Genomic DNA, 115,343 nt, shown 5'->3' with positions numbered 1-115,343 from the left:
CAGCCGGGTGGAGGTCGAGCAGCGCTGCGTCCGGGCCGGCGAGGACGCCCTGCTGGACGCCCGGATCGGCGGGATGCACCCCGAACTGGTCCGCACTCTGGGCTCCTTGCGCTACCGCGCCTCGTACGGGCAGAACGTGCTCGGGCACCTGCTGGAGTCCGCGCACCTGGCCGGGATGATGGCCGCCGAGCTCGGGGTGGACCCGGAGCCGGTGCGCCGGGCGGCGCTGCTGCACGACATCGGCAAGGCGCTCACCCACGAGGCGGAGGGCAGCCACGCGGCGGTCGGCGCGGAGTTCGCCCGGCGGCACGGGGAGTCGCCCGAGGTGGTGCACGCGATCGCCGCCCACCACGGCGAGGTGGAGCCCCGTACCGTGACGGCCGTGCTGACCCAGGCCGCGGACGCCTGCTCGGGCGGGAGGCCGGGCGCGCGCAAGGAGTCGCTGGAGCTGTACGTGCGGCGGCTGGCGCGGCTGGAGGAGATCGCCCGTTCACACAGCGGGGTCGCCGAGGTGTACGCGATGCAGGCCGGGCGCGAGGTGCGGGTGATGGTGCGGCCGGACGCCGTGGACGACCTCGGGGCGGAGCTGATCGCCCGTGAGGTGGCCCGGCAGGTCTCGGCGGAGCTGACCTACCCGGGCCAGATCCGGGTGACGGTGGTCCGGGAGAGCCGGGCCACGGCGGTGGCGAGTTAGGGTCCGTCGCCGGACGGTCCCTAGGCCTGGCTCGCCGAGTCGACCTGCTGGGGTTCGGGTTCCGGGGCCGCCTCGGGCCCGGGTTCGGCCGGGCCGGTGAGCGGGGCCGGGCCGCCGCGGGCGCGGTCGGCGAGGACCAGGAGGTCCTCGGCGGCGGCGCCCTGGGTGACGCCGACCAGGTGCCCGTCCGGCCGGATCAGCAGCACGGTGTGCGGCCCTGCGCCCGGGTACTCCTCGGTGACCAGCACCTCGGCCGGTACCGGCAGCGCGGCCGCCACCTCGCCGAGCCGGGGCATCAGTCCGGCGCCCAGCCAGTGCTCGGCGGACCACACGGCGGTGCCGGGGGCGACCAGCAGCAGCAGGAAGGTGGCGCCGAGCCGGGCGTGCAGGTGGTCCGGGGTGCCGTCGGAGGTGAGCACCGGCAGGTCCGGGACGAGCACCCCGGGGGCGGTCGCGGGCAGCAGTTCGCTGAGCGAGGTGGCGCCGCGCGCGCCGCGCTGGACCGGCACCCGGCCGGGGACGCCGGAGGGCGCCGCCGGGTAGGCGGGCGCCCCGCCGAAGCGGCCGGTACCGAGCTGCCCGTCGGCGAGCAGCGGGGCGTGCTTGCGGAAGCCGCCGACCAGCAGTGAGCGACGGGTCTGCTGCCAGCCGCGCAGCGGGCGCAGCAGCGGCATGGACTGGTCGACGGCGCGCAGCCGGGCGCCGACCGCGCCGCGCCGCTCGGCCTCGTAGCCGTCCAGCAGCGAGCCGCCGGGCTGGGGGCCGCCGGAGTGGAGGTGCCAGGCGAGGGAGAGCCGCCAGGCGAGGTTGTCGGCGTCGCGCAGCCCGTCGGCGAGGTTCTGCATGCCGAGGGCGCCGTGCAGGTGGGCGGCGTCGCCGGCCAGGAAGCAGCGGCCGCTGCGGAAGCGGGCGGCGAGGCGCTGCTGGGCGGTGTGGTCGGCGGCGGCGAGCAGTTCGTAGCGGGGGAGTTCGCCGCACCAGCCGGTGAGGGTGGCGGTGACCCGGGTGAGCAGGGTGTCGCCGGTGACGATGCCGGGCCAGGTGGCGTGCGGGTCGACCTGTTCGGCGGGGTCGGGCCGGCCGGGGGGCAGCCGCCAGTCGAGCCGCCAGACGCCGTCCGGGAGCGGACGGGCGGAGGCCTCGCGGTCGCCGCGCCAGGGGGGCTCGCGGTGCAGCCGGGCGCCGTCGAAGGGGAGGTCGACCCGGACGGTGGCGATGGCGTTGCGGTCGACGGCGGGGCGGCCGGGGAAGCGGATCTTCAGCAGCTTGCGGACCGTGGACCGGGCGCCGTCGCAGCCGACCAGGTGGCTGCCGCGCCACCAGGTGGTGGAGCCGTCCTGGGTGCCGTGGGTGCGGACGCTGACCCCGTCGCGGTCCTGTTCGAGCTCGACGACCCGGTGCAGCGGGACCAGCCGGACCAGCGGGGTGCCGGTCAGGGCGTCCCGCAGGCCGCGCTGGAGGCGGTGCTGGGGGAGGTGGAAGGTCGGGGAGTCGGTGAGGTCGATCCGCAGCACCTCCTGGCGGCGCCGCCAGACGGCGAAGGAGTCCCACAGCGCCGAGTCGGAGACGGCCCGGGAGTAGCCGATCCGGGTCAGGAAGGCGGTGGAGTCGGCGCCGAGGACGACGCTGCGGGGCCCCTCCGGGCAGAGCCCGGAGCCCTCGTCCAGGACGACGGTCGGCACCTCGTGCCGGGCCAGCGCGAGGGCCAGGGCCAGACCGACCGGTCCGGCCCCGACCACGATCACCGGATCCATGCGCGGACCTCCGGGCACGAACCGGCCCATGGGCCGGCGTCAGGTACCGCTGGCGCATATGCCGCGTGGATGCTCCCGGGAGGTGTCACGAAGAGCAATGCAACAGTTCGCCTGGGTGTCCGTCAAGCAGCAGGTGAAGTGCGCCGGTTCGCGCCGCGACGACCGCGTGCTTCGATCCACCGCGCGAGCGCGGTCAGCAGGAGGCACAGGGCGATGTAGATGGGCGCGATCACCAGGACCACGGGGATGTAGGGGAAGCCCGCGGCGTTCATCGGCTGGCTGGCGATCTTCTTGCCCATGAACAGCAGCTCGTTGTACGTGATGACGAAGCCCAGCGAGGTGTCCTTGAGGGTGACCACCAGCTGGCCGATCATCGTCGGCAGCATCGAGCGGACGGCCTGCGGCACCAGGATGCCGGACATCACCTGGGTCTTGCGCATCCCGAGGGCGTACGCCGCCTCGCCCTGGCCGCGCGGGACGGCGTTGACGCCGCTGCGGATGATCTCGGCCTGGACGGCGCCGTTGTAGAGGGTGAGGCCGAGCACCAGCGCCCACATCGGGTCCTTGGCGAAGAACGCGTAGTAGAGCGCGACGATCAGGATCAGCAGCGGCATCGCCCGGAAGAACTGGACGACCGAGGTGCAGATCCAGCGGACCGGCCGGTGGTCGGACAGCTGCCCGGCGGCCAGCAGCGCACCCAGGGTGAGCGAGAAGGCCGCGGCCAGGCCGAAGGCCTTCAGGGTGGCCAGTAGGCCGTCCACGATCATCTGCTGGACGAAGGTGTACTGGAACGGGTCCCACAGGTCGGCGTCGAACTGGCCGTTGTCGGCGAGCGCGGAGACGACGTACCAGAGCAGGCCCGCGATGCCGATCAGCGAGAGGACGCCGAAGAGGCGGTAGCGGGCGCGGGCCCGGGGGCCGGGGGTGTCGTAGAGGACACTGGCCGAGGCCTGGCGCTGGAAGAAACTCATCGGGCCACCGCCAGTCGGGATTCCAGGAAGCGGAAGAACGAGGCGACCGTCGCGCTGATCAGCAGGTAGGCGCAGGCCACCCAGAAGAAGATCGAGAAGATCGAGTAGCCGCGCTCGGAGAAGGTCTGCTGGGAGCTGTACAGCTCGCTGACGCTGAACGCGCCGGCGATCGCCGAGTTCCTCGGCAGCGCGATGAACACGCTGCTCATCGGGGCCAGCACGGTACGGGTGGCCTGCGGCAGGACGACCAGGGTGAGGGTCTGGAAGAAGTTCATGCCGAGGCTGCGGGCCGCCTCCGCCTGGCCGAGCGGCACGGTGTTGATGCCGGAGCGGATCACCTCGCAGACGAACGAGGCGGTGTACCCGCCGAGCGCCAGCACCGCGAAGGCGAGGTGGCTGAAGTGCACGCCGAGCGGCGGCAGGCCGAAGGTGACGGCGAAGAACAGCAGGGTCAGCGGGGTGTTGCGGAACAGCGTCACCCAGGTGGTGCCGAAGGCGCGCAGGACCGGCACCGGGGAGACCCGGAAGGCCGCCAGCAGGGTGCCCAGCAGCAGGGCGAGCAGGGCGCTGAGCGCGCTCAGCTCGATCGTCTGCAGGAAGCCGTCGCGGAACAACGCGAAGTTGTCCTGCTCGAACAGGAACCCCATCCGGCGGCCCTCCTCTCACAGATGGTCAGAACGGGTGGTCGGGTACGGCGGCCGGATCAGTAGCGGTCGAGGGTCGGGATCGCCGGGGCGGCCGAGCCGGACGCGCCCAGGGTCGCGTCGTAGGCCTTCTTCCAGTCGCCGTTGTCCTCGTGGGCCTTGAGGGCGTCGCTGATCGCGTCGCGCAGCGCCTTGTCGTCCTTGTTGAGGCCGACGCCGTAGTTCTCCTTGGTGAACGGCTTGCCGACCACCTTGAGCTTGGGGGAGTACTTGGAGGCGTAGCCCTTGAGGATCGCGTCGTCGGTGGTGACCGCGTCGACCTCGCCGGACATCAGCTTCTCGACGCAGGCCGAGTAGGTGTCGAACTGGGTGATCTTCGGGTTGTACTGCTGGATGTTCTTGATCGAGGTCGAGCCGGTGGCGGTGCAGATGTTCTTGCCGCTGACGCTCTCCGGGCCGGTGATCGAGGTGTTGTCGCTCTTCACCAGGAAGTCCTGGCCGGCGATGTAGTACGGGCCGGCGAAGGAGACCGTCTTCTTGCGCTCGTCGTTGATGCTGTAGGTGCCGACGTAGAAGTCGATCTGGCCCTTGGCGATGGCCGGCTCGCGCTGCGAGGAGACCAGGGTCTGCCACTTGATCTGCTGCGGGGTGAAGCCGAGGTCGGCGGCGACCATCTTGGCGATCTCGATGTCGAAGCCGCTGCGGTCGCCGCTGGCGACGTCCTCCCAGCCGAGGTTCGGCTGGTCGGCCTTGGCGCCGATGATCAGCTGGCCGCGCTTCTTGGCCTCGGCGATGACCGGGGAGTCGACCTTGACGTCGGTCTTGACCGTGTAGGTCGGCAGCGCCGGGGCGTTGCTGGCGCTCGCCGCGTTGGAGGAGGCGGGCGTGCCGTCCTTGCCGCAGGCGGCGGTGGCGGTGAGCGCGACGGCACAGAGGGCCACGGCGAGGGTGCGGGAAGTCCTCATGAGGGTTGTTCTCCTGGGGCTGGGCCGCGGCGTCAACCGGGCTCTGGCGTCTGGAAGTCGTGCACGGGCGGGGCCGGTCGGCGCCGTTGCCGGCCGCGGCCCCGCGTGGTCTCGAAGGGTCAGTGGTGGAGGATCTTCGAGAGGAAGTCCTTGGCGCGGTCGGAGCGCGGCGCCGTGAAGAAGGCGTCCGGGGTGTTCTGCTCGACGATCTTCCCGTCGGCCATGAACAGCACCCGGTTGGCGGCGGAGCGGGCGAAGCCCATCTCGTGGGTGACCACGACCATCGTCATGCCGTCGGCGGCCAGTTGGCGCATGACCTCCAGCACCTCGTTGACCATCTCGGGGTCGAGGGCCGAGGTCGGCTCGTCGAAGAGCATCACCTTCGGCTTCATCGCCAGCGCCCGGGCGATCGCCACGCGCTGCTGCTGGCCGCCGGAGAGCTGGGCCGGGTACTTGTCCGCCTGCGCCCCGACGCCGACCCGCTCCAGCAGTTCGCGGGCGGTCTTCACGGCGTGCGAGCGGATCACCTTGCGCACCTTGACCTGGGCGAGAACGACGTTCTCCAGCACGGTCTTGTGCGCGAACAGGTTGAAGCTCTGGAACACCATGCCGACCTCGGCGCGCAGCTTGGCCAGCTCCCGGCCCTCGGCGGGCAGCGGGCGGCCGGACAGCGTGATCGTGCCGGAGTCGATGGACTCCAGCCGGTTGATCGTGCGGCAGAGCGTGGACTTGCCCGACCCGGACGGGCCGATCAGCACCACGACCTCGCCCTGGCTGATCTCCAGGTCGATGTCCTGCAGCACGTGCAGCGCGCCGTAGTGCTTGTTGACCTTGTTCAGCACGACCAGCGGGGCGGCTGCGGGGGTGGAGTCCTCGACCGGCTTCTCGGACATCGCGCCTTGCTCCCTTTTGTGTCGAACTGAGATGGTTCCTGCCTGCCGGAGGAGTCCCAACTCCCTTGGGCGGCAAAGGTGGTACGTATCCGGGAGCCGCGACCGGCGGAGCCGCAGCCCCCGGTGGGCCGACCATAGGAGCGCTGACGGTGCCCCGTCAGCCGATCTGAGCGGAACTTGAGGATCACGAAACGGCCACGCGATCCGTACGTACTGTTCGCGAGTGTGTCGACGGGGCATGTCACAGCGGGAATCCGCACCGGTGCCGGGCGTCCCCCACGAGCCCGGTGCGCGGTCGAACCTGGCGCCCGGCCGCCCGCTGGCCCATACTGCGCAGGACCGGGCCCCGCGCGAACTGGCCCGGTGATCACGTGGGGGAAGGAGGAGAACAGGATGCGACTGCTGCTCGTCGAGGACGACGAACGCGTCGCCGCGGCCCTGGTCGCGGTGCTCGGCCGGCACGGCTTCCAGGTGCGGCACGCCCGCAGCGGGCACGAGGCGCTGGACGCCCTGGTGCCGGACGGCAACGAGCCGTACCGCGTCGTGCTGCTCGACCTCGGGCTGCCCGACCGCGACGGCTTCGAGGTCTGCAGTCGGATCCGGGCCGGCAGCGGGGTGCCGGTCATCATGGTGACCGCGCGCGCCGACATCCGCTCCCGGATCCACGGCCTCAACCTGGGCGCCGACGACTACGTCACCAAGCCGTACGACATGGGCGAGCTGCTCGCCCGCATCCACGCGGTCGCCCGCCGCGGCGCCCAGCCGTCCTCGGTGGCGCTGCCCGCGCCCGACGCCGTACCGCAGCAGCGCGGCCCGCTGGAGTCCCGGGGCATCCGGATCGACCGGGAGCGCCGCCGGGTCAGCGTGGACGGCCGCGATGTGCCGCTCACCCGCAAGGAGTTCGACCTGCTGGCGCTGCTCGCCCAGAGCCCCGGCGTGGTCTACCGCCGCGAGCAGATCTTCAGCGAGGTCTGGCGCAGCGGCTGGGAGGGCAACGGCCGCACCCTGGAGGTGCACATCGGCTCGCTGCGCAACAAGCTCGCGCTGCCGGGCCTGGTCGAGGCCGTGCGCGGCGTCGGCTACCGGCTGATCCCCGACTCCCCGTCCGCCCCCGCGGCCGACCAGGCCCCGTCCGCCCCCGCGGAGCACTGACCGCACGTGCGCACCCGCCTGCTCGGCATCCTGATCGCCCTCATGCTCTGCGTCCTGGCCGCCCTGGGGCTGCCGCTCGCGGCGGCGTTCGCGGCGGCCGAGCAGAGCCGGGTGGTGGTCGACCGGCTCGACGACGCCGCCCGTTTCGCCCAGGACCTGCCCACCTCGGGCGCCGCCGCCCTGGACTCCGCCCGCAAGGCCGACCCGGAGCCCGCCCCGGGCGACCTCAGCCGGCGGCACGCGATCGACGCCGAGGTCCAGCGCTACTACGACCTGTACGGCGTGCGGCTGGGCATCTTCCAGCGCGACGGCATGCCGATCGCGGTGGCGCCGCACGACTGGCGGGTGCCCGCCGTCGGCTGGGGTGCCCAGGCCTTCCAGGAGGCGCTCGACGGGCGGCGCAGCCACAACCCGCCGCAGGTCTGGCCGTGGACCGAGGACCGGACGATCACCGTCGCCGCCCCGGTGGTGCGCGACGGCGACGTGGTCGCGGTGGTGCTCAGCGAGTCCCCGACCGGGGCGCTGCGGGCCCGGGTGCTGCACAAGTGGCTGGTGCTGGCCGGCGGCGAGGCGGCCGCGATGGCCGTCGCCGTGCTGCTGGCCGTCCGGCTCACCGAGTGGGTGCTGCGTCCGGTGCGCACCCTGGACCGGGCCACCCACGACATCGCCACCGGGCAGATGTCCGCGCGGGTCGCCCCCGGCGGCGGACCGCCCGAACTCCAGCGGCTGGCACGGTCGTTCAACGAGATGGCGGACCACGTGGTGCACGCCATGGACCAGCAGAAAGCCTTCGTCGCGGACGCCTCGCACCAGCTGCGCAACCCGCTCTCGGCGCTGCTCCTGCGGGTCGAGGTGCTCGGCCTGGAGCTGCCCGAGGGCCACGAGGAGGAGGTCAGCGGCGTCCGGGAGGAGGGCATCCGGCTGGCCCGGGTGCTGGACGACCTGCTCGGCCTGGCCACCGCCGAGCACGCCCGCCCGGAACCCGAGCAGACCGACCTCGCCCAGCTGACCCTCGCCCGGGTGGACGGCTGGCGGTCGGTGGCCGAGCAGCGCGGGATCGAACTGCGCTGGGACGGTCCGGCGCTGGCGATCGGCATGGCGGACCCGATCGGCTTCGGCTCCGCGCTGGACGCCGTCCTGGACAACGCGCTCAAGTTCGGCCCGGCCGGCAGCCAGGTGCGGCTGCGGGTAGCGGTACGCCGGGACGAGGTCGCGGTGACCGTCAGCGACGCCGGGCCGGGGCTGACCGAGGACGAGCTGTCCCGGGCCGGGGACCGGTTCTGGCGTAGCGCGCGGCACCAGAACGTGGACGGCTCCGGGCTGGGCCTGTCGATCGCCCGCACCCTGCTGACGGCCGGCGGCGGCTCGCTCGGCTTCGCCCCGGTCAAGCCGACCGGGCTGGCGGTGACCCTGGCGGTGCCGAGGCCGGAGCGGCCGTAGCAGCCGGAGCGGCCTCAGCAGCCCTGGCCGCCCTGGCAGGGCGCCTCAGGGCTTCACCGAGTCAGGGCTTCACCGAGCGGTAGTAGCGCGCCGCGCCCTCGTGCAGCGGGAGCGGGTCGGTGTAGACGGCGGTGCGCAGGTCGACCAGCTGGGCGGCGTGCACCTGGGCGCCGATCTGGTCCCGGCTGTCGATCACCGCTCGGGTCATGCCCTCGACCAGGCCCGGGTCCACGTCGTCCCGGGTGACCAGCAGGTTGGGGACGGCCATGGTGGCCACGGCGTCTTTGGGCTCGGCGTTCGGGTAGGTGCCCTTGGGCATGGTGGCCGCCCGGTAGGAGTCCACGCCGCCGCCCTCCGCCTTGTGCAGCGCCTCTGAGAGGTCGGCCAGCGGGACGATCCGGATCCGCATGTGGTCGGAGAGGTCGGTGAGCGCGCTGGTCGGCAGGCCGCCGGACCAGAAGAAGGCGTCTATCCTGCCCTCGCGCAGCTCGTCGGAGCCGTCGCTGACGCCGCCCGGCACCGGCGTTATGTCGTGGTCCGGGTCCAGGCCGGCCGCGGTCAGCAGCCGCCTGGTCACCAGGTTCACCCCGGACTGCGGCAGGCCGACGCCGACCCGGAGGCCCTTGAGGTCGGCGGTGCGGCGCACCGTGGAATCCGCCGGGACGATCAGCTGCAGGTAGTCGTCGTACAGCCGGGCGATCGCCCGCAGCCGGTCCTTGCCGGGCCCCTGGTATTCGGCGACCGCGTCGGCGGTGGCGATGGCGAAGGTGTCCTGCCCGCTGATCACCCGGGCGAGGTTGTCCACCGAGCCCTCGGAGCTGTCCAGGGCCAGCCGCACCCCCGGCATGGTCCGCGAGACGTGGCCCTGCAGCAGCTGCCCGTACCGGTCGTAGACCCCGCGCGGGACACCGGTCGCGAAGCGGGTCTCCCCGCGCGGGTACCCCGGCGAGCGGGCCGCCGACAGCCACCAGCCGCCCAGTCCGGCGACCAGCAGCACCAGCACCAGCACCGTCCGCCACAACGGGCTGCGGGCCGCGCGGCGGACGGCGGCGCCGAGACGTGACGGATCGGTGGGGGTCATATGCAGGGATACTGCCAGGCGCTCCCGCCGAACGGGAGGGGAACGGCGGGTGGAAAGCTCCGGAGCCGCCGTGACGTAGATCCGGGAAATGGCGGCTCGCGGCTGCCCGTACCCTGGTCTGGTGAGCGGTGAGAGCGGATTGAAGAGCTACAAGGTCGTCACGCACGGCTGTCAGATGAACGTCCACGACTCCGAGCGGCTGTCCGGCCTGCTGGAGGACGCGGGGTACGTCAAGGCCGGGCCCGAGGGCGACCCGGACCTGGTCGTGTTCAACACCTGTGCGGTGCGCGAGAACGCCGACAACAAGCTGTACGGCAACCTCGGGCAGCTCGCGCCGGTCAAGAGCCGCCACCAGGGCATGCAGATCGCCGTCGGCGGCTGCCTGGCCCAGAAGGACCGCGAGTCCATCGTCAAGCGCGCTCCGTGGGTCGACGTGGTGTTCGGCACCCACAACATCGGGCACCTGCCGGCGCTGCTGGAGCGGGCCGCGGTCGAGCGCAGGGCCCAGGTCGAGATCCTGGAGTCGTTGGAGACCTTCCCCTCCACGCTGCCCACCCGCCGGGAGTCCGCGTACGCGGCCTGGGTCGCCATCTCGGTCGGCTGCAACAACACCTGCACCTTCTGCATCGTCCCCGCGCTGCGCGGCAAGGAGGAGGACCGCCGCCCCGGCGACGTCCTCGCCGAGATCGAGGCGCTGGTGGACGAGGGCGTCATCGAGGTGACCCTGCTCGGCCAGAACGTCAACGCCTACGGCTCCGACCTGGGCGACCGCGAGGCCTTCTCCAAGCTGCTGCGCGCGGCCGGGCAGATCGAGGGCCTGGAGCGGATCCGCTTCACCTCGCCGCACCCGCGGGACTTCACCGACGACGTGATCGCCGCGATGGCCGAGACCCCGAGCGTGATGCACCAGCTGCACATGCCGCTGCAGTCCGGCTCGGACCGCGTCCTCAAGGCGATGCGCCGCTCCTACCGGCAGGACCGGTTCCTCGGGATCATCCGCAAGGTCCGCGAGGCGATGCCGGACGCGGCCATCTCGACCGACATCATCGTGGGCTTCCCCGGCGAGACCGAGGAGGACTTCGAGGAGACGATGCACGTCGTCCGCGAGGCCCGCTTCACCAACGCCTTCACCTTCCAGTACTCCAAGCGCCCCGGCACCCCCGCCGCGGACATGGCGGACCAGGTGCCCAAGGAGGTCGTCCAGGCCCGCTACGACCGGCTGATCGCCCTCCAGGAGGAGATCTCCTGGGACGAGAACAAGAAGCAGGTCGGCCGCACCCTGGAGATCCTGGTCGCCGAGGGCGAGGGCAAGAAGGACGACAGGACCCAGCGCCTCTCCGGCCGCGCCCCCGACAACCGGCTGGTGCACTTCACCAAGCCCGAGGAGCCGGTGCGCCCGGGCGACGTGGTGACCGTCGAGATCACCTACGCCGCCCCGCACCACCTGCTGGCCGAGGGCCCCACCCTCGCGGTGCGGCGTACCCGGGCCGGCGACGCCTGGGAGAAGCGCCAGGCCAAGCCGGCCGACAAGCCGGCGGGCGTCATGCTCGGCCTGCCCGGCATCGGCGCCCCGGCGCAGCTGCCGCTGGCCGCCCCGGCGGGCGGCGCCTGCTGCGGCGACTGACCGGCGGGCGGCGACTGACTCGCGTGCCGTGACAGCGGCCCGGCCGGAGCTCCGGCCGGGCCGTTCGGCTTCCCGGCTAGAGTGATCGGCATGCTGGTAGCCGCCGCCGTGTGCCCCTGTCCGCCGCTGCTCGTCCCCGAGGTCGCCGCCGGGGCCGCGCCCGAGCTGGACGGGCTGCGCGCCGCCTGTGACGACGCGCTGGCGGCGCTGGTCGCGGCCGGGCCGCAGTTGGTCGTGGCGGTCGGCGCCGGGCCGGAGGCCGAGGTGTGGACCGAGGGCGGGGCCGGCTCCTTCCACCGCTACGGGGTGCCGCTGGTCGCCAAGCTGCCCGGCGGGCGGGTCGAGGGCCCGGAGCTGGCGCCCTCGCTGACCGTCGGCGCCTGGCTGCTGGAGCGCGCCGGTGTGACCCTGCCGACGCACGCCTGCGCGGTGCCCGCCGACGCCCCCGCCGACCGGATGCTCGGGCTCGGCCAGGGCCTGGCCGGCCTCGCCGACCGGGTCGCCCTGCTGGTGCTCGGCGACGGCAGCGCCTGCCGTTCGCTGAAGGCGCCCGGCTACCTGGACGAGCGGGCCGAGGGCTACGACGCCGCCGTGGCCGCCGCCCTCGGCTCGGCCGACCTGCCCGCCCTGGCCGGCCTGGACCCGGCGCTGGCCGCCGAGCTGAAGGCCGAGGGCCGGGCGCCCTGGCAGGTGCTGGCCGGCGCCGCGGAGGGCGCCGGCCTCACCGGGCGGCTGGGCTACCAGGACGCGCCGTACGGGGTCGGGTACTTCGTGGCGTCCTGGAGCTGACCGCCGCTACGACTACGACTACGACTACGGCTGCGGGGGTCGGGGGGCCTGGCCCTCCCCGCCCTCCGGCTTCGGCTTGTGGGCGAAGTCGCCCACCGCGTCCTTGGCCTTGTCGGCGCCGTGCTCGATCTTGTCGCTGTACTTGCCCTTGGTGGCCTTGTCGATCGCGCCGCCGGCCTTGTCGACCATGTGCTCGATCTGGTCGCTGTGCTTGCCCGCGAGCTCGCTGGCCTTCTCCTTGAGCTCCTCGGCCTTGCCCTTGAGGTTGTCCATCAGACCCATGGTGATCTCCTTCTTTCCCTGTCTCCCGCACAACGCGTCCGACCGGCAAAGAGTTCGCAAAGCCGGGTCGGGGTGGAAACGGCCGGAGACCGTCCGGGAACCAGTCACATCCTCGCGCAGTCGGCGGCGGGCGGCAGCCCGTCCCCGACCCCGGCGGCGGTTTGGGAGACTGGAGCGGTGAGCAGCTCCCGTGTGATCAGCATCGTCGGCGCGACCGCCGCCGGAAAGTCCGACCTGGCCGTCGCCATCGCCCGCAGCCTCGGCGGCGAGGTGATCAACACCGACTCGATGCAGCTGTACCGGGGCATGGACATCGGCACCGCGAAGCTGACCATGGCCGAGCGCGGGGGAGTGCCGCACCACCTGATGGACGTCTGGGACGTCACCGAGGCCGCCAGCGTCGCCGAGTACCAGCGGCTGGCCCGGGCCGAGATCGACCGGCTGCTCGCGGCCGGGCGCACCCCCGTCCTGGTCGGCGGCTCCGGGCTGTACGTCCGGGCCGCGATCGACGAGATGGAGTTCCCCGGCACCGACCCGCGGGTGCGCGCCCGGCTGGAGGCCGAACTGGAGCAGGGCGGCCCGTACGCGCTGCACCGGCGGCTGGCCGAGCTGGACCCGGCGGCCGCCGAGGCGATCCTGGTCGGCAACGGGCGGCGGATCGTCCGGGCGCTGGAGGTCATCGAGATCACCGGGCAGCCGTTCACCGCCAACCTGCCGAGCAACACCGCGGTGTACGAGGCGGTGCAGATCGGCGTCGCCGTGCCGCGACCCGAGCTGGACGAGCGGATCGCGCTGCGGGTCGACCGGATGTGGGAGGCCGGGCTGCTGGACGAGGTGCGGGCGCTGGAGCGGGTCGGGCTGCGGGAGGGCCGGACCGCCTCCCGGGCGCTCGGCTACCAGCAGGTGCTGGACCACTTCGCCGGCGAGTGCACCGAGGACGAGGCACGGGCCGAGACCGTCCGGGCCACCAAGCGCTTCGCCCGCCGCCAGGAGTCCTGGTTCCGCCGGGACGACCGCATCCACTGGCTCTCCCGACCGGCCGGTACCGACCCCGTCGAGCTGCTGGAACACTCCCTCGAACTGATCGGCCGTCAGGGAGTTCCGGCCGCATAGGTGCTGTTCCGGCCAATTCGGCGGTGCACCTGCGCGCGCAGGCGACCGTGCAGGACGAACCGGGGGTCACGGCCCGATCACGTGATGGCCACGGATCACCCGAGGACCCCGGTCAGGCCCCGAACGCCCCCTCTGGACATGCCATCATCGATGCCATAAGGGTCGGCCCGCGCGGGTCGGCCGTGCCCGGCCGCGAGTCCGCTCGTGTCGAACTGTCAGGGGAGGCCGTGTGTCGACGGGTACCGGCCCCGAATCCGGCCAGAGCGGGAGCGTCACCGCACCGGCCGAGCAGTTCGACGAGTCGACGAGGGGGGACCTCCCCGTGCTGACCGGCCTGGAGGCACCGACCTCGTACGCGGCCGCGGTGCCCGCACTGGACACCCGCACCCCGCCGGACGCCGCGGTGCACGAGCGGGAGATCCGGCCGCTGCGCCGGCTCCGCTGGTGGCAAACCCTGCCGATCGCCCTGCTCGGCACCCTCGGCTCGCTGATGTTCGCCTTCCCGCTCGCCTTCGGCTCGGCCGGGGCGCGGGCCACCATGGTCGGGATGCTCGGGCTGCTGTTCACCGCCGCCTCGGTCGGCTGGGGCGCGATGGCCGCCCGGCACGCCGGCTACAAGTGGCCGGGGCTGCCGCGCCGGGGCTCCGGGCGGCGGGCCGGCTGGAAGGCCATCGTGGTCTACACCCTGATCGCGCTGGCCGCCTGCGCGCTCGCGGTGTGGCGGGTCGCCTACCTGCGCTGAGGACGTCGCCCGGGCCCGGCCGGCTGCGGGGCCGTCCGCCCCGAGCCGTGGGGTCGGAGTGCCCGGCGGCGAGCGGGCGGGCATCAGTACCATCGGTGGGGTGAGCGCATCCTCTCCTCAGCAGGCCGGCCTCCCCTTCTTCAAGGGGCACGGCACCCAGAACGACTTCGTGATCGTGCCCGACCCGGACGGGGTGCTGGAGATCGGCCCGGAGGCCGTCGCCGCGCTCTGCGACCGGCGGGCCGGCATCGGCGGCGACGGGCTGCTGCGCGTGGTGCGGGCGGCCGCCGACCCGGCCGCCGCGAGCCAGGCCGACCGGGCCGAGTGGTTCATGGACTACCGCAACTCCGACGGCAGCATCGCCGAGATGTGCGGCAACGGCCTGCGGGTGTTCGCCCGCTTCCTGGTCGAGGCCGGCCTGGCGAAGCCCGGTGAGCTGGCGATCGCCACCCGCTCCGGGGTGCTCACCGCGACGGTCGCGGAGGACGCCGCGGACGGCACGCCCGGCGACGTCACCATCGACATGGGCCGGGCCCGGCTGCCCGGACCGGACGGCATCGAGGTGGCCGTCGGCGAGCGGCGCTGGCCCGCCCTGAACGTCAACATGGGCAACCCGCACGCGGTGGCCTTCGTGGAGAGCCTGGACCACGCCGGGGATCTCTTCGGTGCGCCGCTCACCAGCCCCGAGGGCGCCTACCCGGAGGGTGTCAACGTCGAGTTCGTGGTGGACCGGGGCCCGCGGCACGTGGCGATGCGGGTGTACGAGCGCGGCTCCGGCGAGACCCGCTCCTGTGGCACCGGCGCCTGCGCCGTCGCGGTGGCGGCGATCCGCCGGGACGGCGTGGACCCGGCGGTCACCGGTGCGGCGGTCTCGTACACGGTGGACGTGCTGGGCGGTCGGCTGGTCATCACCGAGCACCCGGACGGCCGGGTGGAGATGACCGGGCCGGCGGTCATCGTGGCCGAGGGACGGCTGGACGCGCGCTGGTGGGAGTCGCTGAGCCGGTAGCGGCGCCCCGGTTTGCCCAATTCGTACGGTGACGAATCCCCCCGATCGGGTGATACCGGTCGCGGACGGGAATCACGGCGTCGCGGAACGTGCTCTGCTCGGTAGCATGGACCACCGGGTCACCCCACGGGGAGGGGCCGCACCCGGCGACGTTGCCGGAGGTGCCGATGACCATCGAAGCCGGGCAGCCCCCCATCACGGGGCAGCCGACGAGCGCACGGCAGGGCGGGGCCAGGAGGCCCCTCGGGGAGCTCGGCCGGGCCGCCCTCGGCCGGGCCGGGCGGGCCGCCCTGCTGGCCACCGGCCGGCCGCCGGTGCCGGACGCCCTGGAACCGCTGGTCCAGGTGCACCGACGGCACCATCCGCAGGCCGACCTCGCCCTGCTGTCCCGGGCGTACCGGCTGGCCGAGGCCAGCCACCGCGGCCAGAAGCGCAAGAGCGGTGAGCCGTACATCACCCACCCGCTGGCCGTCACCATGATCCTGGCCCAACTCGGCGCCGGGACGACCACCTTGGTCGCCTCGCTGCTCCACGACACCGTCGAGGACACCGAGTTGACGCTGGACCAGGTGAGCGCCGGGTTCGGGCCCGAAGTCGCCTACCTGGTCGACGGGGTGACCAAACTGGAGAAGGTCGACTTCGGCGCCGCCGCCGAGGCCGAGACCTTCCGCAAGATGCTGGTCGCCACAGGGGACGACGTCCGGGTGATGGTGATCAAGCTCGCCGACCGGCTGCACAACATGCGCACCATCCGGCACATGAAGCCGGCCAGCCAGGTGCGGATCGCCAAGGTCACCCGGGACGTGCTGATCCCGCTGGCCGAGCGGCTGGGCATCCAGGTGCTCAAGGCGGAGCTGGAGGACATCGTCTTCGCCACCCTGCACCCCGAGGAGCACGCCCGCACCCGCGGCCTGATGGCCGGCCACGAGGCCGAGCCGGACGCCCTGCTGGAGCCCTTCGCCCGGCAACTGGCCCGCCAGCTGGCCGAGACCGGGGTCGCCGCCGAGGTGACGGTACGGCCCCGGCACTGCGTCTCGCTGCACCGGGTGCTGCTCAAGCGGGCCGCCGCGCCGGGCCGGGACGGGCGGCCGCAGGAGCCCCAACCGGCCGACTTCGGGCGGCTGTTGGTGGTGGTCGAGGAGAACGCCGACTGCTACGCGGTGCTCGGCGAGCTGCACACCTGCTGGACGCCGCTGCCCGGCGAGTTCAAGGACTTCGTGGCCGCCCCCAAGTTCAACCTCTACCAGTCGCTGCACACCGCCGTCGCGCTGGACGGCGGCGCGGTGGTCGAGGTGCTGGTGCGGACCCGGCGGATGCACGAGGTGGCCGAGACCGGGGTGGTCGCGCTCGGCGACCCGTCCCCGGCCGGCCCGGCCCAGGACGCCGACGAGCTGGACCGCACCGACCCGGCCCGGCCCGGCTGGCTCAGCCGGCTGCTGGAGTGGCAGCAGGAGACCCCCGACCCGGACGCCTTCTGGTCCGCGCTCACCGCCGACCTGGCCGGCGACCGCGAGATCACCGTGGTGACGGAGAACGGCGAAACGCTTCAGCTGAGGGCCGGGGCCAGCTGCGTGGACGCCGCCTACCTGCTCGGCGAGGAGACCGGCCACCGATGTATCGGCGCCCGGGTCAACGGCCGGCTCACCGCGCTGTCCACCGTGCTGCGGGACGGGGACGTGCTCGCGGTGCTCACCGAGAGCCTCCCGGTCGGCGGCGGGGTGCAGCCGTCCGGCCCCTCGCCCGAGTGGCTGGCGCACGCCCGCACCCCGGCCGCCCGGCTGGCCATCGAGCGCTGGCTGGCCGACCACCCGGCCCGGCTGCCGGTGGTGCGCACCGGCCCGGCCGCCGGCCAGCCCGCCCCGCCCGCGCACCGGCCGGGCGAGCGCCGGACCGCCCCGGTGGCGGTGGCCGGCCGGCCCGGGGCGCCGGTGAGGCTCGCCCGCTGCTGCACGCCCGTCCCCCCGGACGAGGTGGCCGGCTACCCGATCCGCGGCGGCGCCGTGGCCGTGCACCGCACCGCCTGCCCGGCCGGGCAGCGGCTGCGCGCGGACGGACGGGCCGAGCTGGAGGTCCGCTGGCGGCAGGAGGACGCCCCGGCGGCCGGGCACCGGGTGACCCTGCGGGCCGAGGCGCTGAACCGGCCCCGGCTGCTCGCCGACCTCACCGCGGCGATCTCCGCCGCGGGCGTCGGCATCGTCTCCGCCGAGGTCGAGCCGCCGCAGGAGCTGCGGGTCCGGCACACCTACACCGTGGAGCTGCCCGAGCCGGGCGCGCTGCCGGCCCTGATGCGGGCGATGCTCAGGGTCTCCGGGGTGTACGACGTGAGCCGGCCGCACGCCCCGGAGGGGACCCGGACCCGCGAGGGCGCGACGCGCTCCCCGGAAGGGCGCCCGGCCCGGCACTCCGGGGGAAATGGGGATGACCGGCCCGTGTCCGGCGTGCGACCATCGTGGGGAATTCACGGCCGGTCCACGGCGTTCTCAGGGCACAGGAGCCCGGGTGAGATCCAGGGGTCCTCGCCGAAGCCACCCAGCGACCAAAGGACAGAATGACCTCCACGTTCGACACCCGCGACCACGCCGACGCCCCGCGCCGCCTCGACGGTCTGCGGGCGGAAGCCCTCATGGACGAGGACCACGCGGCCATCGACGAGGACCTCGGCCACAGCTACGACGGCGACCAGTACGACCGCAGTGAGCGCGCAGCCCTGCGCCGGGTCGCCGGTCTCTCCACCGAACTCCAGGACGTCACCGAGGTCGAGTACCGCCAGCTCCGCCTGGAGCGCGTGGTGCTCGTCGGCGTCTGGACCGACGGCACCCTGGAGGAGGCGGAGAACTCGATGGCCGAGCTCGCCGCGCTCGCCGAGACGGCCGGCTCCGAGGTCCTGGACGGCGTCATCCAGCGCCGGGACAAGCCCGACGCGGCCACCTACATCGGCTCCGGCAAGGCGCAGGAGCTGCGCGACATCGTCGCCGCCACCGGCGCCGACACCGTGGTCTGCGACGGTGAGCTCACCCCCGGCCAGCTGATCCACCTGGAGGACGTGGTCAAGGTCAAGGTCGTCGACCGGACGGCCCTGATCCTGGACATCTTCGCCCAGCACGCCAAGTCCCGGGAGGGCAAGGCGCAGGTCTCGCTCGCGCAGATGCAGTACATGCTGCCGCGCCTGCGCGGCTGGGGTCAGTCGCTGTCCCGGCAGATGGGTGGCGGTGGCTCCGGCTCCTCGGGCGGCGGCATGGCCACCCGTGGTCCCGGTGAGACCAAGATCGAGACCGACCGGCGCCGGATCCGCGAGAAGATGGCGAAGCTCCGCAAGGAGATCGCCGACATGAAGAAGGGCCGCGACACCAAGCGCCAGGAGCGCAAGCGCCACCAGGTGCCGTCCGTGGCCATCGCCGGTTACACCAACGCCGGCAAGTCCTCCCTGCTCAACCGGCTCACCGGCGCGGGCGTACTGGTGGAGAACGCGCTGTTCGCCACCCTGGACCCGACCGTGCGCCGGGCCCAGACCCCGAGCGGGCGGCTCTACACCCTGGCGGACACCGTCGGCTTCGTCCGGCACCTGCCGCACCACCTGGTCGAGGCCTTCCGCTCGACCATGGAGGAGGTCGCCGACGCGGACCTCATCCTGCACGTGGTGGACGGCTCGCACCCCGAGCCGGAGACCCAGCTGGCCGCCGTCCGCGAGGTCATCGTCTCGGTCGACGCGCAGAACGTGCCGGAGATCGTGGTGATCAACAAGGCGGACGCCGCCGACCCGCACGTGCTGCAGCGCCTGCTGCGCCGCGAGCCGCACGCCATCGTGGTGTCGGCCCGCAGCGGCGCCGGCATCGAGGAGCTGCTGAAGCTCATCGACGACGAGCTGCCGCGCCCCGCCGTCGAGGTGCGGGCCCTGGTGCCCTACACCCAGGGCGCCCTGGTCTCCCGGGTGCACAAGGAGGGCGAGCTGCTCGGCACCGAGCACACCGCCGACGGCACGTTGCTGCACGCCAAGGTGCCGGCCGAGCTGGCCGCCGAGCTGGAGCACTTCACGGTCGCCCTGCAGGGCTGACCGGTCTGCCCCGTTAGCCCCCGGACGTCCGCGTCCGGGGGCTACTTCACGTTCTTGACGAAGTAGTCGAAGGCCTGCTTCGCCTGGTCCTGGAGCGACGGTCCGGCCAGGTAGCCCGCCGGGGCGCGGTTGCCGACCGAGCTGACGCTGACCAGGTTGGGCTTGCCGTCCTTGGTGATGAACCAGCCGCCGCCACCCGCGCCGCCGGTCATGGTGCAGCCGATCACGTACATCGGCGGCCGGGCCCGGTCGAAGGAGAGCAGGCCCGGCGCGGCGGCGGACTCACAGCGCTGCAGCTCCAGGCCGTCGAAGGGCCGCTCGACCGGGTAGCCGTAGGCGGTGGCCGAGGTGACCTGCTCGCGCGGGGCGTTGAACCAGACCGGCACGGACCCGCCGACCGCCTCCTCCAGGGACGGGCCGGAGCCGGACTCGCCGCGCACCCGGACGATCCCGTAGTCGTACTGGTCGTGGGCGCCGACGCCGTCCTCCTGCAGCCAGGTCGGTGACACCAGCGCGCGCACCGCCGTCCAGCGGCCGTACGGGGCGGCCTGCTGGTCGCCGGAGGGCTTGCCGCGGGCCGCCCGGCCGTCCCGGTTGCCCGCCTGTCCGTCCCGGTTGAAGGCGGGCACGAAGACCAGGTTCTTCACCCAGCCGCCGCCCTTGCCGTCGTGCAGGCAGTGCGCGGCGGTGTAGACCAGGTTGCTCCGGCCCGGGTTGAGCGGGTCGGCGACCACCGTGCCGGAGCAGACCGCGTCGCCCTGGGGCGTGGTCATCAGCAGCTTGCCGACCACGGCGGAGTCCGGGCCGTACGGGTGCGGCTGCGCCGTGGCCGGGACGGGGGAGGGCGGGGCGTCGCGCTGGACGGCGGCCGGTGCGGGGGCGGTCAGCGAGTACTCGGGGGTCGGGCGGGCCTTGGCGGCCTCCACCCGGGCGGTCGTCCAGTAGCCCGGGGCCGTCTGGTTGGTGAAGCCGCTGTCGGCGACGTACCGGGTCCAGTCCTCCAGCTTCCAGCCGCCGAGGTCACCCACGCTGGTCGGGGCGGCCTTGGGCAGTGCCGCGGGCGGGGCGGCGGGGGCGCCGGGGCCGTCCGGGCCGCAGGCGGCCGCGGTGAGCGTCAGGGCGGCGAGCAGCGCGGCGCCGGCCGTGGCGGCCCGCCGTCCCCTGATGCCCGTGGTGCTGGTGGTGCTGATGGTGCTGATGGTGCGCAAGCTGAGGTGCCCCCGTGGTGGTGCCGGTCACTGCTTCTTGGAGATCCAGTCCAGGGCCTGCTTGGCGACCGTCTCCAGGTACGGGCCGCTCAGCGAGGTGTGCTCCTGGGTGCCGATCGAGGTGTTGCTGACCAGCGCCGTCCTCCCGTCCGGCATGGTGGCGAACCAGCCGCCGCCGCTGGCGCCCTGGGTCATGTTGCAGCCGATGGTCAGCATGGACGGGCGCTTGGCGTCGAAGGACAGTCGGGTGGGCTTGCCGCCGTCGCACTTGTAGAGCTCCTGGCCGTCGAACGGCTTGACCAGCGGGTAGCCGGCGGCCGAGACCTTGAGCTGGTCGCGGGGCGCGTCGAACCAGACCGGGACGGCCGAACCGACCGTCTCCTCCAGGGACTTGCCGGTGTCGTTCTGGTTGTGCACGCGCATCACGGCGAAGTCGTACTGGTTGGCGGCGTCACCGGTCGGGCCGCCCTCGACCATCCACTGCGGGGAGGTGACGACCTGGTCGGCCCACCAGGTGCCGAGCGGGGCCAGCTCGGACAGCGGGGCCTTCTTGCCGCCGCTGGAGGCACCGGAGTTGTTGTAGGCGGGGACGAACACCAGGTCCTTGTAGAAGTCGCCGCCCTTGCCCTCGTGCACGCAGTGCGCCGCCGTCCAGACCAGGTTGCTCTTGCCCGGGTGCTGGGGGTCGGCGATCACCGTCGCCGAGCAGTTGCCCCGGCCGCCCTGGGCGGAGAAGAACACCTTCCCGGAGGGCTGCTTGAGGTACGGGCGGGGCACCTGGACGGCCTTGACCACCGGCGGCTCGGGGTCGGTCACCCCGTCGGCGGCGGCCGGCTTGGCGGTGGGCGGGGCCGGGTCGGCGGGCTTGGCGTCGCCCATCTTGTCCGGGTTCCAGAAGTCCTTCACCACCGGGTTGTTGAAGACGTGCTTGGACGCCCACTTGTCCCAGTCGTCGAACTTCCACTTCTTCAGGTCGTCCCAGCTCTTCGGCAGGCCCTCCAGCAGGCTGGTCGGCAGACCGGACGGCAGGGTGATGCCGCCGATGACACCGCCGGGGGTGGCGCTCGCCTGCGTGCTGGGCGGCGGCGCCGCCGCGGTCCTGTCGCCGCCCGCCGGGCCGTCCGGTCCGCAGGCGCTGACGGCCAGCAGCGTTCCGGTGACCAGGGCGGCGGCGAGGGCTGACCGGTGGATCGATGGCATCGGTGCGTTTCCCCCTGTACGCGATGGGATGGTGTCGGGCCGGGCTTCGGTGCGGCGGCTCGCCGCCCTGGAGTCTTCCATCGCGGTACAGGACGGCGGCAGTCGCCCCCCGGGTTCCTGGGCTGACCGGAGGTCACCGATCCGTGATGCCGGACCGGCCCCTTCGTTGGCACAGCAGGGCCGCCCCGCCCGGTGGCGCACTATCCCCGATCTTCACCCGGACGAGTGAGCGGTCCTTGTGATCAACCGTCAGGGATAGGTAACCCTTACCTGACGCGACGGTGCGAGCGCCCGCCGACCCCCTCCACCACCAGCGCGCGTCCGCACCCCCACGCGCACCAAGGAGCAGCCTTGAGCACCGCCCTCACCGGAGCCCCGCCCGTACCGCCGCCGTCCACGGACTCCCGCCCCGAGCCGAAGGACACGTCGGCGCCGGAGGTGACGAGCGACCAGCGAGTTCAGGACCGAGGAGGGCAGGTGCCGGACCGTGAACACCCCGACGCGGGCGCGGAACACCGGCCCGGGCCCGACCCGCTGCTGCACCCCGACCCCGGCGTCGCCGCCGAACAGGCCGCCCTGGAAGCCCTGTTGCGCTGCTGGGCGCGGGAGACCGGCGCCCGCCCCGGACCGGACGGCCGACTGCGGATCGACGTCCTCGGCGGCGCCGCCCGGCTCACCGCGCCGGTCCGCTACTGGTCCCCCGGCGGCTGGCACCGCTTCGGCCCGGCCGCCCTCTCGGCCGGGGACAGCACCGCCGCGGCCCCGGTGGACGCCGTCACCGCCGCCGCCCTGCTCGCCGCCGCGGCCGCCGACCGGCCCGACCCCGGACAGGTCGCCGACCTCGCCGCCAGGGTCGCCGACTCGGTCGTGCGCACCGCCGAGATCCTCACCCACCACCGCACCGCCGCCGCACCCGGCGGACCGGAACGCTCGCACTTCCTCGCCGCCGAACAGTCCCTGCTGCTCGGCCACCCACTGCACCCCACCCCGAAGAGCCGCGACGGCCTCGGCCCGGCCCAGAGCGCCGCCTACTCGCCCGAACTCCACGGCAGCTTCCAGGTCCACTGGTTCGCCGTGGACCGCACCCTGCTCGCGGCCGGCTCGGCCGTCGCCCGGAGCGCCGACCGGATCACCGCCGACCTGCTCGGCGGCCAAGCCACCCTGCCGCCCGGCACCGCCGCCCTGCCGCTGCACCCCTGGCAGGCCCGCGAACTCGCCCACCGCCCGGCCGTCGCCGCCCTGCTCGCCGACGGGCTGCTGCACGACCTCGGACCGGCCGGCGAACCCTGGAACCCCACCTCCTCGGTGCGCACCGTCTACCGGCCCGGCACCCCGTGGATGCTCAAGCTCTCGCTCGGCCTGCGGATCACCAACTCCCGCCGGGAGAACCTGCGCAAGGAACTCCACCGCGGCCTGGAGGTGCACCGGCTGCTGGAGAACGGCCTCGCCGCCGAATGGCGGGCCGCCCACCCCGGCTTCGACATCGTCCGGGACCCGGCCTGGATCGGCGTCGACCACCCCGCACTCGGCGACCCCGGCGGACTGGACACCGTGCTGCGCGCCCAGCCCTTCGCGCCCACCCAGCGCGCGCTGTGCGTGGCCGGGCTGGTCGCCGAACAGCCGCGCGGCACCGGCGCCACCGTGCCGTCCGCGCTCGGCGACACCCTGCGCGCGCTCGCCGCCCGCACCGGGCGCCCGCTGCGCACCGTGGCCGCCGAATGGTTCCTGCGCTACCTGGAGGCCGTCGTCCTGCCCGTCCTCTGGCTGGACGGACGCGGCGGCATCGCCCTGGAGGCGCACCAGCAGAACAGCATCGTCCTGCTGGACGCCGAGGGCTGGCCCAGCGGCGGCCGGTACCGCGACAACCAGGGCTACTACTACCGGGAGAGCGCCGCCGACCGGCTCACCGCCCGGCTGCCCGGACTCGGCGCGGAGAGCGACACCTTCCTGCCGGACGCCGTCATCGACCACCACTTCGCGTACTACCTCGGCATCAACCACGTGCTCGGGCTGATCGGCGCCTTCGGCTCCCAGGGGCTCGCCGACGAGACGGTGCTGCTGGCCGGGCTGCGCCGGTTCCTGGCCGGCCCGCGGGCGGCCGCCACCGGTTCGGCGCTGCCCGCCCTGCTGCTGGACGCGCCCACCCTGCCCTGCAAGGCCAACCTGCTCACCCGGATCAACGGCCTGGACGAGCTGGTCGGCCCGGTCGCCACCCAGTCCGTGTACGTGGACATCCCCAACCCGGTGGCGGGGGCCCGATGACGGAGGACCTGGCCGGGTGGGGCGAAGTCCCCACCCCGGCGGGCCGGTTCCGGCTCGACCCGGTCCGGCTGCCGGAACACCTGGAGCTGCTCACCGGGTGGATGAACGACCCCGAGGTCGACGAGTTCTGGGCGCTGGCCGGGCCGCCCACCGTCACCGAACGGCACCTGCGGGCCCAACTGGACGGCGACGGACGCAGTGTGCCCTGCCTCGGACTGCTCGACGGCGAGCCGATGAGCTACTGGGAGGTCTACCGCGCCGACCTCGACCCGCTCGCCGCCCACTACCCGGCCCGGCCGCAGGACACCGGCCTCCACCTGCTGCTCGGCCCGGCCACCAGCCGGGGCCGCGGCCTCGGGGCCCAGCTGCTCGGCGCCCTGGCCGAGTTGATCCTCCGCCGGAGACCGGGCTGCGAGCGGGTGGTGGCCGAACCGGACGTCCGCAACCGGCGCTCGGTCCGGGCCTTCGAGCGGGCCGGGTTCCGGGCCGCCGCCGAACTCGACCTGCCCGACAAGCGCGCCGCCCTGATGGTCCGCGACCGAGACCTACTCCCCGCCTAGGACATTCTGTGGACACCTCGACACCCCCTTCGCACCCCGGGCCGCACGACCCGCCGTACGACCCGCCGCACGACCCGCCGTACGACCTGCTGGGCGTCGGCATCGGCCCGTTCAACCTCTCGCTCGCCGCCCTCGCCGAGCCCGTACCCGGCCTGAGCACGCTCTTCTGCGACCAGCGCCCCGAATTCCGCTGGCACCACGGCATGCTGGTCGACGGCGCCCGGATGCAGGTGCCCTTCCTCGCCGACCTGGTCTCGCTGGTGGACCCGACCAACCCGTGGTCCTTCCTCAACTACCTGCGCGCCCAGGACCGGCTGTTCCCGTTCTACTTCGCCGAACGCTTCCAGCTGCCCCGCCGGGAGTACGACCACTACTGCCGCTGGGCCGCCGACCGGCTGCCCAACTGCCGCTTCGGCACCGAGGTCACCGCCCTGCACCGGGACGGCCCGCTGTTCCGGGCCGAACTGACCGACACCGCGACCGGGCGGCGCAGCACCGTACGGGCCCGCAACCTCGCGCTCGGCGTCGGCACCCGGCCCGTGCTGCCCGAGGCCTTCGCCGCCCTCGCCGACCACCCGCGGGCCTTCCACTCCGCCGAGTACCTGGACCGCCGCGAGGACCTGACCGGCGCCCGGGACATCACCGTGATCGGCAGCGGACAGTCCGGCGCCGAGGTCTTCCTCGACCTGCTCCGCCGCCACGAGGGCGACGGCGTCCGGCTGCGCTGGCTCACCCGCACCAGGGCCCTCGCGCCCATGGAGTACTCCAAGCTCGGCCTGGAACACTTCACCCCCGACTACACCCGCTACTTCCACGGCCTGCCCGGGCCCGTCCGGGACGCCCTGGTCACCGCCCAGTGGCAGCTGCACAAGGCCGCCAGCGCGGAGACCCTCGCCGAGATCCACGACCACCTCTACGAGCGCACCATCGGCCGCCCGATCGACAGCGCCCCGGTCGAGATCACCCCCGGCACCGCCGTCACCGAGGCCCGCCCCGGCCCCTGCGGCGGCCTCGAACTGCGCTGCCGGCACACCGACTCCGGCGCCGAGCACGTGCTGCGCACCGACGCCGTGGTGCTCGCCACCGGCTACCGGGCCGCCCGCCCGGCCGCCCTCGAACCGCTCGCCCGGCTGATCGACTGGGACGAGTCCGGGCGCTACCGGGTCGACCTGGACCACCGGGTCGCCACCCGGCCCGAACTCACCGGCGGCCTGTACGTCCAGAACGCCGAGCTCCACACCCACGGTGTCGGCACGCCCGACCTCGGCCTCGGCGCTCACCGGGCCGCGGTGATCCTCAACGCCGTCACCGGCCGGACCGTCCACCGGCTGCCCGACCGCACCGCCTGGACCGGCTTCGCGCCGCCGGCGTCTTCCGTGTCCTCCGTGTCTTCCGTGTCCTCCAATAATCTTCCGAACATTCCGAAAACCGTGAATGTTCCGGACGGTCAGCACAGTCAGCACAGTCCGCACAGCGCCACCCCCGAGCAGACCCCCGTCGTCCCCCGCCCCCAGGAGCTGACCCGTGCCGCAACCGTCGGCCGCTGAGCCCGCCGAACCGCTCTACCTGCCCCCGCACCTCACCGCCGGGCACTGGCAGCGGGCCGGCCGCGCCCTGCTGGCCAAGATGCTCGGCGAGTTCGCCTACGAGGACCTGCTCCGGCCCGTTCCCGGCGCCCTCGACGGCGAGTACCTGCTGAAGCTGCCCGAGGCCGAGTACCGCTTCGCCGCCCGGCGCGGCGCCTACGACGGCTGGCAGGTCGACCCGGACTCGATCCGCTGCTCCCGCCCGGACGGCCTGGACCCGCTGCGCTTCCTTCCGTACGCCCGGGAGGCCCTCGGGCTGCGCGGCGAGACCACCGCCCACCTGCTCCGCGAACTCTCCGTCACCCTCACCGCCGACGCCCGCCAGCTCGCCACCGCGCTCACCGCCGCCGAACTCGCCGACCTCGACCACCCCGCGCTGGAGGGCCGGCAGAGCGGCCACCCGTGGATCGTCCCCAGCAAGGGCCGGATCGGCTTCTCCGGCACCGACGCCGCCCGCTGGACCCCGGAGGCCCGCAGCCCGCGCCCGCTGCCCTGGATCGCCGTCCACCGCAGGCTCGCCGAGTACCGTGGCGTGCCCGGCCTGGAGCGGCCCGAGCAGCTGTACGTCCGCGAGCTGGACGACGTCGACGCGCTGCGCGCCCCGCTCGGCGCGGACGCCGACGACTACCTGCTGCTGCCCGTCCACCCCTGGCAGTGGGACGAGACGGTGCTGCCGCTGTTCGCGCCCTGGATCGCCTCCGGCGAGATCGTCCCGCTGCCCTCGGACGGCGACCCACGGCTGCCCCAGCAGTCCATCCGCTCCTTCTTCAACACCGCCCACCCCGAGCGCTGCACCGTCAAACTGCCGCTGTCCATCCTCAACACCCTGGTCTGGCGCGGACTGCCGGTCGAGCGGACGCTCGCCGCGCCCGCCGTCACCGCCTGGCTGCACGGGCTGCGCGACGCCGACCCGTACCTGCGGGACGAGTGCCGGGTGATCCTGCTCGGCGAGATCGCCTCCGTCACCGTCGACCACCCGCTCTACCGGGAGCTGCCCGACTCGCCCTACCAGTACAAGGAACTGCTCGGCGCGATCTGGCGCGAACCGCTCGGCCCCTTCCTGGCCGGGGACGAACGCGCCCGCACCCTCGCCGCCCTGCTCCAGACCGGCTCCGACAGCCGGGCGCTCGCCGTCGAGCTGATCGCCCGCTCCGGCCTCACCCCCGCCGAGTGGACCGGCCGGCTGTTCGCCGCGATGCTGCCACCGCTGCTGCACTTCCTCTACCGCTACGGACTGGTCTTCTCCCCGCACGGCGAGAACGCCATCGTGGTCTTCGACGACCGCGGCACCCCGACCCGGCTCGCGGTCAAGGACTTCGTCGACGACGTCAACCTCAGCGACCAGGACCTACCCGAACTGCGCGACCTGCCCGCCGAGGTGGCCGGCGTCCTGCTGCGCGACGATCCCCAGGGGCTGTGCCAGTTCATCCACTCCGGACTGTTCATCGGCGTCTTCCGCTACCTCGCCCCACTGCTGGAGGCCCAGGCCGGGCTCGCCGAGACCGAGTTCTGGGCCCTGCTGCGCGCGGAGATCCACCGCTACCAGCACCGCTTCCCCGAGCTGCGCGAACGCTTCGAGCTGTTCGACCTGTTCCGGCCCCGGATCGACCGGCTCTGCCTCAACCGCAACCGGCTGATCATGGACGGCTACCAGGACCGCCCGCACCGCCCGCACGCCGTCCGGCACGGCACGGTGCCGAACGCCCTGGTCGGCGTGGAGGTGCGGCCGCCCGGCAGCCTCCCCGGGCAACGGGGCCGGATTGTCACCCCCGCCCCGTAGGGTGGAAGGGTCATGACGAACGACTCCGAATCCCAGCCCGCGACGGACCTCGGCGACGAGGCCGAGGAAGCCGTCGCCGTTCCGCGCTCGCGGATCCCCGAGCTGTTGCACGCCGCGGTCGAGGCCGTCGGTGGTGTCGAGCGCCCCGGCCAGGCGCGGATGGCCGAGGCCGTCGCCGACGCCGTCGACCACGCCGAGCACCTGCTCGTCCAGGCCGGTACCGGCACCGGCAAGTCCCTCGCCTACCTGGTGCCGGCCCTCGCCCACGGCGACCGCGTGGTGGTCGCCACCGCCACCCTGGCACTCCAACGCCAGCTGGTGGAAAGGGACTTGCCGCGCACCGTCGAGGCGCTGCACCCGGTGCTGCGCCGCCGGCCGCTGTACGCGATGCTCAAGGGCCGCTCCAACTACCTCTGCCTGCACCGGGCCAACGAGGGCACCCCGAGCGACGAGGGCGAGGGCCTGTTCGACCCGGTGGACGCGCTCGGCGGCCCCGCCGGCAAGCTCGGGCAGGAGGTGCTCCGGCTGCGCGACTGGGCCGACGAGACCGAGACCGGCGACCGCGACGACATGAGCCCCGGCGTCTCCGACAAGGCCTGGGCACAGCTGTCGGTCACCTCCAAGGAGTGCCTGGGCGCGACCCGCTGCGCCTACGGCCAGGAGTGCTTCGCGGAGAAGGCCCGGGAGCGCGCCAAGCTCGCCGACGTCGTCGTCACCAACCACGCGATGCTGGCGATCGACGCCATCGAGGGCGCGCCGGTGCTGCCCGAGCACGGGCTGCTGATCGTGGACGAGGCGCACGAGCTGGTCAACCGGGTCACCGGCGCGGCCACCGCCGAACTGACCGTCGGCGCCGTCAACCGGGCCGTGAAGCGGGCCGCCCGGCTGGCCAACGAGAAGGCCGTCGACCTGCTGCAGGCCGCCGCCGAGAACTACCACGGCCTGATGGAGACCGCCCAGCCCGGCCGGGTCGAGGAGCTCCCGGAGTACCTGGCCTACGCCGTCACCGCCATCCGTGACGCCGCCCGGCAGGTGATCACCTCGCTCGGCGAGACCAGGGACAAGGGCCTCAGCGACGAGGACGCCGTGCGCAAGCAGGCGATGGCCTCCGCCGAGACGGTGCACGAGACCGCCGAGCGGCTGCTGGAGGACTCCGAGTACGACGTGATCTGGATCGAGCGCAGCGACCGCTACGGGCTGGGCACCGCCTCGCTGCGGGTCGCGCCGCTGAGCGTGTCCGGGCTGCTGCGCGAGGGCCTGTACAAGGAGCGCTCGGTGGTGCTCACCTCGGCCACCCTCAAGCTCGGCGGCGACTTCAACGGGGTGGCCGGCTCACTCGGCCTGCCCAAGGAGACCAGGCTGCCGGACGAGCGCACGGCCGGCGACAACCCGGAATCCGGCTCCTGGTCCGGCTCCGGTGCGGGCGAGGGTTCCGGCTCCGGGTTCGGGGAGGACGCCGTCCCGTACTGGCGGGGGATCGACGTCGGTTCGCCGTTCAAGTACCCCAAGCAGGGCATCCTGTACGTCGCCAAGCACCTCGCCGACCCCGGGCGCGACCCCGAACGGCCGGACATGCTCGACGAGTTGGCCGAGCTGGTCGAGGCGGCCGGTGGGCGCACGCTGGGCCTGTTCTCCTCCATGCGCGGGGCTCGGACGGCCGCCGAGGCGATGCGGGAACGGCTGGACCACCGGATCCTGCTCCAGGGGGAGGACACCCTGGGCGAGTTGATCCGGGAGTTCGCCTCGGACGCGAGCACCTGCCTGTTCGGCACGCTCTCGCTCTGGCAGGGCGTGGACGTGCCCGGCTCGGCCTGCCAGCTGGTGGTGATGGACCGGATCCCCTTCCCGCGGCCGGACGACCCGCTGATGAGCGCCCGCCAGAAGGACGTCGAACAGCACGGCGGGAACGGCTTCATGGCCGTCGCGGCCACCCACGCGGCGCTGCTGATGGCGCAGGGCGCGGGCCGGCTGGTGCGCGCGGCGGACGACCGGGGCGTGGTGGCGGTACTCGACCCGCGGGTGGAGACCAAGCGGTACGGGGGCTTCTTCCGGTCCTCGATGCCGGAGTTCTGGTACACCACGGACCGCAACCAGGTGCGCCGCTCGCTGGCGGCGATCGACGCCTCGGCGGCGCCGGTGCGGCCGGTGGTGAAGCGGGGCTGAGGGTCCGGGGGCTGTGGCCCCGGGGGCCGGGGCTGCGGCCCGGTGAACGACGGAGGGGCTCCCCGCGACGCGGTGGAGCCCCTTCCCGTTGTAGTGGCGGCCGCGGGTGGGTGGCGGCCGGGCGCTGCCGTCAGAGGCGGCGCAGGACCGCGACGACCTTGCCCAGGATGGTGGCGTTGTCGCCGTTGATGGGCTCGTACGCCGGGTTGTGCGGCATCAGCCAGATCCGGCCGTCCTCGCGCTTGAGCCGCTTGACGGTGGCCTCGCCGTCGATCATCGCGGCCACGATGTCGCCGTTCTCGGCGACCGGCTGGCGGCGCACGGTGACCCAGTCGCCGTCGCAGATGGCCGCCTCGATCATCGAGTCGCCGCGCACAGTGAGGGCGAACAGTTCGCCCTCACCGACCAGCTGGCGGGGCAGCGGGAAGACGTCCTCGACGGTCTGCTCGGCGAGGATCGGGCCACCTGCGGCGATCCGGCCGACCAGCGGCACGTACGAGGTGGAGGGGCGCCCGGCCGTCTCGGCGGTGTTGGGGCGGGCCACCTCGACGCCGCGGACCTCGTAGGCGCGAGGGCGGTGCGGGTCCCGGCGGAGGAAGCCCTTGCGCTCCAGGGCCATCAGCTGATGGGCGACCGAGGAGGTGCTGGACAGGCCGACGGCCTGGCCGATCTCGCGCATGGACGGCGGGTAGCCGCGGCGCTGGACGGAGTCGCGGATGACCTCGATCACCCGGCGCTGGCGCTCGGTGAGGCCTGCCTCGTCGGTCCGGATGCCGGGGGGGCGGCCGGGCATCGAGCGGGCGGGGGAGGTGTGGGTGTCGTCCATGGTGGGGGAGTGCTCGATCGGCTGGTCGGGGACTCGGCCCGTGGTGGAAACGGCCGGCCCGGAGAGGCGGTGGTCTTCGCTGCGGTCCATGCTGATGTCCACGCTCTGCTGATTCGTGGTGCGCTGCCCCACCTTGAACTGGGAGTGTTCCTGCACCGGGATGGTGTTGGTTTCGACGGTGTTCACGGCGGCCCCTCTCGACGGCTGTCCTCTCCCCTTTTCCAGCCCAACGCACCTCCTATCGAAAGGTTGCGCCAAACACACGTTCGAGTGAATTATTCGGGAGTTGGCTGACTCGATCAAGGCTTTGCTGTACATCGAGTAAATGTTCGACCGGATGTCGACTCCGGCAGTCTAATCGGCGCCGACACGCCAGGGGTGTCGCTTCCCTCTGAGACCTAGATGTAGTGGCTAGAGTCCTCTCCGTGCCCAGTACTAGTGGTCGCGTCGCATGATCAGCTTGCCGAGGCCGGGGGCGCATCGCATAGACTCAACAGGTCCGCACGTCCTGCCAGGGAGGGATCCCCAGGTGCACTGCCCCTTCTGCCGGCACTCCGACAGCCGCGTCGTCGACAGTCGGACCACGGAGGACGGCAGCTGTATTCGCCGTCGTCGACAGTGCCCGGACTGCGGTCGCCGTTTCACCACCGTGGAGACGGCCGCGCTGATGGTCATCAAGCGCAGCGGCGTCACCGAGCCCTTCTCCCGGCAGAAGGTCATCACCGGCGTCCGGAAGGCCTGCCAGGGCCGCCCGGTCACCGAGGACGCGCTCGCCCAGCTCGGCCAGCGGGTCGAGGAGTGCGTGCGCGCCAGCGGCAACGCCGAGCTGACCACCCACGAGGTCGGGCTGGCCATACTCGGCCCGCTCAAGGAACTCGACGTGGTCGCCTACCTGCGCTTCGCCAGCGTGTACCAGGCGTACGACGGACTCGAAGACTTCGAGGCCGCCATCGCGGAACTCCGCGCCGAGCGGCCCGCCCCCGAGGCGGACGGCACCTGCGTGCCCGTTCCCGCCGCCGCGCCCTAGGAGGCGTGCCGGGCCCTCGCGGCCCCCCGAACCACAATGCAGGCCCCCCGTGGGTCGTCAGCACCACACCGGCCCCGCGTGGGCCCACGCGTGCCCGAAAACGGGGCACGGAACACTACGAACCGTGCGCAAGCGGACGGGGTCCCCGCCTGCCCGCACACCGGAAGAACGAACCAGCGGTGCCCGGACTTTTCAGGGCACTACGGGCGTTTGCCCAGGAGGAGGAGCGAGAAGTGACAGACACCACGAGCGGTTCCGCACGCGGGTCGAAGTCCGAGAAGACGGCGGCCAAGGGCGCTAAGGCCCCGAAGGGCGGTCTCCGGATGGAGCGCATCCACACCACCCCTGGCGTGCACCCGTACGACGCGGTCCGCTGGGAGCGGCGTGACGTCGTCATGACCAACTGGCGCGACGGATCGATCAACTTCGAGCAGCGCGGCGTCGAGTTCCCCGACTTCTGGTCGGTCAACGCCGTCAACATCGTCACGTCCAAGTACTTCCGCGGCGCCGTCGGCACCCCCCAGCGCGAGTGGAGCCTCAAGCAGATCATCGACCGCGTGGTGCTCACCTACCGCGCGGCCGGCGAGAAGCACGGCTACTTCGCCACCAAGGACGATGCCGAGATCTTCGAGCACGAGCTGACCCACGCCCTCCTCCACCAGGTGTTCAGCTTCAACTCGCCGGTCTGGTTCAACGTCGGCACCAAGCAGCCCCAGCAGGTCAGCGCCTGCTTCATCCTGTCCGTCGACGACTCCATGGAGTCGATCCTCGACTGGTACAAGGAAGAGGGCATGATCTTCAAGGGCGGCTCCGGCGCCGGCCTCAACCTCTCCCGCATCCGCTCCTCCAAGGAGCTGCTCTCCTCCGGCGGCAACGCCTCCGGCCCGGTCTCCTTCATGCGCGGCGCCGACGCCTCGGCCGGCACCATCAAGTCCGGCGGCGCCACCCGCCGCGCGGCCAAGATGGTCGTGCTCGACGTCGACCACCCGGACGTCGAGGCCTTCATCGAGACCAAGGTGAAGGAGGAGGAGAAGATCCGCGCCCTGCGCGACGCGGGCTTCGACATGGACCTCGGCGGCGACGACATCACGTCCGTCCAGTACCAGAACGCCAACAACTCGGTCCGCGTCAACGACGAATTCATGACCGCCGTCGAGAACGGCACCGAATTCGGCCTGCGCGCCCGGATGACCGGCGAGGTCATCGAGACCGTCGACGCCAAGAAGCTGTTCCGCAAGATGGCCGAGGCCGCCTGGGCCTGCGCCGACCCGGGAATCCAGTACGACACCACCATCAACCACTGGCACACCTGCCCCGAGTCCGGCCGCATCAACGCGTCCAACCCGTGCTCGGAGTACATGCACCTGGACAACTCCAGCTGCAACCTCGCCTCGCTGAACCTGATGAAGTTCCTGCGCGACGACGACACCTTCGACACCGCCGCCTTCGCCAAGGTCGTCGAGCTGGTCATCACCGCGATGGACATCTCCATCTGCTTCGCCGACTTCCCGACCGAGAAGATCGGCGAGACCACCCGCGCCTACCGCCAGCTCGGCATCGGCTACGCCAACCTCGGCGCCCTGCTGATGGCCACCGGCCACGCCTACGACAGCGAGGGCGGCCGCGCCCTGGCCGGTGCCATCACCTCGCTGATGACCGGCACCGCCTACCGCCGCGGCGCCGAACTCGCCGGTGTCGTCGGCCCGTACGACGGCTACGCCCGCAACTCCGCCGCCCACCGGCGGGTCATGAAGCAGCACGCCGACGCCTCCCTGGACGCCGTCTCCTTCGAGGACATGGACGCCCCGGTCTGGCTCGAGGCCAACAAGACCTGGCAGGACGTGCTGCGCCTCGGCGAGCAGAACGGCTTCCGCAACGCCCAGGCCTCCGTCCTCGCCCCGACCGGCACCATCGGCCTGATGATGGACTGCGACACCACCGGCGTCGAGCCCGACCTCGCCCTGGTCAAGTTCAAGAAGCTCGTCGGCGGCGGCTCCATGCAGATCGTCAACGGCACCGTGCCGCGCGCCCTGAAGCGCCTCGGCTACCAGGACGAGCAGACCGAGGCGATCGTCGCCCACATCGCCGAGCACGGCAACGTGGTGGACGCGCCCGGGCTGAAGACCGAGCACTACGAGGTGTTCGACTGCGCCATGGGCGAGCGCGTCATCTCGGCCATGGGCCACGTGCGGATGATGGCCGCGATCCAGCCGTGGATCTCGGGCGCCATCTCCAAGACCGTGAACATGCCGGAGAGCGCCACCGTGGAGGAGATCGAGGAGATCTACTTCGAGGCCTGGAAGCTCGGCGTGAAGGCACTGGCCATCTACCGCGACAACTGCAAGGTCGGCCAGCCGCTCTCGGCCAAGAAGAAGTCCGGCGACGAGGCCAAGGCCGAGGAGGCCCCGGCCGCCGTGGTCGAGAAGGTCGTCGAGTACCGCCCCGTCCGCAAGCGCCTGCCCAAGGGCCGCCCGGGCATCACCACCTCCTTCACGGTCGGTGGCGCCGAGGGCTACATGACCGCCAACTCCTACCCGGACGACGGCCTCGGCGAGGTCTTCCTGAAGATGTCCAAGCAGGGCTCGACCCTCGCGGGCATGATGGACGCCTTCTCCATCGCCGTCTCCGTCGGCCTCCAGTACGGCGTGCCGCTGGAGACCTACGTCTCGAAGTTCACCAACATGCGCTTCGAGCCGGCCGGTCTGACCGACGACCCGGACGTGCGGATGGCCCAGTCGATCGTCGACTACATCTTCCGCCGCCTGGCGCTCGACTTCCTGCCGTTCGAGACGCGCTCGGCGCTCGGCATCCACTCCGTCGAGGAGCGCACCCGCCACCTGGAGACGGGCTCCTACGAGCCGCTGGAGGCCGAGGAGATCGACACCGAGTCGCTCGCCCAGTCCGCTCCGGTGGCCGCCGCCAAGCCGGCCCCCGCTCCGGCCCCGGCCCCGGCCGTCGAGGCGTCCAAGGCGGCTCCGAAGCAGGCCCACAACTCCACGGAGCTGATGGAGATCCAGCTCGGCCTCAACGCCGACGCGCCGCTCTGCTTCTCCTGCGGCACCAAGATGCGCCGCGCCGGCAGCTGCTACCTCTGCGAGGGCTGCGGCTCCACCAGCGGCTGCAGCTGACGACCCCGGTGTTCACCTGCTGAGGTGAATCCCTGAAGCGGGGCGAGGACTTCACGGTCCTCGCCCCGCTTCTGCGCGTTTCCGGGAGGAGCCGATGTCACGAATGCGGGCGGTGTCCGGTCAGTAGCCGGTGTCGGTGGTTCGGGATTCGGGATTCGGGATTCGGGATTCGGGATTCGGGAGAGGAGTGGTGCGGTGATGGGGACGGTGCTGGTGACCGGGGCGACGGGGACGCTGGGACGGGAGGTGGTGCGGCTGTTGGTGGCGCGCGGGGTGGCGGTGCGGGCCTTGAGCCGGCGGGCGCGGGCGGCGGATGACGGGGTCGAGTGGGTGGTCGGGGACCTGGTGACCGGGGCGGGGGTCGCGGCGGCGGTCGCCGGGGTGGAGACCGTGGTGGACTGCGCGACCACGCAGGGGAGGAAGGACGTGGCGGCGGTCGGGCGGCTGGTGGCGGAGGCCCGGCAGGCCGGGGTGCGGCACCTGGTGTACGTGTCGATCGTGGGGATCGACCGGGTGCCGATCGCGTACTACCGGGCGAAGCTCGGGTGTGAGCGGGTGGTGCGGGAGTCGGGGCTGGGGTGGACGGTGCTGCGGGCGACGCAGTTCCACGACCTGGTGCTGAAGGCCTTCGACCTGAGCGCGAGGCTGCCGGTGTTCCCGGTGGTGAACGGTGCCCGGATCCAGCCGGTGGAGGTCCGGGAGGTGGCGGCGGCGGTCGTGGAACTGGTGGGGCGGGAGCCGGCCGGGTTCGCTCCGGAGGTGGGCGGGCCGCGGGTGCGGTCGTACCGGGAGCTGGCCGAGGCGTACCTGCGGGCGGCGGGCCGGCGGCGCGTGCTGTTGCCGCTGGGGATCCCGGGGCCGACCGGCCGGGCCCTGCGGGCGGGCGGGCTGACGACGCCGGAGCGGGCGGTGGGGCGGGGGACGTTCGAGGAGGCGCTGGAGCGGCGGTTCGAGTAGGCCGAAGTTGCCAACCCGGGTTGACGCTCGGGCCTGGGCGATGGTCGGGCGGTTCGCCGACGCGGCGTGGGGGCGGTGGAGCCCGCACCGGCCCGGGTCGCGGGGGCCGGTGGGGTGGAAGGTGTCGCGATGCGGTGTAGTCGGCGTGAATGAAGGAGATTGGCCGTCAACTAGCGTGTTGAGGCCAATGTCTGAATCGATATGATCGGCCGAAAGCGTGAACCGATCAACCGCCCGGAGACCTTTCGCGACGCCACCGGGCGGTCTGGTATGCGCCCGACCAGCTGTCGGCGGCCGCAGCCGTCGCCGGCCGCCCGCGCCGCCGCCCGCCGACGTTGCCGAGGACCGTACCGATGAGAGAAGCCACCAGCCCCGACGGTCGGCCGCGCCGCCGCCCCGCGCCGCGCACCGTCGCCCTGACCGGGGCCGCCGTCCTGCTGGCGCTGGTCGCCGCGCCGGTCGGCATCGGCCGGGCCCTGGGTGCGCACCAGCCGCTCACCGCCCTCGCGGTGGGGGCCGTGGCGGTGCTCTGGCTGATCGCGGTCGGCCAGGCCGCGACCGGCGCCGAGCGTGTCCGGCGGCTGACCGAGGACCTGGCCGCCCAGCACGAGGAGACCCGGGCCGCGCTGGTCGCCGCCGGCACCGCCCGGCAGGCCGAGACGGCCGCCCTGGACCGGGCCGCCGCCGCGCTCACCGAACGGGACGCCGCCCGCGCCGAACAGGCCCGGGTCGAGGCCGACGTCACCGCCGCGCACGCCGAGCTGGCCCGGCTGGCGGCCGAGCTGGACGCCGAGCGGGCCGAGACCGCGGCGGAGCGCGAGCGGGCTGCCGCCGAGCGGGCCGAGCTGGAGCGGATCCCCGAGGGTGTGCTGCCCGAGGTGGTGAAGAAGCTGCGCGGGGGCGCGTCCGTGGACAGTGCGCTGTCCGCGCACCGCAAGCACCCCCAGTACGCCCTGCTGCGCGCCGTCGGCGAGGAGGTCGGCCGCGGTGAGCGGCTGCGGGCCGCCGCGCTCGCGGTCTGCGCGACCGCCGCCGGCCGGGTCCAGGCGCTGGCCACGAGCATGCACGCGGAACTGCGCGAGATGCAGCACCGGCACGACGAGGAGGTCCTCGGCGACCTGCTGCGGCTGGACCACTCGACCGCCCAGGCGGGCCGGATGGCGGACGGCATCGCGGTGCTCACCGGCGCCCGTTCCGGCCGCCGGTGGGCCAAGCCGATCGCGGTGGAGTCGGTGCTGCGCGGCGCGCTCGGCCGGATCGGCGCCTACCAGCGGGTGCGGCTGCACAACGCCAGCACCGCGGCGGTGGCCGGCTTCGCCGCCGAGGGCGTGATGCACGCGCTGGCCGAACTGCTGGACAACGCCACCAACTTCTCCGCCCCGCCGGCCGAGGTGCACGTCTACGTCGAGGAGGTGCCGGCCGGCCTGGTGGTCACCGTCGAGGACAGCGGCCTGGGCCTGGGCGACAGTTGGCTGCGCCGGGCCGAACGCGCGGTGTCCGCCGAGCCGCTGGACCTCGCCACGCTGTCCGCCGGTACCCGGCTGGGCCTCGCGGTGGTCGGCGTGCTGGCGCGCAAGCACGGGCTGCAGATCTCCTTCCGGCCGTCCGCGCGCGGTGGCACCGGCGTGGTGATGCTGATCCCGCAGCAGCTGGTCACCCACGCGACCCCGGCACCGGCGCCCGCCCAGGCACCCGCGCCCGCCGTGGAGTCCGTGCGCCCGGCGCTCACCCCCGCCCGCCCGGCGCCCGCTTCACCTCCGCCCGCGCCCAACACCTCCACGGCCACCGCGGCCGGGCCCGTCGCGCCGAGCGCCGTACCCGCCGCCCGGGCGGTCCCGCCGCCCGCCGTCCCTTCCCCGGGCCCGGCCGCGCCCGCCGTCCCCTCCCCGGGCCCGGCCGCAACCGCCCCGATGACCGACAGCGGCCTGCCGCAGCGCCGCCGTGGGCAGACGCTGGCCACCACCGCGGCGGCGACCCCCGCCGCGAAGCCCGTACGGACCGACGCGGCGCGTGCCGCCGCCCGGTTCGGCGCCTTCCGCCGGGCCGCCCAGCCGGTGCTGCCCGCCCCCGGGCCGGCGCCGGCCGCGGCAACCGACACCACGCCCGACGCTTCCCCTGTCACCGAGAAGGACTCCTGATGAGCAGCGCCACCGACCGCGACCTCGACTGGCTGTTGGAAAACCTGCTGGCGGCAACCCCCGGTACCCGGCACGCCCTGGTGCTCTCCGCCGACGGCCTGAAGCTCTGCCACACCGCCGGGCTGAGCGCCGACCAGGCCGACCAGCTGTCCGCGATCGCCTCCGGACTGCAGAGCCTGGCGCACGGCGCCTCGATCGAGTTCGGCGACGGCAGCGGTGGCGTGCGGCAGTCGATGACCGAGTTCCACGGCGGCATCCTGTGCATCGTGGCGGCCGGTGAGGGTGCCCACCTCGCGGTGGTCACGGACGACGACGCGGACGTGGGCGTGGTCGGCCACAACATGCACGGCCTGATCGAGCAGATCGGCATCCACCTCAGCGCGCCCGCCCGGGACGCGGAAGCGGACGCCGACGGGGCCGCGCGCGAGAGCGCCGGGATATGAACGCCGGGCCGGTGCTGCCGGGCCGGGACGACGACCCGGACCGCCTCTACACCATCACCGGGGGCCGCAGCCGCGCCCCGGAGAACGCCTTCGACCTGGTCACCCTGATCGTCGCGGAGCGGCAGCCGGCGCCGGGGATGCAGTCGGAGCACGCCCGGATCCTCGGGATGTGCGAGGCGCCGACCGCCGTCGTGGAGGTGGCGGCGGAGCTGTCGCTGCCGATCTCGGTGGTGAAGATCCTGCTCGGGGACCTGCTGGAGTCCGGGGCGGTCACCGCCCGCCACCCCAGGTTCGCGCCGAACAAGGCCCGGCTGCCCGATCTCGACACGCTGAAGCAGGTGCTGCATGGCCTCCAACGGCTCTGACCTCCAGGACGTCCGGCCCGCGGCGCGCACCCCGCTGCGGGCGACCGCCGACAACGCGCTGAAGATCGTCGTGGTCGGCGGCTTCGGGGTGGGCAAGACCACCCTGGTCGGCTCGGTCAGCGAGATCCGCCCGCTGAACACCGAAGAGGTGATGACCCGGGCGGGGGAGGGCATCGACCCGGCCGGCAGCTGGGGCAAGCGCTCCACCACGGTCGCCTTCGACTTCGGCCGGATCACCCTGTCCGAGCGGCAGGTGCTCTACCTGTTCGGGGCGCCCGGCCAGGAGCGCTTCTGGTTCCTCTGGGACCGGCTGTTCAGCGGCGCCCTGGGCGCGGTGGTCCTGGTGGACACCCGGCGCCTGGAGGACTCCTGGTACGCGATCGACCGGCTGGAGCACCACGGCACCCCGTTCGTGGTGGCCCGCAACAACTTCGGCGAGCCCGGCCACACCCTGGAGCAGGTCCGGGAGGCCCTGGACCTGCCGCCGGAGGTGCCGCTGGTGGACTGCGACGCCCGCGACCGCGACTCCGGCAAGCGGGTGCTGATCACCCTGGTCCACCACCTGGCCGCCCTGGCCGGGGCCGACCCGGCCGAGCTGGCGGAACTGGCGGAGCCCGCCGCCTCAGCCCCGGCCCCCGTCGCTGCCGCCGCCCCCGTTCCCGTTCCCGTCGCCGCCGCCGTGACTGTCGGGGCCGCCGCGACCGCCGCGACCGCCGCGACCGTCGTGGCCACCGCGACCGTCGAGGCCGACTCCGCCGAGTCGACCGCCTCCGCCGCGGCCGCCCTCACCGGAGCACCCGACGCGATCTACGAGGAGAGCACCCCGTGACCCAGCCCGCCGCCACCCCGCCCCCGGGCTGCCCGGCGCACGCCGGCGCCACGCCGCTGTACGGCCCGCGCTTCCAGACCGACCCGGCCCAGCTCTACCGCGAGCTGCGCGCCGCGCACGGCCCGGTCGCCCCGGTCGAGCTGGCCGGTGGGGTGCCCGCCTGGCTGGTGATCGGCTACCGCGAGCTGCAGCAGGTCACCGGCCAGCCGCAGCTGTTCGGCCGGGACTCCAGCCGCTGGCACGCCTGGGAGACCCTGCCCGCCGACTGGCCGCTCAAGCCGATGATGGCCCCGGTGCCGTCGATGCTGTACACCGAGGGCGAGGAGCACGTCCGACGGTCCCGCGCGGTCACCGACGCGCTGGCCGGGATCGACCCGTACGAGCTGCGCAAGCACAGCGAGGACATCGCGGACCGGCTGATCGACGGATTCGCCGGGCGCGGTGAGGCCGATCTGGTCGCCGAGTACGCCCACCTGATGCCGCTGCTGGTGCTCTGCCGGGTGTTCGGTCTGGACGAGGAGCAGGCGCCGGAGCTGGTCGACGCGGTGCTCACCATGCTGGACGGCGGACAGGGCGCGCCGGCCGCCGCCCAGCGGCTGCTGGAGCTGATGCTCGAAGTGGTCCGGACGAAGGCCGAGGTCCCGGGCGAGGACGTGGCCTCGCGGATGCTGGCCCACCCGGTCGGCCTGGAGCACGACGAGGTCATGCGCGACCTGCGGGTGCTGCTGATCTCCGGCCACCAGCCGAGCTCGTACTGGATCTCCAACGCGCTGCGACTGATGCTCACCGACGAGCGCTTCGCCGCCTCGCTGGCCGGCGGTCGGCGCAGCATCAGCCAGGCGCTCAACGAGGCGCTCTGGGAGGACACGCCGGTCCAGATCTTCGCCGGTCGCTGGGCCACCCAGGACACCTCGCTCGGCGGCCAGCGGATCGCCGCCGGAGACATGGTGCTGCTGGGCTTCGCCGGGGCGAACGGGGATCCGCTGGTGCGCCAGCCCGACGGCCGCCCGGCCGAGGGGAACCGGGCGCACATGAGCTACTCGTACGGCGAGCACGGCTGTCCGTTCCCGGCGCAGGAGGCGGCCGAGGTGATCGCCACCACGGCGATCGAGGTGCTGCTGGACCGGCTGCCTGACCTCCGGCTGGCGGTGGCCGAGCACGCGCTGGTGTGGCGGCCCTCGGCCTGGGTGCGCGGGCTGGTCGCGCTGCCGGTGTCGTTCACCCCCGGCCACTGAGGCGCGCGTCTTGCGGATCTTCGCCGGGCCAGCCAAGATCCACCGGGCGTGCACAAACGTTCGAAGTTCTGCCATGTCAAGGAGAGTTGCCGCCGATGACCGCTGCCCCGGCCCCGATCGCCCTCGACCCGCTGGCCCGCGACAACGCCGCCGAGGGCGCCCTGCTGCGGGCCGCCGGTCCGGCGGTGCCGGTGGTGCTGCCCGGCGGGGTGGCCGCCTGGGCGGTGAGCCACCACGCGGCCGCGCGTGACCTGCTCACCGACCCCCGGCTGGTGAAGGACGCCCGGCACTGGGCCGCCTACCAGCGCGGCGAGGTGCCGAAGACCTGGCCGCTGATCGGCCTGGCGGTGCCCGGCCCGAGCATGGTGACCACGGACGGTGCCGAACACCGCCGGCTGCGGGCGCTGGTCGCCCAGGCCTTCACCCCGCGCCGGGTCGAGCTGATGCGCCCGCGGGTGGAGGAGATCACCCACGCGCTGCTGGACACCCTGGCCGCCGGTGAGCCGGAGATCGACCTCAAGACGGCCTTCGCCTTCCCGCTGCCGATGACGGTGATCTGCTCGCTGCTGGGCGTCCCGGAGTCGGACCACGGGCTGCTGCGCGACCTGTACGAGCGGTTCTTCGGCATCAAGCCCGACCCGGAGGGCATCCAGGCGACTGTCGCCGGATTGAACGCCTTCGTCAACGGCCTGGTGGTGCAGCGCCGTTCGGCACCGGGCGAGGACCTGGCGAGCGTCCTGCTGGCGGCGGACACCGAGGGCGGAGCGCTCACCGACGCGGAGGCGGCGGCCACCCTGCGGGTGATCATCGCGGCCGGCCACGAGACCACGGTCAACCTGATCGGCAACGCGGTGCGGGCCCTGCTGGCGCACCCGGACCAGTTGGAACTGGTGCGGGCGGGCGAGGTCTCCTGGGACGCGGTGGTCGAGGAGTCGCTCCGCTGGACGCCGCCGACCAGCAACTTCCTGTTCCGCTTCGCCGCCGAGCCCATCGAGGTCGGCGAGCTGGTGATCCCGGCGGGCGACCCGGTGCTGGTCTCGTACAACGCGATCGGGCGGGATCCGCTGCAGCACGGGGTGACCGCCGAGCTGTTCGACATCACCCGGGACCCGACCCGGCACCTGTCCTTCGGGCACGGCCCGCACGTCTGCCCGGGTTCGCCGCTGGCCCGGCTGGAGGCGGGGATCGCGCTGCCGGCGCTGTTCGAGCGCTTCCCCGGGCTGTCGCTGGCGGTGCCGGACGGCGAGCTGCGGCCGAGCCCGTCGCTGGTGGTGAACAGCCTGCTGGAGCTGCCCGTCCGGCTCTGGTGACGTCCTTTCCGGCGGTGTGCCGGGTACGCGGCCCCGTCCGGCTTCCGGGTGGGGCCGCGGCTCGTGGCGGCCGAGGTGGGCGTTTCGGAGGCGGCGGTCGGGGCACCGGTACGGGAAGGTCGACCATGGACCTTGGCGGCGGCGGACAGCTGCGTTAACGTCGTCGAATCGGTTAGGCCGCCCGTTCGTCCAGCGATCTCCGCACGCCCATCTCCGGTACAGCGCAATGTCGTTCAGCCCACCCCAGGAAGCACGCCCTGGCGAGGAGGACCGCATTGACCCTCAACCCGACCGCGTCGTCCACGAGTTACCGCCGCAGACTGGTGGCCGCGCCCGCCCTGCTGGCAGCGCTGGCCCTGACCGCGGCCTGCTCGAACAGCTCCAGCGGTTCGGGTGACGGCGGTGGAGCGGCCCAGACGCTGACCGGCGACTGCGCCAAGTACCAGCCGTACGCCGGCCATTCGGGGACGACGGTGACGATGTTCGCCTCGATCCTGAGCCCGGAGTCGGACAACCTGGAGAAGTCCTGGGCCGAGTTCGGCAAGTGCACCGGGATCAAGATCAGCTACGAGGGCTCCAACGACTTCGAGTCCCAGCTGCCGGTCCGGGTGGCCGGCGGCAACGCCCCGGACTTCGCGATCATCCCGCAGCCGGGTCTGCTGGCGCAGATGGTCAAGAGCGGCAAGGTGGTCAAGCCGCCCGCCCAGACCGTCGCCAACCAGGACAAGTGGAGCCCGGTCTGGAAGACCTACGGCTCCGTCGACGGCACCTTCTACGCGGCCCCGATGAGCGCCAACATGAAGTCGCTGGTCTGGTACTCGCCGAAGGCCTTCACCGCGGCCGGCTACCAGGTGCCCAAGACCTGGGCCGACCTCATGGCGCTCAGCGACCGGATCGCCAAGGCGGGTGGCCCCAAGCCCTGGTGCGGCGGCATCGCCTCCGGCACGGCGACCGGCTGGCCGGCCACCGACTGGCTGGAGGAGGCGGTGCTGGGCACGTACGGCGGCGAGGTCTACGACCAGTGGGTCGGCCACCAGGTGAAGTTCTCCGACGAGAAGATCACCACGGCGATGAGGACCGTCGCCGACTGGATGCTCAACCCGGCCTGGGTGAACGGCGGTTACGGCGACGTCAAGTCGATCGCCACCACCACCTTCCAGGACGCGGGCGCGCCGGTCCTCACCGGCAAGTGCGCGATGCTCCAGCAGGCCTCCTTCTACGAGGCCCAGTGGCCCAAGGGAACCAAGGTCGCCCCGGACGGTGACGTCTTCGCCTTCCACCTGCCCGCCGTCAACCCGGCGATCGCCAACCCGGTCGAGGGCGGCGGCGAGTTCCTGGCCGCCTTCTCCAGCCGGCCCGAGGTGCAGGCGGTGCAGAACTACCTGTCCAGCTCGGACTGGGCGAGCAGCCGGGTGAAGACCGCGAGCGGCTGGGTCTCGGCCAACCAGGGCGTGGACAAGAGCCTGTACACCGACCCGATCGACAAGCTCTCGGCGGAGGCGCTGACCGACCCGAGCGCGACCTTCCGCTTCGACGCCTCCGACATGATGCCGGCGGCCGTCGGCTCCGGGCAGGAGTGGAAGTCGCTCACCGCCTGGTTCGCCGAGGGGCAGTCGATCCAGAAGGTGGCCGGCGACATCGACGCCGCCTGGCCGAAGTAGCCCGCCGTACGGCGGACCACGGGACCACCCGCCGAGGGCGGTGCGGGGCCACCCACCCGCACCGCCCGCCCCTTCCCCATCTCGCCTTTCCGCCTACCCTCCCCGTCTCCCCATTCCGTCTCGTCCCCCCGCTTCGCCTTCCTGACGCGCCTTCCTGACTCGCCTTCCTGACTCGCCTTCCCGTTGGACGAACCGAAGGGACGTGCAGCCATGCCCGTATCCGGCTCCCCGCCGGCCGTCGACTCCCTGGCCGTCGGCGCCTGGGGCGATGCGGCGGTCAAGTTCGGCAACAGCTTCGGCGCGATCGCGGGCTTCCTCGGCATCCTGCTGGTCGTCTTCCTGGTGGCCGGCCGGGCCCGCGGCCGCCTCGCCCGCCCGCTGGCCGTCCTGGTGTTCCTCGGCCCGGCCGTCCTGCTGCTGGCGGTCGGCCTGGTGGCGCCGCTGATCCGCACGATCTACCTCAGCCTGCACAGCGCGGACGGCAGCACCTTCGTCGGCGGTGAGAACTTCGGCTGGGCCTTCACCACCGACTCGGTGCGGAAGGTGCTGCTCAACACCCTGCTGTGGCTGGTGGTCGCGCCGCTGGCGGCGACCGGCCTCGGCCTGGTGCTGGCGCTGCTGGTGGACCGGATGCGCGGCCAGTCGGTGTACAAGTCGCTGATCTTCATGCCGATGGCGATCTCGCTGGTCGGCGCCTCGATCATCTTCAAGTTCGTCTACGAGGCGCGCGGGAAGGACCAGCCGCAGATCGGCCTGCTCAGCCAGCTCGCCCACGCGGTCGGCTGGTCCGACCCGCCGAACTGGCTGCTCAGCCAGCCGCTGAACACCTTCCTGCTGATGGCGGTGATGGTCTGGGTGCAGACCGGCTTCGCGATGGTGGTGCTGTCCGCGGCGATCAAGGCGATCCCGGACGAGGTGGTGGAGGCTGCCCGGTTGGACGGCGCGACCGGGGTGCGGCTGTTCTGGCACGTCACCGTGCCGATGATCCGCACCACGGTGATGGTCGTCCTGACCACCGTCATGATCATCACGTTGAAGGCCTTCGACATCGTCCGCACCATGACCGGCGGCAACTTCGGCACCCAGGTGCTGGCCAACGAGATGTACTCGCAGTCCTTCGTGCAGTTCAACGACGGGCGCGGCGGCGCCCTGGCGGTCCTGCTGTTCCTCGCGGTGCTGCCGCTGGTGGCCTACAACATCGTCCAACTGCGGAGGGAGCGTGAGGTGCGGTGAGCACTCCTGAGAGGAGCACTCCTGGGGTGAGCACTCCCGAGGTGGGGGCTCCCGAGGCGAGCACTGCTGCGGCGAAAGCCGTCGGCCGTCGTCCCGGTGGGAGGAGCCCGGTCCGGAAGGCCTTCAGCAGCCCGCTGGCCTCGGTGTTCGTGATCGCGGTGACGGTGCTCTGGACGATCCCCACCCTCGGCCTGCTGGTGACCTCGCTGCGCCCCAAGCAGGACGTGACCGCCGACGGCTGGTGGAACGCCCTGCTCCACCCGGACTTCGGGCTCGGCAACTACCACGCGGTGCTGTTCGAGGGCGGCTCCGGCGGTTCCACCGGCCTGATGCCCTTCCTGGTGAACTCGCTGGCGATCAGCATCCCGGCCACCCTCTTCCCGCTGGTGCTGGCGGCCATGGCGGCGTACGCGCTGGCCTGGGTGCGGTTCCGGGGGAGCGACACGGTGTTCTTCACGGTGTTCGCGCTCCAGGTGGTGCCGCTCCAGATGGCGCTGATCCCGCTGCTGCGGCTGTTCTCCAGCGGCGCCCACCTGGGTTCGTTGACGCTGATCCCGGCGGTAGACCTGAAGGGGAGCTACGCGCCGGTCTGGCTGGCGCACACCATGTTCGCGATGCCGCTGGCGGTGTTCCTGCTGCACAACTTCATCGCCCAGCTGCCGCGTGACCTGATGGAGGCGGCGGTGGTGGACGGCGCCTCGCACTTCAAGATCTTCCGGTCGATCGTGCTGCCGCTGTGCGCCCCGGCGCTGGCCTCGTTCGCGATCTTCCAGTTCCTGTGGGTCTGGAACGACCTGCTGGTCGCCCTCACCTTCGCCGGCGGTACGCCGGAGGTGGCGCCGATGACCGTCCGGCTGGCGCAGTTGTCCGGCTCGCTCGGCGGCCGGTGGGAGCTGCTCACCGCCGGGGCGTTCCTGTCGATCACCGTGCCGCTGATCGTCTTCTTCAGCCTGCAGCGGTACTTCGTCCGGGGGCTGCTGGCCGGGTCGGTCAAGGGGTAACCCGTCGGTGACCCTGGCGGGGAGGGGTGGTGGTCCCGGCGGGGGGTCCCGACGGGGAGGGGTGGCGGCCAGGGGCTTCTGAACGTGTTCAGAACCAACTTTTGAACTTGTTCAGAATGGTCTACAGTCGGCAGCGGCAGAGGCGTCGAGCACGCCCGCCCGCGGACCGTCCGGAGGACGGCTTCCGCATGCCCGCCGACCACTGAGGGGGAGCCATGCCAGGCCCGTCCACGCCTGCCCCGACCGATCCGCCGCCCGCGTCCGACCCGCAGGCGTCGGCCGACCCGTACACGCCGTACGCGCCGTACACGTCGGACGACCCGTACGCGCCCTACGCGTCGGCGGATCCGTACGCGCCGTATGCGTCGTCCGCGTCGTCCGGCCAGGGTCCGTCGTCCGGCCAGGGTCCGTCGTCCGGCCGGTACCGGCCCGGCGGCCCGTACGGCCCGTTCGCTGTGTCCGGGCCGACGATCGGGGACCGGCTGCGCGCCACGGACCCCGAGCGGCACGCGGCGGCCACCCCCCGGGTGCTGCTGTTCGCCCTGCTCACCGGCCTGCTGACGGCCTGGCTGCTGTACGACGGGGTGGGTGCCAACCTGCTGATCGGCGGTGCCGCCACCGCCGTCACCGCCGGACTCGTCGCTCGTGCCGCCGGCCGCCGGATCCGGCCCTGGACGGTCGCCTGGAGCCTGCTGGCGCTCGCCCTGCTCGCCGTCCCGGCCCGGTGGGACGCGGGCTGGCCCGCTCTGCTGGCCGCCGGCTGCGCGCTGGGCCTGGCCTCGTTGGCCCTGCACGGCGGTCGACGCTGGTCGGGGGTGCTGTTGGCGCTGCCCGCCCTGATCTGGCAGCTGATTCCGAGCGTGGCCTGGCTCTGGGAGGGACTGGAGGGCCGGCCGCTGCCCGGCCGCGGCCGGATCGTCCCGGTGCTCAAGGCACTCGCGGTCGCCGCGGTCCTGCTGACCGTCTTCGGCCTGCTGTTCGCCGACGCCGACGCCGCCATGGCGGACCTGCTGGCCGGGCTCACCCCCAGCCTCGACATCCACCAACTGCCGCTGCGCGGGCTGCTGTGCGGACTCGGGACGCTCGCCGCGCTGGGCTTCGCGCACATCGCGGCCGGCCCGCGCCGCTGGGACCGCCTGGAGATCCGTCCCGGGCGGGAACGGCGGCGGCTGGAGTGGGCGCTGCCCCTGGTCGCGCTCAACCTGATGTTCGGCGCCTTCGCGGTGATCCAGGCGGTGGTGGTGCTCGGCGGTGCGGACGCCGTGCTGAGCAACACCGGGATGAGCCGCTCCGCGTACGCCCGTCAGGGCTTCTGGCAACTGAGCGTGATCACCGTGCTGACCCTGGTCGTGGTGGCCGTCGCCCGGCGCTGGGCCCCGCGGACCACGTCGGCCGACCGCCGGGTGGCGCGGATCCTGCTCGGGCTGCTCTGCCTGCTGACGCTGGTCGTGGTCGCCTCGGCGCTCGGCCGGATGTGGTTCTACGTGGACGCCTCCGGCCTCACCCGGCTGCGGCTGTGGGTGCTGGTGGTCGAGATCTGGCTGGGCGTCGTCTTCCTGCTGCTGATCACCGCGGGGCTCACTCACGGCGCCGGCTGGCTGCCGCGGGCCGTCGTCCTCAGCGGCATGCTCACCGTCGCGGTGTACGGACTGATGGGGCCGGACGCGGTGGTCGCGGAGCAGAACGTGGCCCGGTACGAGCGGTCGCAGCAGATCGACCTGCGCAACGTCCGCGACCTCTCGGCGGACGCGGTGCCCGCCCTGGACCGGCTGCCGGAGCCGGAGCGGTCCTGCGCGCTGCAACTGATCCGGCGCGACCTCGACCACGACAACCGTCCCTGGTACGCGGCCGGCGGCTCGGTCGCCGGGGCCCGGCACGCCCTGCGGGAGCGGCCGCTGGTGGAGGAGCCGCTGACGGGGCGGGGGCCCTGCGAGTGGGCCGGCCTGGTGTCGGCGGGGAGCCGGTAGCGGAAGCGCCGTGCGGGGCCGGGGGCGCGGGGCCGGGGGCGCGGGGCCGGGGTGGTGCGGGGCCGGGGTGGTGCGGGGCCGGGGAAGGGATCGGGCCGGCCGGGAGCGTGCTGCTCCCGGCCGGCCCGTGGCGGTTCCCGGTGCGGTGCGGGTCAGTGCATCGCGATGCCGGCGCTGTCGCCGCTCGGCAGGTCGCTGGCCTTCGCCCTGACCACGAACAGCGCGACCAGCAGGGCCACCCCGGCGAGCGCCGCACCCACGATGAAGCCGTGCGAGATCCCCTGGGCGAGCACCGAGTTGGCGGCGTCGGAACCCGGCGGGAAGTCGTGCTTCTCCTGGAAGTAGGCGAGCTGGTCCGGCGAAGCGGCCTTCATGAAGCCGGGCACCTGCGCCTTGAACTCGGGCACGGCGTAGTGCGCGAAGACCGTGGTCAGGATCGACAGACCGAGCGAACCGCCGATCTGCTGCATCGAGTTGAGCAGGCCGGACGCGGCGCCGGTCTCCTCGCCGGGGACGCCCGCGACGGAGAGCAGCATCACCGGGACGAAGATCAGACCCATGCCGAAGCCGAAGATCACCGTGGGGGCGAGCACGCCGTCCAGGTAGCCGCTGTCCTTGTGGATCTGGGTCAGCCAGGTGAGACCGATGGTGACCAGCAGCGCGCCGCCCGCCATGAACGGCTTCGGGCCGTACTTTGCCTGGAAGGCGGAGGCGATCTGAGCGGCGATGATGATCGACACGCTGATCGGCAGGAAGGACACGCCCGCCTTGAGCGGGCTGTACCCGAGCGGTCCCTGTACGAACAGGACCACGTAGAAGAAGATGCCGAACATGGCCGCGGCCAGGCAGAGCATCATCACCAGGCCGCCGGTGCGGTTGCGGTCGGCGAACAGGTGCAGCGGGGTGATCGGCTGGTCGGTGCGCCGCTCGATCACGACGAACGCGGCCAGCAGGATCACGCCGGCCGCGAAGGAACCGAGCGTCAGGCCGTCCGACCAGCCGTCCGAGGCAGCCCGGATGAAGCCGTAGACCAGGCCGACCAGGCCGAGGGTCGAGGTGAGCGCGCCGGGTATGTCGAACCGGCCCGCGTGGCGCTCGGACTCGGTGATGTAGCGCGGTGCGGCGATCGCGATCAGGACGGCGATCGGCACGTTGACGAAGAACACCCAGCGCCAGTCCAGGTACTCGGTGAGCAGGCCGCCGGCCAGCAGGCCGATCGCGGCGCCCGAACCGGCCACCGCCGAGAAGACGCCGAACGCCTTGTTGCGTTCCGGCCCCTCCTCGAAGTTGGTCGCGATCAGGGCGAAGGCGGTCGGTGAACAGATCGCGCCACCGATGCCCTGGAGCGCGCGGGCGGCCAGCAGCAGGCCGCTGTCCTGGGCGAAGCCGCCCAGCAGCGAGGCGAGGCCGAACAACAGGGTGCCGAAGATGAACACCCGGCGGCGGCCGAGGATGTCACCCGCGCGACCGCCGAGCAGCAGCAGCCCGCCGAAGGTCAGGGTGTAGGCGTTGATGACCCAGGACAGGTCGGTGGTGGAGAAGTTCAGCGCGTCCTTGATGCCCGGAAGCGCGATGTTCACGATGGTCGCGTCGAGCACCACCATGAGCTGAGTGGCCGCGATGACGGCCAGGGTGATGCCCTTGCCCCGGCTCTGGCCCCCCTTCGGTGGCGAGTTCTTGCTGAGAGTGTCGGAGATAGCCACGAATGTGCCCCCTGCTGGCTACGTGCTCGGTGCTTGGGTGCTTGGGTGTTCGGATCTTGGAGTCTCGGGCGTCCGGGGATGCAGCGGATCCGCTGGCCCGAACTGGCTGCTGCACGATGGCGCAGGCTGAGAAGGAACGGTGCCGTTCACTAAGCTGGACGATATCCTGGGGTCGATAGTGAACGCAAGCGTTCCTTAAGGAGGGTGGCAATGGATCGGTTGATGCGGCGCTTTTCGGCGGACCGGACGCCCGGTCGGACGGCCGCCCGAGCGGCGGGCGGGAGTCCGCCGCCCCCGCCGCCCCCGGCGCCGACGGAACCCGGGGCGTCCGGGGTGTCCGGGGGCGCTGTCGGGGTGTCCGGGGGCACTGCCGGGGTGGGGACGCCTGGGGGCGCTGCCGGGGTAGCGGGGGCCGAGGTGCTCCCGGTGGCGCCGTCGAAGGCCGGAGCCGAGCCCTGCTGTCCGGTGCGGGCGGCCCAGGAGGCGCTGACGCGCCCGGTGCGCCGTCGGGGGAAGGAGTTGGAGAACGCGATCTTCGAGGCCGCGCTCGACCAGCTCACCTCCGGCGGTTACGCGCGACTGACGATGGAGGGCGTCGCCGCTGCGGCGCGGACCGGGAAGGCCGCGCTCTACCGGCGCTGGGCGTCCAAGGTCGAACTCGTCATCGACGCCCTGGACTCCACTCTCCCACGCCCCTACGGCATCCCCGATCTCGGGTCCGCCCGGGCCGAGTTGCTGCAGCTCATCGAGCTCTTCGCGGACGCGATCTGCTCCCGCGCGGGCGCCGCCCTGCACGCGCTGATGGCCGAGCTCTCCCAACAGCAGGCCGAGGTGTTCAAGGACTTCATCGTGCAGCGGGTGATCGGACCGACCAAGGACACCGTCCTGGACATCCTCCGCCGCGGCGTCGAGCGCGGCGACGTCCGCCCGGACGCGGTCGCTCCGCTGGTCGCCGACGTCGTCCCGGCGATGCTGATGTTCCAGGTGAAGGTCTTCGACCGCGGGCTCGCCCCCGACTTCGCGGTCCGGCTGGTGGACGACGTGTTGGTGCCGATGATCCGGCGGCCGTAGCCGGGTGCGGGGCGAGTGCGGTGGGCGCGGGGTCTGTGCGATGCGGGCGCGGGGTGGCGGCCAGGGGGCGGCTCCGGAGTGGCTCCGGGTGGCTCCGGGGTGGTCCGTGCCGGTCGGGATCGGGGCGCTGTCGGGCGTTGTCGGGGCGTTGTCGGGGCGCCCGTCAGCGGGCTTAGGCTGGAGGCTGCCCCCAGCGGAGTGGGCCGCCTCACCCGACCGGGCTGTTCCGCCCGACGGGGCTGTTTTGCCGAACGGAGTCCGTCATGCCCATCGTCCCGCCGACGCACTCCGTCGAACGCTCGCTCCGCCGGGCCGGCGCCAAGGTCGTGGTCGGGCTGGACGAGGTGGGCCGAGGCGCCTGGGCCGGGCCGGTCACCGTCGGCGCCGCCGTCACCGGCCTGCGCAAGCCGCCGGAGGGGCTCACCGACTCCAAGCTGCTCACCGTGCTGCGCCGGGAGGCCCTCGCGCCGGTGCTCGCCGACTGGGTCACCGCGTACGCGCTCGGTCACGCCTCGTCGCAGGAGTGCGACGAGCTCGGTATGACGGCAGCCCTGCGCCTGGCCGCCGTCCGCGCGCTGGAGGCACTGCCGGTCGAGCCCGACGCGGTGATCCTGGACGGCAAGCACGACTACCTCGGCGGCCCCTGGCGGGTGCGCACGGTGATCAAGGGCGACCAGTCCTGCATCTGCGTCTCCGCCGCCTCGGTGCTCGCCAAGGTCCACCGCGACGGGCTGATGGCCCAACTCGGCGAGGCGTGCCCGGAATACGGCTTCGCGGACAATGCCGGCTATCCGTCCCCGGTGCACCGCGCCGCGCTCGAGGAGTTCGGCCCCACCGAGCACCACCGGCTCTCCTGGGCGTACTTGGACGCACTGCCCGAGTGGCGTCATCTGAAGCGCGGGCGGGACGTCGCCGGCGCCGGGCAGGGGTCCGCCGACGAACAGTTGACGCTCGGTTTCTGACGGCCCGTCTGGAATTGCCCCGGGTGGGAGTCGCGGGTGCCCGGTGCCCAATGGGTGGGGTGCCCGTGCGCGTTCGACCGGCATTTGATAGATATCCGGGTATGCCTGTCTTCCCCGAGGAGCCGGAGATTCACGAGAGCCTCCCGGGCCCCGGCGTTCCCTTCCCCCGCGAGTCGGACGCACAAGCCCTCCACGCGCCTGCCAACGGCGGCGCACCCGCCACCGCACCCACCACCGTCGCCGCCGCACCGCTCCCGGTGCCCGGCCCGCGTCCGGCGCCGCCGCGACCGGCACCGCCGCGTGCCGACCGCCCGGGCCCGCCGCGCCTGATCCCCAAGCCCGGTCCGGCACCGCGCCGCCCGGCACCCGCCGCACCGCAGATCGAGGTCCAGCGCATCGCCGCCACCACGGCCGAGGCACTGGACCGCGCCGACGACGCGGTCGACCGGCTCCTGGACTCGGGCCGCAACCCGGGCGACATCCTGGTGCTGACCGTCGGCGGGCCGCACCCCTGGCAGCAGCACGAGCTCTCCTTCGGCGAGGATCGCTACTGGGCGCAACTCACCGACGGCGGCGACGTGTTCTACGCCGACGCCGCGCTGACCAAGCCGGTCCGCCGTGAGGTGGTCGTCCTGGTGGTCAACGGCGGATCGCCCGCCCGGGCCGCTGAGGCGTACGCCGAGGCGCTCGGCCGCGCGAACGCCCTGCTGGTGGTCTGCGGAGAGGCCGGTCCGGCTGCCTCGGGGGCGGCCGGCGCCGCACCGGGACGCCCGGTCAGGGCCTGACAGCCGTCCTCACTCCGGGTCCGGTGCCGGAACGGTGCCGGACCCGGAGTCCGTCCGCAGTCCAACCGCGGTCCGTTGCCCGTCGGCGGCTGCCGACCGGCGCGTTCGGCCCCTGCTCCGGTCGGAACACCCTTGCCCGTGACGGCCGTTCGGGGCCGCTCAGCGTGTGCCGGTGCGGCGGCCCGGTTCGACGGTCGTGACCCGAGCGGGGATCCACGGCGGCTCGGACTGCGGGGTGCGCTGGGGAGCGTCGACCCGCTTGGTCTGCTCGGCCGCCTGCTGCCGGGCGCGTCGGCGGCGCGGGGAGTCGAGCACCGGCCGCGGTGGCAGTTCCGTCACGGTGTGCACCGGCCCGTCCGCCCATGAACCCGCGTGCGGATTGCGTCCGCCCCTTCCTTCCCCGAGGATCTGCCAGCCCGTCGGCGTGAGCCCGATGTACGAGCCGCAGCGCAGTCCGTGCAGCCCGGCCGCGTCCCGCAGCGCCCACATCCAGGCGCCGTCCTGCTCCGTCCAGCCGGGCGCGCCGTCACGGCAGCGCAGCAGCACGGCCGTCCGGTTCGGCTCGGGCAGTCGCAGGTCGTGCGGGGTGATCCGGCGCAGGTGTGCCAGCAGGGCGTTCCGGTGCTGCCAGCCGTCGGTGTCGTGGGGCCAGGGCGTGAACGAGGCCGAGGCGGTGACGTGGTGGAGCGCGTCCAGGACTGCCACCACGACCGTGCCCGGCTGGGGCAGGTGGCGCTGGTGCAGTTCCTGGACGAACTCGCGCGGATCGCGCAGCAACGGGATCCCCGAGGCGGTCCAGGTCTCCAGGTCCAGCAGCCGTCTGGGCGCCGAACTCCCGGAGAGGGGATGCTGACCTCGGCCGATACCGTTGATCACGATCCTCCTTCCTGGCCCGCGGGCAGGCGGGTGCCTGGGTACGCCGAAGGGCAGGTCCAGTGGACCGGATTTCGGGTACTTCCCAATTCTCGGGGCAACGGGGCCGGAGCGGCAACGATGAAATGATGAACGCCACCCGATAGCCCATGTTCTGCCGGATATGTTCCACCGCGGCCCGAGCGGGGTTCAACTGCCGTTCGACCTTGATCCACACTGGGTGAAGGGCATGGTGGGCCGTCAGCGACATGGCGAGCACTCCTTATCTCGGGTCGGATCTGCGACGTGATCGAAATCGCCCTGTCGACTCCTTTCCGTTAGGCCATTCGAGTGAAGGCGGTCCCGGGTGCGGCGGCCGTCCGCCGCAGGCTCACCCCTGCACGGCCAGGACCAGCGGCAGCACCGCGCCGGCTCCCGCCCGGCGCAGCAGCCGGGCCGCCACGGTGACCGTCCACCCCGAGTCCACGAGGTCGTCCACCAGCAGCACCGGCCCGCCCGCCGCCGCCACCGCCTGTTCAAGCTCCGGCGGCAGGACCAGCGCCCCGGCCAGCGAGTGCAGTCGCTGGGCGCTGTTGCTGCGGGCCCCGTGCGGGGGCTGCCCGCCCGCGTACTCGATCCGGCCGAGCAGCGGCAGCCGCCCGATCTCGGCGATCCGCGCACCGAGGCTGCCGACCAACTGGGGGCGGGACGAGGACGCCATGGTCACCACGCCGACCGGCCGCTCCAGCCGGGTGCCCTCAGCCGTCGCGGGCCCGGCCCAGCCGCCCGGGCCGCGGGCCCAGTCGGCCAGCACCGCCACCAGCGCGTCCACCGCCTCGCCGGGCACCGGAACGTCCGGCGCCTGCTCGGCGAGCAGAGTGCGCAGCCGGTTGCCCCAGCCGATGTCGGACAGCCGGCCGAGCGCCCGGCCGGTCTCCGCCTGCTCGCCGGCCGGGATCCGGCCCTTCAACGGCACCCCGAGCGCGTCCATCCCGGTCGGCCAGAGCCGGCGCGGCTCGAAGCTCACGCCCGGGCGGCCGAGCGCGGCCCGGGCCGCGGCCAGCGTCTCGGCGGAGACCTCCGGGGTGTGCAGCGGACCCGCGCAGTTGTCGCAGCGCCCGCACGGCACGGCCTGTTCGTCGTCCAGCTGGCGGCGCAGGAACTCCATCCGGCAGCCGGTGGCCGCCGCATAGTCGCGCATCGCCCGCTGTTCCGCCTCCCGGGAGGCGGCGACCTTGGCGTAGCGGGCGGTGTCGTACGCCCAGCTCTGCCCGGTGGCCGTCCAGCCGCCCTTGACCCGGCGGACGGCGCCGTCCACGTCCAGCACCTTGAGCATGGTCTCCAGTCGGGCCCGGCGCAGGTCCACCCGGGGTTCCAGGGCGGCGGTGGAGAGCGGGCGGCCGGCCTCGGCGAGCGCGTCGATGGTGCGCCGCACCTGTTCCTCCGGCGGGAAGGCGAGCGAGGCGAAGTAGCGCCAGATCGCCTCGTCCTCGCGCCCGGGCAGCAGGAGCACCTCGGCCCGGTCCACGCCGCGGCCGGCCCGGCCGACCTGCTGGTAGTAGGCGATCGGCGAACTGGGCGAGCCCAGGTGGACGACGAAGCCGAGGTCGGGCTTGTCGAAGCCCATGCCGAGTGCGGAGGTGGCGACCAGCGCCTTGACCCGGTTGGCCAGCAGATCGGCTTCGGCGGTGCGGCGCTCGGCGTCCTCGGTGCGGCCGGAGTAGGAGGCCACCGGGAACCCGCGCTCGCGCAGGAAGGCCGTCACCTCCTCGGCGGCGGCCACCGTCAGGGTGTAGACGATGCCCGAGCCGGGGAGCCGGTCGAGGTGGTCGGCCAGCCAGGCGAGCCGGTGCGCCGGGTCGGGCAGGGCGAGCACGCCCAGGGTGAGGCTCTCCCGGTCGAGTGGACCGCGCAGCACCAGGGCGTGCTCGTCGGTGGTTCCGGTGCCGAGCTGCTCGGCGACGTCCGCGGTGACCCGGGCGTTGGCGGTGGCGGTGGTGGCCAGTACCGGGACGCGCGGCGGCAGGTCGGCGAGCATGGTGCGCAGTCGGCGGTAGTCGGGGCGGAAGTCGTGGCCCCAGTCGGAGATGCAGTGGGCCTCGTCGACCACCAGCAGGCCGGTGGAGGCGGCCAGCTTGGGCAGCACCTGGTCGCGGAAGTCCGGGTTGTTCAGCCGCTCGGGGCTGACCAGCAGGACGTCGACCTTCCCGGCGGCGACCTCGGCCTGGACCTCGTCCCATTCCTCGGTGTTGGCCGAGTTGATGGTCCGGGCGTGGATGCCGGCCCGGGCCGCCGACTCGACCTGGTTGCGCATCAGGGCGAGCAGGGGGGAGACGATCACGGTCGGCCCGGCGCCGCGAGCGCGGAGCAGTGCGGTGGCGATGAAGTAGACAGCGGACTTCCCCCAGCCGGTGCGCTGGACGACCAGGGCGCGGCGGTGGTCGACCACGAGGGCCTCGATGGCCGTCCACTGGTCCTCGCGCAGGCTGGCGGCGGGGCCGGCGAGCTCGCGCAGGACGGCCTCGGCCCGCGCCCGGACCTCGGCGCGGTCGGCGGTGGCGGTGGTGTGGATGTCGGGCTGCTTCATGGCGTCGATGTAACCCCATGGCGCCGACAAGGGGCGAATGCGGTCCGGACGGCGAAGCGGAAGGCGGAGTGTATTTCATCCGTCGATCCGCTGAACGGTCGCCAAAATCCACTCTCTGGAGCGAGTGTCGCGTGCGCCGAATGAGCGAACGGAAATTTGGAGGCCGAGTTATCCACAGGAAAAAGGAAAGCTCCCGAGTCGTCATCGGATAGCGCGCACTGTTGCGCCATGAACGCGATGAACAACGAACACGTCATCCTGTCCCTGGGCCCGGCTTCCGAGCAGCGGCCCGTCGTTATGCGCGGTCCGGCCGACATGGCCGAACTGTTGCCCTACCTCCTGGGGTTCTACCCCGACGACAGCATCGTCGCGGTCGGCCTCCAGGGCCCCGACCTGCACCAGGGCGGGGTCATCCGGGCGGACATCCCGGTCTCGTCCGCGGAGTGGCCGGCCGCGGCGGAGGAGACGGCCGCCCTGCTGGTCGCCCTCTCCGAGCGGCACGGCAGTCGGCCGCGCGAAGTGCTCCTCTACCTCTGCCAGGACCCGGACACGGCGCACGCCCCGCCGTCGGTGGAGGGCTTGCGGCCGCTCGCCGACCACCTGCGTGCGGCCTTCGGGCGCAGGGGAGTGGCGGTCAAGGAGTCGCTGTGCGTCTCGGACGGCCGCTGGTGGTCCTTCCTCTGCCGCAGGGAGGGCTGCTGCGATCCGGCGGGCAACCCGGTGCGCCGAGGGCCCGACCCGGGGCCGGCGGCCGCCGCCGCGACGGTGGCCGGCCTGGTGCCGCGCGGCAGTCGGAGGGCGATCGTCGGTGGCCTGGCCCCGGTCGGCCCGCCGGAGGACTCCGCGCGGCGGGAGGCGCTGGCCCGCGCCGAGCCCCTCGCGGGGGCGGTCTCCCGGGAGCAGGGCCTCGATCTGCTGGAGCAGGTCTTCGCCGAGTTCGCGGCCGGCGCCCGGGAACTCGACGAGGAGCGAACGGCCCGGCTGCTGTTCGCCCTCCGGGACCGCCTCACCCGGGACCGCGGCGTCGAGTACGTCCGCCCCGCCGAGCTCGCGCCCGCCGAGCGGCTCTGGCGCTTCCTCGCCCGGCGCGCCGTACCGCCGTACGAGGGCTGTGCGGTGGCCCCGCTGACCTTGCTGGCCTGGGCATCCTGGGTCGCGGGCGACACGGCCACCGCCCGGGTGGTGCTCGGTCACGTCCTTCGGCTCTCCCCGGGCTACCTGTTGGCCGAGTTGCTGTACGAATCGATGAACGACGGCATGACGCCCGGGCCGCTGCTGACCGCGGTCGAGGCCCAACGGCGGCGACGCGAGGAGCGCACGGCCACCTCGCAGCCCGGGGCCGGGCCCGAGCCCGCGACCGACGGCGAGCCGGGGCCGGCGCCTGGGCCCGAGCAGGCCCCGGGCGGCTCACCCGGGGAGCGGCCCCGCCCGGCAGGTGGGGCACGCCGACGGCGGCGGGGCGGCCGCCGGAAGGCCGCGGTCCCGGGAGCGTCCCCGGCCGACCGCGGCGCCGACGGGCCCGGTGACCCCGGCGAGCCGAAGCCGGACGCCGGCGACCCCGGACCGGTCGCCCTGCTCCCGGCCCCCGGGCACGGTCCGGTCGCCGGAGCACGGTCCGCTCGGGGTGTGCGCCTCGGCCGGGCGGGGTCCTGCGCCCCGGCCGTCCTCCGGTCCGGCACCGGCCTCCACCGGTGCCGGGGCAGTCGGCAGGCGGCGAGGGGGTCCCACCGTGCGCACTGAGTCACTCGCCGACCCACCGGCCGGGAGGTCGCTATGCCTCGCCGTGCGCCATCTTGATCAGCCGGTCCAGCACCTTGCCGCCGCTGACCCGCAGGCCGTCGTGCTCCCACTCGTTGGTGATCCAGACCCGCAGGCCGCGCACCGCGCGGGCGGTCTCCAGCGAATCGGCGGTGTCCACGTACATGTCGTCGTGGTACACCGCCGCCACGACAGGCACGGCGTTGGTGGCCAGGCGCGCCGGGTCGTAGAGGTCGGGCCAGTCGGTGCGGGCGGCGAGCAGGTCCGCGGTCTCCTTCAGCGGGCGCAGCGCCGGGTCGGTGTCGAACATCCAGGGGTAGATCATCTCCCCGGTGAACAGCACCGGTGCGTCGGACGCCAGCGCCGCTCGTGCGTCGAACTGCGGGAACTCCTTGCGGACCCGCTCGGCCGACCAGCCGGTGCCACCCTGGTCCACCGAGCGCTGGCCGTAGATCGACTCGTGCAGCACGGCGTACAGAGGGCCCTCGGCGAAGGACAGCTTGGCCTGGACATCGGCCAGGAACGTGTCGGAGAGCTCGGCCCCGGCCGGGCCCTCCACCCAGGCCTCCTCCAGCAGGTAGTGCAGGGCCCCGGAGCCGCTGCCGCCGCCGAGCATCATCCCGAGCACCTGGAAGGCCTCGACGGTGAGCTGTCCGCCGTCGGGCAGCGTGGCGGGGGAGTCGGCGAGGTGGGCGGCGATCCGCCGCACGGCCTGGACGTCCTGGGGGAAGCGGGCGTAGTGGTCCTCGTTCTTGCGGACGACGCGCGGGTAGGCGGCGCGGTAGACGTCGTCGGCGGAACTGCCGAGGCCGGAGAGACCGCCGGTGATGAAGGCCTGGGCCAGGCCCTCGGGGGCGAAGGAGAGGTAGGTGAGGGTGCAGAAGCCGCCGAAGCTCTGGCCGAGCACGCTCCAGCGCCGGTCGGCGCCGAGCAGCCGGTGGCGGATCAGCTCGGCGTCCCGGACGATCGAGTCCGCGCGGAAGTTGGCCAGGTAGTCCGCCTGCGCCTGCGGACCGCCGCGTCGGGCGAGGGTCTGCCGGGTCGCGGGCGTGGACCGTCCGGTGCCGCGCTGGTCCAGCAGCAGCACCCGGTAGTCGTCCAGGGCGCGATCCAGCCAGGCGTCCCGGCCCAGCGGGCGGGCGGCCTTGCCGCCGGGCCCGCCCTGAAGGAAGAGCAGCCAGGGCAGGTCGTCCTGCTCACGGCCCGAGGCCACCACCTCGCGGGCGTACACCTCGATCTGCTCGCCCTCCGGCGCGGAGTGGTCGAGGGGGACCTGGAAGACGTGGTCGGTCGTGACAATCCCGGGCAGCCGGCTGATGGTGGACATGCAACTCCTCGGTCTCTGCTGGTCACAGCGGGTGCGTCGCGGTTCACGGGGTCACCGGGTACGGGCGCCGCGACCCCCGCACCGTATCCTGGCGGCGGTCGAGCACCGGTTCGATTGCCCCCGTCCGCCGGACCGGGCAGCCGATCGCGACCTCGACCGGGCACCGGCTTCAGCGGTGCCGGAGTCGGGCTCAGGCCCCGGACGTGCCAGGGCCCTGGCGAAGCCTTCCGTGACGGCCTGGCGGAGGCGGCCCGACCGCCTGACGACCCGAGCGCGACCAGGGGCGGGGACGGCGGGCGTGACCTGGCGGCGGTTCGTGGCGTTGACTCCGGGGGCCCTGCGCCCGAACGGTGCCCGGCCACAGCCCGGTTCCAGGCGGCCGTCAGGCGGCGCGGACCGGCCGGGCACGACAGGCCGGGCACGACCGCCGGTCCGTCGGGCGCGGGCCACGGGGGCAGGGCGCCACGGGCGGGGCGTCACCGGCAGGCCCGGAGCGCCGGGCCTGACGACGTGAGGTGCCGAGCACGACGAGGTGCCCGGCGCGAAAGGCGCGGCGTGCCGGTACCGCCCCGGTACCGCACACCGCATGGCACGGCCCGCCGCCGGGTACGGCCAGCACGGCAGCCGACGGGACAGACCCCGTCGGCCAGGCACCAGCACGCGATCGAGCATGCTCGCGGCCCACCGGCCTGACCGGCCACCGGACCGCCGAGGGGAGGAGAGTCCGGTGACCGCCATGAGGCCACTACAGGCCATGCCGGCCGAGAGCGTGGTCGGCGCGCCCAGACCGGTCGGCCGTCCCGACCAGGTCCCGGCAGCCGGGCCCGCAGGAGCACCCGTCGGCCCCGGACGGCCTGCGGCCCCGCCGCGCCCCCAGCCCCCCGCCGTCCACCACGCGCTGCTCTGCGTCAACGCCCCCGCGATGGCCGCCTCCGGCCCGGACGGTCAGCTGCGCGGCCACGGCCTGCACGGCTTCTACCGCAACGGGGTCCGGGTGCTGGCCCGGATGGAGCTTCGGCTCGGCGGCATGGAGCCGCTGCCGCTGCAGGGCACCTTGACCAGCACCGCCCAGGCCCGTTTCCTCGGCTCCGTCCGCGTCCCCGGCGACCTTGACCCGGACCCGGCGCTCACCGTCGAACGGCTGCGCCACGCGGACGGCGTGGAGACGGTCACGGTGCGCAACACCGGTGCCCGGCCCGCCCGGCTGCCGCTGGAGGTCGCCCTGGGCACCGACCTCGGCCCGGTGGCCGAGATCGCCGCCGGGCACCGCTCGCCCGACCTGCCCGGCCAGGTGCAGTCCGCCGGGCTGCGCTGGTCGGGTCCCGCGCACAGCGCCGTGGTCAGCGCCAAGCCGTCCCCGCACGCCGTCCTGGCGGGGGCCGGGGTCCTCCGCTGGGACTTGGAGGTCCAGCCGGGCGCCCGCTGGTCGGTCGAGCTGCGCGCCGAACTGGAGAGCGCCCCGAGCGGCCCGCGCCCGCCCGGTGGGCGCGGCACCGGTGTCCCGCTGCCCTGGACGGAACCGGAGGTGCGCAGCGACGACCCGCGCGCCGCCCCGCTAGTCGATCGTTCCCTGGACGCCCTCGGCGGGCTGCTGTTCGCCGACCCGGACCGCCCCACCGACCTCTACCCGGCCTCCGGTGCGCCCTGGCGCTTCGGCCTCGCCCCGGCCGACGCCCTCTGGGCCGCCCGGCTGACCCTCCCGCTGGGCACCCGGCTCGCGGTCGGCACCCTGCGTGCGCTGGCCCGCCGTCAGCAACTCGCCTCCGCCCCCGGTCGCACCGAGGGCCTGCTGCCCGGTGGCCTGCGGCACGGCGGCCCCGAACTGCCGCCCACCTGCACGGCCACCGAGGCCACGCTGCTGTTCGTCACCGTGCTCGCCGAGGCCTGGCGCTGGGGCTTGCCGCGGGCTGAGGTCGCAGAACTTCTCCCGGCCGCCGAGCGGGCCCTGGCCGCCCTGCGGGAGGGCTTGGTCGACGGCTTCGTCACCGACCTGAGCCGCCCGGTCGCGGACCGCGGCGCCCACCCGGTCGCCGCCCGGGTCGAGGTCCAGGCGCAGGCCCACCGGGCGGCCCTGCACGGTGCCGAGTTGCTGGAGGCCTTCGCCAGGCCGGGAGCCGGGGAGTGGCGGAGCTGGGCGGCCGACCTGCGCGGGCGCTTCCGCGAGCGGTTCTGGATCGACGACCTCTCCGGCGGCCGCCCCGCCGCCGGGCTGGCCCCCGGCGGCCAGCCGCTGCCCGCGGTCGCCTCCTCCCTGGTGCACCTGCTCGACACCGGGCTCGCTGCCGACGGCGGACGGCACGAGAGCCTGCTTGACCGCGAACACACCCGGCTGTTCGCCCAGCGCCTGGTCGCGCCCGAGCTGGACAGCGGTTGGGGTCTGCGGACCCTCAGCGCCAAGTCGCCCCGCTTCAACCCGCTGGGCCACCGCGGTGGCGCGGTGCGGATCCACGAGACCGCGCTGGCGATCGCCGGCCTCGCCGAGGCCGGCCACGAGAACGAGGCCGGCACCCTGCTGGAGGGCCTGCTCGCCGCCTCCGCCCACTTCGAGTCACGGCTGCCCGAGATGTACGCGGGGGAGCAGCGCATCCCCGGCTGCCCACCGGTGCCGCACCCTGCGGCCTGCCGCCCGGCGGCGGTCTCCGCGGCCGGGGCCGTCCACGCGGTGTTCGCGCTCGCCGGAGTCCGGCCGGACGTCCCGGGCGGCCGCGTCCTGGTCCGCCCGGCGAGCACCGCTCCGCTCGGCGAACTCGAACTGACCGGCCTGCGGGTGGCGGGCGAGCCCTTCTCGGTCCGGGTGAGCCGGATCGGGGTGGCGATGGTGGAGGAGGCTTCTGCGGACCTGCAACTGGTCGCCCGCTGACACCGGACCGGGCAGCGCCTGCCGGCACCCCGCCCGCGCACACCCCGGCCACCCCGGAGCCGGTCGCCCGTGCGCGAATCGTGCCGGGCGGCCACGGCCCCCACGGGCGCGCGCTCCCGTACGGGCCTGTGCTTATCGTCAGAGAGACGACTATGATCGTCGCCATGTCGCGCTACGATCCGTCGGCCTTCCCTCCGTTCGCTGTCACGGTTGACCTGGTGGTTCTGACGGTGCGCGACCACTCGCTCTGCGCCCTCCTGGTCAGACGGGGTGAGCCGCCCTACCAGGGGTACTGGGCGCTGCCCGGCGGCTTCGTCCGCCCGGATGAGGGCCTGGCCGAGGCGGCCTCCCGCGAGCTGGCCGAGGAGACCGGGCTGCGCGCCCACTCCGCCCCCGGCCACGAGGCGGCGGGCCCCGGCGCGGCCGGTGCCCACCTGGAGCAGCTCGCCACCTACGGCCACCCGCAGCGCGACCCCCGGATGCGTGTGGTCAGCGTGGCCTACCTGGTGCTCGCCCCGGACCTCCCCACCCCCCGGGCCGGCGGCGACGCCAGCGGCGCCCGCTGGGCCCCGGTCAGCGAACTCCTCGGCGAGAACCCGACCGACGGGGTCCCGCTCGCCTTCGATCACGGCCTGATCCTGGCCGACGGCGTGGAACGCGCCCGTTCCAAGATCGAGTACTCCTCCCTGGCCACCGCCTTCTGCCCGACCGAGTTCACGGTGGGCGAGCTGCGCCGGGTCTACGAGGCCGTCTGGGGTGTCGCCCTCGACCCGCGCAACTTCCACCGCAAGGTCACCGGCACCCCCGGCTTCCTGCTGCCCTCCGGCGGCACGACCACCCGTCAGGGCGGTCGCCCGGCCCAGCTCTTCACCGCCGGCGGCGCGACCGTCCTCAACCCGCCCATGCTCCGCCCCGACTCCTGAACGCCCCGACTCCTGAACGCCTCGACTCCCGAGTACCCCGGGCAGCCTCGGACACCCGCGGCCCCGGACGCCCGCCCGCACGGGACGCCGAACGGCCCCGGCCCGGAGGCCGACGGGGCGCCCCCGACGCACAGTGTCGGTGGACGCTTCGGTCGCCGGGCCGAAGGCCTTCGGACCCTGGGAGCTCTGTGATGGACGCCGACGACCTGTGCGCCAATCAGCGGGACGGCCTCGTGAAGCTGGTGGCGGCCTCCAAGAGCCTCACCACGACGACCGACAGGACCGAGAAGCAGTTGGCCGCCTTGAAGGCCGCGCACGGCGACCCGGCGACGATCGCCTCCGTGCAGGAGAGGCTGGACGCCGAGCAGGAGCAGCTGGCCCAGATCGCCCTGGAGGGCAAGGTCGCCGCCGAGGAGTTCCAGCAGCAGTGCGCCGGCGAGCCTCTCCCGCCGGGTGCCGCGGCTTTCCTGACGACATAGGCCGGCCCCGGCGCCTGGCCGGGAACCGGGGTGGTGCCGACGGCGCGTCGGAGCGGCGGCGCCCGTGAATCGCAGGATCGGATTGTCCCCTGATCGGGTGAGGCGAGCGGGTGGCGGGCCCGTGGCGGTTCGGTAATGCCCGGAATCTGCGGTGCTGGCCCCTAATGTGCTGGCGTCGAGCAGGTCGGCCGAGGGCATGGGAGCAGCCAGCGATGATCCAGATCACCGGACTGACCAAGGTCCATCGCAAGGGCACCCCGCCCGCCGTACTCGATCTGACCTTCGACGCCCGGCCGGGGATGGTCACCGTGCTCCTCGGCGACGAGGGGGCCGGCAAGTCCACCGCGCTGCGGCTGATGCTCGAACTCGAACGCGGCCAGGGCATCACCCTCTTCGACGGCCGCCCCTACCGCCGGATCCGCCGCCCCGAACGCGAGGTCGGAGTGCTGTTGCCCGGGCCGGGCGAGGGAGCCGCAGCGGTGGCCGGGAACCCGGGGCGCAAGGCAGGCGGGCACCTGCGGATGCTGGCCGCGGCCGTCGGCGTCCCCATGCGGCGGGCCGACGAACTGCTGGAGCAGACCCGGCTGGCCGCCGTGGCCGGGCAGCGGTTGCGGACCTTCTCGCCGGGCATGCACCGCCGGCTGTCCCTGGCCGCCGCGCTGCTCGGCGACCCCGGGACCCTGCTGCTGGACGCGCCGACCGAGGGCCTGTCCCCGCGCAACGTCGAGTGGTTCCACTCCTTCCTGCGCTCCTTCGCGGTCGCGGGCGGGACGGTGCTGGTGACCACCCGGATCCCGCAGGAGGCCGCCCAACTCGCGGACCGGGTGGTCACCCTGGACCACGGTCGCTCGGTGGCCGACCAGCCGGTCGCGGAGTTCTGCCGCACCAGGCTCAGCCCCGAAGTGGCCGTCCGGGGGCCGCAGATGGCGCGGCTGGCCGACCTGCTGGTCAGCCAAGGCGCCGAGGTCCGCCGGGACGGCGGCGCGGGCCTCGCGGTGGCGGGCATCGACCGCACCGAGATCGGTGAACTCGCCTACCAGCACGGGATCCTGCTGCACGAGCTGGCCGACCGGGTGGTCGAGCAGCCGGTGCCCCGGGCGGCCCTGCCGGTCGCTTCCGGCCGATCCGGCCGCCTCCGCCGCCAGCCGGAACCCGGATCGGCCCACGGGGCGGTCCCCGAGGGCGCGCAGCCCGGCACCGACCCGCAACACCAGCCCACCGCCGCCGACCCCGCGAACCCCGCGCACCCCGAGCCCTCCGTCCCGGAGCCCGCCGCCCCGGAGCCCGCCGCCCCGGAGCCCTCCGGCCCGGAGCCCGCCACGGAGGGCCGCGCCCGCGAGGACGCGGCCCGGAACACCCGTGCGCTGCCCGTCGCTGCCATGACGGCCGCCCTGCCCGTCCTCGCCGCGGTCACCGCCCCGCAGCCGGAGCCGGCCTCCACCGTCGCCGTCGACCGGCTCTTCCGGGACCAGCCCGGTGCCACCTCGCCCGCCCGCGTCGAGGTGGTCCGCACCGAGGCGGAGCCCGTCCGGTCCGGGAACGGACCGGAGAGCGAGGCCGGGACCGAGCCCGTGCGCGGCCGGCAGAGCGCCGCCGACCTGCTCACCGACGACACCGTCCGGCTCGGCCGGGTCACCACCGGCAAGGCCCCCGCCACCTCCGCCACCCCCGACGACCACCGGAGCGAGTGAACCGTGCGTGTCCTGGCCTACGAGCTGCGCCGCCTGCGCGGCCTGCGTTCCACCTGGCTGCTGCTCTCCGCCGTCCTGCTCTGCGACGTGGTCGTGGCCGCCGTCCTGGCGAGCCAGGCCCCGGCCGGTCCGTTGGCCGCCCCGGCCGGGGTGCGGCTGCTGACCGCCGCCGTCCCGCTGATCCCGCTGCCCTTCGCCGCGCTCGGCGCCGGCGTGCTGGGGGCGCTCTCGTACGGGCACGAGGTGCGTCACCCGGGGCTGGCGGCCTCGCAGGTGGCCTACTCGCGCCGGGTGCGGCTGCTGCTGGCCAAGCTGCTGGTGGTCGGTCCGGTGGCGGCGGTGCTGGCGCTGGCCACCGTGCTGCTCGACACCGTGGCCGTGCACCTCGCCCTGCCGGACGGGGTGACGGTGGCGGCCTGGACGGATCCCGGCGCGCTGTCCGACAGGGCGTCCGGGGCGCTGGGCGCCGTCGGGCTGAGCGGGCCGGCCGACCTGCCGGGCGCCTTCGCCCCGCTGGGGCTGGTGGCCGGGCACGGGGTGCCGGCCGCGCTGCTGGCCTTCGTCCTGCTGACCGTGGTGGCCGCCTGGACGGGTGTGCTGACCGCCTCGCTGACCCGCAGCGCCGCCGCCGGGGTGCTCCTGTTGTGCGCGCTGCCGCCGCTGCTGGAGTCCGGAGTGGCTCTGCTGCTGCGCCGGACCGGCCGTCCGTGGCCGACCCGGGCGACGGAGCTGCTGCCCTTCCAGTCCGGCATCGAGTGGGCCTACGGCTGGGTGTACGGCGGAGCCCGTGGGGCGGCGGCCGGTAGTGCGGCGTTGACCGATCCGGCGCTGCTGGTGGCGGTCGCGGCCCCTGCGGCGGCCCTGCTGCTGGCCGCCCTGCTGGTCCAGGTCCGCCGCCGCTCGCTGTAGACCGCCGTCGCGCGCGCCCGGGCCCGTCGCGCGCGCCCGGGCCCGGGCCCGTCGGGCGGACCGCACGCCGTCCCGAAGCACCAAGATCGACCAGCAGTGACCGTAATGAGCGGTTCTTCCTGATAAGAAGTCAATTATCCAGCCACGGTCGATCACCCTTTCGTGTGCTTTTCACGAGAATCCTCAAGCTGCGCCCGCCAATCGCCGACAAAGGATGGCGTGAGTACCCTTGCGCACCCCACCATGACCCCCGCCCGTTCCGCCGATGGGCCCATCCACGGCCCTGGCGATCTGGACCGCTTCTCGTACGCCGACCGGCCGACCCCGCCGGCGCCCCGCTGGGAGGGCGCCGAGTCCGACATCGCCCGGGTCGGCCGCAAGACCACCAGCAGCCGCGGCCGCGGTCTGCACGGCCAGCTGGTTCAGCAGCTCGGCCAGATGATCGTCTCCGGCGACCTCGGTGCCGACCGCCCGCTGGTGCCCGAGGAGATCGGCCAGCGCTTCGAGGTGTCCCGGACGGTCGTCCGCGAGTCGCTGCGCGTGCTGGAGGCCAAGGGCCTGGTCAGCGCCCGCCCGAACGTCGGCACCCGGGTCCGCCCGGTCGGCGACTGGAACCTGCTGGACCCGGACATCATCGAGTGGCGCGCCTTCGGCCCCCAGCGGGACGAGCAGCGCCGGGAGCTGTTCGAGCTCCGCTGGGCGATCGAGCCGCTGGCCGCCCGGCTCGCGGCCGGTCACGGTCGGGAGGACGTCCAGCAGCGGCTGGTCGAGCTGGTCGAGATCATGGGTCACGCCGCCGCCCAGGCCGACCTGTCCACCTACACCCGGGCCGACGCGGAGCTGCACGGCCTGGTCCTGCAGATGGCCGGCAACCGGATGCTGGAGCACCTGTCCGGCATCATCTCCTGCGCCCTGCAGGTCTCGGGTGGTCCGACGATCTCGTGCGAGCGGCCCTCCGAGTCCTCCGTCAGCCTGCACGCCCGGCTGGTGGACGCGCTCGGCACCGGCGACGGCACCGCGGGCGAGGCCGCGATGCGGGCGCTGCTCACCGTCCACCCCGAGATGGAGCCCTCCGTCCCCGCCCCCCGGGAGCACTGAGCGGACTGTTCTCGGTGAGCGGACGCGCCGGGCGCGGTCCCGCTCCTCCAGGGCCCTCCGGCCGCACCGTGTGGCGCAGCCGGAGGGCCTCTGCGTGGGCGAAGGCGCACGGGTGCGGGGGCGGTGTGGATCGGAGGGACCCGTCCCCGGCGTCCCGATAGCGTGGCCCGCCCATGACAATCGACTTCGGCGCGAGTGCGCGATGATGGATGACGGCCCCGGGGCCGCGGGCGCCGAGTGGTGTGACCCGCGACACCAAGGCCATGCGTAACACTTGACGAGTAGCAGCGATGTGTCCTGAGCGGGAGCAGCTCCGGAATACTCCAACATGTCAGAATGCTGTGTTGGTCCGCGGCGCTGCTGCCGTCCTGCAAACCCAGTCCTCAAGCCCGAGTCGGTCGGAATCGACACCGCGCGTCCGGCGCGCGATCTCCTTCCCCGCCCGCTCGGGCGGCCGGTACGGGTTCGAGTCCACTCATCGTCCGAGAGGTTGTTCGTGTCGGCCAGCACATCCCGTTCGCTTCCCCCCGAGATCGCCGAGTCCGCGGCTCTGCTGGCTCTCATCGAGCGGGGCAAGGCCCAGGGGCAGATCGCCGGTGACGACGTGCGCCAGGCGTTCGAGGCGGACCAGATCCCGGTCACCAAGTGGAAGAACGTCATGCGCAGCCTCAACCAGGTACTGATTGAGGAGGGGGTGGACCTCATGGTCAGCGCGGCCGAGCCGGCCGGCGCCAAGCGCAAGAGCGTTGCTGCCAAGAGCCCCGCCAAGCGCACCGCCACCAAGGCTGTCACCACCCGGACCCCGGCCGCTTCGTCGGCCCCGACCAAGCCGCCCGTGCGGATCGCCCCCGGCGCCCCCGTCGCGGCTCCGGCCGTCGCGGCCGCCGCCGCGGCGCCCGCCCCCACCGTGTCCGCCGAGATCACCGTCGAGGAGACGACCACCGTCGTCACCGAGGTGAAGGCCGTTGCGGCGAAGAAGGCCGCGCCGGCCAAGAAGGCCGCGGCCAAGAAGACCGCCGCGCCGGCCAAGAAGACCGCCGCCAAGAAGACCGCCGCCGGCAAGGGCGGCAAGGGCGACGAGGAGCTGCTCGGCGAGGAGGAGCTGCTCGAGGACGCCGCGCTGCCCGGTGACAAGGCCGAGGCCGAGGGCGCCCCGGAGGAGGAGTCGGAGGGCTTCGTCCTCTCCGACGACGACGAGGACGACGCGCCGGCCCAGCAGGTCGCCGTCGCCGGTGCCACCGCCGACCCGGTCAAGGACTACCTGAAGCAGATCGGCAAGGTCCCGCTGCTCAACGCCGAGCAGGAGGTCGAGCTCGCCAAGCGCATCGAGGCCGGTCTGTTCGCCGAGGACAAGCTCTCGGCTGCCGACAAGCTCGCCCCGAAGCTCAAGCGCGAGCTGGAGATCATCGCCGAGGACGGCCGCCGGGCCAAGAACCACCTGCTGGAGGCCAACCTCCGCCTGGTGGTCTCGCTGGCCAAGCGCTACACCGGCCGCGGCATGCTGTTCCTGGACCTGATCCAGGAGGGCAACCTCGGTCTGATCCGTGCGGTCGAGAAGTTCGACTACACCAAGGGCTACAAGTTCTCGACCTACGCCACGTGGTGGATCCGCCAGGCGATCACCCGCGCCATGGCCGACCAGGCCCGCACCATCCGCATCCCGGTGCACATGGTCGAGGTCATCAACAAGCTGGCCCGCGTCCAGCGCCAGATGCTCCAGGACCTGGGCCGCGAGCCCACCCCGGAGGAGCTGGCCAAGGAACTCGACATGACCCCCGAGAAGGTCATCGAGGTCCAGAAGTACGGTCGTGAGCCGATCTCGCTGCACACCCCGCTGGGCGAGGACGGCGACAGCGAGTTCGGTGACCTGATCGAGGACTCCGAGGCGGTCGTCCCGGCCGACGCGGTCTCCTTCACCCTGCTCCAGGAGCAGCTGCACTCGGTGCTGGACACCCTCTCCGAGCGCGAGGCCGGCGTGGTCTCGATGCGCTTCGGTCTGACCGACGGCCAGCCGAAGACGCTCGACGAGATCGGCAAGGTGTACGGGGTCACCCGTGAGCGCATCCGCCAGATCGAGTCGAAGACCATGTCGAAGCTGCGCCACCCGTCGCGCTCCCAGGTGCTGCGCGACTACCTGGACTGATCGGTCCGCCGGTCGGCCAGGCCCGACCGGCAGCAGCACGCGACGAAGGCCCGGAACCCGTGGGGTTCCGGGCCTTCGGGCTGTTCGGGGGCGGTGCGTCAGCGTCCGGGTGGCGCTTGTCGCTCGTCCGGGTGGCGGCATGCCGGGAAGGGGTCGCGCAGTGTAGTTGATCACCTACGCTGTGCCGGTTGCCTGCTGCCGAGCCTTGTGGAGTCACGGTGCTGACCGACCCGGACCGAGCCGACCTGCCGACCTCCGTCCCGCGCCGGGTCGTCCCGGCCGCCGCCCGTCCCGGCCGCCGTCGGCGGCGTGGCGCCCTGCTGGCGCTGCTCGCCGCCGTCCCCGTGCCGCTGGTCGCCCTCGGGGTGGCCGGTCCGGCCGAGGCGCAGCGCCGGGTGGTCGGGGGCGGCGCGGTGAGCACCGCCGACCACCCCTGGATCGTGGCGCTGGCCAGCCGCCAGCAGTTCGGCAGCGGGCGCTCCGGCCAGTTCTGCGGGGGTGCGCTGGTGACCCCGACCAAGGTCGTGACGGCCGCGCACTGCTTCTACGACGAGTCCAAGGGCCGGGTGGACCGGCCGGGGCTCAAGGTGGTCGTCGGCCGGGACGACATGCGCGGCTCGGCCGGTCGTGAGGTGGCCGTCCAGCGGGTCTGGATCCACCCCGACTACAACTTCGCCGCGAACATGAACGACGTGGCGGTGCTCACCCTCGCCGAGTCCCAGGGCTCCCGGCCGGTGGTCGAGCTGGTCGGCCAGGGGGAGAGCGGGCCGTACGCGGCGGGGACCGGAGCGCAGGTCTACGGCTGGGGTGACACCAGTGGACGGGGCGACTACTCGCCGCTGCTGCGCGAGGTGGACGTGCCGATCGTCTCGGACCAGACCTGTGCGCACGCCTACCCGGGCGGTCAGGACGGCAAGTTCGACGCCCGGGGCATGGTCTGCGCGGGCGAGGAGAAGGGCGGCAAGGACGCCTGCCAGGGGGACAGCGGCGGACCTCTGATCGTGGCCGGCCGGCTTGCCGGGCTGGTGTCCTGGGGGACGGGCTGCGCGGAGGCGGGGCACCCCGGCGTCTACACCCGGGTGTCCTCGGTCACGGACGCGGTGCGCTCCGCGCTCTGAGCGCCCCCGAGCGTCGCCGCGGGTGATGGCGTGGTGACGTTCTGACGCCGTTTCGGCTCCGACCGAACCCGGCCCCCGCTCTCGGTTCCGTGGTCGGGGTGGACGGGGGAGAACGGTCGGGAGAACAGCGAAGCCGGGTGGACGGCCCCGAAGGGTCCTCCACCCGGCTCCCCGGTCGCGCGCGGTGCGCGGCCGGACACAGCTCGACGCTGGTTGCTTGTCGAGGCGCCTGGGTCAGCGCTCGTCGTCGGTGGCCGTCACGGTGGTGCTGGTGGTGAGACGGCCGCTCTCGTCCTGTATCTCCACGGCGATCTTCTTGAGCTCCGGCTCGAACTTCCGGCCGTGGTGGGCACAGAAGAGCAGCTCTCCGCCACTGGCGAGTACGACGCGCAGGTATGCCTGGGCGCCGCAGCGGTCGCAGCGGTCAGCCGCGGTGAGCGGGCTCGCAGGTGTCAGAACAGTAGTCACGTCGCCTCTTCTCTAGCTCGACGAGCTGTCGTACCAGGGTCAACATCCAACCAGGCCGAAAACGTTCCCGCTCGTGGCTTTTCTTCTCTGAGGATTCTGCTGTGTTGATGAGGACGTGCCCCGGGTGCCGGTGGTTCATGCGTGCCGAATCCCGGGAGCTGCCCGTCGCTCGAACGTCCGATCGGGACCGGGGTCGAGGTCCGCGTAGCATAATCCTCTGCCGGGTTGGAGCATAAGCCCCGTCCCGGGCCCCGGTAGCCTGCATAACGGCAGTTCCGGAGCCTGTTCCGGACCCCACGGTCCGCCAGGACCGGTGGTACCGGGAGGAGATGGCGCCCCGGGGCCCACGCCCGGGTGCGGTCCTTGTTCGCGCAGCGCGTACAAGCTGCGCCGGGCCGGCCCGCTGTGCTGTGCACCCGTCGCAGGGTGGCGAGCACACAGAGCGACGACTGTCGGTGCGGCGTGCTGCACTGGCGGTTGGTCCGGATGCGTCCGGATGTGACCGATGAGACAGAACTTCACCGAGGAGAGTGCCGCGTGAGTGCCGAAACGACCGTGCCGTCCGCGCTGCTGGCCGGCGACGACGGTTCCAACTACACCGCGCGGCACCTGCTCGTCCTGGAGGGTCTGGAGGCCGTCCGCAAGCGCCCCGGCATGTACATCGGCTCCACCGACAGCCGCGGTCTGATGCACTGCCTCTGGGAGATCATCGACAACTCGGTCGACGAGGCGCTGGGCGGCTACTGCGACCGCATCGAGGTGCTGCTGCACCCGGACTCCTCGGTGGAGGTCCGCGACAACGGCCGCGGGATCCCGGTCGACGTCGAGCCCAAGACCGGGCTGTCCGGCGTCGAGGTCGTGATGACCAAGCTGCACGCGGGCGGCAAGTTCGGCGGCGGCTCGTACGCGGCCTCCGGCGGTCTGCACGGCGTCGGTGCCTCGGTCGTCAACGCGCTCTCCGCCCGGCTGGACGTCGAGGTCGACCGCAGCGGGCACACCCACGCGATCAGCTTCCGCCGCGGCACTCCCGGCATCTTCACCGAGGCCAGCCCGGACGCGCCCTTCGAGCCCGCCAACGGCCTCACCAGGACCCGCAAGGTGCCCAAGGCCCGCACCGGCACCCGGATCCGCTACTGGGCCGATCGGCAGATCTTCCTCAAGGACGCCAAGCTCTCCCTGGAGAACCTGCACAGCCGGGCCCGGCAGACCGCCTTCCTCGTCCCCGGCCTGACCATCGTCGTGCGTGACGAGCGCCTCACCGAGAGCGAGAAGGTCGAGGAGTCGGTCTTCCACTACGACGGCGGCATCGCCGAGTTCTGCGAGTTCCTGGCCCCCGACAAGCCGGTCAGCGACGTGGTGCGGCTGCACGGGGAGGGCACCTTCAAGGAGACCGTGCCCGTCCTGGACGACCTCGGCCACATGACCCCGACCGAGGTCACCCGGCACCTCGGCGTGGACATCGCGCTGCGCTGGGGCACCGGCTACGACACCACCCTGCGCTCCTTCGTCAACATCATCGCCACCCCCAAGGGCGGCACCCACGTCACCGGGTTCGAGCGCTCGCTGGCCAAGACCGTCAACGAGGTGCTGCGCGCCAGCAAGCTGCTGCGGGTCGCCGAGGACGACATCACCAAGGACGACGCCACCGAGGGCCTCACCGCCGTGGTCACCGTCCGGCTCGCCGAGCCGCAGTTCGAGGGCCAGACCAAGGAGGTGCTCGGCACCTCGGCGGCCAACCGGATCGTCGCGGCCGTCGTCGCCAAGGAGCTCAAGGCCTTCCTCACCTCGGCCAAGAAGGACCAGAAGCAGCAGGCCCGGGCCGTGCTGGAGAAGGTCGTCGCCGCCGCCCGCACCCGGGTGGCCGCCCGGCAGCACAAGGAGGCCCAGCGCCGGAAGACCGCGCTGGAGACCAGCTCGCTGCCCGCCAAGCTGGCCGACTGCCGCAGCGACGACGTCGACCGCAGCGAACTGTTCATCGTCGAGGGGGACTCCGCGCTCGGCACCGCCAAGCTCGCCCGCAACTCCGAGTTCCAGGCGCTGCTGCCGATCCGCGGCAAGATCCTCAACGTGCAGAAGGCCTCGGTGAGCGACATGCTCAAGAACGCCGAGTGCGCCGCGATCATCCAGGTGATAGGGGCCGGCTCGGGCCGCACCTTCGACATCGACCAGGCCCGTTACGGCCGGGTCATCTTCATGGCCGACGCCGACGTCGACGGCTCGCACATCCGCACCCTGCTGCTGACCCTGTTCCACCGCTACATGCGGCCGATGGTCGAGCAGGGCCGGGTCTTCGCCGCCGTTCCGCCGCTGCACCGGATCGAGCTCACCAGCCCCAAGCGCGGCCAGGAGAAGTACCACTACACCTACTCCGACGCCGAGCTGCGCTCCACCCTGCTGGAGTTCCAGCGCAAGGGGCAGCGCTGGAAGGAGCCGGTGCAGCGCTACAAGGGTCTGGGCGAGATGGACGCCGACCAGCTGGCCGAGACCACCATGGACCCGCGCCACCGCACCCTGCGCCGGATCAACCTGGGCGACCTGGAGCAGGCCGAGCGGATCTTCGACCTGCTGATGGGCAACGACGTCGCCCCGCGCAAGGAGTTCATCGTGGACTCGGCGGCCACCCTGGACCGGTCCCGCATCGACGCCTGACGGCCCGGACCGACGGGGGCCCTCCACCCGTGGGTGGAGGGCCCCCGCGCCGTCGGTTCCACCCGCGGTCCACCCCGGCTCCGATCAGCGGGGAGCGCCGGATCCGTAGCGTCGGAGAGGTCAGCACAAGCCTCTCCCGGACGGAGAAATCCGATGGCCTCCCTCGCCAACCTCCTGGTGATCGCCGCAGTGGTGGTCCTGGTGGTCACGCGCCAGATGCGCGTCCAGCGCTTGGACACCGAGCGCCGGTTCTGGCTGCTGCCGCTGATCCTGGGCGCGCTCGCGCTGCGTGATCCGCAGATCATCGACCACCAGCACACCGCGCTGTCCGCCACCCTCCTCGCCGCCGGCCTGGTCGCCGTGCTCGCGATGGGCTCGGTCTGGGGCTGGACCGTCCGGATCTGGCGGGCCGCCGACGGTGCCGTCCTGGTCAAGGGCACCAAGGCCACCCTGGCCGCCTGGGGCGGGATGGTCGCCGTCCGGATCGGCCTGTACGCGATCGGCTCGGCCCTGGGCGTCCACCAGGCGGGCAGCTCGCTGATGCTCGGCATGGCGGTCCTGCTGCTGGTCCGCTCGCTCGTGGTCAACTGGAGGGCCCGGACACTGGAGCCCGCGCAGGTGACCGCCGTACTGCACTGATCCGCTGCCGTGAGCACCGAGGAGGCCCCCTTGGCCGGGTGGTACTGGACCCGCTGGCCGTCCCGGGAGGGACTGGAGCGCGAGGCCGAGAGCCGGCCGCGGCGGGTCCTCACCGTGTTCGGCCGGACCGTCCTGGTGGCCGTCGTCGGCTGGGCGACCCTCTCCGAGGGCAAGTACGCCGGCTGGGCGGTGGCGACCGCGGTGGCCGGGCTGGTCGCGGCCGTCGCGCTGTGCGCGGCGTACCTGAGGGCCAGTCGGGAGCAGCACCGGGCGGCCTCGTACCTGCTGTCCGCCGTCGTGGTCGGCGCCGGCTGGCTCGCCAACGGGGGGCTGGCCTACACGCTGGCCGACTTCCTCTGGATCGGGCTGGCCGTCACGGCCCTGATCCGGCTGCCGCCCGCGCCCGCGCTGCTCACCGCGGCGGCCGCGCTGGCCTCGTACACGGCCGCCTCCCCGGCGAGCTGGCTCAGCGTCGCCGCCACCCTCGGCGGGTCCCTCCTGGTCGGCTTCCTGCTGCGGCTGGACATCGACGCGCGCGGCACCGCCCGTCGGCTGCTGGTCCAGGAGCGCGCCGCCCGGGCCGCCGAGGCGGAGAGCGCGGCGCTCGCCGAACGGGCCAGGATCGCCCGGGAGATCCACGACGTGCTCGCGCACAGCCTCTCCGCGCAGCTGGTCCACCTGGAGGCGGCCCGGCTGATGCTGGACGCCGGGGTGGAGCGCGAGCAGATCCGCGAACGGGTCGTCGCCGCACGGCGGATGGCGCAGGACGGACTGGCCGAGACCCGGCAGGCGCTGTCCGCGCTGCGCGGGGAGTTCACGCCGGTCGGGGAGTTCCTGGTGGAACTGGCCGAGCGGGAGCGGGCCCCGATCACCGTCACCGGTACGCCCCGGCCGCTGGCCGCCGAGGCGGGGCTGGCGGTGCGGCGCACCGCGCAGGAGGCGGTGACCAATGTGCGCAAGCACGCGCCGGGCGCCCGCTGTTCGGTCGAACTGCGCTACCTGGACGACGCGGTGGAGCTGGAGGTGCGCAACAGCCGGGCGCCGCGCGGGCCGTCCGCCGGCGAGCCGACCGCCGCCGAGCTGGCCGGCAGCGGCAGCGGGTACGGTCTGCTGGGGATGCGCGAACGCGCGGAACTGCTCGGCGGCACCCTGCTGGCGGGCCCGGAGGACGGAGGGTGGCGGGTGTTGCTGCGGGTGCCGGCATGAGCGAGCGCGGCGAGCTCGTCATCGGAGGGTGCGCATTGCGCGAGACGACTGCCGGGCGCAGCGAGGTGGACGCATGAACGCGGGGGTCACCCGGGTGCTGGTGGCGGACGACCAGACGGTGGTGCGCGAGGGCATCGTGATGCTGCTGGGGCTGCTGCCCGGCATCGAGGTGGTCGGGGCGGCGGCGGACGGCGAGGAGGCCGTCGCCCTGGTGGAGCGTCATCACCCGGACGTGGTGCTGATGGACCTGCGGATGCCGCGGGTCGACGGCGTCGAGGCGACCCGGCGGATCCGGGCCGCGCATCCGGAGACCGAGGTCGTGGTGCTCACCACCTACGCCGACGACGAGTCGATGTTCCCGGCCCTGCAGGCCGGGGCGCGCGGCTACCTCACCAAGGACGCCGGCGGCGAGGAGATCGCCAAGGCCATCGCGGACGTCCGCGCGGGTGCGGCCGGGCTCTCCCCTCAGGTCCAACTCCGTTTGCTGGAAAGGCTTTCGGAGGCACCGGCGAAGTCCGCGTCGACGGGCGGGCCGGGCCCGGAGCGGTCGGCCGCGCGGAGCGGGGAGCTGCCGGACGGGCTGACCGTGCGGGAGGCCGAGGTGCTCGCGCTGATCGCCGAGGGGCTCTCCAACATGGAGATCGCCCAGCGGCTGTTCGTCAGCCAGGCCACCGTGAAGACGCACATCAACAACCTGTTCGCCAAGACCGCGGTGCGGGACCGCGCGCAGGCGGTCGCGTACGCCTTCCGGCACGGAATCACCGGTACGCAGCAGTAGTCGGATGAGCGTCCGTCAGATGATCGATCACCTCATTGAGTGAACGTATCTGCGATGGTCAGGGACGGTGTCCGGGGGCCTCCATGATGGTTCGGGTCAGAACGCCCGGCCCGGCCCAGGAGCAGCAGTGCCACAGCAGCAGACCAGCAGTCCCGGACAGGGGCAGCGATTCGACTGGTGGGCCGCTCCGGCCACCGCCGCCGCATCCGAGCCGGCTGCCGGGCCCCGCCGAACGGCGGTACCGGCCCAGCCGGTGCCCACCCGTACGGCCGCCGGCCGGGCGGCCGCCCCCGAGCCGGCGGCCGCCCCCGCCGCCCCGCCGTCCGCGTCCCCGGTCGTGCCGCCGCCGGCCCCGGCCGCCGCGTCGGCCGCCGCACCGGTGGTCCCGCCGGAGCCGACCGCACCGGTGAGCACCACCGACAGCACCGAGGTCTACCGGAGCGTCCAGGCCAGCGCGGCCTTCCAGGACATCCGCCGCAGCTACCGGGGCTTCGTCTTCCCGACCAGCGGGGCATTCCTCGGCTGGTACCTGATGTACGTCGCCGCCGAGGCCGCCGCTCCCGGCGTGATGCGCACCCCGGTGGCCGGCCCGCTCAACGTGGCCTGGCTGCTCGGCCTGCTGCAGTTCGCCTCGACCTTCCTGCTCACCTGGCTCTACGCCCGCAACGCCCGGACCAACCGCGACCGCGCCGCCCTGGGCCTGCGCTGGGACACCCAGGACCAGCTGCGATGACGGCCACCACCGGCGTGCTGACCACCGCCACCCCGCCCCCCGTCGCCCCCACCGGCCAGCACCACGGCCTGGCGATCGTGCTGTTCGCCGTCATCGTCCTGGTCACCCTGGGGATCACCCTCTGGGTCGGCCGCCAGGGCAACGCCGCCGAGGACTTCTACGCCGGCGGGCGTGACTTCACCCCGTTGCAGAACGGCTTCGCCCTCTCCGGCGACTACCTCTCCGCGGCCTCCTTCCTCGGCGTCGCCGGGCTGATCGCCCTCTACGGCTACGACGGCGTGCTCTACAGCATCGGCTTCCTGGTGGCCTGGCTGGTCGTGCTGATGCTGGTCGCCGAACTCGTCCGCAACGCCGGCCGGTACACCCTCGCCGACGTGCTCGCGCTGCGGCTGCGCCGCCGCCGGGTGCGGGCGGCGGCCGGTGGCGCCAGTGTCGTGGTCACCCTGCTCTACCTGGTCGCCCAGATGGTCGGGGCCGGCTCGCTGGTCGCCCTGCTGCTCGGCACCAACAGCGCCCAGGCCCGGACCTGGACGATCATCGCGGTCGGCGCCCTGATGATCGTCTACGTCACGATCGGCGGGATGCGGGCCACCACCTGGATCCAGATCGTCAAGGCCGTCCTGCTGATCGCGGGTTCGGTGCTGCTGACCGTGCTGCTGGTGGTCCGCTTCCACGGCGACCTCCTCGAGCTGATGCGCCAGGCCGCCCAGCACAGCGGCGCCGGGCACCGCTACCTCGAACCCGGGCTCAAGTACGGCGCCACCTTCACCAGTCGGCTGGACTTCTTCAGCCTGGGCCTGGCCCTGGTGCTCGGCACCGCCGGCCTGCCGCACATCCTGTCCCGCTTCTACACGGTGCCCACCGCCCGGGCCGCCCGCCGCTCCACGATGTGGGCGATCGGCCTGGTCGGCGGCTTCTACCTGATGGCCATCGCGCTGGGCCTGGGCGCCACCGCGCTGATCGGCTCGGCCGAGGTGCGGCACGCCAACTCGGCCGGGAACACCGCCGTTCCGCTGCTCGCCCTGGTGCTCGGCGGCGGCAACGGCAGCACCGGTGGGGTGGTGCTGTTCGCGTTGATCTCGGCGATCGCCTTCGCCACCATCCTCGCCGTGGTCGCCGGGCTGACCCTGGCCTCCTCGGCCGCCTTCGCCCACGACATCTGGGCCGGCGCCTGGCGCGGGCGTCCGCGCCGTCGCGGTGGGGAGCGGGCCGCGGAGAAGGTCAGCGAGCAGCAGGAGGTGGTGGTCGCCCGGTTCGCCGCCGTCGGGATCGGCGCGGTGGCGATCGTGATCAGCCTGTACGCCCAGCAGTTGAACGTCGCGTTCCTGGTCGGCCTGGCCTTCGCGGTGGCCGCCTCCTCGAACCTTCCGGTGCTGCTGTACAGCCTGTTCTGGTCGCGGTTCACCGTCCGGGGTGCGGTGTGGTCGGTGTACGGCGGACTGGTCCCGGCGATCGTGCTGGTGTTCTTCTCGCCGGTGGTCTCCGGCTCCAAGGTGGCGCTGTTCCCCGGCGTGGACTTCCACTGGTTCCCGCTGGAGAACCCCGGGATCGTGTCCATCCCGCTGGGCTTCCTGGCCGGCTGGATCGGGACGCTCACCTCGCCCGAGCCCGCCGACGCGGACCGCTTCGCCGAGCTGGAGGTGCGGGCCCTCACCGGTGCGGGCGCGGCCTAGCGAGGGTCTGTCCGGCGGATCTTGCCGGGCGCGCGGATCCGCCGGACAGACCCCAGCTGTACTGACCCGTGAGGTCGGGGCCCCGGCGGGCCAGGGGCCGCCGGGGTTCCCCCGTGTCTAGGCCCGGGCGGCCAGTCCGTAGCGGTGCTCCGGGCGGCCGGTGTCGCCGTAGCGCAGGGTCAGCCGCAGCCGGCTGTCGCGTTCCAGTTGCTTGAGGTAGCGCTGGGCCGTCGAGCGGCTCAGGCCGGTGGCGTCGGCGACCTCCTGGGCGGACAGCGGCCGGCCGGCCCGCCGCAGCACGCCGAGGACCAGGTCGGTGGTGGGCGCCGAGTGGCCCTTCGGCAGGGCGCCGGTGGGCGCGCAGGCGCTGCGCAGGGTCGCGAACAGCCGGTCCACCTCGTCCTGGCCGGCCTCCCGGGCCGGTGCGGCCAGCGCGTGCCGCAGCTGCGCGTACGAGACCAGCTTGTCCCGCAGTCCGGCGAAGGTGAACGGTTTGACCAGGTACTGCAGCGCACCGTGCTGCATCGCGGCGTGCACCGTGGAGACGTCCCGGGCGGCGGTCACCATCATCACGTCGCAGGCCACCTGGCGGTCCCGCAGCCGGCGGACCAGCGCCAGGCCGGTCTCGTCCGGCAGGTGGTGGTCGAGCAGCAGGAGGTCCACCGGGCGGCGCTCCAGCGCGGCCAGCGCCTCCCCGGCCGAGTGGGCGGTGCCGGTGACCCGGAAGCCCGGCACCTTGGCCACGTACGCGGCGTGCACGTCCGCGACCCGGAAGTCGTCGTCCACCACGAGTACGTCGATCATCACGCCTCCACGAGCTGAGCGGTGAGCAGGGCCTCGGGCAGTTCGACGGTGAACCGGGCGCCGCCGAGCGGGCCGGTGTCGAGCACGATCCGGCCGCCGGTCCGTTCGACCAGCCGCCGCACCATCGCCAGGCCCAGCCCGCGCGGGCGGTGCGCGGGCGCGTCCTTGCTGGTCCACCCCTCCTCGAAGACCCGTAGGCGCAGCTCCTCCGGCACGCCCGGGCCGCTGTCCGCGACCTGCAGCAGCAGGGTGGAGCCGGACGCCGCCAGCGTCACCTCCACCCGGCCGCCCCCCTCCAGGGCGTCCACCGCGTTGTCGATCAGGTTGCCGAGCACCGTCACCAGCGCCCGGGCGTCCACCACGGTGTCCGGCAGGTGGGCGGCCGGGGCCAGCGCCAGCCGCACCCCGCGCTCGCCGGCCACCGCCGTCTTGCCCGCCAGCAGCGCCGCCACGTGCGGGTCCTGCACCTGCTCGGCGATCCGGGCGGCGACCACGGCGTGCGAGCCGGACTGCTCCGAGATGAAGGCCACCGCCTGTTCGTGGCGGCCGAGTTCGAGCAGGCCGAGCAGGGTGTGCATCCGGTTGGCGTGCTCGTGGTCCTGGGCGCGCAGCGCGTCGGTGAGGCTGCGGGTGGTGTCCAGCTCGCGGACCAGCGACTCCAGTTCGGTGCGGTCGCGCAGCGTCACCACCGCCCCCTCGCTGGTGGCCGTCCGGTTCACCACCAGCACCCGGTCGTCCCGTACGGCGGGCAGGTCGGGGCCGGTGATCCGCCCGGTCAGCACGTCGGCCAGCCGGCCCGGGGGCAGCACTTCGGCGATCGGGCGGCCGGTGCAGTCCTCGGGCAGGCCGAGCAGCCGGAGGGCCTCGTCGTTGGCCAGCCGGATCCGGCCGCGCTCGTCCAGCGCCACCATGCCCTCGCGGATGCCGTGCAGCATCGCCTCCCGTTCGACCAGCAGCGCGGAGATGTCGGCCAGCGCGATGTTGTGGGTGCGGCGCTTGAGCCGGCGGGCCAGCACCAGGGTGGCGACGGTGCCGGCGGCCAGGCCGGCGGCGGCGCACAGCAGGATGCCGGTGAGCATCTTCAGCAGGCGGCGGCGGATCGAGTCGTCGCTGATGCCGACGGACACCTCGCCGACGATCCGGCCGTCCGTCGTCCGTAGCGGCACCTTGCCGCGGGCGGTGCGGCCCAGGGTGCCCTGCTGGATCGCGGTGACGCTGCGGCCGTTGAGCGCGGGCTCCGGGTCGGTGCTGACCCGCTGGCCGATCCGGCCGGGGTCGGTGTGCGAGAGCCGGATGCCGTCCAGGTCGGTGACCACGACGAAGCTGGCGCCGGTGGCCAGTCGGATCTGCTCGGCGTTGCGCTGCGCGGTGACGACGTCCCGGGCGTCGGCGGCCCGGGCGATGGTCTCGTCGGTGGCGGTGGCCTGGGCGATGGACAGCGCCCGCTGCATCGCGTCGTGGTCCAGTTCGCTGCTGACCGGGGCCAGGAACAGCCCGGCGGTCACGGCGGTGACGCCGACGGTGACGACGGTCTGGCTCAGCAGGAGCTGGGCGAAGACCCGGCGGGGCCAGTGGGGGAGCTTCATCCGGGCCTCCTCTCGGTGGCGTCGGTGCTACGGGGGCGGGTTCCGTCCGGGGTGGGTTCCGTCCGGGGTGGGTTCCGTCCGGGGTGGGTTCCGTCCGGGGTGGGTTCCGTCAGGGTTGGGGTCGGGACACCCTATGTTTCCGGGGTGTTTCTGTCAGCCCGCGTCCCCGCAGTTGTAGCGGAAGCAAAACGAGCAGAACACCCCTCAAAGCGGAGAAGTCGCACTACGCGGAGAAGGCTCCCGCCGGGGCCGGGGCCGCTTCTACCTTTCCGGGGCAAGCACTGACCCGGGAGGAATCAATGACCAATACCCCGGCGATCGAGCTGACCGGCGCGACGAAACGCTTCCGCACCCCGTCCGGGGCCCTGCACACCGCCGTCCGCGATCTCGATCTGACCGTCGCCCAGGGCGAGTTCGTCGCCGTCGTCGGCCCCACCGGCTGCGGCAAGTCCACCACCCTGACGCTGGTCAGCGGTCTGGAGGAGCCCACCGAGGGCGAGGTCCGGGTGTACGGCCAGCCCGTGCGCGGGATCGACCCCCAGGTCGGGTTCGTCTTCCAGCAGGACGCCGTCTTCCCCTGGCGCACGGTGCTGTCCAACGTGATGGCCGGGCCGCGGTTCCGCGGCGTGCCCGCCGCCGAGGCCAGGGAACGGGCCCGGGACTGGCTCGGCCGGGTCGGGCTGTCCGCCTTCGAGGACCGCTACCCGCACCAGCTGTCCGGTGGCATGCGCAAGCGCGTCGCGCTCGCCCAGACCTTCGTCAACGACCCGGCCATCCTGCTGATGGACGAGCCCTTCTCGGCGCTGGACGTGCAGACCCGCGCCCTGATGTCCGACCAGCTGCTGGAGTTGTGGGCCGGTACCGGCTCGTCGGTCGTGTTCGTCACCCACGACCTGGACGAGGCCATCGCGCTCGCCGACCGGGTCGTCGTGATGACGGCCGGGCCGGCCACCGTCAAGGAGATCTTCACCGTCGACCTGCCACGGCCGCGCACCGTGGAGGCCGTCCGGCTGGAACCGAGGTTCGTCGAGCTGTACCGCGAGATCTGGGCCTCGCTCGGCGAAGAGGTGCGCATCACCCGGGAGAGAGGAGCGGGTCGTGCCGCTTGAGACCGCGTCCGAAACCGCTTCGACCGCCGCAGGGAAGCCCCCGGCCGCCGCGACCAGGACCGAGGCCCGCGAACGGGCCGCCCGCAACCGCAGGCTGACCGTCTACGCGGCCCGGCTCGGCGTGCTGGTCGCCTTCCTCGGCCTCTGGGAGCTGTGCGCCCGCACCGAGGTCATCGACCCGTTCAACTTCTCGCAGCCGTCCAGGATCTGGGACCAGATCTGGCAGTGGATCACCCACGGCACCGCCCAGGGCTCGCTCGGCGAGCAGATCGGCTACACCCTGTACGAGGCCCTGAGCGGCTGGGTGATCGGCGTGGTCGGCGGTGTTCTGCTGGGCATCGCGCTCGGCCGGATCCGGTTCCTGGCCGATGTGTTCGGGCCGTACATCAAGGTGCTCAACGCCATCCCGCGCATCGTGCTCGCCCCGATCTTCCTGATCTGGTTCGGCCTCGGCCCGGCCTCCAAGGTCGCCTCCGCGGTGGTGCTGGTGTTCTTCCCGGTGTTCTTCAACGCCTTCCAGGGTGCCCGCGAGGTGGACCGCAACCTGGTCGCCAACGCCCGCATCCTGGGTGCCGACAACCGCAAGGTCACCCTCCAGGTGGTCATCCCCGCCGCCACCACCTGGATCTTCACCAGTCTGCACGTCAGCTTCGGCTTCGCGCTGATCGGCGCGATCGTCGGCGAGTACATCGGGGCCACCAAGGGCCTCGGCCTGCTGGTCGCCGCCGCCCAGGGCACCTTCAACGCGGCCGGGGTGTACGCCGCGATGACCATCCTCGCGGTCGTCGCGCTGGTCACCGAGGGGCTGTTGACCTTCGCCGAGAAGAAGCTGTTCCGCTGGAAGCCCGCCGACGCGGGCGACGGCCGCTGAACTCCCCCCCCGCCCGTAAGCACAGAGAGGCTCCCCCACGATGCGCCCGCACCCGACCGGCAGAGCTGCCGCCGCCGTCCTCGCCGCCGCCCTGGTCCTCCCGCTCTCCGCCTGCGCCAACGACGCCGCCTCCTCGGCCCACGGCGCCGCCCCGGCCGGGCAGCAGGTCGACGGCCCCAAGGTCAAGATCATGGTCGGCGGCCTGGACAAGGTCATCTACCTTCCCGCGATGCTCACCCAGCAACTCGGCTACTTCGCCGAGGCCGGAGTCAACGTCGAGCTGCTCACCGAGCCGGCCGGCGTCAACGCCACCACCGCGCTGCTGGCCGGTGACGTCCAGGGCGCCGTCGGCTTCTACGACCACACCATCGACCTCCAGGCCAAGGGCAAGCACGTCGAGTCGGTGGTCCAGTTCGCCCAGGCCCCCGGCGAGGTCGAACTCGTCTCCGCCAAGCAGGCCGACGCCATCAAGTCCGGCGCCGACTTCAAGGGCAAGAAGCTCGGCGTGACCAGCATCGGCTCCTCCACCGACTTCCTCACCAAGTACCTCGCGGTCAAGAACGGCGCCTCCGTCAGCGACTTCAGCCCGATCGCGGTCGGCGCCGGCCAGACCTTCATCGCCGCCCTCCAGCAGGGCAGCATCGACGCCGGGATGACCACCGACCCGACCGTCGCCGCCGTCCTCGACAAGGGCCTCGGCAAGATCCTCTACGACATGCGCACCCCCGAGGGCTCGCGCCAGGCGCTCGGCGGGCTCTACCCCTCGTCGTCGCTCTACATGAACACCGACTGGGTGGAGAAGAACAAGGAGACCACCCAGAAGCTCGCCGGCGCCTTCGTGAAGACCCTCAAGTGGATGTCCACCCACAGCCCGGAGGAGATCGCGGCGAAGATGCCCGCCGACTACGCCCAGGGCGGCGCCGAGCAGTACGCGGCGGCGATCAAGTCCACCCTGCCGATGTTCACCACCGACGGGGTGATGCCGGCCGACGGGCCCAAGACCGTGCTCGCGGTGCTCGCCGCCTTCCACCCGGACGTCAAGGGCAAGGAGGGGACGATAGACCTGGCCAAGACGTACACCACCGAGTTCGTCGGCAAGGCCACCGGCTGAGCCCGGCGCCCGTCGGTCCCGCGCTCACCCCCACGGGCGCGGGGCCGCCGCGGTGTTCAGAGCCCCCGTACGGACAGCACGTCCATCCGCGACGGCGTCCCCGCCGCCTTGCCGCAGCTCTCCGGACGCGGCGGCTCGCTCACCGACTCGATCACGTCCACTTCCCAGGCCCGGCCGTCCCGGTGCACCACCCGCACCAGCCAGCGGCCCGCGCCGTCCGGCCGCTGCACCAGGGTCAGCGCCGCCGCCCCGGTCTCGCCGGTCGCCAGCCGCACCGCGTGCTCGGCCGCCTGGCCCGGACGCTCCCAGCCCGAGCAGCCCCGCGACCACTCCGGCACCATGTGCCCGGCCGCCGTCGCCGCCAGTACCTCCTTGGCGCTCTCCGGCGTCAGCCGCCCGTACGCGTAGCCGTACGGCAGCACCAGCATGGTGGGGGAGAAACGGTGCCCGCCCAGGTGGGTCACCTCCCACACCTCGCTGTGCCCGGCCGCCGCCAGCTCCGCCGCGAGCGGACGGCCCAGCAGCGCGCAGCAGCGGTCCCGGCGGCCGTTGGTGCACACCAGGGCCAGCGGGCCGCCGACGTGCTCCACCCCGAAACCCGTGTGGTCGCCGACGCCCAGCGCCGCGAAGTCCAGCTCCAGCAGCTCCGCAGGGTCCCCGACCTGCGCCCGGCGCACCCAACCGCGGCCCGGCACCGCGTGGGCCACGACCACCTCGTGCCGCGCGGTCGGCAGGCAGTCCGCGTGCCGGCCCGGCCGCCGGATCAGGGCCACCCGCACGCCGGTGCCCGCAGCGGCCGCCTCCAGGGCTCGCCCGACCGCCGTGTCGAGGTGGCTCTCGGCCAGCGCCTTCGCGCCCCACGGGCCGTTCTGCTCCAGCAGCAGCCAGGTGGTCGCGACCGCCGCCGTCGCGGTCAGCGGTTCCGAAAGTTCACGCGACACGGTCGCACAGGTGCTCACTTGGGCAAGGCTACCCTCAGCCGTTCGGGCCGGCCGGGGGGCCGGGAACGGGCCTCTTACGAGCCCGCGCGACGGCCCCGGACACGTCGGGGGGCGGGGCACTCGCAGGCACCCCGCCCCCGGACCAGGCATCACGCCGGGCCGGGCATCACGCCGGGCCGGGCGTCATGCCGGGCCGGGCGTCACGCCGGGCCGGGCGTCACGCCGGACCCGCCACCACCGCGATCGGCGCCGCCACCGGGGTGCCCGAGCCGTCCCGGCGCGGGTCGCGCTCCGGCAGGTCGACCGGCGCGCCCTTGGCACCGGCCGCGCGGGCCGGGGCCGCACCCGCCCAGGCGAACGCCAGCGCGTCCTCGCCCCGCAGGAAGCGCTGGCAGCGGACGCCGCCGGTCGCCCGGCCCTTTCGCGGGTACTGCTCGAACGGGGTGACCTTCCAGGACGACTGCTCGTCACCGGACAGGGTGCCGGAGGCGCCCGCCACCGAGACCACCACCGCGTCCACGGCCGGATCCACCGCCGTGAACGACAGCACCCGCGCGCCGTCCGCCAGCTTGATGCCCGCCATGCCGCCCGCCGGACGACCCTGCGGACGGACCTGCCCCGCCGGGTAGCGCAGCAGCTGGGCGTCCGAGGTGATGAAGACCAAGTCCTCCTCGCCGGTGCGCAGTTCGACCGCGCCCACCAGCTCGTCGCCGTCCTTGAGGGCGATCACCTCGAACTCGTCCTTGTTCGCCGGCCACTCCGGCACCACCCGCTTCACCACGCCCTGCACCGTGCCCAGCGCCAGCCCCGGCGACGACTCGTCCAGCGTGGTCAGCGCCAGCACCCGCTCCCCGGCCTCCAGCCGCAGGAACTCCCCAACCGCGGCGCCGCCCGCCAGCGTCGGCGACGGCATCGGCGGCAGCGCCGGCAGGTCGATCACCGGCAGCCGAAGCACCCGGCCCGCCGACGTCACCACACCCACGTCCGCCCGCGCCGTGGCCGGCACCGCCGACACGATCACGTCGTGCTTGGCCCGCTTCTCCGACGGCTCGAACGGCTCGCCGTCCGCCGTCCGCGCCAGCAGCCCCGTCGAGGACAGCAGCACCCGGCACGGGTCGTCCGCCACCTCCAGCGGCACCGACAGCGCTGCCGACGGGGCCGCCCCCGCCTCCAGCAGCACCGTGCGCCGCTCCGTCCCGAACTGCTTGGACACCGCGCCAAGTTCGGACGACACCACGCTGCGCAGCTTGGTGTCCGACTCCAGGATCTCGGTCAGCTCCGCGATCTCCGAGTTCAGCTTCGCCTTCTCCTGCTCCAGCTCCACCCGGTCGAACCTGGTCAGCCGGCGCAGCGGGGTGTCCAGGATGTAGCCGGTCTGCGTCTCCGACAGCGAGAAGCGCTCCATCAGGCGCTCCTTCGCCTGCTGGGCGTTGTCACTCGACCGGATGATCGCGATGACCTCGTCGATGTCCACCAGGGCCACCAGCAGACCCTCGACCAGGTGCAGTCGCTCCTCCCGCTTGCGGCGGCGGAAGTCGCTGCGCCGGCGCACCACCGTGAAGCGGTGGTCGACGTAGACCTCCAACAGCTCCTTCAGGCCCAGCGTCAGCGGCTGCCCGTCCACCAGCGCCACGTTGTTGATGCCGAAGGTCTCCTCCAACGGCGTCAGCTTGTAGAGCTGCTCCAGCAGCGCCTCCGGCACGAAGCCGTTCTTCACCTCGATCACCAGCCGCAGCCCGTGCTCGCGGTCGGTGAGGTCCTTGACGTCCGCGATGCCCTGCAGCTTCTTCGCGTTGACCAGGTCCTTGATCTTCGAGATGACCTTCTCCGGGCCGACGTTGTACGGCAGCTCGGTCACCACGATGCCCTTGCGGCGCGCCGTGACGTTCTCGATCGTCGTGGTCGCCCGGATCCTGAACGTGCCGCGACCCGACTCGTACGCGTCCCGGATCCCCGACAGGCCGACGATCCGCCCGCCGGTCGGCAGGTCCGGACCGGGCACGAACCGCATCAGGGTGTCCAGGTCCGCGGTCGGGTGCTTGATCAGGTGCCGGGCCGCGGCCACCACCTCGGACAGGTTGTGCGGCGGCATGTTGGTCGCCATGCCGACCGCGATGCCCGTCGCACCGTTCACCAGCAGGTTCGGGAACGCGGCCGGCAGCGCCAGTGGCTCCTGCTCGCTGCCGTCGTAGTTCGGCCCGAAGTCGACGGTGTCCTCGTGGATCGACTCCACCATCGCCATCGAGGCCGCCGTCAGCCGCGACTCGGTGTAACGCATCGCCGCCGGCGGGTCGTCGTTGCCCAGCGAACCGAAGTTGCCGTGCCCGTCGATCAGCGGCAGCCGCATCGAGAACGGCTGCGCCATGCGCACCACCGAGTCGTAGATCGACTGGTCGCCGTGCGGGTGCAGCCGGCCCATCACCTCGCCCACCACGCGGGCGCACTTCACGTGCGCGCGGTCCGGGCGCAGGCCCATCTCGTTGGCCTGGTACAGGATCCGGCGGTGCACGGGCTTCAGACCGTCCCGCGCGTCGGGCAGCGCACGCGAGTAGATCACCGAGTAGGCGTACTCCAGGAAGGAGCCCTGCATCTCGTCCACGACGTCGACGTCGAGGATCCGCTCCTCGAAGTCTCCGGGCGGCGGGGTCTGCGAACTGCGGCGGGCCATCGCGGCGGGGCTCCCTTACGTGTCGCTGGCTGTGGCGGCGGCCGGTGGTCGGCCGGCCGTCGGGCGTCGGAACGGGCGGTGCCGTCCTGATGCACCGTCCTGCCGCCGCGACCGTCAACCGGACGCGACCGACAGGGCACGGCGCCCCCATTGTGGACCCTCGCGCCGACACTCCCGGTCAGCGGCCCTCTTCCGCCCCTGGCGAACGCCACTTCCGCGCGGACACAAACACGCCCCCCACGCGTTGCACCACAATGGGGGACGCCACACGAACCCCGACATCGACGACGGGAAGGACCCGAGCGCATGGCCAACCCGGCCCCCGCCTCCAGCCGAGGCATCGCCATCACCGAGCACCGCCTGGCCAACGGCCTGCGCGTCGTCCTCTCCGAGGACCGCCTCACCCCGGTCGCCGCGGTCTGCCTCTGGTACGACGTGGGCTCCCGCCACGAGGTCAAGGGCCGCACCGGCCTGGCCCACCTCTTCGAGCACCTGATGTTCCAGGGCTCCGCCAACGTCTCCAACAACGGCCACTTCGAGCTGGTCCAGGGCGCCGGCGGCTCGCTCAACGGCACCACCAGCTTCGAGCGCACCAACTACTACGAGACCATGCCCGCCCACCAGCTGGAGCTCGCCCTCTGGCTGGAGGCCGACCGGATGGGCTCGCTGCTCGCCGCCCTCGACGAGACGTCCATGGAGAACCAGCGCGCCGTCGTCAAGAACGAGCGCCGCCAGCGCTACGACAACGTCCCGTACGGCACCGCCTTCGAGAAGCTCACCGCGCTCTCCTACCCCGACGGCCACCCGTACCACCACACCCCGATCGGCTCGATGGCCGACCTCGACGCCGCCACCCTCGAGGACGCCCGCGCGTTCTTCCGCACCTACTACGCGCCCAACAACGCGGTGCTGTCCGTGGTCGGCGACATCGACCCCGAGCAGACCATCGCCTGGGTCGAGAAGTACTTCGGCTCCATCCCCGCCCACGACGGCAAGCGGCCGCCGCGCTCCGGCGAACTCCCCGACACCATCGGCCGCGAGCTGCGCCAGAACCTCGCCGAGGACGTCCCCTCCCGCGCCCTGATGGCCGCCTACCGCCTGCCGCACGACGGCACCCGGGAGGCCGACGCCGCCGACCTCGCGCTCACCATCCTCGGCAGCGGAGAGTCCAGCCGCCTCTACAACCGGCTCGTCCGTCGCGACCGCACCGCCGTCGCCGCCGGGTTCGGCCTGCTGCGCCTGGCCGGCGCCCCCAGCCTCGGCTGGCTCGACGTCAAGACCTCCGGCGACGCCACCATCGCGCAGATCGACGCCGCCGTCGACGAGGAGCTCGCCCGCTTCGCCGCCGAGGGCCCCACCCCCGAGGAACTCGAGCGCGCCCAGGCCCAGATCGAGCGCGAGTGGCTCGACCGGCTCACCACCGTCGCCGGCCGTGCCGACGAACTCTGCCGCTACGCCGTCCTGTTCGGCGACCCGAAGCTGCTGAACGACGCCCTCCCCAAGGTCCTCGACGTCACCGCCGAGGAGGTCCAGGCCGTCGCCAAGGCCCGGCTCCACCCCGACAACCGGGCCGTCCTCGTCTACGAGCCGACCGCCGCCGCTTCCGACGCCGCTTCCGAAGAGGAGGGTGCCGCCGTATGAGCACCGACTACGTCCCCGCGATGACCTTCCACCCCCAGCCCCAGCCCGGAACCCCCGGCCCGTGGGCCTTCCCCGCCCCCGAGCGCGCCGCCCTCGGCAACGGCATCACGGTGCTGCACTGCCACCGGCCCGGCCAGCAACTGGTCGCCGTCGAGGTCCTCCTCGACGCCCCGCTCGCCGCCGAACCCGAGGGCCTCGACGGCATCGCCGCGATCCTCGCCCGCGCCCTCAACGAGGGCACCGACACCCTCACCGCCGAGGAGTTCGCCGGCGAGCTGGAGCGCGCCGGGGCCACCCTGGACGCCCACGCCGACCACCCGTGCATCCGGGTCGCCCTGGAGGTCCCCGCCTCCCGGCTGCAGCGCGGCCTCACCCTGCTCGCCGACGCCCTGCGCGCCCCCGCCCTGCCCGCGGAGGAGATCGAGCGCCTGGTCGCCAACCGGCTCGACGAGATCGTCCACGAGCAGGCCAACCCCGCCCGGCGCGCCGCCAAGGCCCTCTACGCCGAGCTCTTCGACGCCGCGGACCGCCTCTCCCGGCCCCGCAGCGGCACCGCCGACACCGTCAAGTCGATCGACCGGGCCGCCGTCAAGGCCTTCTACGACGCCCACGTGCGGCCCGCGACCACCACCGTCGTGGTGGTCGGCGACCTCACCGGCGTCGACCTGCCCGCCCTGCTGGAGAGCACCCTCGGCACCTGGACCGGCAGCACCGCCGAGCCCTCCGTCCACGCCCCCGTCACCGGCGACGACCACGGCCGCGTCCTCATCGTCGACCGCCCCGGCTCCGTCCAGACCCAGCTGCTGATCGGCCGGATCGGCCCCGACCGCCACGACCCGGTCTGGGCCGCCCAGATCCTCGGCACCTACTGCCTCGGCGGCACCCTCACCTCCCGCCTCGACCGCGTCCTGCGCGAGGAGAAGGGCTACACCTACGGCGTCCGGGCCTTCGCCCAGCCGCTGCGCTCCGCCGCCGACGGCACCGGCCGCTCGCTGCTCGCCATCAGCGGCTCGGTGGACACCGCCTCCACCGCCCCCGCGCTCGCCGACACCTGGACCATCCTGCGCACCCTCGCCGCCGAGGGCCTCACCGACGCCGAGCGCGACGAGGCCGTGCAGTTCCTGGTCGGCGTCGCGCCGCTGAAGTACGAGACGGCGGGCTCGGTCGCCGGGACCCTGGCCGACCAGGTCGAGCAGTACCTCGCCGACGACTACCAGGCCGAGGTCTACCGCCAGCTGGCCGAACTGCCCACCGCCGCGGCCACCGAGGCCGTGGTCGCGGCCTTCCCGCCGGACCGCCTGGTCACCGTGCTGGTCGGCGACGCCGCCGCGATCGAGGCGGACGTGCGGGCGCTCGGCATCGGCGAGGTCACCGTCGTCAGCTGACGCCGTGAGCCGTCGTACCCCGGCCCGGTGGAGCACCCGCTCCGCCGGGCCGGACACGTTTTTAAATCCGTTGCGGGCCCGTCCCGTTCCGTGGATAGATGTTCCCCGACGCACAGAGCGTGCGAACTGCGGACACAACGAAGGGAGGCGGTCACCATGCGGGTCGAGCGAACCATACGACGACGCTCCCCAAGGCCGTTCCTCCCCTGCTCCGCTCCGGCTGCCTGAGCGCAGCCCCTCCCGAACTTCCCCGAGCCGCGCCGGGATTCTCTTTCGCGCGGCAGCACTTCTTCCGAACCCCCCGACCGCTGGAGGTCGTTCAACCATGACGTACACCGAAGTACCCGGCATCCGGGTCCCGATCCGGATGTGGACCGACCCGGCGACGGTCGAGGGCGCGGCCATGCAGCAGCTGCGCAACATCAGCTCCCTGCCCTGGCTGCACGGCCTCGCCGTGATGCCCGACGTCCACCTGGGCAAGGGCGCGACCGTCGGCTCCGTCATCGCCATGAAGGGCGCGGTCTGCCCGGCGGCCGTCGGCGTCGACATCGGCTGCGGCATGAGCGCGGTGAAGACCTCCCTCACCGCCAAGGACCTCCCGGACGACCTCTCCGGCCTGCGCTCCAAGATCGAGCAGGCCATCCCGGTCGGCCGGGGCCTCCACACCGACCCGGTCGACCCGACCAAGCTGCACGGTTTCCGCGCGGCGGGCTGGGACGACTTCTGGCAGCGCTTCGACGACATCGCGGAGGACGTCAAGTGGCGCCGCGAGCGGGCGATGCAGCAGATGGCGACGCTTGGCGGAGGAAATCACTTCATCGAATTGTGCGTTGATACGACGGGCGTGGTCTGGCTGATGCTGCACTCCGGCTCCCGCAACATCGGCAAGGAACTGGCGGAGCACCACATGGCGGCAGCCCGCTCGCTGCCGCACAACCAGGGCCTGGTCGACCGGGACCTGGCGGTCTTCCTCGCGAAGACCCCGGAGATGGCGGACTACCGCCAGGACCTCTTCTGGGCGCAGGAGTACGCGAAGCACAACCGGGCCCTGATGATGGCGCTCTTCCAGGGCGTCGTCCGAGGTGAGTTCGCCAAGGCGCAGGTCACCTTCGACGAGGTGATCAGCTGCCACCACAACTACGTGGCGGAGGAGCGGTACGACGGCGTCGACCTGCTGGTGACCCGTAAGGGCGCGATCCGGGCCGGATCCGGCGACTACGGGATCATCCCGGGTTCGATGGGGACGGGTTCCTACATCGTGCGCGGCCTCGGCAACGCGGCGTCGTTCAACTCCGCCTCACACGGCGCCGGCCGGAAGATGAGCCGCACCGCCGCGAAGAAGCGGTTCACCACGCGCGATCTGGCCGAGCAGACCAAGGGCGTGGAGTGCCGCAAGGACAGCGGCGTGGTGGACGAGATCCCGGGCGCCTACAAGTCCATCGAGAAGGTCATCGAGCAGCAGAAGGACCTGGTCGAGGTGGTCGCGCACCTCAAGCAGGTGATCTGCGTCAAGGGCTGAGCGGGCCGCGAGTCCCGCTGACAGCAGATCGGGGTGCCGCCACGATGTGGCGACACCCCGATCGGGCGGTTGCGGGCGCTCAGGCCGCGGCCGGGAGCTCGTCGAGGCCTTCGGCGACGAGCTTGGCGAGGCGGTCGAGGGCCTCGTCGGCGTTGGGGGCGTCGGAGGCCAGGATGACCTCCTCGCCGCCCTGGGCGCCGAGGGCGAGCAGGCCGAGCATGGAGGCGGCGTTGACGGGGTTGCCGCCCGGCTTGGCGATGGTGATCGGCACGCCGGTGGCCGTGACGGCCCGGACGAAGACGGAGGCGGGACGGGCGTGCAGGCCCTCGGCCCAACCGATGGTGACGCGGCGCTCGGCCATGAGACGTGCCTTTCCGGTGAAGCTGGTCACGGCCGTGCTCGGGGAGCGGGGGAAACGACCGTGTTGTCTAGACCAGTGTTGCACGCAGACAACCTCTGCGAGGCGTCGCGTTCGGGACTTGTGATTGTTTCTTTTCGGGGCATAAGGCCCGGCCAGTGGCCGTGTCCACCCTGCCGTGGGCCCGCGCCCGGCGCCATTCGGCCCGCCGCCGGATAACCTGACGATTGTGGAAGACCCGGCGGTGGCGAACCCCGCGCAACCCGACTATCCGCAGCACTGGGAAGCCGACGTCCTGCTGCGCGACGGCGGTACGGCCCGGATCCGGCCGATCACCCCCGGCGATGCCGGGCGGCTGGTGGAGTTCTACGAGCAGGTCTCGGACCAGTCCAAGTACTTCCGCTTCTTCGCCCCGTACCCGCGGCTCTCCGACAAGGACGTCCGCCGCTTCACCCACCACGACTTCGTGAACCGGGTCGGCCTCGCCGTGGTGGTCCGGGACCACTTCATCGCCACCGTCCGCTACGACCGGATCGACGCCGAGGGCCGCCCCTCCGACGACGGCACGGACGCCGAGGTCGCCTTCCTGGTCCAGGACGCCCACCAGGGCCGCGGCGTGGCCTCCGCCCTGCTGGAGCACATCGCGGCGGTGGCCCAGGAGCGCGGCATCCGCCGCTTCCAGGCCGAGGTGCTGCCGGAGAACCGCAAGATGGTGAAGGTCTTCACCGATGCCGGCTACACCCAGCGCCGCAGCTTCGCCGACGGTGTGGTGCACCTGGAGTTCGACCTCGAACAGACCGACCGCTCGCTCGCCGTGATGCGCGCCCGCGAGCACCGTGCCGAGGCCCGCTCGGTGCAGCGGCTGCTGACCCCGCGCTCGGTGGCCGTGCTCGGGGTCTCCCGCAATCCGCAGACCGTCGGCCGGGCCCTGCTGCGCGACCTGCTCGGCAGCTTCGACAGCGAGTTCGAGAGCCGGTACGAGCCCAAGGGCGCCCCGCGCGCCGTGTACGCGGTGAACCGCAGCGCCCCGCCCGGCACCGAGCTGGACGGCGTCCCGGTGCACCGTTCGATTCTGGACATTCCCGGACCGGTCGACCTCGCGGTGATCGCCGTCCCCGAGAGCGCCGTCCCGGCGGCCGTCGCGGAGTGCGGCGCGCACGGCGTGCAGGGCCTGGTGGTGGTCACCGCCGGCTACGCGGAGACCGGCCCGGAGGGCCGCGACCGCCAGCGCGCCCTGGTTCGCCAGGCCCGCGCGGCGGGCATGCGGGTGATCGGCCCGAACGCCTTCGGCCTGATCAACACCGACCCCGACCGCCCGCTGAACGCCTCGCTCGCCCCGCACCTGCCGGCCCGCGGCGGCTACGGGATCTTCTGCCAGTCCGGGGCGATCGGCGTGGCCCTGCTGGAGTCCGCCCACCGGCGCGGCCTGGGCATCTCCTCCTTCGCCTCGGTCGGCAACCGCGCGGACGTCTCCGGCAACGACTTCCTCCAGTACTGGGCCGAGGACGAGTCCACCGAGGTGGTGCTGCTGTACCTGGAGTCCTTCGGCAACCCCCGCAAGTTCACCCGGATCGCGCGCCGACTGGCCACCGCCAAGCCGGTGGTCGTGGTCAAGGGCGCCCGCCACACCGGCAGCCTGCCGCCCGGCCACGCCGTCCCGGCCACCGCCACCGGCCTGCGCGACGCCACCGTGGACGCCCTGTTCGAGCAGGCCGGGGTGACCAGGGTGGCGACCATCACCGAACTGTTCGACACCGGTGAGCTGCTCGGCCAGCAGCCGCTGCCGCCCGGGGACCGGGTCGCCGTGGTCGGCAACTCCGACTCCCTCGGGCTGCTCACCTACGACGCCTGCCTGAGCGCCGGACTGCGTCCGCGCACGCCCGTCGACCTCACCACCGGCGCGACCGGCGAGAACTTCCGGATCGCCCTGGACGTCGCGCTCAGCGACCCCGCCGTGGACGCGGTGATCGCCGTCGCCATCCCGCCGATCGGCACCTCCGCGCACGCCTTCATGGGCGGCCGGCTGACCGGCTCGGACGACCCCGAGTTGGGCTCGGACGACCTGGAGATCGCCACCGCCCTGCTCGAAGCGGGCGAGCGCGCACGGGGATTGGGCAAGCCCCTGGTGCTGGCCCACCTGGCCCTGACCGACCTGCCGACCCGGCTGCGCCCCGGCGGCATCCCGGCCTACCCGGCGCCCGAGCGCGCCGTACGCGCCCTCGCGCACGCCGTGCACTACGCCCAGTGGCGCCGCCGTACCGCCGCGGCGGAGGAGACGGCGCGCGTCCCCGACCTGGACCGGATCGACGAGCCCGGCGTCCGCACCCTGGTGGAGGCGGCGCTCAGCACCCGCAGCGCAGTTGCCGCGCGCACCCAGCCCGGCGGCGCCCGGATCACCCTGTCCGACGCCGAGTCCCGGCTGCTGCTGGCCCGCTACGGCATCGACGTCTCGCCGACGCTGCCCGCCCCGGACGAGGAGGCCGCCGTCCGCGCCGCCGAGCAGCTCGGCTACCCGGTGGCCCTGAAGGCGACGGCCCCGCACCTGCGCCACCGCCCCGATCTGGGCAGCGTCCGGCTGGACCTCACCGGCGAGCCGGGCCTGCGCCGCGCCCACCGCGAACTGGACGCCCTGCTCGGCGGCGCGGTCGGGGCCCAGCTGGTGGTGCAGCGGTTGGCCCCGCGCGGGGTGGACACCGTGATCGGCGCCACCGTCGACCCGGCGGTCGGCGCGATCCTGTCCTTCGGCCTGGCCGGCGCCCCCGCCGAGCTGCTGGGTGACGTCGCCCACCGCCTCGTCCCGGCCACCGACCAGGACGTCGCCGGGCTGATCCGGGAGGTCCGGGCGGCGCCGCTGCTGTTCGGCTGGCGCGGCGCCGAGGCGGTGGACACCGACGCGCTGGAGGAGCTGCTGCTGAGGGTGTCGCAGCTGGTGGACGACGTTCCGGAGATCGCCTCGGTGGACCTCGAACCGGTGGTCGTCGGCCCGCACGGGCTGGCGATCCTGGGAGCGCGGGTGCGGGTCGCGCCGCTTCCGATCCGCAGCGATCTGGGTCCGCGCGCGATGAGCACGCTGTAACCTTCCTTGGTTGCGCCTGCCCGTGGGCGCTGATGTCCGAAGCTCGGCGCCGCGCCGCCCGCTTCGTCGGCGGACCATGCCAGGATGGAGTTATGGCGAAGACCGGTACCACCACCACTCAGGACCTGCGCTCGGCGATCGAGCGCAGCGGCTACTACCCGGCCCTGGTGTCCGAGGCGGTGGAGTCCGCGGTGGGCCCGGAGCCGATCAGCTCCTACCTGGTGCACCAGGAGACGACCTTCGACTCCAACGAGGTGCGCCGGCACGTGACGGTGCTGGTGCTGACCCCGACCCGGTTCGTGGTGAGCCACACCGACGAGCAGTCCGGTGACGCGGGCAGCCCGGCCGTGCCGTTCGCGACCACCTCGACGGAGAGCGTCCGGCTGGACCGGATCGGCTCGGTCGTGCTGAGCCGGATGGTGGCCAACCCGGAGACGTACACCCCCGGCACGCTGCCGCGTGAGGTGGTGCTGACGATCGGCTGGGGTGCGGTGCAGCGCCTGGACCTGGAGCCGGCCGGCTGCTCCGACCCGAACTGTGAGGCCGACCACGGCTACACCGGCTCGGCGACGGCCGACGACCTCTCGCTGCGGGTGAGCGAGGCCGGGGACGGCCCGGAGACAGTGGCCCAGGCACTGGTGTTCGCCCGGGCGCTGTCCGACGCGACGATCGACAACGGCCCGAGGGTCTGAGGCCCGGCCGGGCCCCGCCGTTCGCGCCCCCGTTTCCTGTTCGCGCCCTCGTTCGCGCCTCCGGCCGCGTGCCCGGCCGCGTTCCCGACCGCTACGAATCCGGTTCCATGTCCTTCGCACCCCCCGACGGCTACGACGCCTTCGAGATCCTCGACCCGGCCGACGCTCCCGCGCCCCCGTACGGCAGCGGCTCGCTCTGCGACCTGCTGCCCTCGGTGGCGGCGGGCCTGGGCGTCCCGGGGTTCACCGCGACCCTGCCGATCTCCCCGGCCGACCGGGCGGTGGTGTTCCTGGTGGACGGCCTCGGCTGGGAGCTGCTGCTGCGCCACCCCGAGTACGCGCCGTTCCTGTCCTCGCTGGCCGCGAGCTCGCTGGGCGGCACCGGCCGTCCGCTGACCGCGGGCTTCCCGTCGACCACCGCGACCTCGCTGGCCTCGGTCGGCACCGGGACACCGCCGGGCCTGCACGGCCTGGCCGGGTACACGGTGGCGGTGCCGGGAGCCGACTACCTGATGAACCAGCTGCGCTGGCAGCCGCACACCGACCCGCAGGTCTGGCAGCCGTACCCGACGGTGTTCGAGCAGACCCACCGGGCCGGGGTGGCCACCGCCCAGGTGTCCTCCCCGCTGTTCGCCCAGACCCCGCTGACCAGGGTGGCGCTGTCCGGCGGCACCTTCCTGGGCCGTACCACCGGCGAGGAGCGGATGGACCTGGCCGCCTCCTGGCTGGCCGAACACGACCGGGCGCTGGTGTACACCTACGTCAGCGAACTGGACGGCGCGGGCCACCGCTTCGGGGTGGACTCCGACGAGTGGCGGATGACGCTGGACGCGGTGGACCGGCTGGCCCGCCGGCTGGCCGAGCAGCTGCCGCCGCGCTCGGCGATGTACGTGACCGCGGACCACGGCATGATCGACATCGCGCCCGAGGACCGGATCGACTTCGACGAGGACTGGGAACTCGGTGCCGGCGTCGCCCTGCTCGGCGGCGAGGGCCGGGCCCGGCACGTGTACGCGGTGCCGGGCGCCGCGGCCGACGTGCACACGGTCTGGAGCGAGGTGCTGGGCGACCGGATGTGGGTGGCCACCCGGGACGAGGCGATCGCCGCTGGCTGGTTCGGTCCGACCGTCGACGAGCGGGTGTACCGGCGGATCGGCGACGTGGTCGCCGCCGCGCGCGACGACATCGCGATCATCGCCTCCCGCAACGAGCCCGGCGAGTCCGCGATGATCGGCCTGCACGGCTCGATGACCCCGGTCGAGCAGTTCGTGCCGCTGCTCGAAGTCCGTGGCTGAGCCTGCCCCTTGACTCCTCCGTGCCCGAACCCCCCTGATGTGAAAGGCCTTTGCTCCACCCATGGCTGAACTGGTGTTCTTCTCGGGCACGATGGACTGCGGCAAGTCGACGCTGGCGCTGCAGATGGACCACAACCACGCCGCGCGCGGCCGGCAGGGCGTGATCCTGACCCGCAACGACCGGGCCGGCGCCGCCACCATCTCCAGCCGGCTGGGCCTGCGCGCCGACGCGGTCGAGGTGACGGACGACTTCGACTTCCACGCCCACGTGGTGCACCGGCTCTCGGCGGGCGGCCGGGTGGACTACCTGATCTGTGACGAGGCGCAGTTCTTCGCCGCCGAGCAGGTCGACCAGCTGGCCCGGGTGGTGGACGAACTGGACATCGACGTCTACACCTTCGGCATCACCACGGACTTCCGCACCCGGCTGTTCCCGGGCTCGCAGCGACTGATCGAGCTGGCCGACCGGGTCGAGGTGCTGCAGGTCGAGGCGCTGTGCTGGTGCGGCGCACGGGCGACCCACAACGCCCGTACGGTCGGCGGGGTGATGGTGGTCGAGGGCGCCCAGGTGGTGATCGGCGACATCTCGGTGGCCGAGGACGAGGTCGGCTACGAGGTGCTCTGCCGCCGCCACCACCGCCGTCGGCTGACCGCCGCGACCGCCCGCGCCTCGGTGCTCTCCCCGGACGTCCTGCCGTTCGAGGAGCAGCAGGTCTGACCGGCGAGTGGGCGGGTCACGGCGCTTCGAGCACCGAGAAGTGCCCGCCCTGGGGGTCGGCCAGCCGAGCGGCGCGGCCGCGGGCGGTGTCCTGCGGCTCCACCAGGACGCGGCCGCCGAGTTCGACGGCCTGACGGGCGGTCAGTGCGGCGTTCCGGACGGCGAAGTGGGTGCGCCAGCGCGGCGGGTGGCCGCGCAGGTCGGCGTGGTGGCGGATGCCGGCGACCGGGCGCCCGTGCACCAGCAGCGCGGTCTCGTCGGCGTCGTCCCGGACCGGCCGGTCGAGCACGGTGCCGTAGAAGGCGGCGGCGCCGTCGGCGTCCGGGGTGAGCAGTTCGGCCCAGGCGGGGCCGCCGGGGTCCTCCCCGGCTTCCCGGCCGAGGTGCTCCTCGGCCTGCCAGAGGCCGAAGACGGCGCCGGAGACGTCGGAGGCGATGGCCATCCGCCCGGCGCGTTCGGCCTGCACCGGCCCGACCGCGACGGTGCCGCCGCATTCGCGCACCAGCTGGGTGGTGCGGTCGGCGTCGTCCACGGCGAAGTAGGTGGTCCACTGCACCGGGAAGCCGGTGGCGGTGGAGACGCCGAGGCCGGCGACGGGGGTGCCGTCGAGCTCGGCCCGGACGTAGGCGCCGAGTTGGCCGGGCCCGGGGGAGTACGTCCAGCCGAGCAGTTCGCCGTAGAAGGCGCGGGCGCCGGGCAGGTCGTCGGTCAGCAGGCTGACCCAACAGGGCGTGCCCTGGGCCAGTCGGAGTTCCACCGCGGGCAATGCGGGCCTCCTCACGGGTGGTTGGCGCACGGAAATCCTCGCGCGCGAGGGTGATGCTTCCACTCTGGCGCGCGCCCAACCCTCGACCCGCGCGGAAAGTCCGGCAAAGAGCGCACAAAGAGCCGTGGTCGGGGCGCGCCGCGCGACAATGGCCGGTATGACCACCTTCAACGACGGTTCCCCGCTGATCTCCGCGGCCGGGCTGCGGGAGGCGCTCGCCTCCGCAAACCCGCCGGTGCTGCTGGACGTGCGCTACCAGTTGGTCGGCGCCGCGCCGGGCGGCCCGACCGCGGCCGAGGAGTACCGGGCCGGGCATCTGCCCGGCGCCCACTTCGTCGAGTTGGACCGGGACCTCGCGGCCCCGCCCGGCGCTCCTGGTCGGGGTGGGCGCCACCCGCTGCCGGACCCGGAGGAGTTCGGCGCGGCGATGCGCGGCTTCGGGGTGAGCGCCGGGCGCCCGGTCGTGGTGTACGACGGTGCGGCGTCGATGGCGGCGGCCCGGGCCTGGTGGCTGCTGCGCTGGGCCGGGCACCGGGACGTCCGGGTGCTGGACGGCGGTTTCGCGGCCTGGCGGTCGGCCGGGCTGCCGGTGACGGCCGAGCTGCCGGAGCCGGCGGAGGGTGACTTCAAGCCCGTCCCGGGGCAGTTGCCGACGCTGGACGCGGACGGCGCCGCGGCCTGGGCGCGCGAAGCCCTGCTACTGGACGCCCGGTCGGGGGAGCGCTACCGGGGCGAGACCGAGCCGGTGGACCCGCGGGCCGGGCACGTTCCGGGCGCGGTGTCGGCGCCGACCTCCGAGAACGTGGGCCCGGACGGGAGGTTCCGCCCGGTCGGCGAACTGCTCGCCCGGTTCGCGGCGTTGGGAGCGGAGGGGGGCAAGGCCGCGGTGTACTGCGGTTCGGGTGTGACGGCGGCTCACCAGATCCTGGCGATGGCGGCGGCGGGCCTGGACGCCACGCTGTACCCGGGCTCGTGGAGCGAGTGGTCGAGCGACGCGGGCCGCCCGGTGGCGGTGACCGACCAGCCGGGCTGAGCCCGGACACGCCGGAGGGGCGGGAGGCCCGGCCTCCCGCCCCTCCGGCATGTCCGGGGACTCACTCCTGCTTCTTGCGCCGACTGCCGAAGACGATCTCGTCCCAGCTGGGCACGGTGGCCCGGCGCCCGGGCCGGACGCCGTCCGCCTCGGCCTGCCGGTCGGTGGTGCCGACCAGGCGCTCGCGGTGCGGGGCGACGGCTCGCGGCATCAGGATGTCGGCGTAGGCCGAGCCCGCGCCGACCGCCGGGGCGGCGGCCGCGGCCGGCTCCTCGCTCTCCTCGGCGACCTCGGCGGGTACCGGTTCGATCGGGGCGGGGCCGCCGACGGCGAGGTCGCCGCGGAAGGCGGGGACCACGTCGAGCAGGCTGGTCAGCGAGTCCCGGGACTCGGCGGTGGCCTCGCGTGACTCGCGGACCTCGCGGGCCGACATGATGCGGTCGGCGGAGGGCCGGTCGATCATCGGGCGGGGCGGCCGGTCCTGGGGGAGCCGGGCGATCCGCGGGATGAACGGGAAGACCGAGTCCTCCTCGCGCTCGACGGACTCGCCGATCAGCGCCCGGGCCTCGTCGTCGTTGGGCTGGACCAGGCGCCGGGGCGGGTCGTACGTCCAGGAGGCGCTGCGGCCCTCGCCGTCGGCGCGGTAGGAGAGGATGACCTCCCAGGTGCCGTCGTCGCGCCGCCAGGAGTCCCAGCGCTCGGTGTCCTTCTCGGCGCCGCGCAGGGCGAGGCGTTCGGCCACGGCGTCGCCGAGCTGCGGTCCGGGGGACTCGCCGTTGCGGCGGATGGCGGTCTTGCGGGCGCGCTCGGCCATGAAGGCGCGTTCGGCGAGGACCGGTCCTTCGAAGCGGCGGACGCGGTCGACGGAGATGCCGGCGGCCTGGGCGACCTCCTCGGCGGAGGCACCGGCTCGTATCCGGGCCTGGATGTCCCGGGGGCGGAGGTGGCTCTCGACCTCGATCTCGATCTGGCCGAGGCGCGGCCGGTCGCCGCGGATGGCGGCGCGCAGCCGCTCGTCGATGGGGAGGGTGTACTCCGTGCTGTCGGCAGCCTTGAGCACCAGCCGTGTGCCGTCGTTGCTGACGGCCACAACCCGCAGTTCGGGCACGGTTACCTCCCGGGTGGTGCCTGCCGACGTCACCTGCGTCGCTGCTCCCGTACTGAGTGTGGCCTGCCCACTCGCGACTGGCCACAACCTTGCTGAGTTCCCCGGCGTGTCGGGCTTACGCCCCGCCACACCGCTGTGGCACGGTTGCCTTTTTGCCACGTCATCCGTCGACGTCGCGCCTGGGTGTCCCGGCCGTCCTCGCACGCGGAGTGTTCGCGACGATCCGGGACCGGCGTCGCCGTGCGTGCCCGTTCCGTGGCTCTTCGTCAAGCTGCCGGTGAAGGCACAGTCGACATGTCGACCCAGGGCTCGGGCTTTACGAACAGTACTCCATTCGTGGCATCCGAAGGGGCGGCTCGCCGCTCAAGTCTCCCGCGATTCACGGGAATCTCAAGAGCGCGCGCCCCCAACAGCAGACCATCGCCGGATGAACGGTGATCATCTTCACACAATCCGGGCGCGAAGAACCGCATTTTCGTCCCTTGTGTCCTTCTTTGGGCAAGATGGAGAGGCTTGTTCGAGTAGCAGCCGTACGGACCGAGGGATGTTGATGCCGGAGCGGAGCCCCGCCGAGGAGGGCGGCAAGGAGGAGCGCAAGCGGATCGATCTGAGTGTGGCTCAGGTCGCGGCGAGCGCGTTGGCCGCGGTGGTGGGCGCACTGCTCGCCTCCGAACTCGGCGTGTACGGCACGATCATGGGCGCGGCCGTGGTCAGCATCGGGGCCACCACGGGCGGCGCGGTGTTCCAGCACGTGTTCCGGCGGACCGGCGAGCAGCTGCGCGACGCGGTGGACCGCGGGCCGAACCCGACCGTGAACACCCTGCGCCAGGTGCCGGCCGGTCCGGAGCGGCCCGAGCCGTCGGCGGAGCTGCCCGCCGGACCGCCGGTGATCACCTCGGAGTGGAACGAGCCGCAGGTGGTGCGGGCGCGCCGGCGGTTGGGGTGGCGGGGTTACGCGGCGGTGTCCGGGCTGGTGTTCGTGCTGGCGATGACGCCGATCGTGGCGTTCGAGCTGGCCACCGGGCAGCCGGTGTCGGCGACGGTCAAGGGCGAGTCCGGTAACGGGACGTCCTTCGGCGGCACGGTGGCGCCCAAGGACCAGGCGCCCGAGGACGCCCCGGCGGAGCGGCCGTCCACCGGGGGCGGCGGGCACGGCCCGGAGAGCACGCCGTCCGGCCCCGCCTCGGCCCCGGCGACCACCCGGCCGACCCGGGAGCCGAGCCCGACCCCGAGCGGCGGCACCGGCGGGCACGGCGGCGGCGCCTCGCCCTCGGCGGGCCCGAGCGCGAGCCCGTCCGCCGGGGCCTCCCCGTCGGCGGGCGGCGGCGCGAAGCCCACCGGCGGGACCACGTCCCAGCCGCCGCTGCCGACCGACGCCCCGGCGAACGCGACCGTCGCCCCGCCGCCGGCCGGGACCGCCGCGCCGTAGGGGTCAGGCCCCCAGCACCCGCCGCAGGTAGTCGTTGCCGAACAGGCGCTGGGGGTCGACCTCGTCGCGCAGCGCCGTGAAGTCGGCGAAGCGGGGGTAGACGCCGGCCAGGTACTCGGCGTCGCGGGTGTGCAGCTTGCCCCAGTGCGGGCGGCCCTGATGGGCGGTCATCAGCTGTTCCACCCCGGTGAAGTAGCCCTGGTCACGGGTGCCCCGGTAGAGGTGGACGGCGATGTAGGCGCTGTCCCGGCCGGAGGCGGTGGAGAGCCAGAGGTCGTCGGCGGGGGCGAAGCGCACCTCGACCGGGAAGCCGACCTTCCAGTCGGAGCGTTCGACCAGGGCCTTCAGCTCGCGCAGCACCTCGGCGACGGCCGCGCGCGGCACGGCGTACTCCATCTCCAGGAAGCGGACCTTGCGCGGGCTGGTGAACACCTTGTACGCGGTGTCGGTGTAGCTGCGGTCGGACCAGGCGCGGCTGGCGAGCGAGGCGATCGAGGGGATGGAGCCGGGGAAGCGGCGGCCGACCCGGCAGGCGCCCTCCCAGACGGTGTTGGAGAGGAAGTCGTCCTCCAGCCACTCCTTGAACCGGGGCAGCGGGGCGGCCGGGCCCTGGCTGCGGTTGTTGCGCTTGGTGGAGCAGCGGTCGGTGTGCGGGAACCAGTAGAACTCGAAGTGCTCGTTGACGGCGGTGAGGTCGTCGAGGCGCTCCAGCACCTCGTCGAAGCCCATCGGCTGCTCGTGGGCGGTGAGCAGGAAGGCCGGTTCGACGCCGAAGGTGAGGGCGGTGATCACCCCGAGGGCGCCGAGTCCGAGCCGGGCGCCCTGGAAGAGCCGGGGGTTCTCGGTGGGGGAGCAGCGCCGGACGGTGCCGTCGGCGAGCACGATCTCCAGGGCGCGGATCTGGGCGGCGAGCGAGCCGGAGTCGCGGCCGGTGCCGTGGGTGCCGGTGCTGGTGGCGCCGGCGACGGTCTGGACCTCGATGTCGCCCATGTTGGTCAGGGAGAGGCCCTCGGCGGTGAGGATCCGGTTGAGCCGGCTCAGCGGGAGGCCGGATTCGACGGTGATGGTGCCGGCCTCGCGGTCGATCTCGCGGACGGCGGTGAGCGCGTGCGGCCGGACCAGCAGGCCGTCGCCGGGCGAGGCGATCGCGGTGAAGGAGTGGCCGGAGCCGACGGCCTTGACGCTGCGGCCCTGTTCGGCGGCGCGCCGGATCTCCCTGGCCAGTTCCTCCGCGGTGCCGGGGGTGGCGCTCCGGGCCGGTCGGGCGCTCTGGTTGCCGGCCCAGTTGGTCCACCGGGTGCGGGTCGCGGTGCTGGCCTGGGGCATCTGCGCTGCCTCCTGCTCCGTGGCCGAACGGGGTCGGCGCGGTCTGCGGCGGCGCGGCCGCCCCAGGGCTCGTCCGCGGTGTCCGGGAGGCGGGCCCTACCCGCGGGTAGGGCCACGGGTAGGGCGAGATTAGTCAGTTCACCGTTCGGCGTCTACGGGTCGGTCGACCGTTCCGCCGGCCGTCCGGGCGGGCTGTTCGGCGCCGAGTCCGGCGCGCAGCCGGCCGAGTCCGGCCAGGGCGGCGAGCACCCCGAGCGCGCCGGCGGCCAGCGGCACCCAGTAGCCCGCGGCGGCGCCGGAGGCGTCGACGACCCAGCCGCCGGCCGAGGAGCCGGTCGCGACGCCGAGGGCGAGCCCGGTGGTGGTCCAGGTCATGCCCTCGGTGAGCTGGGCGGCCGGGACGAGCCGTTCGACCAGGGCCATCGCGGTGATCAGGGTGGGGGAGATGGCGATGCCGGCGACCAGTAGGGCGCCGCCGACGGCGACCAGTCCGCCGATGCCGTGCACCGCGTGGGCGACCAGCAGCAGCGGCACCATGCTGAGCGCCATGAAGAGCACGCCGAGGAAGAACCGCATGGCCATCGAGCCGGTGGGCTTGACGGCGCCGAACACCACCCCGGCCACGCAGGAGCCGAGCGCCCACAGGGCGAGGATCACGCTGGAGATCGACTTGTGCCCCTGGGCCTCGGAGAAGGCGACGGTGACCACTTCGACCGAACCGAAGATCGCCCCGGTGGCGACGAAGGTGAGGATCAGTACCTGAAGGCCGCGGTTGCGGATGACCGAGCGGCCCTCGTGCCGGGCGGCCTCGTGGACCGGGGGCTCGGTGGAGCGCTGGCCGGCGAACAGCAGCACGCCGACGGCGAGGAAGATTCCGGCGAGCAGCACGCCGGCCTCCGGGAAGACGGAGGTGGCCAGGCCGATGGAGAGGATCGGGCCGACGATGAAGCAGACCTCGTCGACCACGGCCTCGAAGGAGTACGCGGTGTGCAGCCGGTCGGCGTCCTCGCGGTAGAGGTGGGCCCATCGGGCGCGGACCATCGCTCCGGTGCTCGGCATCACGCCCATGCCGGCGGCGAAGACGAACAGCGTCCAGTCCGGGGCGTTCAGCCGGGCGCTGAGCAGCAGGCCGACGACGGCGCCGATGGTGAGGGCCATGGCAGGGACGATGATCTTCGCCTGGCCGTGCCGGTCCACCAGTCGGGAGACCTGGGGGCCCAGGACCGCGGCGGAGACCGCCAGGGTCGCCGAGACCAGGCCGGCCACGCCGTACGAGCCCCGGAGTTGGGACAGCATGGTCACGATGCCGATGCCGGTCATGGAGATCGGCAGCCGGGAGACGAAACCGGTGGAGGAGAAGGCCACGGTGCCGGGCGCGGCGAATATTCGGCGGTAGCTGGACAGCACGTGAGCTCCGGGCAGTGGGGTAAGGAACAAGGGTGGTCTAGACAGCTTACGTACGTTGGCAAACGGTATTTTCCGGACGCCCGCGCGGCCCCGGCGCCGACGCCCGACCCCTCAGTGGCAGGATCGGAGCCATGTCCGACGCGCGCAAACCCTCCGCCTCCGGCGCCGCCCCGTACGACGCCCTGCTGTTGCTCTCCTTCGGCGGGCCCGAGGCCCCCGAGGACGTCGTCCCGTTCCTGGAGAACGTCACCCGGGGCCGCGGCATCCCCAAGGAACGGCTGAAGGAGGTGGGCAAGCACTACTTCATGTTCGGCGGCGTCAGTCCGATCAACGAACAGAACCGGGAGCTGCTCGCCGCCCTGCGCAAGGACTTCGCCGAGCACGGGCTGGACCTCCCGGTCCACTGGGGCAACCGGAACTGGGCCCCGTACCTGGTGGACACCCTGCGGGAGATGGCCGCGGACGGCCACCGCCGGATCGCCGTGCTCGCCACCAGCGCCTACGCCGGCTACTCGGGCTGCCGCCAGTACCGGGAGAACCTGGCCGACGCGCTGGCCACCCTGGCCGAGGAGGGCGTCCCGGCGCTGACCGTCGACAAGCTGCGCCACTTCTACAACCACCCCGGCTTCGTCGAGCCGATGATCGACGCCGCCCTGGCCGCCCTGGCCGAGCTGCCCGCCGAGGTGCGGGACGGCGCCCGGCTGGCCTTCACCACCCACTCCATCCCGGACGCGATGGCCGAGACCTCCGGCGCCCCGGACGACCCGGCCCGCGGCACGCCCGGCGGCGCCTACGTCGCCCAGCACCTGGACGTGGCCCGGCTGATCGCCGCGGCCGTCGCCGAGCACACCGGCGTGGCCGACCGGCCGTGGCAGCTGGTGTTCCAGAGCCGCAGCGGCGCCCCGCACGTCCCGTGGCTGGAGCCGGACATCTGCGACCACCTGGAGGCCCAGCACGCCGACGGCGCGCCGGCCGTGGTGATGGTCCCGATCGGCTTCGTCTCCGACCACATGGAGGTCAAGTACGACCTCGACACCGAAGCCGTCGCCAAGGCCGCCGAACTGGGCCTGCCGGTCTCCCGGGCGGCCACCGTCGGTGCCGACCCGCGGTTCACCGCCGCCGTGCGCGAGCTCGTCCTGGAGCGGGCCGCCACCGAGCGGGGCGAGGCCGTGACCCGCTGCGCCCTCGGGGCCCTGGGCCCCAGCCACGACGTGTGCGCGGTGGCCTGCTGCCCCAACCCGCGCGCCCCCCGCTCGGCCGCCGCCGAGCGATGACCCCTTTCGAGCGTCGACCCCTTCCGGAGGAGATTCCCGTGCCCACCCCCGCCCTGCCCGACGACGGGCTCCTCGACGACCTGCTGGAGGTCGCCCTGGACGCGGCCCGGCAGGCCGGCGCCCTGCTGCGCGACGGCCGCCCCGCCGACCTCGGCGTGGCCGGCACCAAGAGCAGCCCGGTCGACGTGGTCACCGAGATGGACCTCGCCTCCGAGAAGCTCATCGTGGAGCTGATCGCCGACCGCCGCCCCCAGGACGGCTATCTCGGCGAGGAGGGCGCCGAGCACCCCGGCACCAGCGGGGTGCGCTGGGTCGTCGACCCGCTCGACGGAACGGTCAACTACCTTTACGGGCTGCCCTCCTGGGCGGTCAGCGTGGCCGCCGAGGTGGACGGCCGGGCGGTCGTCGGAGTGGTCTATGCCCCGGCCCGCGGCGAGCTGTTCCACGCCGTGCTGGGCCGCGGCGCCCACCTGGACGGCCGGCCGATCTCCGCCCGCCCGGCCCCGCCCTGGGGTCAGGCGCTGATCGCCACCGGCTTCAACTACGTCCAGCCGGTGCGGGTGCGCCAGGCCGAGGTGCTGCTGGCCCTGATGCCCGAGGTGCGGGACGTCCGCCGGGCCGGGGCGGCCGCGGTGGACCTGTGCGACGTGGCCGCCGGGCGGCTGGACGGCTACTACGAGCGCGGCCTCGCCCCCTGGGACCGCGCGGCCGGCTGCCTGATCGCCACCGAGGCCGGTGCCCTGGTCGGCGGCCGCCCCGGGCACGGCCCGGACGGCGAGCTGACCGTGGCCGCCGCCCCCGGCGTGTACCAGCCGCTGCAGGAGCGGCTGGCCGCGCTGCGCGCCTGGGAGGACTGAGGACACTTCGGCTTCCCGAAGGCCCGCGGCCGCTCGGGGAGCCTTCGGGAAGCCGAAGCCCCGGCGGAGAACCCTTCGGGACAGCGAAGAGCCCTGGCATACGGGGGATGCCAGGGCTTGGGGTTTCGCACGGCCCCCGCAGGGCCGCTGGTGCCGGGGTGCCGGCGTCGGGTCAGGCGGCGGTGCGGTGGCGCTCCAGCACGGTGTCCACACCGTGCTCGGCGGCGAGACGACGCAGGTCGTCCAGCTCGGACTGCTCCACCTCGGCGAGGAACTCGTCCCCGGCCTCGATCGCGCGGTGCAGGTCCTGCTCGGCGTTGGCTATGCGCTGCAGGATTCCGGCCTTGAAGGCGTCCATACGGGCCCCCTTACTGTGTCGGACGTGCACGGTCGTGCGCTCTCCGCCCTGAGGAGGGTCCAGCCGGTGAATGCGCCCTGGCCGACAGGTGAGAACTCCGGTCGGGCGCGGAGACGGCCCTTCGGCCGCTCCCGGTGACGTCCCAGCCCCAGGGCCGGCGCGGATGAACGCACGGCGGGTGGGTGCGATCGGCCAACAGCCAGATCGCGGGTGTGCAGCTGTCCTCCCCGCCCGGGAGGCCGGGAAACCTCCCGGCGGAAGAAAGTTGCCCGTGTCACAGTCCAAGCGGAGCGCTTCCGGCACGAACGGTCACCGCCGTGCGGCCCGACCCCCTGCCCGTGGGGCAGCTTATCGCTGCTTTACCGCAGGACCAGGCAGGATGGAGGCACCGTCGGAGCCGTGCGTCCGCTTCCGGGGCCGGCCTGGAGAAGGGACAACCACCGTGCGGGTTCTCGTCGTCGAGGACGAGCAGCTGCTTGCCGAGGCCGTCGCGACCGGCCTGCGCCGCGAGGCGATGGCCGTCGACGTGGTGTACGACGGGGAGGCCGCGCTCCAGCGCATCGCGGTCAACGACTACGACGTGGTGGTCCTGGACCGCGACCTCCCGCTGGTCCACGGCGACGACGTCTGCCGCAAGGTGGTCGAGCAGGGCCTGGCGACCCGGGTGATCATGCTGACCGCCTCCGGCGACATCAGCGACCGGGTCGAGGGACTGGAGATCGGCGCCGATGACTACCTTCCGAAGCCATTCGCCTTCAGCGAACTCGTGGCCCGGGTAAGGGCACTGGGCCGCCGCGCGACCGTCCCGCTGCCCCCGGTGCTTGAGCGGGCCGGCATCTCGCTCGACCCCGGCCGGCGCGAGGTGATCCGCGACGGGCGCACCGTCCAGCTCGCCCCCAAGGAGTTCGCCGTCCTGGAGGTGCTGATGCGGGCCGGCGGCGCCGTCGTCTCCGCCGAGCAGCTCCTGGAGAAGGCCTGGGACGAGCACACCGACCCGTTCACCAACGTCGTGCGGGTCACCGTGATGACGTTGCGCCGCAAGCTCGGCGACCCGCCGGTGATCGTCACCGTGCCGGGCTCCGGCTACCGGATCTGACCGGAATCCGACCCCCGGAGTCCGACCCCTGGGATCCGCCCCCCCGAGGATTCCCCGCCGTACCCAGCGCCCGCCCCCGGCGGACGCCCGAGAGGACCATCATGACCACCCCGCCGCCCCCGGCCGGCGGGCCCTCCGGCGCGCCCGCCGGCGGCCCGCGTGCCGTACCGCCCAAGCCCGTGCACCCGCCGCGCCCGCCCCGGCTGGGCCAGCAGGAGACCTACGTGCCCGGTGACGGGCTGCTCGCCTGGCTGCCGTTCCGCCCGACGATCCGGATGCGGCTCACCCTGCTGTACGGCGGGATGTTCCTGATGGCCGGCGTGGTGCTGCTGCTGGTCATGTACTTCTTCGTCCAGCAGGCGCTCCAGCAGGTCGGCCAGCCGCACCTGGTGCTCAACGGCATCCCCGTGCGGACCCCGGACGGCCAGATCATCACCAACCAGTCCGCGCTCGACCAGTGGCTGAACGACAACAAGTCCATCGAGGCCGCCGCGGCGCTCAACACCCTGCTGCGCAAGCTGCTGACCGTGCTGGTCTGCCTCGCCGTGATCGCCTTCGCGGCCGGCTACGCGATGGCCGGCCGGGTGCTGCGCCCGCTGGGCCGGATCACCCGCACCGCCCGGGACGTCGCCTCCTCCGACCTGCACCGCCGGATCGAGCTGGACGGCCCGGACGACGAGCTCAAGGAGCTCGCCGACACCTTCGACGACATGCTGGACCGGCTGGACCGCTCCTTCGACTCCCAGCGCCGCTTCGTCGCCAACGCCTCGCACGAGCTGCGCACCCCGCTGGCGATCAACCGCACCCTGCTGGAGGTCCAGCTCTCCGACCCGGCCGCCTCGCCCGACCTCCAGCAGCTCGGCAAGACCCTGCTGGCCACCAACGAGCGCAGCGAGCAGCTGGTCGAGGGCCTGCTGCTGCTGGCCCGCAGCGAGAACGAGCTGACCGACCGCCGGGCGGTGGAGCTGTCCGAGGTGGCCACCCGGGCGTTGGAGCAGAGCCGGGGCGAGGCGGACAAGCGGGAGGTCGAGCTGCGCTCCAAGCTCGACCCGGCGGTGGTCGCGGGCAACGGTGTGCTGCTGGAGCGGCTGGCGCTCAACCTGCTGCAGAACGCCGTCCGCTACAACACCCCGGGCGGCTGGGTCGAGCTGGCCACCGCCACGGTGCCGGGCGGCGGCGAGCTGGTGGTCTCCAACACCGGCCCGGTGGTGCCCGGGTACGAGCTGGAGCACATCTTCGAGCCGTTCCGTCGGGTGAAGGGCGCCGACCGCACCCGCAGCGACAAGGGGGTCGGGCTGGGCCTGTCCATCGTCCGCTCGGTGGTGCGCGCCCACGGCGGCACCGTCGAGGCCACCCCGCGCGCCGGCGGCGGCCTCACCATGCGGGTGCGGATTCCCTCGCCCTGACCCCCGCGCAGGGCCGTTACGCCGGTATCGACCCCGGGTGCTGCCGCGTTCCGTGGGCGACCGTTTTCAGCCGCCCCCGCCAGCCTGTCAAGACGACATAAGGCCTGGCGGGGGCGGCTTGTCTTTTCCGGTCCGAGCAACTTACGGTGTCGTAACCTACGCAACCGTAAGTGCGACCGCCGGTCTCTCCGCCGACGGCTCCGAGAAGCGGACGCGTGCCCGCCCAACGCGCCCGTCCCGCGCGTACCCGTCCCCAGGAGCAAGACTGTGACCATCGCCCCCGTGCAGAGCAGCCCCTCGCTCGGATCGAGCGGCTGGACCGACGCGCGACTGATCCTGGCCCTCGAAGAGGTCGTCGAGAAGGAGCTCAACCGCCACCTGGGGGTGGCCAAGGAGTGGATGCCGCACGAGTTCGTCCCGTGGAGCCAGGGCCGCGACTTCGACGGCGTGCTCGGCGGCGAGGCGTGGCACCTCGAGCAGTCCCAGGTGACCCCGCTCGGCCGGGTCTCGCTGGTGGTGAACCTGCTGACCGAGGACAACCTCCCCAGCTACCACCACGAGATCGCGACCATGTTCGGCCGCGAGGGCGCCTGGGGCACCTGGGTGCACCGCTGGACCGCCGAGGAGGGCCGGCACGGGATAGCCATCCGCGACTTCCTGCTCGCCACCCGGGCCGTCGACCCGGTGGAGCTGGAGCGGGCCCGGATGTCCCACATGTCCGAGGGCTTCGAGTCCGACAACGCGCACAGCATGCTCCACTCGGTCGCGTACGTGGCCTTCCAGGAGCTCGCGACCCGGATCTCGCACCGCAACACCGGCAAGTACGCGGGCGACCCGCTGTGCGACCAGCTGTTGGCGAAGATCGCCAACGACGAGAACCTGCACATGGTCTTCTACCGGAACCTGCTGAAGGCCGCCCTGGAGATCGCCCCGGACCAGGCCATGCGCGCCATCGCCGACGTGGTCATCAACTTCCGCATGCCCGGTCACGGCATCCCCGGTTTCGAGCGCGCAGCCGCGCAGATCGCCCTCGGCGGGGTGTACAACCTGCGCATCCACCACGACGACGTGCTGCAGCCGGTGCTGCGCAAGCTGCGGGTGATGGAGATCGACGGCCTCGGCCCCGAGGGCCTGCTGGCCCAGAACGAGCTGGGGGTCTTCCTGGACGGGCTGGACGAGCAGGCGCGCAAGTTCGAGGAGCGCCAGGCCGCGCTGCTGGCCCGCCGGGAGGCCCGCCGGAACGCCGGCTAGGGCGCCCGCGGGGGCGCTCCGGCGAGCTGTCACGCCCTCCGGAGGAGAGGGCGGACTGGGTGGATTTTCCGTGGTTTGACCCAGAAGATTCTGAACGTGACCAAGGTCACACCGTGTCGCTCCGCGATGCCGGGTGACCCCGGAGAGTGATCACTCCATCGGAGGTGTCGATCGCCGTCCGTGACCGGAATCCAGCCTGCCACCGGTTCGCAGGATTGGTCGGCGTCCCTGGTGGGCAAGGGATTCAGCGGACACCAAGGCGGGTCCCGCTCACTGTGAGTCGCCGATCCGGCGGGCATTCGGCGGGTCGGCGATGGCCCAGCGTGAGGCCTTCCACGCCCCGGAGGATCACCCCAACGGAGCCCGGGCTGAGTGTCGATTGAGTAACGGGGCTTGAAGTAAGGCAAAATCTCCGCCTCGGGTCGGGCACAAGACCGACCCCCCATGCGTTACGTGCGCTGGAGATACCGCACACACCGCACAAACCCGGAGGGGGAGAGCGAAAAATGGCAACCGACTACGACACCCCACGCAAGACTGACGACGAGCTCAACGAAGACAGCATCGAGGAACTCAAGGCTCGGCGGAACGACAAGGGCGGCGGCTCCGTCGACGTCGACGAGTTCGACGCCGCCGAGGGCATGGAGCTTCCCGGTGCCGACCTCTCGAACGAGGAGCTCGCGGTTCGGGTCCTGCCGAAGCAGGCCGATGAGTTCACCTGCATGAGCTGCTTCCTGGTCCACCACCGCAGCCAGCTGTACAGCGAGAAGAACGGCAACCCGATCTGCCGGGACTGCGGCGCCTGAGCACCGCAGCGGACAGCGCCTGGTGCCCGTGGCTCCCGCGGCACCGGCACCCCGCCCCTTCCGGCCCCGGGCAGCGGGGCCGGACGGCAGGTCCGCGGACCGTCCTGCGGGACGGGCCCGGGAGGACGGAGTCGGTCGGCCGCGTGCCGGCCAGGACAAAGTCGTAGGGACGGTCCCGCAGCAGCGGAACCGTCCCTCTCGGTCTTTCGGGGCCTGTGGTGCGTCGGCTACGTACGGGCGCCGCGCCGGGCCTCCTCCAGTGCCTCGGCCAGCTTCATGGGCGAGCGGGTCGACAGATAGAGGTAGGGCGTCGGGTCGGCCGGGTCGCTCACCTCGACCCGCAGCGCGGTCGGGACGTAGCTGCGCAGCAGCATGAAGGCGCGTGGATCGGCCTTCGGGCCGCGCCAGGCGGCGGCCTCGGCGGGGCTGAGCGCGTGCGCGGCGCCCAGCGCGTCCACCGGGATCCGGGCCGGTCCGGCCACCAGCGAGCCCTGCACCACCCGGATCCGGGCCGAGCCGTAGCTGCTGATCGCCACCGCGCCGACGGCGATGCCGACCACCAGGCCGACCAGGGCGGCCAGCCCGCTGACCCGGATCAGGATCAGGGCGAGGGTCAGACCGACTGCGACCGGGAGCAGCCACCAGGAGCGCGGCACCGTGAGGCGTTCGTCGTACATGCCCCCCATTGTGGGCGCCCCGACGCCCGGGCCGGGACGCCACCCCCATCGGAGGCCTTGCTACCCCTGGGTAGGCTGGGGAGCCGTGACCGGTACGACCACCCCCACGACCCCCACCGACCGGTCGGCGCCCGCGTTGCCGCCGACCCCCACCACCCCGCCGCCGGGCGCCGTGATCCCGGAGCGCCACCCCGAGGCGCCCGCCCCCGGCACCCACCTCGGCTCGCACTACGAGCACTGCTTCGGCTGCGGCCCGCAGCACCCCGGCGGCCTGCGGATCGACGCGGTCGCCGGCGAGGGCCTCGACGTCACGGCAGAGTTCACCGTCCGGGACGTCCACCAGGGCGGCCCCGGGCTGGCCCACGGCGGCGTGCTGACGACGGCGATGGACGAGACCCTCGGCACGCTCAACTGGCTGCTGCACGCGCCCGCCGTGACCGGCCGGCTGGAGACCGACTTCCTCAGCCCGGTGCCCGTCGATTCGGTGCTGCACCTGCGCGCCTGGGTCACCGGAGTGCACGGCCGCAAGATCTACAGCGCCGCCGAGGCGCGGATCGGCGGCCCGGACGGACCGGTCGCCGTGCGCGCACAGGCGCTCTTCATCCAGGTGAAGCTGGAACACTTCACCACGCACGGTCGTGCCGAGGACATCGACAAGGTCCTCGACGACCCGGATCTGATGAAGCGCGCACGAGCCTTTGAGGTGAACCCTTGAGCGAGACCCCCCGTCCGCAGCTGGACGTCCTGATCAAGCGCATCGACGCCGAGCTGCCGCTGCCCGAGTACGCGCAGCCCGGGGACGCCGGCGCCGACCTGCGGACCACCGTCGACGCCGAACTGGCCCCCGGCGAGCGGGCGGTGCTCCCCACCGGCATCGCCGTCGCGCTGCCGGACGGCTACGCGGCCTTCGTCCACCCGCGCTCCGGGCTGGCAGCTCGTTGCGGAGTTGCTCTCGTGAACGCCCCGGGGACGGTCGATGCCGGGTACCGTGGAGAGATCAAGGTGATCGTCGTCAATCTGGACCCGCGCGAGGGGGTCAGCTTCCGCCGAGGGGACCGGATCGCCCAGCTGGTCATCCAGCAGGTCGAGAAGGCCCGCTTCCACGAGGTGGCCGAGCTGCCGGGGTCGGCACGCGCCGAGGGCGGGTTCGGGTCGACCGGTGGCCACGCCGGGGTCTAGCATTCCCGCGGCCTCGCAGGAAGCCGAGCAGGTATTCGCATCGGTCTTGGACCGGGAAGGACAGTGACCGTGTTCCGTCGTCGCCAGAAGAGCGAGGACGCTGTCGAGCAGCTCGCCGACGACGCCATCAGCGCCGACGAGACGGCCGATGACGTCGAAGGTTCCGCCGAGAGCGAGAACGTGACCGAGCTGGACCCGGCCGACAAGGTCGGCCTGCCGCCGGCCCCGCGGCCGGACGGCCCGTGGGACCACACCGAGCTGGAGACCCCGGAGGAGGGGCGAGTCGACCTCGGGGGTCTGCTGGTCCCCGGCGTCGAGGGCATGGAGCTGCGGGTCGAGGTCGCCGGTGACGCGATCGTCGCCGCCACCCTGGTGCTCGGCAACAGCGCCATCCAGCTCCAGGCCTTCGCGGCCCCGAAGTCGGAGGGCATCTGGGGAGAGGTCCGCGAGGAGATCGCCAACGGCATCACCTCGCAGGGCGGCCTGATCGACGAGGAGGAAGGCCCGCTCGGCTGGCACCTCCGCGCCCAGGTCCCCGTGCAGCTCCCGGACGGCACCCAGGGCGTGCAGCTGGTGCGCTTCGTCGGTTGCGACGGCCCGCGCTGGTTCCTGCGCGGTGTGATCTCGGGCCAGGCCGCCGTGCAGCCCGAGATGGCCGGCATCCTGGAGCAGGTGTTCCGGCAGACCGTCGTCGTGCGCGGTGAGAGCCCGATGGCTCCCCGCGACCCGATCGTGCTGAAGCTTCCCGAGGACGCCCAGATGGTCGCCGACGGTGGCGGGGCTGCCGCCGCCGCGGGCGAGGGCGAGGGCCGCTACGGCTCGCTCGACCCGTTCGCGCGCGGCCCGGAGATCACCGAGGTCCGCTGATCCTCGGCCGACCGGTCATCGCTGCTGATCGCCTCCGCCCGGAGCCCCAGGCGGAGGCGATTTGCATGTGGCGGGTCGGTCCCCGTACAGTTCCGGAGTCGCCGCGGGAGACCGGGGCGACAAAGCGGAAAGCGAATCCGATGAATGAAACTCCGGAAAACGGAGCGGAAAACATCTGATAAGCTGGAAACACGAAAGAACGAAGCGCCCGGAGGGCCCGCTGGAAGGCGGTCC

General features: G+C 73.3%; 91 protein-coding genes and 2 pseudogenes (1 of these 93 running past the window's edge). 67 read left to right on the top strand and 26 right to left on the bottom strand.

From position 1 onward, the window contains the following. Window positions 1-694 carry the 3' portion of a ribonuclease Y gene (gene rny / locus ACFWIS_RS11440; protein WP_380454845.1) on the top strand. 776 nt of this gene lie to the left of the window's left edge, so the window shows 694 of its 1,470 coding nt (coding positions 777-1,470); its start codon lies beyond the left edge, outside the window; the stop codon is at window positions 692-694. Between the two features lie 20 nt (window positions 695-714). Here the strand turns inward: rny and ACFWIS_RS11435 are convergent, their stop codons facing one another. From ACFWIS_RS11435 to ACFWIS_RS11415, 5 genes are all read right to left on the bottom strand, one after another. Next, a complete protein-coding gene (locus ACFWIS_RS11435) occupies window positions 715-2,448 on the bottom strand; it encodes an FAD-dependent monooxygenase (RefSeq protein WP_380454843.1) in 1,734 nt (577 codons plus the stop codon). 122 nt (window positions 2,449-2,570) lie between these two features. Next, window positions 2,571-3,419, bottom strand: coding sequence for an amino acid ABC transporter permease (locus tag ACFWIS_RS11430; protein ID WP_380454841.1), 849 nt, complete (start codon window positions 3,417-3,419; stop codon window positions 2,571-2,573). After that, complete coding sequence (locus ACFWIS_RS11425; RefSeq protein ID WP_380454839.1) at window positions 3,416-4,066, bottom strand: amino acid ABC transporter permease; 651 nt, start codon at window positions 4,064-4,066, stop codon at window positions 3,416-3,418. Before ACFWIS_RS11425 ends, ACFWIS_RS11430 begins: the two co-directional genes overlap by 4 nt. Before the next feature lie 56 nt (window positions 4,067-4,122). Further along, window positions 4,123-5,028 (bottom strand): glutamate ABC transporter substrate-binding protein, encoded by a 906-nt coding sequence (locus ACFWIS_RS11420; protein WP_380454837.1) that lies wholly within the window; start codon window positions 5,026-5,028, stop codon window positions 4,123-4,125. 119 nt (window positions 5,029-5,147) lie between these two features. Continuing rightward, on the bottom strand, window positions 5,148-5,921 hold the full coding sequence (locus tag ACFWIS_RS11415; RefSeq protein WP_380454835.1) for an amino acid ABC transporter ATP-binding protein: 774 nt from the start codon (window positions 5,919-5,921) through the stop codon (window positions 5,148-5,150). Window positions 5,922-6,314: 393 nt separating this feature from the next. Here ACFWIS_RS11415 and ACFWIS_RS11410 point away from each other — a divergent pair, with 393 nt between their 5' ends. Next, window positions 6,315-7,073, top strand: a complete 759-nt coding sequence (locus tag ACFWIS_RS11410) for a response regulator transcription factor (protein WP_380454833.1) — start codon at window positions 6,315-6,317, stop codon at window positions 7,071-7,073. Between the two features lie 6 nt (window positions 7,074-7,079). After that, a complete protein-coding gene (locus tag ACFWIS_RS11405) occupies window positions 7,080-8,513 on the top strand; it encodes a sensor histidine kinase (protein ID WP_380454831.1) in 1,434 nt (477 codons plus the stop codon). A 61-nt stretch (window positions 8,514-8,574) separates the two neighbouring features. On the opposite strand, the gene ACFWIS_RS11400 is transcribed toward ACFWIS_RS11405, so the two are convergent. Next, complete coding sequence (locus ACFWIS_RS11400; protein WP_380454829.1) at window positions 8,575-9,594, bottom strand: TAXI family TRAP transporter solute-binding subunit; 1,020 nt, start codon at window positions 9,592-9,594, stop codon at window positions 8,575-8,577. A gap of 121 nt (window positions 9,595-9,715) precedes the next feature. Between ACFWIS_RS11400 and miaB the strand changes: the two genes are divergently transcribed. Then, the gene (miaB, locus tag ACFWIS_RS11395; protein ID WP_380454827.1) at window positions 9,716-11,218 is read left to right on the top strand and encodes a tRNA (N6-isopentenyl adenosine(37)-C2)-methylthiotransferase MiaB; all 1,503 of its coding nucleotides are present in this window, start codon (window positions 9,716-9,718) and stop codon (window positions 11,216-11,218) included. 90 nt (window positions 11,219-11,308) lie between these two features. Next, complete coding sequence (locus ACFWIS_RS11390; RefSeq protein ID WP_380454825.1) at window positions 11,309-12,007, top strand: class III extradiol dioxygenase subunit B-like domain-containing protein; 699 nt, start codon at window positions 11,309-11,311, stop codon at window positions 12,005-12,007. Between the two features lie 24 nt (window positions 12,008-12,031). On the opposite strand, the gene ACFWIS_RS11385 is transcribed toward ACFWIS_RS11390, so the two are convergent. Next, window positions 12,032-12,289 (bottom strand): antitoxin, encoded by a 258-nt coding sequence (locus ACFWIS_RS11385; protein ID WP_380454823.1) that lies wholly within the window; start codon window positions 12,287-12,289, stop codon window positions 12,032-12,034. Between the two features lie 177 nt (window positions 12,290-12,466). On the opposite strand from ACFWIS_RS11385, the gene miaA reads away from it, so the two are divergent. The 5 genes from miaA to hflX all read left to right on the top strand — a co-directional run bounded on the left by miaA (window position 12,467) and on the right by hflX (window position 19,204). Then, entirely contained in the window at window positions 12,467-13,402 is a 936-nt protein-coding gene (miaA, locus tag ACFWIS_RS11380) for a tRNA (adenosine(37)-N6)-dimethylallyltransferase MiaA (protein ID WP_380454821.1), read from the top strand. 229 nt (window positions 13,403-13,631) lie between these two features. Then, a complete protein-coding gene (locus tag ACFWIS_RS11375) occupies window positions 13,632-14,144 on the top strand; it encodes a hypothetical protein (protein WP_380454819.1) in 513 nt (170 codons plus the stop codon). Window positions 14,145-14,244: 100 nt separating this feature from the next. Next, window positions 14,245-15,153: a diaminopimelate epimerase gene (gene dapF, locus ACFWIS_RS11370; protein WP_380454817.1), complete on the top strand. Its 909-nt coding sequence runs from the start codon at window positions 14,245-14,247 to the stop codon at window positions 15,151-15,153. Between the two features lie 167 nt (window positions 15,154-15,320). After that, window positions 15,321-17,705, top strand: coding sequence for a RelA/SpoT family protein (locus ACFWIS_RS11365; RefSeq protein WP_380454815.1), 2,385 nt, complete (start codon window positions 15,321-15,323; stop codon window positions 17,703-17,705). Continuing rightward, the gene (hflX, locus tag ACFWIS_RS11360) at window positions 17,702-19,204 is read left to right on the top strand and encodes a GTPase HflX (RefSeq protein WP_380454814.1); all 1,503 of its coding nucleotides are present in this window, start codon (window positions 17,702-17,704) and stop codon (window positions 19,202-19,204) included. Before ACFWIS_RS11365 ends, hflX begins: the two co-directional genes overlap by 4 nt. A 41-nt stretch (window positions 19,205-19,245) precedes the next feature. Here hflX and ACFWIS_RS11355 read toward each other — a convergent pair whose 3' ends face one another. After that, the gene (locus ACFWIS_RS11355) at window positions 19,246-20,412 is read right to left on the bottom strand and encodes a trypsin-like serine peptidase (protein WP_380454812.1); all 1,167 of its coding nucleotides are present in this window, start codon (window positions 20,410-20,412) and stop codon (window positions 19,246-19,248) included. A gap of 27 nt (window positions 20,413-20,439) precedes the next feature. After that, window positions 20,440-21,612, bottom strand: a complete 1,173-nt coding sequence (locus tag ACFWIS_RS11350) for a trypsin-like serine peptidase (protein ID WP_380454810.1) — start codon at window positions 21,610-21,612, stop codon at window positions 20,440-20,442. A 351-nt stretch (window positions 21,613-21,963) separates the two neighbouring features. Between ACFWIS_RS11350 and ACFWIS_RS11345 the strand changes: the two genes are divergently transcribed. Genes ACFWIS_RS11345 through ACFWIS_RS11325 form a run of 5 tightly spaced genes read left to right on the top strand, consistent with a single transcriptional unit; the run spans window position 21,964 to window position 29,963 of the window. After that, window positions 21,964-23,874 carry an IucA/IucC family protein gene (locus ACFWIS_RS11345; protein ID WP_380523825.1) on the top strand — a complete coding sequence of 637 codons (1,911 nt, stop codon included), beginning with the start codon at window positions 21,964-21,966 and terminating at the stop codon, window positions 23,872-23,874. Beyond that, a complete protein-coding gene (locus ACFWIS_RS11340) occupies window positions 23,763-24,434 on the top strand; it encodes a GNAT family N-acetyltransferase (protein ID WP_380454857.1) in 672 nt (223 codons plus the stop codon). Before ACFWIS_RS11345 ends, ACFWIS_RS11340 begins: the two co-directional genes overlap by 112 nt. 8 nt (window positions 24,435-24,442) lie before the next feature. Continuing rightward, a complete protein-coding gene (locus ACFWIS_RS11335; RefSeq protein ID WP_380523823.1) occupies window positions 24,443-25,981 on the top strand; it encodes a lysine N(6)-hydroxylase/L-ornithine N(5)-oxygenase family protein in 1,539 nt (512 codons plus the stop codon). Further along, on the top strand, window positions 25,959-27,800 hold the full coding sequence (locus ACFWIS_RS11330) for an IucA/IucC family protein (RefSeq protein ID WP_380454805.1): 1,842 nt from the start codon (window positions 25,959-25,961) through the stop codon (window positions 27,798-27,800). Before ACFWIS_RS11335 ends, ACFWIS_RS11330 begins: the two co-directional genes overlap by 23 nt. Before the next feature lie 12 nt (window positions 27,801-27,812). Continuing rightward, window positions 27,813-29,963: an ATP-dependent DNA helicase gene (locus ACFWIS_RS11325; RefSeq protein WP_380454803.1), complete on the top strand. Its 2,151-nt coding sequence runs from the start codon at window positions 27,813-27,815 to the stop codon at window positions 29,961-29,963. 130 nt (window positions 29,964-30,093) lie between these two features. Here the strand turns inward: ACFWIS_RS11325 and lexA are convergent, their stop codons facing one another. Further along, window positions 30,094-30,789 (bottom strand): transcriptional repressor LexA, encoded by a 696-nt coding sequence (gene lexA / locus ACFWIS_RS11320; protein ID WP_380454855.1) that lies wholly within the window; start codon window positions 30,787-30,789, stop codon window positions 30,094-30,096. A 529-nt stretch (window positions 30,790-31,318) separates the two neighbouring features. On the opposite strand from lexA, the gene nrdR reads away from it, so the two are divergent. From nrdR to ACFWIS_RS11255, 13 genes and pseudogenes are all read left to right on the top strand, one after another. After that, the gene (nrdR, locus tag ACFWIS_RS11315; RefSeq protein ID WP_380454801.1) at window positions 31,319-31,816 is read left to right on the top strand and encodes a transcriptional regulator NrdR; all 498 of its coding nucleotides are present in this window, start codon (window positions 31,319-31,321) and stop codon (window positions 31,814-31,816) included. Between the two features lie 233 nt (window positions 31,817-32,049). Beyond that, window positions 32,050-34,944, top strand: coding sequence for a vitamin B12-dependent ribonucleotide reductase (locus ACFWIS_RS11310; protein ID WP_380454799.1), 2,895 nt, complete (start codon window positions 32,050-32,052; stop codon window positions 34,942-34,944). A 198-nt stretch (window positions 34,945-35,142) separates the two neighbouring features. Then, window positions 35,143-35,901 (top strand): SDR family oxidoreductase, encoded by a 759-nt coding sequence (locus ACFWIS_RS11305; RefSeq protein WP_380454797.1) that lies wholly within the window; start codon window positions 35,143-35,145, stop codon window positions 35,899-35,901. Window positions 35,902-36,254: 353 nt separating this feature from the next. Next, window positions 36,255-38,039 (top strand): sensor histidine kinase, encoded by a 1,785-nt coding sequence (locus tag ACFWIS_RS11300; RefSeq protein ID WP_380454795.1) that lies wholly within the window; start codon window positions 36,255-36,257, stop codon window positions 38,037-38,039. Beyond that, window positions 38,039-38,482, top strand: a complete 444-nt coding sequence (locus tag ACFWIS_RS11295) for a roadblock/LC7 domain-containing protein (RefSeq protein ID WP_380454793.1) — start codon at window positions 38,039-38,041, stop codon at window positions 38,480-38,482. The genes ACFWIS_RS11300 and ACFWIS_RS11295 overlap by 1 nt, the downstream gene beginning before the upstream one ends. Further along, entirely contained in the window at window positions 38,479-38,847 is a 369-nt protein-coding gene (locus ACFWIS_RS11290; RefSeq protein WP_380454791.1) for a DUF742 domain-containing protein, read from the top strand. Before ACFWIS_RS11295 ends, ACFWIS_RS11290 begins: the two co-directional genes overlap by 4 nt. Beyond that, window positions 38,828-39,514, top strand: a pseudogene (locus ACFWIS_RS11285) (ATP/GTP-binding protein); the annotation flags it as partial. The gene ACFWIS_RS11290 and the pseudogene ACFWIS_RS11285, both read left to right, overlap by 20 nt. Before the next feature lie 158 nt (window positions 39,515-39,672). After that, window positions 39,673-40,911 (top strand): cytochrome P450, encoded by a 1,239-nt coding sequence (locus tag ACFWIS_RS11280; RefSeq protein ID WP_380454789.1) that lies wholly within the window; start codon window positions 39,673-39,675, stop codon window positions 40,909-40,911. A gap of 95 nt (window positions 40,912-41,006) precedes the next feature. After that, complete coding sequence (locus ACFWIS_RS11275) at window positions 41,007-42,221, top strand: cytochrome P450 (RefSeq protein WP_380454787.1); 1,215 nt, start codon at window positions 41,007-41,009, stop codon at window positions 42,219-42,221. Between the two features lie 275 nt (window positions 42,222-42,496). Next, window positions 42,497-43,882, top strand: a complete 1,386-nt coding sequence (locus ACFWIS_RS11270; protein ID WP_380454785.1) for an ABC transporter substrate-binding protein — start codon at window positions 42,497-42,499, stop codon at window positions 43,880-43,882. Window positions 43,883-44,092: 210 nt separating this feature from the next. Beyond that, a complete protein-coding gene (locus tag ACFWIS_RS11265) occupies window positions 44,093-45,115 on the top strand; it encodes a carbohydrate ABC transporter permease (RefSeq protein ID WP_380454783.1) in 1,023 nt (340 codons plus the stop codon). A 26-nt stretch (window positions 45,116-45,141) separates the two neighbouring features. Then, window positions 45,142-46,116 carry a carbohydrate ABC transporter permease gene (locus ACFWIS_RS11260; protein ID WP_380454781.1) on the top strand — a complete coding sequence of 325 codons (975 nt, stop codon included), beginning with the start codon at window positions 45,142-45,144 and terminating at the stop codon, window positions 46,114-46,116. A 215-nt stretch (window positions 46,117-46,331) separates the two neighbouring features. Further along, window positions 46,332-48,083: a DUF4153 domain-containing protein gene (locus tag ACFWIS_RS11255; RefSeq protein WP_380454779.1), complete on the top strand. Its 1,752-nt coding sequence runs from the start codon at window positions 46,332-46,334 to the stop codon at window positions 48,081-48,083. Window positions 48,084-48,235: 152 nt separating this feature from the next. On the opposite strand, the gene ACFWIS_RS11250 is transcribed toward ACFWIS_RS11255, so the two are convergent. Then, window positions 48,236-49,786 carry an MFS transporter gene (locus tag ACFWIS_RS11250; protein WP_380454777.1) on the bottom strand — a complete coding sequence of 517 codons (1,551 nt, stop codon included), beginning with the start codon at window positions 49,784-49,786 and terminating at the stop codon, window positions 48,236-48,238. A 426-nt stretch (window positions 49,787-50,212) separates the two neighbouring features. Here ACFWIS_RS11250 and ACFWIS_RS11245 point away from each other — a divergent pair, with 426 nt between their 5' ends. From ACFWIS_RS11245 to ACFWIS_RS11235, 3 genes are all read left to right on the top strand, one after another. Then, window positions 50,213-50,857 (top strand): TetR-like C-terminal domain-containing protein, encoded by a 645-nt coding sequence (locus ACFWIS_RS11245; RefSeq protein WP_380454775.1) that lies wholly within the window; start codon window positions 50,213-50,215, stop codon window positions 50,855-50,857. Window positions 50,858-51,120: 263 nt separating this feature from the next. Beyond that, window positions 51,121-51,819, top strand: a complete 699-nt coding sequence (locus tag ACFWIS_RS11240; protein ID WP_380454773.1) for a ribonuclease HII — start codon at window positions 51,121-51,123, stop codon at window positions 51,817-51,819. Window positions 51,820-51,920: 101 nt separating this feature from the next. After that, window positions 51,921-52,604, top strand: a complete 684-nt coding sequence (locus ACFWIS_RS11235; RefSeq protein ID WP_380454771.1) for a hypothetical protein — start codon at window positions 51,921-51,923, stop codon at window positions 52,602-52,604. A 159-nt stretch (window positions 52,605-52,763) separates the two neighbouring features. On the opposite strand, the gene ACFWIS_RS11230 is transcribed toward ACFWIS_RS11235, so the two are convergent. Together ACFWIS_RS11230 and ACFWIS_RS11225 are read right to left on the bottom strand one after the other, a co-directional pair. Continuing rightward, a complete protein-coding gene (locus ACFWIS_RS11230) occupies window positions 52,764-53,480 on the bottom strand; it encodes a hypothetical protein (protein WP_380454769.1) in 717 nt (238 codons plus the stop codon). Between the two features lie 367 nt (window positions 53,481-53,847). Beyond that, entirely contained in the window at window positions 53,848-56,043 is a 2,196-nt protein-coding gene (locus ACFWIS_RS11225; RefSeq protein WP_380454767.1) for a RecQ family ATP-dependent DNA helicase, read from the bottom strand. A 228-nt stretch (window positions 56,044-56,271) separates the two neighbouring features. On the opposite strand from ACFWIS_RS11225, the gene ACFWIS_RS11220 reads away from it, so the two are divergent. Beyond that, entirely contained in the window at window positions 56,272-57,783 is a 1,512-nt protein-coding gene (locus ACFWIS_RS11220) for a DUF4192 family protein (protein WP_380454765.1), read from the top strand. Window positions 57,784-57,814: 31 nt separating this feature from the next. Here ACFWIS_RS11220 and ACFWIS_RS11215 read toward each other — a convergent pair whose 3' ends face one another. Beyond that, window positions 57,815-59,128: an alpha/beta fold hydrolase gene (locus tag ACFWIS_RS11215; RefSeq protein WP_380454763.1), complete on the bottom strand. Its 1,314-nt coding sequence runs from the start codon at window positions 59,126-59,128 to the stop codon at window positions 57,815-57,817. A gap of 736 nt (window positions 59,129-59,864) precedes the next feature. Between ACFWIS_RS11215 and ACFWIS_RS11210 the strand changes: the two genes are divergently transcribed. From ACFWIS_RS11210 to ACFWIS_RS11175, 8 genes are all read left to right on the top strand, one after another. Next, on the top strand, window positions 59,865-61,988 hold the full coding sequence (locus ACFWIS_RS11210) for a glycogen debranching N-terminal domain-containing protein (protein WP_380454853.1): 2,124 nt from the start codon (window positions 59,865-59,867) through the stop codon (window positions 61,986-61,988). 164 nt (window positions 61,989-62,152) lie between these two features. Next, window positions 62,153-62,911, top strand: coding sequence for an NUDIX domain-containing protein (locus ACFWIS_RS11205; RefSeq protein ID WP_380454761.1), 759 nt, complete (start codon window positions 62,153-62,155; stop codon window positions 62,909-62,911). A gap of 191 nt (window positions 62,912-63,102) precedes the next feature. Then, window positions 63,103-63,390, top strand: a complete 288-nt coding sequence (locus tag ACFWIS_RS11200; protein WP_380454759.1) for a hypothetical protein — start codon at window positions 63,103-63,105, stop codon at window positions 63,388-63,390. Between the two features lie 212 nt (window positions 63,391-63,602). Then, window positions 63,603-65,081 carry an ATP-binding cassette domain-containing protein gene (locus tag ACFWIS_RS11195; RefSeq protein ID WP_380454757.1) on the top strand — a complete coding sequence of 493 codons (1,479 nt, stop codon included), beginning with the start codon at window positions 63,603-63,605 and terminating at the stop codon, window positions 65,079-65,081. Between the two features lie 3 nt (window positions 65,082-65,084). Next, window positions 65,085-65,990 (top strand): hypothetical protein, encoded by a 906-nt coding sequence (locus tag ACFWIS_RS11190; RefSeq protein WP_380454755.1) that lies wholly within the window; start codon window positions 65,085-65,087, stop codon window positions 65,988-65,990. 219 nt (window positions 65,991-66,209) lie between these two features. Further along, window positions 66,210-67,088 (top strand): FadR/GntR family transcriptional regulator, encoded by an 879-nt coding sequence (locus ACFWIS_RS11185; protein WP_380454753.1) that lies wholly within the window; start codon window positions 66,210-66,212, stop codon window positions 67,086-67,088. 490 nt (window positions 67,089-67,578) lie between these two features. Further along, window positions 67,579-69,231, top strand: a complete 1,653-nt coding sequence (locus ACFWIS_RS11180; protein WP_380454751.1) for an RNA polymerase sigma factor — start codon at window positions 67,579-67,581, stop codon at window positions 69,229-69,231. Between the two features lie 218 nt (window positions 69,232-69,449). Next, on the top strand, window positions 69,450-70,349 hold the full coding sequence (locus tag ACFWIS_RS11175; RefSeq protein WP_380454749.1) for a S1 family peptidase: 900 nt from the start codon (window positions 69,450-69,452) through the stop codon (window positions 70,347-70,349). Between the two features lie 234 nt (window positions 70,350-70,583). Here ACFWIS_RS11175 and ACFWIS_RS11170 read toward each other — a convergent pair whose 3' ends face one another. Continuing rightward, complete coding sequence (locus ACFWIS_RS11170; RefSeq protein WP_380454747.1) at window positions 70,584-70,817, bottom strand: hypothetical protein; 234 nt, start codon at window positions 70,815-70,817, stop codon at window positions 70,584-70,586. Window positions 70,818-71,354: 537 nt separating this feature from the next. Between ACFWIS_RS11170 and ACFWIS_RS11165 the strand changes: the two genes are divergently transcribed. From ACFWIS_RS11165 to ACFWIS_RS11140, 6 genes are all read left to right on the top strand, one after another. Next, complete coding sequence (locus ACFWIS_RS11165) at window positions 71,355-73,466, top strand: type IIA DNA topoisomerase subunit B (RefSeq protein ID WP_380454745.1); 2,112 nt, start codon at window positions 71,355-71,357, stop codon at window positions 73,464-73,466. 153 nt (window positions 73,467-73,619) lie between these two features. After that, complete coding sequence (locus ACFWIS_RS11160; RefSeq protein ID WP_380454743.1) at window positions 73,620-74,105, top strand: DUF1453 domain-containing protein; 486 nt, start codon at window positions 73,620-73,622, stop codon at window positions 74,103-74,105. 9 nt (window positions 74,106-74,114) lie between these two features. Further along, window positions 74,115-75,311 carry a sensor histidine kinase gene (locus ACFWIS_RS11155; RefSeq protein WP_380454741.1) on the top strand — a complete coding sequence of 399 codons (1,197 nt, stop codon included), beginning with the start codon at window positions 74,115-74,117 and terminating at the stop codon, window positions 75,309-75,311. Between the two features lie 73 nt (window positions 75,312-75,384). Beyond that, window positions 75,385-76,089: a response regulator gene (locus ACFWIS_RS11150; RefSeq protein WP_380454739.1), complete on the top strand. Its 705-nt coding sequence runs from the start codon at window positions 75,385-75,387 to the stop codon at window positions 76,087-76,089. 127 nt (window positions 76,090-76,216) lie between these two features. Further along, complete coding sequence (locus ACFWIS_RS11145; RefSeq protein ID WP_380523821.1) at window positions 76,217-76,822, top strand: DUF485 domain-containing protein; 606 nt, start codon at window positions 76,217-76,219, stop codon at window positions 76,820-76,822. After that, window positions 76,819-78,495 (top strand): cation acetate symporter, encoded by a 1,677-nt coding sequence (locus tag ACFWIS_RS11140; protein WP_380462238.1) that lies wholly within the window; start codon window positions 76,819-76,821, stop codon window positions 78,493-78,495. Before ACFWIS_RS11145 ends, ACFWIS_RS11140 begins: the two co-directional genes overlap by 4 nt. A gap of 117 nt (window positions 78,496-78,612) precedes the next feature. On the opposite strand, the gene ACFWIS_RS11135 is transcribed toward ACFWIS_RS11140, so the two are convergent. Next, the gene (locus ACFWIS_RS11135; protein WP_380462239.1) at window positions 78,613-79,299 is read right to left on the bottom strand and encodes a response regulator; all 687 of its coding nucleotides are present in this window, start codon (window positions 79,297-79,299) and stop codon (window positions 78,613-78,615) included. Continuing rightward, complete coding sequence (locus tag ACFWIS_RS11130; protein WP_380462240.1) at window positions 79,299-80,885, bottom strand: ATP-binding protein; 1,587 nt, start codon at window positions 80,883-80,885, stop codon at window positions 79,299-79,301. Before ACFWIS_RS11130 ends, ACFWIS_RS11135 begins: the two co-directional genes overlap by 1 nt. A 299-nt stretch (window positions 80,886-81,184) precedes the next feature. Here ACFWIS_RS11130 and ACFWIS_RS11125 point away from each other — a divergent pair, with 299 nt between their 5' ends. From ACFWIS_RS11125 to ACFWIS_RS11115, 3 genes are read left to right on the top strand one after another with little or no spacing between them, the layout of a single operon-like run. Then, window positions 81,185-81,994: an ABC transporter ATP-binding protein gene (locus tag ACFWIS_RS11125; RefSeq protein WP_380462241.1), complete on the top strand. Its 810-nt coding sequence runs from the start codon at window positions 81,185-81,187 to the stop codon at window positions 81,992-81,994. Then, entirely contained in the window at window positions 81,984-82,865 is an 882-nt protein-coding gene (locus tag ACFWIS_RS11120) for an ABC transporter permease (RefSeq protein WP_380462242.1), read from the top strand. The genes ACFWIS_RS11125 and ACFWIS_RS11120 overlap by 11 nt, the downstream gene beginning before the upstream one ends. A gap of 40 nt (window positions 82,866-82,905) precedes the next feature. Then, a complete protein-coding gene (locus ACFWIS_RS11115; protein ID WP_380462243.1) occupies window positions 82,906-83,976 on the top strand; it encodes an ABC transporter substrate-binding protein in 1,071 nt (356 codons plus the stop codon). A gap of 56 nt (window positions 83,977-84,032) precedes the next feature. On the opposite strand, the gene ACFWIS_RS11110 is transcribed toward ACFWIS_RS11115, so the two are convergent. Then, a complete protein-coding gene (locus tag ACFWIS_RS11110) occupies window positions 84,033-84,935 on the bottom strand; it encodes a sucrase ferredoxin (protein ID WP_380462244.1) in 903 nt (300 codons plus the stop codon). A 199-nt stretch (window positions 84,936-85,134) separates the two neighbouring features. Continuing rightward, window positions 85,135-87,585 (bottom strand): DNA topoisomerase (ATP-hydrolyzing) subunit A, encoded by a 2,451-nt coding sequence (locus ACFWIS_RS11105; protein WP_380462245.1) that lies wholly within the window; start codon window positions 87,583-87,585, stop codon window positions 85,135-85,137. Between the two features lie 306 nt (window positions 87,586-87,891). Between ACFWIS_RS11105 and ACFWIS_RS11100 the strand changes: the two genes are divergently transcribed. The 3 genes from ACFWIS_RS11100 to ACFWIS_RS11090 all read left to right on the top strand — a co-directional run bounded on the left by ACFWIS_RS11100 (window position 87,892) and on the right by ACFWIS_RS11090 (window position 92,130). Continuing rightward, window positions 87,892-89,226 (top strand): M16 family metallopeptidase, encoded by a 1,335-nt coding sequence (locus ACFWIS_RS11100; protein ID WP_380462246.1) that lies wholly within the window; start codon window positions 87,892-87,894, stop codon window positions 89,224-89,226. Between the two features lie 20 nt (window positions 89,227-89,246). Next, on the top strand, window positions 89,247-90,611 hold the full coding sequence (locus ACFWIS_RS11095) for a M16 family metallopeptidase (RefSeq protein ID WP_380462253.1): 1,365 nt from the start codon (window positions 89,247-89,249) through the stop codon (window positions 90,609-90,611). Between the two features lie 325 nt (window positions 90,612-90,936). Next, the gene (locus ACFWIS_RS11090; protein ID WP_380462247.1) at window positions 90,937-92,130 is read left to right on the top strand and encodes an RtcB family protein; all 1,194 of its coding nucleotides are present in this window, start codon (window positions 90,937-90,939) and stop codon (window positions 92,128-92,130) included. 79 nt (window positions 92,131-92,209) lie between these two features. Here the strand turns inward: ACFWIS_RS11090 and ACFWIS_RS11085 are convergent, their stop codons facing one another. Then, complete coding sequence (locus ACFWIS_RS11085) at window positions 92,210-92,491, bottom strand: HPr family phosphocarrier protein (RefSeq protein ID WP_380462248.1); 282 nt, start codon at window positions 92,489-92,491, stop codon at window positions 92,210-92,212. Between the two features lie 226 nt (window positions 92,492-92,717). On the opposite strand from ACFWIS_RS11085, the gene ACFWIS_RS11080 reads away from it, so the two are divergent. From ACFWIS_RS11080 to ACFWIS_RS11065, 4 genes are all read left to right on the top strand, one after another. Further along, window positions 92,718-95,564 carry a GNAT family N-acetyltransferase gene (locus ACFWIS_RS11080; RefSeq protein ID WP_380462249.1) on the top strand — a complete coding sequence of 949 codons (2,847 nt, stop codon included), beginning with the start codon at window positions 92,718-92,720 and terminating at the stop codon, window positions 95,562-95,564. Between the two features lie 92 nt (window positions 95,565-95,656). Further along, a complete protein-coding gene (locus ACFWIS_RS11075; RefSeq protein WP_380417931.1) occupies window positions 95,657-96,256 on the top strand; it encodes a DUF5998 family protein in 600 nt (199 codons plus the stop codon). Between the two features lie 107 nt (window positions 96,257-96,363). Beyond that, on the top strand, window positions 96,364-97,551 hold the full coding sequence (locus ACFWIS_RS11070) for an alkaline phosphatase family protein (RefSeq protein WP_380462250.1): 1,188 nt from the start codon (window positions 96,364-96,366) through the stop codon (window positions 97,549-97,551). Window positions 97,552-97,612: 61 nt separating this feature from the next. Next, window positions 97,613-98,269 carry a thymidine kinase gene (locus ACFWIS_RS11065; RefSeq protein WP_380462251.1) on the top strand — a complete coding sequence of 219 codons (657 nt, stop codon included), beginning with the start codon at window positions 97,613-97,615 and terminating at the stop codon, window positions 98,267-98,269. A gap of 16 nt (window positions 98,270-98,285) precedes the next feature. Here the strand turns inward: ACFWIS_RS11065 and ACFWIS_RS11060 are convergent, their stop codons facing one another. After that, window positions 98,286-99,026, bottom strand: a complete 741-nt coding sequence (locus tag ACFWIS_RS11060; RefSeq protein WP_380462254.1) for a VOC family protein — start codon at window positions 99,024-99,026, stop codon at window positions 98,286-98,288. Between the two features lie 166 nt (window positions 99,027-99,192). On the opposite strand from ACFWIS_RS11060, the gene ACFWIS_RS11055 reads away from it, so the two are divergent. Beyond that, window positions 99,193-100,068: a sulfurtransferase gene (locus ACFWIS_RS11055; protein ID WP_380462252.1), complete on the top strand. Its 876-nt coding sequence runs from the start codon at window positions 99,193-99,195 to the stop codon at window positions 100,066-100,068. 61 nt (window positions 100,069-100,129) lie between these two features. Here the strand turns inward: ACFWIS_RS11055 and sepH are convergent, their stop codons facing one another. After that, a complete protein-coding gene (sepH, locus tag ACFWIS_RS11050) occupies window positions 100,130-101,209 on the bottom strand; it encodes a septation protein SepH (RefSeq protein ID WP_380462851.1) in 1,080 nt (359 codons plus the stop codon). A 517-nt stretch (window positions 101,210-101,726) separates the two neighbouring features. On the opposite strand from sepH, the gene ACFWIS_RS11045 reads away from it, so the two are divergent. After that, window positions 101,727-102,605, top strand: coding sequence for a hypothetical protein (locus tag ACFWIS_RS11045; protein ID WP_380462853.1), 879 nt, complete (start codon window positions 101,727-101,729; stop codon window positions 102,603-102,605). 3 nt (window positions 102,606-102,608) lie between these two features. Here the strand turns inward: ACFWIS_RS11045 and ACFWIS_RS11040 are convergent, their stop codons facing one another. Both ACFWIS_RS11040 and ACFWIS_RS11035 read right to left on the bottom strand, forming a co-directional pair. Continuing rightward, a complete protein-coding gene (locus tag ACFWIS_RS11040; RefSeq protein WP_380462855.1) occupies window positions 102,609-103,931 on the bottom strand; it encodes a D-arabinono-1,4-lactone oxidase in 1,323 nt (440 codons plus the stop codon). Window positions 103,932-104,069: 138 nt separating this feature from the next. After that, entirely contained in the window at window positions 104,070-105,338 is a 1,269-nt protein-coding gene (locus ACFWIS_RS11035; RefSeq protein ID WP_380462857.1) for an MFS transporter, read from the bottom strand. Between the two features lie 131 nt (window positions 105,339-105,469). Between ACFWIS_RS11035 and ACFWIS_RS11030 the strand changes: the two genes are divergently transcribed. Together ACFWIS_RS11030 and ACFWIS_RS11025 are read left to right on the top strand one after the other, a co-directional pair. Continuing rightward, window positions 105,470-106,612, top strand: coding sequence for a ferrochelatase (locus tag ACFWIS_RS11030; protein WP_380462859.1), 1,143 nt, complete (start codon window positions 105,470-105,472; stop codon window positions 106,610-106,612). After that, entirely contained in the window at window positions 106,609-107,469 is an 861-nt protein-coding gene (locus ACFWIS_RS11025) for an inositol monophosphatase family protein (protein ID WP_380462861.1), read from the top strand. Before ACFWIS_RS11030 ends, ACFWIS_RS11025 begins: the two co-directional genes overlap by 4 nt. Before the next feature lie 172 nt (window positions 107,470-107,641). Here ACFWIS_RS11025 and ACFWIS_RS11020 read toward each other — a convergent pair whose 3' ends face one another. Then, the gene (locus ACFWIS_RS11020) at window positions 107,642-107,827 is read right to left on the bottom strand and encodes a hypothetical protein (RefSeq protein WP_030057688.1); all 186 of its coding nucleotides are present in this window, start codon (window positions 107,825-107,827) and stop codon (window positions 107,642-107,644) included. A gap of 442 nt (window positions 107,828-108,269) precedes the next feature. On the opposite strand from ACFWIS_RS11020, the gene ACFWIS_RS11015 reads away from it, so the two are divergent. From ACFWIS_RS11015 to ACFWIS_RS11000, 4 genes are all read left to right on the top strand, one after another. Further along, complete coding sequence (locus ACFWIS_RS11015; RefSeq protein ID WP_097235981.1) at window positions 108,270-108,923, top strand: response regulator transcription factor; 654 nt, start codon at window positions 108,270-108,272, stop codon at window positions 108,921-108,923. Between the two features lie 101 nt (window positions 108,924-109,024). Beyond that, complete coding sequence (locus tag ACFWIS_RS11010) at window positions 109,025-110,329, top strand: sensor histidine kinase (protein WP_380462863.1); 1,305 nt, start codon at window positions 109,025-109,027, stop codon at window positions 110,327-110,329. A 267-nt stretch (window positions 110,330-110,596) separates the two neighbouring features. Continuing rightward, window positions 110,597-111,580, top strand: coding sequence for an acyl-ACP desaturase (locus tag ACFWIS_RS11005; protein ID WP_380462865.1), 984 nt, complete (start codon window positions 110,597-110,599; stop codon window positions 111,578-111,580). Between the two features lie 506 nt (window positions 111,581-112,086). Next, on the top strand, window positions 112,087-112,386 hold the full coding sequence (locus ACFWIS_RS11000) for a DUF4193 domain-containing protein (protein WP_030057692.1): 300 nt from the start codon (window positions 112,087-112,089) through the stop codon (window positions 112,384-112,386). A 227-nt stretch (window positions 112,387-112,613) separates the two neighbouring features. On the opposite strand, the gene ACFWIS_RS10995 is transcribed toward ACFWIS_RS11000, so the two are convergent. After that, window positions 112,614-113,063, bottom strand: a complete 450-nt coding sequence (locus ACFWIS_RS10995) for a DUF3093 domain-containing protein (protein WP_380462867.1) — start codon at window positions 113,061-113,063, stop codon at window positions 112,614-112,616. Window positions 113,064-113,199: 136 nt separating this feature from the next. Here ACFWIS_RS10995 and ACFWIS_RS10990 point away from each other — a divergent pair, with 136 nt between their 5' ends. The 3 genes and pseudogenes from ACFWIS_RS10990 (at window position 113,200) to ACFWIS_RS10980 (ending at window position 115,109) form a co-directional block, all read left to right on the top strand. Next, the gene (locus ACFWIS_RS10990) at window positions 113,200-113,778 is read left to right on the top strand and encodes a PaaI family thioesterase (RefSeq protein ID WP_380462871.1); all 579 of its coding nucleotides are present in this window, start codon (window positions 113,200-113,202) and stop codon (window positions 113,776-113,778) included. Then, window positions 113,775-114,309, top strand: a pseudogene (dut, locus tag ACFWIS_RS10985) (dUTP diphosphatase). Before ACFWIS_RS10990 ends, dut begins: the two are co-directional and overlap by 4 nt. A 2-nt stretch (window positions 114,310-114,311) precedes the next feature. Next, on the top strand, window positions 114,312-115,109 hold the full coding sequence (locus ACFWIS_RS10980; protein ID WP_380462869.1) for a DUF3710 domain-containing protein: 798 nt from the start codon (window positions 114,312-114,314) through the stop codon (window positions 115,107-115,109). The last annotated feature ends 234 nt before the right edge of the window (window positions 115,110-115,343 follow it).

The organism is Kitasatospora sp. NPDC127060, assembly GCF_042724935.1.
Lineage (GTDB): Bacteria > Actinomycetota > Actinomycetes > Streptomycetales > Streptomycetaceae > Kitasatospora.
This window is presented reverse-complemented; position numbering and strand designations above follow the sequence as displayed.

Coding starts and splice junctions, on each gene's coding strand:
- ACFWIS_RS11435 (WP_380454843.1), bottom strand. CDS start 2,448: ATGGATCCGGTGATCGTGGTCGGGGCCGGACCGGTCGGTCTGGCCCTG.
- ACFWIS_RS11430 (WP_380454841.1), bottom strand. CDS start 3,419: ATGAGTTTCTTCCAGCGCCAGGCCTCGGCCAGTGTCCTCTACGACACC.
- ACFWIS_RS11425 (WP_380454839.1), bottom strand. CDS start 4,066: ATGGGGTTCCTGTTCGAGCAGGACAACTTCGCGTTGTTCCGCGACGGC.
- ACFWIS_RS11420 (WP_380454837.1), bottom strand. CDS start 5,028: ATGAGGACTTCCCGCACCCTCGCCGTGGCCCTCTGTGCCGTCGCGCTC.
- ACFWIS_RS11415 (WP_380454835.1), bottom strand. CDS start 5,921: ATGTCCGAGAAGCCGGTCGAGGACTCCACCCCCGCAGCCGCCCCGCTG.
- ACFWIS_RS11410 (WP_380454833.1), top strand. CDS start 6,315: ATGCGACTGCTGCTCGTCGAGGACGACGAACGCGTCGCCGCGGCCCTG.
- ACFWIS_RS11400 (WP_380454829.1), bottom strand. CDS start 9,594: ATGACCCCCACCGATCCGTCACGTCTCGGCGCCGCCGTCCGCCGCGCG.
- ACFWIS_RS11390 (WP_380454825.1), top strand. CDS start 11,309: ATGCTGGTAGCCGCCGCCGTGTGCCCCTGTCCGCCGCTGCTCGTCCCC.
- ACFWIS_RS11385 (WP_380454823.1), bottom strand. CDS start 12,289: ATGGGTCTGATGGACAACCTCAAGGGCAAGGCCGAGGAGCTCAAGGAG.
- ACFWIS_RS11365 (WP_380454815.1), top strand. CDS start 15,321: ATGACCATCGAAGCCGGGCAGCCCCCCATCACGGGGCAGCCGACGAGC.
- hflX (WP_380454814.1), top strand. CDS start 17,702: ATGACCTCCACGTTCGACACCCGCGACCACGCCGACGCCCCGCGCCGC.
- ACFWIS_RS11350 (WP_380454810.1), bottom strand. CDS start 21,612: ATGCCATCGATCCACCGGTCAGCCCTCGCCGCCGCCCTGGTCACCGGA.
- ACFWIS_RS11325 (WP_380454803.1), top strand. CDS start 27,813: ATGACGAACGACTCCGAATCCCAGCCCGCGACGGACCTCGGCGACGAG.
- lexA (WP_380454855.1), bottom strand. CDS start 30,789: ATGGACGACACCCACACCTCCCCCGCCCGCTCGATGCCCGGCCGCCCC.
- ACFWIS_RS11305 (WP_380454797.1), top strand. CDS start 35,143: ATGGGGACGGTGCTGGTGACCGGGGCGACGGGGACGCTGGGACGGGAG.
- ACFWIS_RS11300 (WP_380454795.1), top strand. CDS start 36,255: ATGAGAGAAGCCACCAGCCCCGACGGTCGGCCGCGCCGCCGCCCCGCG.
- ACFWIS_RS11295 (WP_380454793.1), top strand. CDS start 38,039: ATGAGCAGCGCCACCGACCGCGACCTCGACTGGCTGTTGGAAAACCTG.
- ACFWIS_RS11290 (WP_380454791.1), top strand. CDS start 38,479: ATGAACGCCGGGCCGGTGCTGCCGGGCCGGGACGACGACCCGGACCGC.
- ACFWIS_RS11275 (WP_380454787.1), top strand. CDS start 41,007: ATGACCGCTGCCCCGGCCCCGATCGCCCTCGACCCGCTGGCCCGCGAC.
- ACFWIS_RS11265 (WP_380454783.1), top strand. CDS start 44,093: ATGCCCGTATCCGGCTCCCCGCCGGCCGTCGACTCCCTGGCCGTCGGC.
- ACFWIS_RS11255 (WP_380454779.1), top strand. CDS start 46,332: ATGCCAGGCCCGTCCACGCCTGCCCCGACCGATCCGCCGCCCGCGTCC.
- ACFWIS_RS11240 (WP_380454773.1), top strand. CDS start 51,121: ATGCCCATCGTCCCGCCGACGCACTCCGTCGAACGCTCGCTCCGCCGG.
- ACFWIS_RS11235 (WP_380454771.1), top strand. CDS start 51,921: ATGCCTGTCTTCCCCGAGGAGCCGGAGATTCACGAGAGCCTCCCGGGC.
- ACFWIS_RS11225 (WP_380454767.1), bottom strand. CDS start 56,043: ATGAAGCAGCCCGACATCCACACCACCGCCACCGCCGACCGCGCCGAG.
- ACFWIS_RS11220 (WP_380454765.1), top strand. CDS start 56,272: ATGAACGCGATGAACAACGAACACGTCATCCTGTCCCTGGGCCCGGCT.
- ACFWIS_RS11215 (WP_380454763.1), bottom strand. CDS start 59,128: ATGTCCACCATCAGCCGGCTGCCCGGGATTGTCACGACCGACCACGTC.
- ACFWIS_RS11210 (WP_380454853.1), top strand. CDS start 59,865: ATGAGGCCACTACAGGCCATGCCGGCCGAGAGCGTGGTCGGCGCGCCC.
- ACFWIS_RS11205 (WP_380454761.1), top strand. CDS start 62,153: ATGTCGCGCTACGATCCGTCGGCCTTCCCTCCGTTCGCTGTCACGGTT.
- ACFWIS_RS11200 (WP_380454759.1), top strand. CDS start 63,103: ATGGACGCCGACGACCTGTGCGCCAATCAGCGGGACGGCCTCGTGAAG.
- ACFWIS_RS11195 (WP_380454757.1), top strand. CDS start 63,603: ATGATCCAGATCACCGGACTGACCAAGGTCCATCGCAAGGGCACCCCG.
- ACFWIS_RS11160 (WP_380454743.1), top strand. CDS start 73,620: ATGGCCTCCCTCGCCAACCTCCTGGTGATCGCCGCAGTGGTGGTCCTG.
- ACFWIS_RS11150 (WP_380454739.1), top strand. CDS start 75,385: ATGAACGCGGGGGTCACCCGGGTGCTGGTGGCGGACGACCAGACGGTG.
- ACFWIS_RS11140 (WP_380462238.1), top strand. CDS start 76,819: ATGACGGCCACCACCGGCGTGCTGACCACCGCCACCCCGCCCCCCGTC.
- ACFWIS_RS11135 (WP_380462239.1), bottom strand. CDS start 79,299: ATGATCGACGTACTCGTGGTGGACGACGACTTCCGGGTCGCGGACGTG.
- ACFWIS_RS11130 (WP_380462240.1), bottom strand. CDS start 80,885: ATGAAGCTCCCCCACTGGCCCCGCCGGGTCTTCGCCCAGCTCCTGCTG.
- ACFWIS_RS11125 (WP_380462241.1), top strand. CDS start 81,185: ATGACCAATACCCCGGCGATCGAGCTGACCGGCGCGACGAAACGCTTC.
- ACFWIS_RS11115 (WP_380462243.1), top strand. CDS start 82,906: ATGCGCCCGCACCCGACCGGCAGAGCTGCCGCCGCCGTCCTCGCCGCC.
- ACFWIS_RS11105 (WP_380462245.1), bottom strand. CDS start 87,585: ATGGCCCGCCGCAGTTCGCAGACCCCGCCGCCCGGAGACTTCGAGGAG.
- ACFWIS_RS11100 (WP_380462246.1), top strand. CDS start 87,892: ATGGCCAACCCGGCCCCCGCCTCCAGCCGAGGCATCGCCATCACCGAG.
- ACFWIS_RS11095 (WP_380462253.1), top strand. CDS start 89,247: ATGACCTTCCACCCCCAGCCCCAGCCCGGAACCCCCGGCCCGTGGGCC.
- ACFWIS_RS11090 (WP_380462247.1), top strand. CDS start 90,937: ATGACGTACACCGAAGTACCCGGCATCCGGGTCCCGATCCGGATGTGG.
- ACFWIS_RS11085 (WP_380462248.1), bottom strand. CDS start 92,491: ATGGCCGAGCGCCGCGTCACCATCGGTTGGGCCGAGGGCCTGCACGCC.
- ACFWIS_RS11075 (WP_380417931.1), top strand. CDS start 95,657: ATGGCGAAGACCGGTACCACCACCACTCAGGACCTGCGCTCGGCGATC.
- ACFWIS_RS11070 (WP_380462250.1), top strand. CDS start 96,364: ATGTCCTTCGCACCCCCCGACGGCTACGACGCCTTCGAGATCCTCGAC.
- ACFWIS_RS11065 (WP_380462251.1), top strand. CDS start 97,613: ATGGCTGAACTGGTGTTCTTCTCGGGCACGATGGACTGCGGCAAGTCG.
- ACFWIS_RS11055 (WP_380462252.1), top strand. CDS start 99,193: ATGACCACCTTCAACGACGGTTCCCCGCTGATCTCCGCGGCCGGGCTG.
- ACFWIS_RS11045 (WP_380462853.1), top strand. CDS start 101,727: ATGCCGGAGCGGAGCCCCGCCGAGGAGGGCGGCAAGGAGGAGCGCAAG.
- ACFWIS_RS11040 (WP_380462855.1), bottom strand. CDS start 103,931: ATGCCCCAGGCCAGCACCGCGACCCGCACCCGGTGGACCAACTGGGCC.
- ACFWIS_RS11030 (WP_380462859.1), top strand. CDS start 105,470: ATGTCCGACGCGCGCAAACCCTCCGCCTCCGGCGCCGCCCCGTACGAC.
- ACFWIS_RS11025 (WP_380462861.1), top strand. CDS start 106,609: ATGACCCCTTTCGAGCGTCGACCCCTTCCGGAGGAGATTCCCGTGCCC.
- ACFWIS_RS11020 (WP_030057688.1), bottom strand. CDS start 107,827: ATGGACGCCTTCAAGGCCGGAATCCTGCAGCGCATAGCCAACGCCGAG.
- ACFWIS_RS11010 (WP_380462863.1), top strand. CDS start 109,025: ATGACCACCCCGCCGCCCCCGGCCGGCGGGCCCTCCGGCGCGCCCGCC.
- ACFWIS_RS11000 (WP_030057692.1), top strand. CDS start 112,087: ATGGCAACCGACTACGACACCCCACGCAAGACTGACGACGAGCTCAAC.
- ACFWIS_RS10995 (WP_380462867.1), bottom strand. CDS start 113,063: ATGTACGACGAACGCCTCACGGTGCCGCGCTCCTGGTGGCTGCTCCCG.